Raw genomic sequence first — 115,343 nt, 5'->3', positions numbered from 1 at the left:
TCGTCGTCCCCCTCACCTGGGCCGTGTCGCTCGGGTTGGCGCTGCTGGTGCACCGGCTGCGGTTCCTGAAGGCGTTCTTCCGGTCCGTGTTCTTCCTGCCGACCGCGGTGAGCTTCGTCGCGGCCTCGCTCATCTGGAAGATGTCCATCTTCAGCGGCGTACGCTTCGGGCTCGCCAACACGGTCCTCGGCGTCTTCGGCGTCGACGGCATCGCCTGGCTCGCCTCGCCCGACCCGCCCTGGTACTGGCTGGTCATCGTCACCGTACGGCTGTGGCTCCAGTCCGGGTTCTACATGATCCTTTTCCTGGCGGCGCTGCAGAACATCCCCGGCGAGCTGTACGAGGCGGCCGCGATCGACGGAGCCGGGCGGGGCTGGCAGACCTTCCGCCACATCACCCTGCCGCAGCTGCGCGCCACGTCGACGGCCGTGATCCTGCTGCTGCTCATCGCCGCCTACCAGGCGTTCGACGAGTTCTACAACCTGCTGTCGAAGACCACATGGGGCCGGCCGCCCCTGGTGGAGCTGTACCACACGGCGCTCGGCGAGAACCAGGACTACGGGCGGGGCAGCGCCGGCGCCCTGATCCTGACCGTGCTGATCTGCGCGGTGACCCTTCTCCAGGGCAGGTTCCTCGGCTTCGGCAGAAGGGACGAGGACACGTGACCGTCACCGCGCGTGGGCGCTCCCGCCTCGGCAACGCCGGGCTGTACACGGCCGTCGGCCTGTGCGCCGTACTCTTCCTGATCCCGTTCTACCTGATCGTCCGCAACGCCCTGTCCACGGACCCGGAGATCACCGGCGAGGAGTGGCGGTTCTTCCCCGCCGTCATCCAGTGGGGCAACATCGGCGAGCTGTTCGACGATCCGGCCGTGCCGTTCGGCCGGTCGCTGTGGAACTCCGCCGTCGTCGGTGTCCTGCACACCGCCGGCACCCTGCTGGTGTGCTCGCTGGCCGGGTACGGGCTGGCCCGCATCCCGTACCGGCACGCCGACAAGGTGTTCTACCTGGTGCTGGTGACGCTGATGGTGCCGGCCGCCGTCACCTTCGTCCCGAGCTTCGTCCTCGTCTCGTCGCTCGGCTGGGTGTCCAGCCTGCAGGGGCTGATCGTCCCGGGCCTGTTCAGCGGCTTCACCTGCTTCCTTTTCCGCCAGTACTTCCTCGGGTTCCCGAGGGAGCTGGAGGAGGCCGCGCGGGTCGACGGACTCGGCTACCTCGGCGCGTACTGGCGGATCGTCGTACCCAACTCGCTGAACTTCTTCGCCGCCATCGCGGTGATCACCTTCATCAGCGGTTGGAACGCGTTCCTGTGGCCCCTGGTCATCGGCCAGGACCAGGAGGCGTGGACCGTCCAGGTCGCCCTGTCGTCGTACATGACCAACCAGACCGTCAACTTCCACCTGATCTTCATGGCGACCGCCATGTCCATCCTGCCCCTGGTCCTCGTCTTCGTCCTCCTCCAGCGCTGGCTGGTCCAGGGCGTCGCGCGGACCGGTATCAAGGGCTGACCGAGGAGACCGATGAGCACGTCGTACGACCCCGCCCTTCCCTACTACGAGGACGTCTCCCCCGGCAGCGGGAGCCTGCCGCCCCGCGCCTGGTACGCCGCGTCCGACGCCGCCCGGCTCCCGCTCGGCGGGACGTGGCGGTTCCGGCTGTCGGCGACCGCCGACGCCGAGGACGAGTCCTTCGCGCTGCCCGGCTTCGACCCGAGCGGGTGGGACGAGGTGACGGTGCCGGGGCACTGGGTGCTCCAGGGCCATGGCGCGCCCGCGTACACCAACACCGTCTACCCGTTCCCGGTGGACCCGCCCCGGGTGCCCACCGAGAACCCGACGGGCGACCACCTGCGGGCCTTCGACCTGCCGGACGGCTGGCCGGACGAGGGGGACGCGGTGCTGCGCTTCGAGGGCGTGGAGTCCTGCGCCCGGGTGTGGCTGAACGGTGTGGAGCTCGGCACGTTCAAGGGCAGCCGGCTGCCGCACGAGTTCGCCGTCGGCGACCTGCTCGAGCCCGCCGGGAACCTGCTCGCCGTCCGTGTCCACCAGTGGTCGTCGGGCTCGTACCTGGAGGACCAGGACCAGTGGTGGCTGCCCGGCGTCTTCCGGGACGTCACCCTGCTGCACCGGCCCGACGGCGCGGCCGGCGACTTCTTCGTGCACGCCTCGTACGACCACCGCGCCAGTGAGGGCACGCTGCGGGTCGACTCCGCCGTGCCGGGCCGGGTCGTCGTCCCCGAGCTCGGCGTCGACGTGGGCACGGGCGAGCCGGTGACGCTGCCGGTCCGCCCGTGGACCGCGGAGACACCGCGGCTGTACCCGGGCGAACTGGTCGTGGCGGGGGAGCGGGTTCCGCTGCGGATCGGCTTCCGCTCGGTGTACGTCGAGGACGGCGTCATCAAGGTCAACGGCCGCAGGATCCTGTTCCGCGGCGTGAACCGGCACGAGTTCCATCCGGAGCGCGGCCGGGCCGTGGACGCGGAGACCATGCGTGAGGACCTGCTGCTGATGAAGCGGCACAACATCAACGCGGTCCGCACCTCCCACTACCCGCCGCACCCGGCCTTCCTGGACCTCTGCGACGAGCTGGGCCTCTGGGTGATCGACGAGTGCGACCTGGAGACGCACGGCTTCGTCGACCTGGGCTGGCGCCGCAATCCCGTCGACGACGCGCGCTGGACCCCCGCGCTGCTGGACCGCGCGGCCCGGATGGTGGAGCGCGACAAGAACCATCCGTCGGTGCTGATGTGGTCGCTGGGCAACGAGTGCGGTACGGGCGCCGGTCTGACGGCCATGGCGGAGTGGATCCGCGCACGCGACCCGGACCGGCTGGTCCACTACGAGGGCGACCTGGGGTGCGCCGACACCGACGTCTACTCCCGTATGTATGCCGACCATGCGGAGGTGGAGCTGATCGGACGGCGGGAGGACGTGGGACCGGAGGCGCGGCGGGAGCTGCCCTTCATCCTGTGCGAGTACGCGCACGCCATGGGCAACGGCCCCGGCGGGCTGTCCGAGTACCAGCGGCTGTTCGAGACGTACGAGCGCTGCCAGGGCGGGTTCGTCTGGGAGTGGATCGACCACGGCTTCCGTCACCCGGAGCTGGGCTTCGCGTACGGCGGGGACTTCGGCGAGGAACCGCACGACGGCAACTTCGTCTGCGACGGCCTGGTGTTCCCGGACCGGAGCCCTTCGCCGGGCCTGGTCGAGTACAAGAAGGTCATCGAGCCGGTACGGATCGAGGGGACGGGCAGCGGAGTCCGCGTCACGAACCTCCATGACTTCACCGACCTGTCCCACCTGGCGTTCACCTGGTCGTACGAGGTGGACGGCCTGACGGTCGAGGCGGGTGACCTGGCGCCCGTCACGCATCTGGCGCCCGGGGGGTCGACGGAGCTGAAGCTGCCCGCGCCGCCGGCCGGCGCCGCCGGGGCGGAGACGGGGTGGACGGTACGCGCCGTGCTCGCCGAGGACACGGCGTGGGCGGGGAAGGGCCACGTGGTGGCGTGGGCGCAGCTGCCGGTGACCGCGCGGACGGTTCCGCCGGCCGCCGCCGGTGACGTCCCGCGGCGCGGCCCGAAGCTGATCACGCTGGGCCCGGCCTCGTTCGACGCCCGGTCCGGCGCCCTGCGGACGGTCGGCGCGGTCGACGTCACCGGGCTGCGGCTCGACGTGTGGCGCGCCCCCACCGACAACGACCTGGGCGCGCCCTGGCAGCCGGACCAGCGGTTCGGGCCGCTGTGGCGGGAGCTGGGCCTGCACCGGACGCACGAGCGCCTCGACGGGGTCGAGTCGACGGACGACGCGCTGGTGGTCCGCACCCGGGTGGCACCGGCGGCGACGGACCTGGGGCTGCTGACGACGTACACGTGGACGGCGGACGGCGATCGTCTGCGGCTGGCGGTGGCGGTGGCCCCGGAGGGCGAGTGGCGGGTTCCGCTGCCGCGCCTGGGGATCCGCTTCGGCCTGCCGTCCGCGTACGGCTACGCGGAGTGGTTCGGCGGCGGCCCCGGCGAGGCGTACCCGGATACGCGGGCCGCTTCCCTGCTGGGCCGGTGGCGGTCGCCGGTCGACGAGCTCCAGACGCCCTATGTGCGGCCTCAGGAGAACGGCGCCCGCGCCGACGTCCGCTGGGCGGAGCTGCGGGGCGGCGGTGGCGGCCTGCGGATGGAGGGGGAGCCGGAGTTCTGGTTCACGGCCCGCCGCTGGACCAGCGAGCAGCTGGACGCCGCCGCGCATAGGACCGACCTGGTGCCCGGCGACACGGTGTGGGTCAACCTGGACCACGGCCAGCACGGTATCGGCTCGCAGTCGTGCGGTCCCGGCGTGCTGCCCCGGTACCGCCTGGCGGCGCGCCCCGCCGCGTTCTCCTTCACCTTCTCCCCCGTGACCACGTGACCCGGTCGTCCCTGGTGCGGTGGCAGGTGGCGCCGCCGGCCGGCCGCCGGCCCCGCGCCCGGGATGTCAGGTGAGCGCCGGGCCCTGCCACACCAGGAGCGCCACGTCGATGACCGCCACGGCGATCGCGGCGATGAACGGCACCCGGGCGTGGCGGCGGCCCACCGCCGCGCTGCCCCCGGCCGTCAGCACCGCCACCGCCAGGGCGGCCGCGCCGACGGGGCCGACGGGCGCGGGCCCGCCGAGGACGATCACCGCGGACGCCGCGACCAGCGGAACCGGCAGCAGCAGTCGCACCCGGGCGGGGCCGAGCCGTTGCGGCCCGCCACGGACCCCGGTGTCCAGGTCGGTTCCGATGTCCGGCAGCACATTGGCCAGATGCGCGACCACACCGAGCAGCGCCCCGGCCGTGACGACCCACCCGGCGGGCCACGGGCTGCCCGGCAGGCTCAGCACGACGAACGCGGGCAGCGCGGCGAACCCGACGGCGTACGGCAGCCACGACAGGATCGTGGCCTTCAGCCGGAGGTCGTACGCCCAGGCGGCGGCGACACCGACGAGGTGAACACCGCCCGCGAGGGCGCCGCAGGCCAGCGACAGCGGCACGGTCAGCGCCAGCGCGGCGAGACTCGCCGCCCGTACGGTCGGGGCGGCGACCGCGCCGGACACCACCGGTTTGCCGTACCGGCCGGCCGCGCGGTCCCGCCGGGCGTCGACGGCGTCGTTGCACCAGCCGACCGACAGCTGGCCCGTCAGCACCGCCGCGCCGACCAGCAGAGCGCCGCGTGCGTCGTGCCCGGCCGACACCGCCAGTACGGTCATCAGCGTGGTGACGGCCACCGTCGGGCCGAGGTGACAGGCCCTCACCAGCCCCCCGACGGAACGCCGGAGACGCCCGGCGTGACCGAGCGTTCCGAGGCTTCCGAGCCGACCGATCCGGTTGAACCGAGCGAGCCGGTTGAGCCGAGCAAGCCGTCCGAGCCGGTTGAGCCGTCCGAGCCGGTTGAGCCGGTTGAGCCGGTTGAACCGAGCGAGCCGGTTGAGCCGACCTAGCCGGTTGAGGCTCTCGGGCCGCCGGGGGCGTGCGGCGTCGTCCGTGGCGGCGTCCGCCGCTTCGGTGTTCCGCGTCCCGGTGGGGGCCTGATCCGTGGCGTCCACGCGGCGATCGTAGGCGCTCAACGGGCGATCTAGCGGTACGGCCACGCGCCACGAGGGCACACATGGGGTCACATCGCCCGCCACCTGGAGTCGCAATGGAGCGTGGATGACCCGGATCGCCGCCGTGCACGGAGTCCTGGCACCGCACCGTCATGTCCAACGCGAGATCACCGACATGGTGGCCCGTCACTGTCTGCCCGCCGGCGCCGACCGGCGGGTTCTGGACCGGCTGCACCGGGGGGCCCTGGTCCGCTCGCGCCATACGGCGCTGCCGCTCGACCGGTACGGCGCGCTGGACGACTTCGGCGCGGTCAACGACGCCTTCATCGCCGGTGCCGTCGAGCTCGGCGCGGAGGCGGTGGCCGGGGCGCTGGACGAGGCCGGTCTGTCACCGCGGGACGTGGACCTGCTGGTGTTCACCTCCGTGACGGGCATCGCCGCGCCGTCCGTGGACGCCCGGCTCGCCGGGCGGCTGGGGCTGCGGCCGGACGTCAGGCGGCTGCCCCTCTTCGGCCTCGGGTGTGTGGCGGGCGCGGCGGGCATCGCCCGGCTGCACGACCATCTGCGGGGGTGGCCGGACCATGTCGCCGTGCTGCTCTCGGTCGAGCTGTGCTCCCTGACCTTCCAGCGCGCCGACGCGTCACCCGCCAACCTGGTCGCGACCGCGCTCTTCGGCGACGGAGCCGCGGCCGTCGTCGCCTGCGGCGCGCGGAGGCATACGGCGGCGTCCGGTCCGACGGTGGTGGCGAGCCGCAGCCATCTCTATCCGGACACCGAACGGCTGCTGGGCTGGGACATCACCGGGTCCGGGTTCCGTGTCGTCCTCGACCCCGCCGTCCCCGACGTGGTGCGCAAGAACCTCGCCGGAGACGTCGACGGCTTCCTGTCCGACCACGGCCTCACACGGCGGGACGTGACGGCCTGGGTCAGCCACGCGGGCGGTCCGAAAGTCCTGGACGCGGTGACGGAGGCGCTCGACCTGCCCGAAGACGCGCTGGACGTCAGCCGGGCCTCGCTCGCGGAGGTCGGCAACCTGTCCTCGTCCTCCGTCCTGCACATCCTGCGCGACACCCTGACGGCCGGGCGCAGGCCGCCCGCCGGGACTCCTGGGCTGCTGCTCGCCATGGGGCCGGGCTTCTGCACCGAACTCGTCCTCCTGCGCTGGTAGGAGCCCCGGGCCCGGAGGAGGGCACGTGGAGGACGGTGAGGGACGGCGAAGAACAGCGGAGAAGAACGACAGACAGCGACGAACAGCGAAGTACGGCATATGAGGAACGGAGCAACGTGATCTGGTACGTCCTGCTGGTGCTGGCGATCGGCGCCGAGCGCGTCGCCGAACTCGTGGTCGCCCGCCGCCACGCGCGCTGGAGCCTGGCCCGTGGCGCCGTGGAGTTCGGCCGGCGCCACTACCCCGTGATGGTGGTCCTGCACACGGGGCTCCTCGTCGGGTGCCTGGCCGAGGTGTGGCTGCTGCGGCGGCCGTTCCCGCCCGGGGTCGGCTGGGCCATGCTGGCCGTGGTCGTCGCGGCCCAGGCGCTCCGCTGGTGGTGCGTGGGCACGCTGGGGCCGCGCTGGAACACGCGCGTGCTCGTGGTGCCCGGTCTGCCGCTGGTGACCGGCGGCCCCTACCGGTGGCTGCGCCATCCGAACTACGTGGCGGTGGTGGCCGAGGGCCTGGCCCTGCCGCTGGTCCACGGGGCGTGGCTGACCGCCGCCCTGTTCACCGGGGTGAACGCCGCGCTTCTCACCGTACGGATCCGTGGCGAGGACGAGGCGCTCGCGTGGGCGTCGGCCGCCGCGCCCGTCCCCGCACCGGCGCATGGCGCCGCCGCGACCGGATCCGGGGGCGGGCCGCGGTGATCGACCTGCTCGTGGCGGGCGGCGGGCCCGCCGGCCTGGCCACGGCGATCCACGCCACGCTGGCCGGACTGGAGGCGGTCGTGATCGAGCCGCGCCCGAACCCGGTCGACAAGGCGTGCGGCGAGGGGGTGATGCCGGGCGGCGTACGGTCGCTGCGGGAGCTCGGGGTCGACCCGGCCGGCCGTGAGCTGTGCGGCATCCGGTACGTGGACGGCAGGCACACCGCGCAGGCCGCCTTCCGGGACGGCACCGGGCTTGGCGTGCGGCGCACCGTCCTGAGCACCGCGCTGGCCCGGCGGGCCGCCGAGGTGGGTGTCCGGGTCCTGCCCGGGAAGGTCGGCGAGGTGCGGCAGGGGCCGGACGCGGTGACCGCCGGGGGCCTGCGGGCGCGGTGGCTCGTCGCGGCGGACGGCCTCCACTCCCCCGTACGCCGCGGACTCGGCCTCGACCTGCCCGACCGGGGCCCGCGGCGGTACGGCCTGCGGCGGCACTATCGCGTACCGCCGTGGTCGGACTTCGTGGAGGTGCACTGGTCCCGGGACGGCGAGGCCTATGTGACACCGGTCTCCGACGATCTGGTCGGGGTGGCCGTCCTGAGCACCGCGCGACGCCCCTACGACGCGTACCTGGAGCGGTTCCCTGAGCTGGCGGAGCGGCTGCGGCACGGGACGATCGTGAACGGGGTGCGCGGCGCCGGGCCGCTGCGGCAGCGGGTGCGCGGCCGGGTGGCGGGCCGTGTCCTGCTCGTCGGTGACGCGGCCGGTTACGTCGACGCGCTCACCGGCGAGGGCATCGCGCTCGCCCTGGCGTCGGCCGACGCGGCGGTGCGCTGTCTGCGGGCGGGGCGGCCGCAGGCGTACGAGCGGGCCTGGCGGCGGCTGTCCCTCCGGCACCGGCTGCTGACCGAGGCGCTGGTCAGGGTCAGCTGTCGGCGGGACACCGCCCGGCTGGTCGTGCCGGCCGCGTCCCGGATGCCGCACGTGTTCGCGGCCGCCGTGCACGCGCTGCAGTGACCGTGCCGGCTCCGGAGAACGACACACGGGGGCACGCGGCGGAGGCGCGGGAGGCGGGACCGGGATGCGGGACCGGGAGGGGCAGGATCGCCCGGACGGGCCGGTGCCGCAGGTCCGCCACGGCGGATACTTGACGCATGAACGTGTCCGTCCCCGGGCTCGCCGGCCTGTGGGATCGGCTCGGTCGCGCTCTCTTCCGACGCGTCGCCGGTCCCGCGGGCCCGGAGAACCGTGCCCGCATCCATGGCACCCCGGGGCCTCGCTGGTTCGGTCCCGAGCGCCCGATCCGTACCGTGCACGCCGACGCGTCGATGTTCGTCGGCGGGCTGCGGGCCCTGCTGCTGCAGACGCTGCACCCCCGGGCCATGGCGGCTGTGGCGGCTCACTCCGGTTACCGGGGCGACCCGTGGGGGCGCCTCCAGCGCACCAGCACGTTCCTCGCGGTGACCACCTTCGGCACGGCCGACGACGCGCAGCGGGCGGTCGACCGCGTGCGGGCGGTGCACGAGCGGGTACGCGGCGTCACCCGGTCGGGGGAGCCGTACCACGCGGCCGATCCTCGGCTGCTGGCCTGGGTGCACATCGCCGAGGTGGACAGCTTCCTGACCGCCCACCAGCGCTACGGCGCGCACCCCCTGGACGCCGAAGGCTACGACGCGTACGTCGCGGACACCGCGCGTGTGGCGGCCGCGCTCGGGGTGGTCGCACCGCCGCGCGACCGGGCGGAGCTGGCCGACCTGCTGGCGGCCTACCGGCCGGAACTGCGCGGCACCCGGGAGGCCCGCGAGGCCGCCCGCTTCCTGCTGCTCCACCCGCCCCTCCCGTGGATCGCGCGCGCCCCGTACGCGGTCCTGGCCGCGAACGCCGTGTCCACCCTCCCCCGCTGGGCACGCGAGCAGCTGGGGCTGCCGTACCTGCCGGGTGTGGAGCGGACCCTCGTGCGGACGGCCGGACGGGTCCTGGTCCGGGTCATCCGCCGGGCGATGCCGCCGCCCCCGCCGACAGCGGGTACTGCGGGTACCGCGTGATCCGGCGGGCGTCACGCGTTCGCTGAGCAGGTCGCGGGCGCGGGCGGCCCGCCACGCGGGTGAGCGGGCGGCGCCGCGGGGTGTCAGCGCCAGCTCTCGGCGTACTGGTCGCGGTAGTAGCGGCGTTCGGCCCGGTCGGACCACAGCCACCGTACGGCGGACAGCGCGAGCAGGCTGAGGCCGATGGCCACCAGACCGGGCACGAGGTGGGGGTGGTCCACGATTCCGGTGACCGTCCTGCTGCCCGTGCCGCCCTGGGCGATCGCCTCGGCCGCGGCCGGCGGGGGCCCGGGGGCGGCGGGTACGGCGGGCGCGGACGGTGTCGCCGTGGCGGCGGTGTCCCCTGCCTGGCGGCCGCCGTCGATGATCCGTACCCCGAGGGCGGCCAGCGCGGTGGTGACCGGTTGGAAGAACGTCATTCCTCCTGTGGCGCAGTCCCCGCTGCCGCCCGATGTCACCCCGAGTGCGAGGCCCTGGGCGAGCAGCGGGCCGCCGCTGTCGCCCTGTTCGGCGCAGACCGTGGTCTGGATCAAACCCCGCACGGTGCCTTCGCGGTAGTTCACCGTCGCGTTCAGCGCCGTCACCCGGCCCGTGCGCAGGCCGGTGGTGCTGCCGCTGCGGAAGACCTGCTGGCCGACGACGGGGTCGGCGGCGCCGACGATCCTCACCGCCCGGCCCTCGCCGATGTCCACCGCGTTGGTCCCGTCGAAGGAGGCGGCGTCCTCGTACCGGACGAGGGAGAAGTCGTCTCCGGGGAACCGGCCGGCCACCGTGGTGCCCAGCCGCTCGGCGCCGCCGGCGTCCGTGAACCAGGAGGTGCCGACGGGGCCGCAGTGGCCGGCCGTCAGAACGAAGTTCTCCCGGCCGTTCGTGACGTTGAAGCCGGCCGAGCAGCGGCCGCCGCCGTTGAAGAGGGGGGCGGCTCCGTCGAGTCGGGTGGTGAAGGACCCGCCCGTGCGTTCCATGTGCGCGGGCCCCCCGGCCCGTTCCGCCACCCGGGACATGCGTGACCAGTCGTCGGTGGAGACGGTGGTGTCGGCGTACACCCGTACCCGGTTGGCCGCGTAGTCCACGACCCATGCCGTGCCGGGCACGCGGGGCGCCCGCTCCAGGGTCTCGGTGGCGGCCTGGAGGTCCCGCATGCTGTAGCGCTTCACCTCGGCGCGCGCCCCGGCGTGCCGTACCTCGGCCGCCGCCCTCGCGTCGGTCACCGCGACGACCGGCCGTCCCTCGGCGTCGATCCAGCTGCCGGCGGTACGGGACGGGCCGAGCCGGGCGACCAGGCCCGCCGCGACGCCGGCGGGCCGGGGCTCGGCGGCCGTGGCGGTGCCGTGTACCGGTGGCTCGCCCGCCACGGCGCCGGAGACCAGCAGGCCACCGCAGAGCAGGCCGCCGACGGCCCCCAGTCGAATGATCCGCCGCAGGTGGTGTCGCCCGTGCCTCATCCATGGCCCCCATGGCCGTCCGTGCCCGCACGCGCTGCTCCGCCCGAGGGGCCCCGTGCGGCCGAGGGCCCCCCTTCCATACGGGCCGCGCGGCCGTCCGGTTCAGCGCGGCTCCCTCACGCGGCTCCGGGTGGTGCCGTGCGGCCCCGGGGCTACGCTGATGGATGAGCAGCTTCACCAGGGAGCCCTTCACCAGGGAGCCGACGTGCCGGATCTGCCCCTGTCGGCGGTGGGGTACGCGGGTGTGCTCCGGGAACTGTTGCCGATCGCGCTGTGGCGGACCGACGCGCGGGGGCGCATCGTCGAGTGGTCGCTGGCCGCGCAGGAGCTGCTCGGCTATCCGGCGGAGCAGCTCCTGGGCCGGGACGTGATCCCGCTGCTGGTTCCGGAGGCCGACCGGGAGCTGGCCGACCGGGTGGCGCGGAAGGTGCGGGCGGGTGAGGCGGTGGTGGGAACGCTGCCGGTGCGGCACCGGGACGGCCACGGCGTACCGATGGAGATGTGGATCTGCCCGGCCGCGGACCCGGACGGGGGTACGGGCATCCTCACGATCGCCGTGGAGACGTCCGCGGTGCTGGCCATGCGGGACGCGCTGGCGGCGCTGGAAGGTCTCTTCACGCAGTCGCCGATCGGGCTGGCGATACTCGGGCCCGATCTGCGGTTCCTGCGGGTCAACGACGCGCTGGCCCGGATGAACGGGGTCTCGGCGGCCGAGCATCTCGGCAGACGCCTCACCGAGGTGGCTCCTGGAGTCAACGCGGCGGCGCTGGAGAAGGCGATGCGGGAGGTCCTGGAGAGCGGTGCGGCGATGGTGGACGTCCGCCGTACGGGCCGTACCCCGGCCGATCCCGAGCACGACCGGACCTGGTCGTGCTCGTACGCTCCGCTGCTCGACAACGCCGGCCGGCGGCTGGGGGTGATCGCCTCTCTGATCGACATCACCGAGGGGCAGCGGGCGCAGGTCGAGGCCGAGCGGGCGCGGCATCGCTTCGCTCTGCTCGCCGAGGCCGGCACGCGGATCGGCACCACTCTGGATCTGCGCCGGACCGCGGAGGAGGTGGTGGAGGTGCTGGTGCCCCGGCTGGCCGATTCGGCGGACGTGCAGTTGCTGGCGCAGGTGCTGGACCCCGACGAGAGCGGTGCGTCCACGAAGGGTGTGGTGCGTCGGGTGGCGGCCGCGTTCCCTCCGTCCGCGCCCGCCGGGAGCCTGGCGGTGGGGCTGACCTTCCAGGTCCCGCTGGGTTCGGTGTACGAGCGGGTCATCGCCGAGGGGCGGCCGATGAACCTGTACCGGGCCGACATCCCGGCGCTGATCGCCGATCCCGGCGCGGAGCGGCTGCGTACGTACCTGAGTACGCGTGTGGGTTCCGCGCGGCTGGTCCCGCTGGTCGCCCGGGGCAAGGTGCTGGGGGCGGTGGTGGTCACGCGGGGCCGTGACCGGGAGCGGTTCGACGAGCAGGACCTCGTGCTCATCGACGAGCTGGTCGACCGTGCGGCGCTGCACATCGACAACGCCCGTATGTACACCTCGCAGCGGGAGGCGGCCCTCACCCTGCAGCGCAGCCTGACGAGCGGCGTCCTGCCGGAGGTGACCGGTCTCGAACTGACCGGCCGCTACCTCCCGGCCAGCGACCACGAGGTGGGCGGTGACTGGTTCGATGTCGTCTCCCTGCCGCGCGGCAGGACCGGACTGGTCATCGGTGACGTGATGGGGCACGGGATCCACGCGGCGGCCGTCATGGGGCAGCTGCGGACGGCGGTGCGCACGCTGGCCCGGCAGGACATCCCACCCGACCGGCTCATCGGTCACCTGGACGCCGCCGTGGCGGATCTGGGCGAGGACGAGATGGCCACCTGCGTCTACGCGGTCCACGACCCGGCTGTCGGCGGCTGCCTGATCGCGCGGGCCGGGCATCCGCCGCCGGCGGTGGTCGATCCCCGGGGGAGGGTCGCGTTCCTCGACGGCGCTCCGGGCACGCCCCTGGGCGCGGGCGGGGGCGGCTTCAGGACCGAGCGGGTTCCGCTGCCTCCTGGCAGTCTGCTGGTGCTGTACACGGACGGCCTCATCGAGGCCCGCGGCAGAGACCTGGACCAGGGCCTGCACCAGCTCGCGCAGGCGCTGCGGAAGCTCGACCACCCGTTGGAGGACATCTGTGACCGCATCCTCGGCCGGCTGCTGCCCTCCGCCGCGCAGGACGACGTGGCGGTGCTCCTCGCCAGGACACCGGGTCCCGGCGGCGCGGCGAACGGCACGGAAGGAGGAGTACAGCGATGGACACACCGGTGACGGCGTTCAGCGAGGGTCCTGAGGACCCGTTCGCGGTGCGGCGTGCCGCCTCGGCGGTGCTGGACGGCCGCGGGCACGTCGTCGGCTGGAGCGAGCGGGCGCGGGAACTGCTCGGTTACGCGTCCGATGAGGCGCTCGGGCGGGCCGCGGTCGGTTTCCTCGTCGACCCGCGCGACTACGGCGTCGTCATGGAGGCGGTGTCCGTCTGCGTCCGCGACCAGGGCTGGTTCGGCGTCGTGCCCGTACGGCACCGTGACGGCCGGCGGGTGGAGCTGGGGTGCCGGATCCGTGGGGTCACCCGGGGCGGCGGCCGTCCGGACGAATGGTTCCTGGTGGCCGCGCCCGCCGAGGAGGTGATCCAGTGGGAGACGGACAGGTCCGTCCTGGACGGGCTGTTCCGCCGCTCCCCCATCGGCCTGTCGGTGCACGCCGAGGACCTGAGCATCCTGCGGGTGAACCGGGCGATCTCCAAGTTCAGTGAGCTGCCGGTCGAGCGGCACCGGGGACTGCGCATCGGGGACTTCCTGATCCAGCAGGACACCGACTCCGTGGAGCGGCAGATGCGGGAGGTGCTGGAGACGGGCCGGTCCTCCATCGCCACCGAGCTGCCCTGCCGGCTGAACCGGGACCCGGGCCGTGAGCTGGTCGTGTCCGTATCGGCGTTCCGCATGGAGGACCCGTCCGGCCGGATCCTCGGCGTGACACAGACCATCGAGGACGTGACCGAACGGTACAGGGCCCGGCGCCGGCTCGCCCTGCTCAGTGAGGCGGGCGCCCGTATCGGGACCACGCTGGACGTGGCGCGGACCGCGCGCGAGCTGGCCGATGTGGCGTCCCCGGACATCGCCGACTGTGTCTCGGTGGATCTGCTGGAGCCGGTGCTCCGCGGTGAGGAGCCGGTGCAGGAGGTGCTGGGGCCCCTGTGCCGTACGGCGGTCCGCAGCACGCTCCATGACGACGCGGACGTGATGTATCCGGTGGGTCACACGACCCACGTTCCGGCGGACAGTCTGCAGGGGCGGTGCCTGGCCGAGCGGCGTCCGCTCCTGGACGCCGGTCTGGAAGGGGCGTCCAGGTGGCTGGCCATGGACCCGGAGCGGACGGAACGCGCCCTGGACCTGGGCACCCATTCGCTGATGGTGGTTCCGCTCGTCGCCCGGGGGCTCGTGCTCGGCCTGCTGAGTCTGTGGCGGTCGCGACGGCTCGAACCGTTCGAGGAGGACGATCTCAAGGTCGCCGAGGAGTTCGCCTCCCGTGCCGCCGTCAGCATCGACAACGCCCGGCGCTACACCCAGCAGCACGCGGCGGCGCTCACGCTGCAGCACAGCCTGCTGCCGCACGAGGTGCCCGGGCATCCGGCGGTCGAGGTCGCCCACCGCTATCGGCCGGCCGACGCCGCGTCCGGCGTCGGCGGTGACTGGTTCGACGTCATTCCGCTGTCCGGGGTCCGGGTGGCACTGGTCGTCGGCGACGTCGTCGGGCACGGCATCCACGCGGCGGCCACCATGGGCCGGCTGCGGACCGCCGTGCACACCCTGGCGAACATGGACCTGACCCCGGACGAGGTCCTCTCGCACCTCGACGATCTCGTGGACAGGCTGGCCGCCGAGCAGGAGCCGACCGACGAACGGTCGCCCCAGGTCATCGGCGCCACCTGCCTGTACGCGGTCTACGACCCGGTCTCACGCCACTGTGTCCTGGCCCGTGCCGGTCATCCCGCGCCCGTGGTGGTGGCACCGGACGGGGACGTACGGCTGGTCGACATGCCGGCGGGTCCGCCGCTGGGCCTGGGCGGGCTGCCGTTCGAGTCGGCCGAACTGACGCTGGACGAGGGCAGCCTCCTGGCTCTCTACACCGACGGCCTGATCCAGGCCCGGAAGCGGGACATCGACGAGAGCCTGGCGGATCTGTGCGGGGCGCTGGCGGCGCCCGCGCGTTCGCTGGAGGAGACCTGCGACGTGGTGGAGGGCGCCCTGCTGCACGACCGCGCCACCGACGAGGCCGCCGACGACGTGGCGCTGCTCGTCGCCCGCACCCGGGTGCTGGCGGGGGAGAAGGTGGCCACCTGGGAACTGCCCGGCGAGGCCGGCGCCGCCGCCGAGGCCCGGACGCTGACGGCGTCGCAGCTGTCCGTGTGGGGTCTGGACGAGATGGTCTTCACCACCGAACTGATCGTCAGTGAGCTGGTCACCAACGCCTACCGGTACGGAGGCGGTCCGATCACCCTGCGGCTCATCCGGGACCACCATCTCATCTGCGAGGTGTCCGACAGCAGCAGCACCTCCCCCCATCTGCGCCGGGCCCGCACCACGGACGAGGGCGGTCGCGGACTCTTCCTGGTGGCGCAGCTCACCGAACGGTGGGGCACCCGGTACACGCAGGAAGGCAAGACGATCTGGACGGAACAGCCGCTGCCGTAGGCGCGGGACGAGGGCCGTCAGCGCGGCGGCAGGCGGTGCAGGCGGACGTCCCGCAGCGTTCCGTCCACGGCGACGGCGGTCATGCAGGTGGGGTGGGGCTGGCGCCTGCGGTCGGTCGGGGAGCCCGGATTGAGCAGCCGCAGCCCGCCGGGGGCGGTGCTGTCCCAGGGGATGTGGCTGTGCCCGAACACCAGGACGTCCAGATCGGGGAACCGCTCGGCGCACCTGCGCTCACGTCCCCGGGCCGGACCCGTCTCGTGGACGACGCCCAGGCGTACGCCCTCCAGCTCCGCCCGCGCCACTTCGGGCAGCCGGCTCCGCAGCTCCGGGCCGTCGTTGTTGCCGTACACACCGATGAGGCGCCGGGCCCGCGCCTCCAGCAGGTCCAGGACGGCCACGTCCACCCAGTCGCCGGCGTGGACGACGACATCGGCCCGGTCGACCTCATCCAGCAGTTCGGGAGGCAGCCGCCGGGCACGCGTGGGCAGGTGGGTGTCGGACGTGAGCAGCAGGCGCACGGGTCACCTCGCGGGGCTCGGACGTGCACGGTCGACGGCCCTGGTTCCCGCGTGGGCGGGACCAGGGCCGTCGGCGCGCGAGCACGATCCGCCGGACACGCCCTACGGCAGGGGCTCGATGTCCCCGGCGGCCATACCGCTCTCCTGCTCGCTCTGGGACCGGAGCCGGCGGGCCTTCTCCTTCAAACGCTGCCGCTGCTCCGGATCGGTGGCCCGCTCGGCCGCCTGGTCCAGCTCCTGCGCCTTCTCGCGCATCTGCCGGAGCCGCCCCCGGAGGTCATCTGGAACGCTCATGGCCTGGCTACTCCTTCGGAACCCGGTGTGCTTCTTCGAGGCGCCGCGTCGGCGCCCCACCAGCGAAGCAGGCGCGCCCCGCCTCCGCATCCCGAACCGGCGGTCTCCGCGCGTCCCGAACGGGACCGCCGCCGTCTCCGCGCCCCGAACCGGCTCGCCCGGACCGACTCGGGGCACCGCTCCCGCGCGGTGCCCGTCCGCTCAGGGGACACCGCTTGAATGATCGAAACACCAGGGGGTTAGCATATGAGCGCCGCCTAGCTCGAAAGATAAATCTGTGACTGTCAACGACGACTCGTTCACTAACTGGAAGACCCGCGAGGAGATCGCGGAGTCGATGATCCCGATGATCGGGAAGCTGCACAGGGAGCGGGACGTCACCGTCCTGCTGCACAGCCGCTCCCTGGTGAACAAGTCGGTGGTCAGCATTCTGAAGACCCACCGATTCGCCCGTCAGATCGCCGGTGAGGAGCTCTCGGTCACCGAGACGCTGCCGTTCCTGCGGGCCCTCACCACGCTCGACCTCGGCCCTTCGCAGATAGACATCGGCATGCTCGCCGCCACCTACCGGGCCGACGACCGCGGTCTCTCGGTGGAGGAGTTCACCGCGGAGGCCGTCGCCGGTGCCACGGGCGCCGACCGGGTCGAGCGCCGTGAGCCGCGCGACGTCGTCCTGTACGGCTTCGGCCGCATCGGCCGCCTCGTCGCCCGCCTGCTGATCGAGAAGACCGGCTCGGGCAACGGCCTGCGGCTGCGCGCCATCGTCGTCCGCCAGGGCGGTGACCAGGACATCGTCAAGCGCGCCTCGCTGCTGCGCCGCGACTCCATCCACGGCCAGTTCCAGGGCACGATCACGGTCGACGAGGCGAACAGCACGATCGTCGCCAACGGCAACGAGATCAAGGTGATCTACGCCAACGACCCGTCGGAGATCGACTACACGGCGTACGGCATCAAGGACGCCATCCTCATCGACAACACCGGGAAGTGGCGCGACCGCGAGGGCCTGTCGAAGCACCTGCGCCCCGGTGTCGAGAAGGTGGTTCTGACCGCCCCGGGCAAGGGCGACGTCCCCAACATCGTCCACGGCGTCAATCACGACACGGTCAAGCCGGACGAGCAGATCCTCTCCTGCGCCTCCTGCACGACCAACGCGATCGTGCCGCCGCTGAAGGCGATGGCCGACGAGTACGGCGTTCTGCGCGGCCACGTGGAGACCGTCCACTCGTTCACCAACGACCAGAACCTGCTGGACAACTACCACAAGGCCGACCGTCGCGGCCGCTCGGCGCCGCTCAACATGGTCATCACCGAGACCGGTGCCGCGTCGGCTGTCGCCAAGGCGCTGCCCGACCTCAAGGCGCCGATCACCGGCAGCTCCATCCGCGTGCCGGTGCCGGACGTCTCGATCGCGATCCTCAGCCTGCGGCTCGGCCGCGAGACCACCCGCGACGAGGTACTCGACTACCTCCGCAACGTGTCGCTGACCTCGCCGCTCAAGCGCCAGATCGACTTCATCAGCGCTCCCGACGCGGTCTCCAGCGACTTCATCGGCTCGCGTCACGCCTCGATCGTCGACGCCGGCGCCACGAAGGTCGACGGCGACAACGCGATCCTGTACCTGTGGTACGACAACGAGTTCGGCTACTCCTGCCAGGTCATCCGCGTGGTCCAGCACGTCTCCGGGGTCGAGTACCCGACCTACCCGGCACCGGCGGTCTGACCTCGTCCAGGCAGGCGCTCACGGGGTCCGCGAAGGGCGCCGTGAGCGCCGTCGGCCGCCGGCCACGGTCGGCGGCTGCCCTCTCGGCCCCCGCCACCCCGGTAGGCCGCCCCGGCCGGGCGCCCCGCGCCCGCCGACCGGGGCGGTCACCGCGTCAGCGGTGCGTACACCACACCCAGCTTGTCGATCTCACTGCCGGAGCGGCCCGTGAAACCGACGATCCGCCAGCCCTGGGGCGCCGTGAACGTCACGGCGTCCGAGGTGGCCGCGCCCGCGCTCAGCGTGCGCCCCGCGTCGGTGCGGAACACGGCCGAGAACACGCGCGTACGACCGTCCTTCTTGCCCCGGGTGAGCCGCACGGAGGTCAGGTGCTCGCCGGGCGCCAAGGTGAGCGAGGCGGCGGTGCCGCCCGTACCGCCGTGGGCCAGGTGCGTACCGCCGTCATGGGTGAGGGAGACCGCGTCGAGGCGGGAGCCGCCGCGCAGGGTCAGGGAGCGCGGCGACACGGCCGCCGGCAGGTCGTCGGCGTCGTTGAAGGCGGTGCCGTGCGGGCCGCCGAAGAAGTCGCTCGCGCGCAGGTCCGCCGGGAGGGACCAGGAGAAGCCCACCCGGTGGGGGTAGTGGTCGGACAGGTGCCTGCCGGACGGATCGAGGAACGCCCTCCACTCGTTGGCGTACGCGGTGGCGGTGAGGTTCACCAGCCGGCTGCCCCGGTAGAGGACCTTGTCGACGACCTCGCAGTCGTTCGTGGGCGCGGCCGCGTCACAGACCAGGGCGTCGCTGCCCGCGGCGGGGGCCGAGCCGCCGCGCACCAGCCGCACCCAGGCGTCGGTGAGGCCGTTGTCGTTCACCAGCGTGCGGATGTTGTCGCCGGTGCGGGTGTAGCGGGTGTTGGTGTCCCCCATCACGATGACCGCGTTGCCTGACGACCGGGCCCGGATGAAGTCCGAGAGCTGCTGGATGTTGGCGCGGCGGGCCGCCATCGCCGCTTGCGTGGAGTCGGCGTTGGCGTGCACGTTGTAGAGGTCGATGAACACGCCCTCCGCCAGCCGGACCCGGGCGAGCGTGAAGCCCTTCGGCGTCAGGCAGTCGGCGTTGGTGCAGGCGTTCCAGTCGACGCGCTCGAAGTCCTCGAACGGGTACGAGGAGAGGGTGTTGAGGCCGTCGCCGATGCCCGCGCCACCGCTGGTCGCCGTGCGGTGGGGGTGGTTGTCGTTGGCGTACAGCGACGCGTGGTAGTTGAAGTCCTCCTGGACGTTGACGATGTCGTACGGCCCGAGCCGCTGCCCGATGAGCGGGGTGTTGGTCTCCGGGTCGCTGTCGCCGAGGCCGAGGGGAAGGCCCGCGATGTTGTACGTCAGCACGTCGAAGGCGCCGGACGCGGCGGATGCGCCGGGTACGGCGGATACGGCGGGCGCGGCGGCGCTCGTGGCCGCGGCGCTCGTCCCGGTGGTGAGCCCGGCCGCGACGAAAGCGCTTGCCGCGAGGGTCGCGAGTATTCTGCCGATCGGTCTCATGAGGGGTGCTCCCTGGCGAAGTGGGGGACGGGCCATCGCATGATGGTGAGCAACAGCGCAATCGCACAAGGGTAGTTGGGGAGGTTGCCGAAGAAGCGACGAGTGGCCTCGTCCAGGTCATCCACCGATCACACCCAGGTAGTTCAAGATTCACCTTTTGGCCCGAGTCTCGCTGCGTCGCCACGGCGGCACCGGAAGCAGCGGACCAGGAGGCCGAAGTGAGTCAGAGGCATCACCACCACGGGCAGGGACACCCTCACCACCACCGGCACGACGCCGCGCCGCCCACGGGCGATCTGCCGCCCGCGTTCGACACCTCGGTCCCCGACGAGGCCCTGACGCCCGCTCAGCTCTCGCGCCGTTCGATGCTGCGCCGTGCCGGACTGCTCGGCGCCGGCCTCGGCGCGGGCAGTGTGCTCGCCGGTGCCACGGCCGGCACGGCGACCGCTGCCGACACCATCTCCCCCACCGCCGGCCCCGGCGCCACCGCGAGCCTCGGCCGCAGGCGCGACGGCTTCCTCTGGCTGGCCGGCGACCACCACATCCACACCCAGTACAGCGGCGACGGCAAGTACCGGGTCGTCGACCAGGTCCGCCAGGGCGCCCGGCACGGCCTCGACTGGATGGTCATCACCGACCACGGCAGCGAGACGCACGCCAGGATCGGCGTCGAGAAGGTCAACCCGGACATCAAGGAGGCTCGGGCCGCCCACGAGGACGTCCTGGTCTTCCAGGGTCTGGAGTGGAACATCCCGGCCGCCGAGCACGGCACCGTCTTCGTCCACCCGGGAAGGAACGAGGTCGCGGTCCTCAAGGAGTTCGAGACCTCGTACGACGGAGGCGTACGCAAGGCCACCGCCGGCACACCCGCCAACGAGGCCCTCGCCATCGCGGGCCTGAACTTCCTCTCCGAGCAGGTCCAGCGGCGCCGCGTCAGGGACGTCCTGATGCTCGCCAACCACCCCGCCCGCAAGGGCATCGACTCACCGCACGAGATCCGCGCCTGGCGTGACGCCACCGCCTCCGGCCGGCAGATCGCCGTCGGCATGGAGGGCGCGCCCGGCCATCAGGCGGCCGGCATCCCCGCCGGCCTCGGCATGGGCCGTGCGCGCGGCCTGTACGACGGGAGCCCCGGCGCCAACTCCTTCCCCGGCTACCCCCTGGAGAGCTACCGCACCTGGGGCGGCTTCGACTGGATGACCGCCACCGTCGGCGGACTGTGGGACAGCCTCATCGCCGAGGGCAGGCCCTGGTGGATCACCGCCAACTCGGACTCCCACAACGTGTACGCGGACACCGCGGTCCGCGGCCCGAACAGCGACTTCGCGGCCAACGGCAGGTACGAGGACCCGGTCTACGGCGGCGGGGTCGATCTGACCGAGGGCGACTACTGGCCCGGCCAGTACAGCCGCACCCACGTCGGCGCCGACGGCTTCTCGTACCGGGCGGTGATGGACGGCATCCGCGCCGGACGCGTCTGGGTCGACCACGGGCAGCTGATCAGCGGACTCGACGTGCGTCTCGTCGGTGGCGGGCGGTGGGCGCCGCTCGGCGGCGCCCTGCACGTCAAGCGGGGCACGCGCGTCACGCTCAGCGTCGACATCGCGCTCGCCGGTGCCGCCAACTGGGCCGGGTTCGTGCCCCGGCTCGCCCGCGTGGACGTGATCCAGGGCGATGTCACGGGCGAGGCCCACGACAGGGACACGTTCACCGCGCCCACCGCCAGGGTCGCTCGGTCGTACGAGGTCGGCAGGGCCTCCGGCTCCGTCCGCCTCACCTACGCGCTCGGCCAGGTCGACCGGCCGATGTACGTCCGGCTGCGCGGCACCGACGGCAACCGCTCCGCGACCGGCCTCATGGGCGCGGCCGTCGACCCGGCGGGTCCGGCGATCGACGTGGTCGGCGACGCCGACCCGTGGCGCGACCTGTGGTTCTACTCCAACCCGGTGTGGGCCCTGCCCTCATGAACCCGCACGGGCACCACGTCGTCGGCGTCGACGCGGGCACCACGGACCTGGCCGGCGCCGACCGTCTGCTGCACACCCTGGCGGCCGGACTCGCCCTTCCCGGCGGTACGTTCGGCTGCACCCACCCGTACCGCGAGGGCCGGCCGCACCTGGCGCTGTCGCTCGCCGTACCGACGCGGCGGGCGGCCATCGCCGTGTGGGAGGAGCTCGCGCGGCACCCGTACGGCGTGGTCCTGGGCGCCCGCCGCCACGGACCCGCCGACCTGGTCGCGGGTGCCGCGCACGCGGCCGCCGAGCACACGGCGCGCACGGCGGGCCGCGCCGTCCTGTTCCCCGGCGTCGACGCGCTGACCGGCACCCTGACCGTCGGCGCACTGCTGGCCGCCTCCGCCGTGGAGCTGGTCGCCGTGCTCGGCGCACCCGGCGCACCAGACCCTCGGCAGCCGGTCGCCACCCGTGACCACGTACGCCCCGAATGGCGGGACGGGCGACTGGTGCTGGCCACGATGCCGGCGGCGGGCGGCGTACTCGTACCGTTCGAGGTGCCCGACCCGACCCCGTGCTGCGCCGACCACTGACCACCGGCGGAGCCCGCCCGACCAACCGGGCGGCTCACCGGGGTCCACCGAGCACACCGGGCTCACGGGTCTCACCGGGCTCACCGGGCTCACCCGGGCTCACGGGGTTCACCGGGGCGGCGAGGTCCGTCCCGCCCGGCATCGACCCGAGTGCCGCAGGGTAGGAACGGTGCGCATGACGGAACGGGCCGGTGAGAACGGCACGACAGGGGGCGGACGACGCGGGTACTGGTCACGGTGGTGGACGAGGCGCCCGGTGACGCGGACGATCTGCTGAGCTGGCTGCTGGAAGACCCGGACGGCGCCCAGGCCGATCCGGGCTCTCACGGGCGGAAGCCCGGAGCAGATGGGGGGCGGGGAGTTCATCCTGGCGGTCGTCAACACGGCGATCGCACTGGGCGGTTTCCTCGTCACGAGCGCCACGTGGCTGGACGCCCGCCGCGACCGCGCGGCGGAGGGGCGGCGGCTCCACATCGAGCGCAGCGGCAGCCGCAGGGCCGTCACCATCGACGGCGCCGGCCCTGAGCAGATCGAACGGGCCTTGCGGGAACTGCTCCGCCCCGACGAGGACGCGGCGGGCGGGGAGGGCGGGGAGTTCCGGTTCCTCGACCCCGCGTTCCACCGGGGGCCTTCCTCGGAGACTCTCGCCGAGCTCCTGACCCAGCTCAGAGAACTCGTCGGCAGCCACGGCGTGGCGTAGCGGACCGTGCCGCACCGGGCGGTGTGCGCATCCGTCGCTGATGGCGTGCCGGCCGAGTCGCACCGGCCTTGAAGGTGTCCCGACGCGGCTGGGTCTGGACCTGGCTGCCGCCAGGGCGGCACCGGCGGACATCCGGTCGGGCCCGGCATTCAGGCACGACGCCCGAGATCGCCCCATTGACGGCGGCCCTCCGCGCGGTCGGCGTCTCCACGCGGTCGGCGTCTCCACGCGGTCGGCGTCTCCACGCGGTCGGCGTCTCCACGCCGTCGGCGTCTCCGCGCGGAGCGAGGGGCGGAGGCTGTCGCCCGGTCCGCCGCCCGCCTCCGAACGGGCGAGCGCGTTCGTGCCGTTCCGGCGGTGGCGGGGCTCGTCGGGCGTGGGCGGTTAGGGTGGCGGTCCCGATCGGCGAGGTGCCGCGCATGCCCCACACGTTCACCGCTGACTTCTCCTCAGCCGCCCAGTGGGTGGCGGGGCGTTCGTGGGCGTATCCGGGTGGTGGACCGGTCAATCCGGGCGACGGCAAACTGGACCACCTCGTCGATGACCCGTTCTACTGCCGGGGCGGCGTCTTCCGGGCGTCACGCCGGGCCGACGGGGCCTGGGACGCGGGGCTGCTGACCACCGAGGAGTCCCCGGAAGGCTTCATGGTGCGTACGGGGGACGTGCTGGAGACCCGCGTCCGGCTGGCCCGCGCTCTGGGGGCGTGGCCCGCGATCTGGACCTGGCGGGACGGGGGCCAGGAGATCGATGTCTTCGAGTACCACCCGGACAACCCGGACGTCCTGGAGCTGTCGAACCACGTCGGGGGAGGCGGCCACTACTACCGCCACCCGTGCGTCGCCCCCGGCGCCTGGGTGGATCTGCGGGTCTCCTTCGGTGCCCGGTCGGTGGTCTGGTGGGTGAACGGCCGACGGGCCTTCGCGGACGGCACCGGCGTGGGCGCGGACTGGAGCGGCTACCTGATCGTGAACCTGTCCGTGTCGGCGGGCGTGCACCACCCGCCGCCGGAATCCGATGTGACCGACATGTCGTTCCGGGTGAGGCACCTGCGCGTTCACCGAACGGAGCCTGCCCGGCGGGCACGGCGTACGCCTGTGGGGAACGGGCGGGTGAGATAGCCGCCCGCTGGGCGCGACTGCGCCCGGCCTGCTGCCAGGCCGGGCGCTCTTCTCGCCGGGGAGGGGTCAGGAGGCGTTGCTGTCCGCCGTTGCGGGGGTGCCTGCCAGGATCATCGGTTCCACCTCTTCGTAGCGGCGACGCTGGTCGTCCGCTTCCCGGTGGTCCAGGACCGTGGCGAGCCAGCCGGCCAGGAAGCCGAGCGGGATGGAGACGATGCCACTCGTCGTGAACGGGAACCAGTTGAAGTCCCGCTCGGGGAAGATGGACTGCGGCGATCCGGACATCAGGTTGCTGCCGGCCATCAGGATGAGCGCGGCGGCCGTGCCCACGATGAGGGTGGCGAGCAGCCCCCTCCGGGTGTAGCGGCGCCAGAAGAGGCTGTAGACGAGCGCCGGGGCGATCGCGGAGGCGCCCACGCAGAAGGACAGGGTCAGCAGCGCCTGCAGGTTCAGATGCCGGACACCGGCCGCGATGGCGATCGCGACGAGACCGACGCCCGCGGTCGCGGCCCGGGCGATGGCCATCTCCGTGGAGTGCTTCAGGTCGGCGCCGCGCAGCCCGTGCGATACGAGGTCGTGCGCGAGCGTGTTGGCGCAGGCCAGGGTGATCCCCGCGACGGAGGCGAGCAGGGTCAGGAAGATCGCCGTGGCCACCGCCGTGAACAGAAGCGTCTCGACGCCGTCCGGATCCACGCCCACGAGCGCCTGGCTGACCATCAGGAACGCGGTCTGGCCCTGCGGGTCTCCGGCGACGAGGCCCTTGTGGCCCACGATCGCGGCCGCCCCGAAGCCGATCAGCGCGAGGAGCAGGCAGGTGACGACGACGGTGCCGACGGCCCAGGACATCGAGCGCCGCACGGCCGTCGCACTCCGCGAGCTGAACATGCGCATCGTGATCTGCGGCAGCACCGCCGCGCCCAGGACGATCGTCAACTGCGTGCCGATCATGTCGAGGTCGTCGTCGCCGAACTGCAGCCCGGAGGCGAGGTACGCGTCCCCGAGGCCGCTTCCGCTCTTGGCGGCGTCCAGCAGCGCGGGCAGGCTGAAGTCGAACCGTTCGAGGACGAGTCCCGCGATGACGGTGGCCGCGCCGAGCAGGACGACGGTCTTGACGATCTGGATGAACGCGGTGCCCTTCATCCCGCCGATCGCCGCGTACGCGATCATCAGCAGTCCGAGGAACACGATCGCCCCGGTCTTGAAGCCGTCGGCGTGGAAGCCCAGGACGACGGCGAGCAGCTCACCCGCGCCCGCGAGCTGGAAGATCACCAGCGGCAGCAGCGCGGCGAGCGTGACCAGGGTCGAGGTGATCCGCACGACCGGGCCGGGGGCACGGCGCGTGAAGACGTCGCCCATCGTGAACCGACCGGCGTTGCGCAGAGGTTCGGCGAGCAGGAACATCATCAGGACCAGCGAGAGCACCGTGCTCAGCGTGAGCGTGACGCCGTCGAAGCCGAGCAGCGCGATGATGCCGATCGTGCCGAGCACGGTGCCGGCCGAGATGTAGTCGCCCGCGATGGCGAGCCCGCTCTGCACGGGCGACAGGGAACGGTAGCCGGTGTAGAACTCGCCCAGGTCGCCGTGGTCGGGCCCGGTCATCACACACACCAGCAGCGTGACGGTGATGACCGCGATGAACGCGACCAGTGACATGGTCTGCGCGCCGGAACTGAACTCGGTCACGACCGGACACCTCCGGTCGTGCCGTCGGACCACTGCCACTGGTCCGGGTCGGCCCGGTACCCGGGATCGTCCGCCCACGAGCCGCGGTGGGCTGCGGGACCACCGGCGGCCTGCGACGCGCGCGACCACTGCGACGCCTGGGGCCCCTGGGATCCCTGGGACCGCTGGGACCCCTGCGAGGCGTACGAGGCGTGCGGTGCCTGCGAGGCGGGGTTCCGAAGGGTCTCCGCGAGCGAGTCGACGCGCCGGCGTGCGATGCGCTCGTACAGCGCGATCGCCGTGAGCGCCACCGGCAGCTGGCAGAGCCCCAGCACCAGGCCGATGTTGAGGCCGCCGGTGAGTTCGCTGGTCATCAGCCCGGGTGCGTAGGCGGAGAGCAGGAGGAACAGGACGAAGTACCCCAGCGCGGTGAGCGTCGAGACGCGGCGCAGCCTGCGGTATCCGGAGCGGAGCGCGTCGAGGTCGGCGTCGCGGCGGGGCGGCGCGGGCGCGTCCTGGCGCTGCGGCGCGGGCGCGTCCTGGAAGTAGGAGGCCGCGTCTCGGGTATGGCGGGAGGGCGGCGGATCGGGGAAGGGTCGTGGGTACGACATGGACGTGCTGCTCCTAGCCGCCGTTGGGGGCAGGCGGGCGGGTGGGTGCGTGCGGTTTGGTCCGCGCATGTTACTCACCGGTAGAGAGTCGGCGTAAGAGGGGTTCCACCGACTGGACGGCGGGTTCGGTGAAGATCCCGGGCAGGCGGGCGGAGGCCCGACATCGCGCTCGGGCGTACGGGACAGACAGCGGGGCCCGGTCACCCCCGCCGCCGCACCCCACCGCCCCGCGCCGGGACCACCACCGCGCCGCCTCACGCCCAGCGCACACGCCCCCGGCACGCCCGGCCCGCCCGGCACACTCGCCCGCCTGCCACACGCGGCCCAGCTCGGCCCCGCCCGGCACACTCGCCCGACCCGCCCCACACGCGGCCCGCTCGGGCCGCTCGGCACACTCGCCCGACCCGCCCCACACGCGGCCCGCGCGACCCGCTCGGCACGCTCGGCACGCTCGGCACGCCTGGCACGCCCGGCACGCTCGGCACGCCCGGCACGCCCGGCACGCCCGGCACGCCTGCCACACGCGGCTCGCTCGGACAGCAGCGTCCGGCGTCAGCGGCCCCTGCGTACTCGGGCCGCCGCGCGGGCTTCCGCGGCCTTGCGGGCCTCGGCGGCTTTACGAGACTCCTTCGCGGGGCGGCCGGGGCGGGTGCCGATACCCCGGAAGGGCGCGTTGCCGCCACCGCCCTTCGCCCCGGCCGGCGGGCGCCGCGCCCCGGTGATGGCGGTCAGCTGCTCCTCGCCGGAGCGCACCTGCGTGACGGTCGGCCGGATCCCGGCGTCGGACATCATCCGGTTCACCTCGCGCCGCTGGTTCGGGGTGACCAGGGTGACCACGTTGCCGGACTCCCCGGCGCGCGCCGTGCGCCCGCCGCGGTGCAGATAGTCCTTGGCGTCGGCCGGCGGATCGACGTTGACCACCAGGTCGAGCGCGTCGATGTGGATGCCGCGCGCCGCGACGTTGGTGGCCACCAGTACGGTGACCTCCCCGTCCTTGAACCGGGCGAGCGTGTGCGTACGCTGCGGCTGCGACTTCCCGCTGTGCAGGGCGGCGGCCCGTACGCCGCTGTCCCGCAGATGACGGGTGAACCGGTCCACGCCGGCCTTGGTCTCCAGGAACATCAGCACCCGGCCGTCGCGCGCGGCGATCTCGGTCGCGGTCGCGTACTTGTCGGCGGCGTGGACGTTCAGCACATGGTGTTCCATCGTGGTGACCGAGCCCGCCACGCGGTCGACCGAGGCGAGCACCGGGTCGTGCAGGTGCCTCCGCACCAGCTGGTCGACATCGCCGTCGAGCGTGGCCGAGAACAGCAGCCGCTGCCCGTCGCGGCCGACCTGATCCAGGATGTCCGAGACCTGCGGCAGGAATCCCAGGTCGCACATCTGGTCCGCCTCGTCCAGCACCGTGATCCGCACACGGTCCAGGTGGCAGTCCCGGCGCGACACCAGGTCGACCAGCCGCCCCGGCGTCGCGACGACCACGTCGGCGCCGGTCCGCAGCAGCGCCGACTGCCGGTTGATCGACAGCCCGCCGACCACCGTCGCCAGTCGTACCTTCAGCGCCTGGGCGTACGGCGTCAGCGCGTCACTCACCTGCTGGGCGAGTTCCCGGGTGGGCACCAGGACGAGTGCGAGCGGCCTCTTCGGCTCCGCCCGCAGGCCCGCCGTCCGGACGAGCAGCGCGAGTCCGAAGGCGAGCGTCTTACCGGAGCCTGTCCGGGCGCGGCCGAGGACGTCGCGGCCGGCCAGCGCGTGGGGCAGGGTCGCCGCCTGGATCGGGAACGGCTCCCGCACCCCCAGATCGATCATCGTCCGCAGCAGTTCCGGCGGCAGCCCGAGCCCGTCGAAGGACTCTGCCCGCGGCAGCTCCGGGGGCGCCGTCAGCGGCGCCGGGAGTTCACCGTGCGGTGCGGTCGCCCGTGCGGGCCTGTCGGCACGGGACTGCTCAGGGGGCGGCGGCTTCGCGTTCATGGGGAACCTTCCTCGGTCGGGCGCCCGGAACGCGGCGGGGCCCGTACCTTCTGGTACGGGCCCCGGCGGTATCGAAGCGTGCACGGATTTTACCAGCGCGCACTCACGCACCCGCCCCATCCCCGCCCGTCCGCCGTCGCCCGGCCCGCACACGCACTCCGACGGGACCGTCGGAGCCGCCGTACGTCCGACCCGAAAGGGCTCGGCCCGAGAGAAGCACCCGGCGCGACAGGACCAGATACAGAAGGACGGGGCGCAGAACGGACGAGGCCCGGTCGGGTTGCCGGAACAGCGACCGGGACCGGGCTCTCGTCGGACTCGTCGGACTCGTCGGACTCGTCGAACTCGTCGGACTCTTCTCTCCATACCCACGCGTAAACGGGAAGGGACCAATACCTACGCGATACCTACGCGTACACCGGGAAGGGAACCCGGAGCCTGGTCCACGACTTCTCTCCCGGCCAGCCGTCCGCGTCCGCACCCTTGTACCCGAGCTTGCGCTGCCACTTGGCGTACGAGTCACGGTGCTGCGTGGTCCATTGGGACGGCGGGCCGCCGGGACCGTATGCCGAGCAGCCCTCTTCGATGAGACGAACCCCCATCATGCTGATGATGGGGCTGTTCGGTTGCGTCTTGAACCACGCGGCTCCCGGGAACGGAACATAACCGAGCTGGTCCTGCCTGACGATCAGCCGCTGGCCGATCTTGATCTTGTTCGGGTCGGGGATGTTGTTCCACGCCTGCAGTTGCTCGACCGTGGTACCGAACCTCCGGGCCAGTTCGTACAGCGTGTCCCCTGTCCTGACTGTGTAGTATCCGCCTTCTGATTCCATGTTTTCATGCTAGGCACATTCCGTATCGCCCGCATGGGGAGATCCCGGCCCGGAAATCCGGGAATGACGATTTATCAGGTGACAATTGAATATGCGACCACGCGCCTCAGAAAAGCACGTCGCGAGAAGAAGTCGCGGGGGCGGTGCGCATATTCGACTTACGTGTCCGGGGGCGACTCGCGTGCGCGAGGCGGCCGTGGAGAGGGATGGACGCACGCTACGCGCACGACGGGCGACCGGCGAAACCCGGCAGCGACGGGCGGACCGCTCGGCGTAGGCTTCGCTCGGCACGGACTGCGGCGGGGGACGGAGCACATGACGGCTGGGACAGCGCAGCGGTGGGGGTCGACCCTCGATTCGGTCGTGGTGTACGCGCAGGGCGCGGTCTGCCGCCGCCTGGCCCGGGGCAGCGTGCCGCCGGACGGCAGGGTGCGGGTGACGGGGCTGCCCCGCTCGCTTGACCCCGGCTCACTGCGGGTCCGGGCTCTGGGCGTCTCCGGTGTACGCGTCACCGGGGCGCGGGTGGAGGTCGACGCCGCGCCGCTCGGCACGGGCACCGACACCCACTCCGGCACCGACACCCACTCCGGCACCGGCACCGGCACGCCCGACGAGTTGCGGCGCGAGGTCGAGCGCCTGCGCGACGCGTACGCGGCGGCGCAGGCACGCCGGGACCGGCAGCTGGGCCGGATCGAGGAGGTCGGCGCTCTGCACCCGGTTCCTCCGGCCCGTAAGCGTGAGGACCCGCACCGCCGCACCCCGGTCGAGGCGTGGCTGGAGCTCGCCGACTTCGTCGACGACCGGCTGACGGACCTGCACACCCGCCTCGTCGGGCTGGAGGAGACCCTGCGCCGCGTCGGGCACGAACTCGACGTCGCCGCGGACCGGCTCGACCGCGCCTCCACCGACGCACCGTCAGCGCACGTGGACACCACGGTCTCCGCGGTCGTCACCCTCGACGGCGCCGCCACGGCGGAGCCGGGGGCGGAGTGGGAACTGGAGCTGGAGTACGGCGTGCCGGGCGCCGTATGGGTGCCTGCCTACCGGCTCACCCACCGCCAGGGCGACGGCAGCGGTCGTCTGGTGCTGCGCGCCTCGGTCGCCCAGCGCACCGGCGAGGACTGGACCGGTGTACGCGTCGCCCTGGCCACGGCCGACCTGCGGCGCCGCACCGACCTGCCGAGGCTCCGCTCGATCCGGATCGGACGCCGCCAGCCCGCTCCCCCGTCTTCCGGCTGGCGCGAACCCCCGGCGGGGCTCGCCGACCTGTTCGCCGGCTACGACGCGGCCGGCCCCCGCCCCGCCACAACCACCGCACCCGGGGCCATCGCGGGCGGCTCCACGGCCGAGCCCGTTCCGCCGCCGCCCCCGGCGCCGCAGGCGTACGGCGCACCGGGCGCCGCGCAGCCGGTCGGGTCGCGACCCGGCGCCAGGCCGCGTACCGGCGGCAGGTCCTTCGCGGCGCCCGCCGCCGCCATGGCACCCGCGGCTCCGGCAGGCCCTGCGGCTCCCGGCCGGGCCGCGCCGCCACCGCCTCCGGCACCGGTGGCAGGGCCGCCGCAGCCGAGCGGCGCCGAACTCGACTACACCGCCCTCGTCCTGTGCGGCCCCGACGAGGAGGGCGGTCGCAGGGGCCGGCTGTTCACCGACTCGCCCTTCGACCCGGTGGCGGCCGAGTACCGCCGCCGCGCCGAAGCGGTGGCCGCGCTGCCGCTGCCCGGACACGCCGTGCGGCCCCGTGAGTCGGCGGGCTCCTTCGACCACCGCTTCGACGCCGCCGCCCGCGCCGACATTCCGTCGGACGGCACCTGGCACACCATCACCGTCGGCGAGATCCCGGTCGGTCTGCGCACCGAGTACCTCTGCGTGCCGTCCGTGGAGCAGACCGTGTACGCGACGCTGGTGCTCTCCAACGCCACCGACCAGGCTCTGCTGGCCGGTCCGGTGGAGGTCACCGTCGACGACGACTTCCTGCTGACCGCCGCGCTGCCCACACTCGCGCCCGGCGGTGTCCGCCGGGTGGGGCTCGGCCCGGCCGAGGGCATCCGGGTCACCCGCCGTACAAACCTCCACGAGTCCACATCGGGTCTGCGCAACAACACCACCGTGCTCGACCACCGCGTGCGCGTGGAGCTGGCCAACGGGCTCAGGACGCCCGTCACCGTCGAGGTACGCGAGCGCGTCCCGGTCACCTCCGAACCGGACGTACGGATCGAGGAGCGGGGCGACTGGACCGCCCCCGACGTCGGCGCGTGGCCCGAGCGGCACGCCCCGGGCACCCGCGTCTGGAGGGTGGAGCTGCCCCTCGGAGGCACCGCCGCCCTCGACGGCGGCTACGAGATCCGCATCCCGGCCGGCAAGGCCCTGGTCGGCGGCAACCGCAGGAGCTGACACACGCATGTCCACGGCCCCGAAGCCGATCGCCCTTCCCGTCACCGCCGTCACCTGCCTGGAGGACCGCGCCCATGTCGAGCGCGCAGCCGTACTCCCACTGGAGGCCGGGGTCCAGCGGCTGCGCCTCGGGCCGGTCAGCGCGCTGGCCGTCGACCGCACCCTCCACGCCGAGCTGACGGCCGATCACCCGGCGACCGTGCTCGACGTGCGGATCGTCCGGAGCTGGACGCCGCGCGGGCCGCTGCCGCCCACCGATGACGACTCCGCCCTGCGCCGCCTTGAGCACACCCTCGAAGAGGAGCGGCTCGTGCTGGAGCAGCGACGCGATCGGCTGCGCGCCCGCCTCGCCCTGCTGGGCCGCCTCGCCGCCGATCTCCTCCGGGAGATCGGCGAAGGCGCGGGGGCCGGGGAGTCCGAAGGGCCGCGCTGGGCCCGCGAACTGGACCGGGTGGACGACGAGCGCGACACGTACGGCGAGCGACTCCGCACCGTGGAAACCCGGCTCGCCGACCTCGCCGCCGAACTCGGGGAGGCCCGGCGGGCCATGGCTCTCTCGGAGAGCGAGGCCGCCGAACTGGTCGGCCATGTCGAGCTGACCGTGGAGTCCGCGGTCGCCGGGCCGGTCGGACTGCGACTGAGCCACCTCACCCCGTGTGCGCTGTGGCGGCCCGCCTACCGGGCCGTGCTCGACGGGGAATCGCTGACGCTGGAGACCGACGCGATGGTCTGGCAGCGCACGGGCGAGGACTGGTCGGACGTACGGCTGACGCTGTCGACGGCCCGGTCGGCGCTGGCCACCGACCCACCGCGCCTTGCCGAGGACCGGCTGACGCTGGAGGACCGCTCCCCCGCCGAGCGACGCACGGTCGACGTCGAGCTGCGCGAGGAGGAGATCGGGGACCTGGGTCCCGCCCCGGTGCTCGGCCTGCCGGGGGTGGACGACGGCGGCGAGGTACGGGTGCTGCACGCGCCCGCGCCGGTCTCCGTGCCCGGGGACGGCCGCGCCCACCGCGTGCCGCTGTCCGTCTTCACCACGGCGGCGAGCAGCGAGTACGCCTGTTCGCCCGAACTGTCCCCGCTGGTCACCCAGGTGGTGCGGGGCGACAATCTGTCCGGTCACGCGCTGCTCGCCGGGCCGGTGGACCTGATCCGTGGCGGCGGATTCAGCGGCCGCGGCACGCTGGACTTCACGGCCCCCGGCGCCCCCGTCGAGCTCGCCTTCGGCAGCCGCGACGACTATCGGGTGGTCCGGGACGTCGAGGAGTCCCGCGACTCCGCCGGAATCAGCCAGCGGACCGTGGTCACGCGCACGGTCGAGCTGCGGCTGTCCCGGTTCTCCGCCCCCGGGGACCACGGCGAACAGGTGGTCGTCCTCCGGGAGCGGATCCCCGTCTCCGAGGTCGCGGCGGTGGAGGTACGCCTGCGCGAGCACGCCTGCTCCCCGGCGCCCGACGTGGTGGACGCCGAAGGCATCGCCCGCTGGGACGTCACTCTTCCGCCCGGCAGCCACCGCACGGTCACCCTGGTCTACGAGCTGTCGGCGAAAGCGAAGGTCGTCGGGCTCTGACCCGGACCGCGGTCCGGCCCCGACCGGACACGGCTGGACGAGTGAGGCCCGGGGGAATCCTCCTCCCGGGCCTCACGCATACGCCATACGCCATACGGCACCCGACCCGCATTCGGTCGTCGACTTCTCGCGCGGGGCCCTCTGCGTGTTCTCGTAGCGGTGCGGTCGGCGGTGCGCGACCATACGGACGCCGACACCGGCAAGGCGAACGACGTCACGAGCGGCAGCCAGCAGAAGGAAGCACCGAGACAGAAAGAAGGACGGACGTGTCCGGCAGCGAAAGCGAGAACCCGGCAATTCCCTCCCCGACCCCCACGCCGACTCGGCCCAGGACGAATCGGGACTGGTGGCCGAATCAGCTGGATCTTCAGGTTCTCCACCAGCACTCGTCCCGCTCCGATCCGATGGGCGAGGACTTCGACTACGCGAAGGAGTTCGCGACCCTCGACCTCGACGCCCTCAAGCAGGACGTCTTCGAGGTGATGACGGCGTCCCAGGACTGGTGGCCTGCCGACTACGGTCACTACGGGCCGCTCTTCATCCGGATGAGCTGGCACGCCGCGGGAACGTACCGCGTAGCCGACGGCCGCGGCGGTGGCGGCAGCGGGGCGCAGCGCTTCGCCCCTCTCAACAGCTGGCCGGACAACGCGAGCCTCGACAAGGCGCGCCGTCTGCTGTGGCCGGTCAAGCGGAAGTACGGCCGGAAGATCTCCTGGGCCGATCTGCTGGTATTCGCCGGTAACTGCGCCATGGAATCGATGGGGTTCAAGACGTTCGGTTTCGGATTCGGGCGAGAGGACATCTGGGAACCCGAGGAGATCTTCTGGGGGCCCGAGGACACCTGGCTCGGCGATGAGCGCTACAGCGGGGACCGGGAACTCGCGGCTCCTTTCGGTGCCGTGCAGATGGGACTGATCTACGTCAATCCGGAGGGCCCCAACGGCGACCCGGATCCGATGGCCGCCGCCAGGGACATTCGCGAGACGTTCGGGCGTATGGCGATGAACGACGAGGAGACGGTCGCCCTCATCGTCGGCGGCCACACGTTCGGCAAGTGCCATGGTGCGGTCGATCCCGCGTACATCGGACCGGAGCCCGAAGCCGGCCCGATCGAGCAGCAGGGCCTCGGCTGGCGGAACACCCACGGCAGCGGCAAGGGCGCCGACGCGCTCACCAGTGGGCTCGAGGGCGCGTGGACCTCCGAGCCGACGAAGTGGGACAACGGGTACCTGGACAACCTGTTCCGGTACGACTGGGAGCTGACGACGAGCCCCGCCGGGGCGAAGCAGTGGACCCCCACGGATCCGTCGGCCCAGGGCACTGTGCCCGATGCGCACGATCCGTCGAAGCGGCACGCGCCCATGATGCTGACGACGGACCTCGCGCTGAAGGTCGACCCGGTCTACGGGCCGATCGCGAAGGGCTTCCACGAGAACCCGGACAGGCTCGCGGTCGCGTTCGCCAAAGCCTGGTACAAGCTGTTGCACCGCGACATGGGCCCCCTGTCGCGCTATCTCGGACCGTGGATCCCCGAGCCGCAGCTGTGGCAGGACCCCGTCCCCGCTGTCGATCACGAACTCGTCGGGGACGAGGACATCGCCGCCCTCAAGGACAGGATCCTCGGCTCGGGACTGTCCGTCTCCCAGCTGGTCACCACAGCGTGGGCGTCGGCGTCGAGCTTCCGGGGCACCGACCGGCGCGGCGGGGCCAACGGGGCACGGATCCGGCTCGCGCCGCAGAAGGACTGGGAGGTCAACCGCCTGCCCGAGGTGGCCGATACCGTGGAGACCCTCGATCGGATCCGGCGGGACTTCGACGCCTCGCAGACCGGCGGAACGAGGGTCTCGCTCGCCGACCTGATCGTCCTGGGCGGGTGTGCGGCCGTCGAACGGGCCGCGAAGAACGCCGGGTACGACATCACGGTCCCGTTCGCACCGGGGCGGACGGACGCCTCGCAGGAGCAGACCGACGTGGAGTCGTTCGCGGTGCTCGAACCCAAGGCGGACGGCTTCCGCAACTACCTCAGGGCGGGAGAGAAGTTGTCGCCCGAGACCCTCCTGCTGGACCGCGCCAACCTGTTGACGCTGACCGCCCCCGAGATGACGGTGCTGATCGGCGGCATGCGGGCCCTGAACACCGGTTTCCAGGGCTCGGCACACGGTGTGTTCACCCACCGCCCGGAGACGTTGACCAACGACTTCTTCGTCAACCTGCTCGACATGGGCACGGAGTGGAAGGCGTCGACTTCGACCGAGAACGTGTTCGAAGGCCGGGATCGTGCCACGGGCGAGGTGAAGTGGACCGCCACCGCCGTCGACCTCGTCTTCGGTGCGCACTCCCAGCTGCGAGCCGTCTCGGAGGTCTACGCGTCGGAGGACGCGGGAGAGAAGTTCACGCGTGACTTCGTTGCGGCGTGGGACAAGGTGATGAACCTCGATCGGTTCGATCTCCGCTGAGTCGGGTGCCCCGGTCGGCCGTCCACCGGCCGGCCGGGCACGCGATCCGGGTGCCCGAGGCGGTCACGGAGTGCGGAACCCGCGGAAGGTGACGTGCTTCCGGGTCTCGAACCCGAGGCGCTCGTAGAGTGCGATCGCGCCGGTGTTCGCCTCGGCCACGTGCAGGAAGGGACGTTCGTCCCGAGCCAGGACGCGCCTGGCGAGCGCGCTCACCAGGCGGGCGGCGTGGCCTCGCCCGCGTGCCTCGGGAGCGGTGCAGACGGCACTGATCTCGGTCCATCCGGGAGGCCGGAGCCGTTCGCCCACCATCGCCACCAACGTGCCGCGGTCACGGATGCCGAGGTACGTGCCGAGTTCGCGGGTACGCGGCCAGAACGGCCCCGGGCGCGTCCGTTCGACGAGGCCGAGCATCTCGGGAACGTCTTCCGCGCCCAGTTCGACCACGCCGCCGTCGGTCGCACCGCTGTCGGTCGCACCGCTGTCGGGTTCGGCATGAGCGTGTTCGTGCCCACCAGCGGCCCCGCCACCGCCGGGCCAGATCATCTGGCGGCCTTCGAGGACGAAGACCGGCTCCCAGTCCGGCGGCGGGATCGCGGGGCAGCTGAACATGTCGGCGAACTCCCCCCGGCCGAGCAGCCGAGCGAGGTCGGCCCACTCCGCAGGACCGGGGTCGATGGGCACCGCGGAGAAGGTCGCGACTCCGGGCAGGAAGGTGGCCGCCTGGCCCAGTCGGCGGCCGAGGTGTGCGTGGTGACGGCGGAGTGACTCGCCCACCGGGTCGTCGAGTGAGACGGCGTCGCGGTCCACCATCGTGCTGAGCCTCTTCTGTCATACGGGGAGTCCACCGACCGGCGCGACGCCGTCGGACGCTGCGGGTTCCGCCGGGCGAGGCCGGGCGAGGCCGGAGGTTCCGCCGGGCGACGGCGCCCAGTTCGGCGACGTACGTGCGGACGCAGTCTAATCGGGGCGGGTGGCCGGCCCACGGCCCGGGTCGTCGCCTCGCGGGATACACGACCGCGAGCCCGTCTCCGGGAACCACTCCGAGTCAGACCGGAGTGACGGGGCGCGTGGCGGATCCCGCGCGCCGCGCCCTGTCCGGCCCGCCCCCGTGCGCCCCCGAGGCGGGAGACCCGACGGTCCACGAGCCTGCCACCGATTCCCACATGACCGAACATCAAACTCGGACAGAATCCTTGACGACACATCAGTGGCTTCTTACGCTCCACGCCGTGGGAGCGTTCCCACACAGGCCTGAGCGTTCCCACCGATGTCTGAGTGACCCGTCGCCCGCGCGCCGTCCCCCCAGGCCCGCGCGTTCACTCACACCCCACACACCGGAGGTCATCGTGACCGACGCACACCGGCTCCCCCGCGCCACGCCGCGACTTTCCCGAGCGAGAGGCCGGTGGATCGGCGGCCTCACGGCCGTCGCCGCGCTGGCCGCCGCCACGCTCGCCGGGCTGCCGCACACCGCGCATGCCGCGACCGCCCGGCAGGTGGAACGCCTCGACCGGGGACTGACCAGCACCCACACCGGCAGCGGCAACCTCGTGTCGTGGCGGTGGCTGGCCACCGACCCGAACGACGTGGCGTTCCACGTCTACCGCGGCGGCACCCGGCTCACCTCCTCGCCGCTCACCACCTCGACCAACTACTTCGACGCGGGCGCCCCGGCCTCCGCCGACTACACGGTGCGCGCGGTGGTGAACGGCACCGAGCAGCCAGCCTCCGAGCGCGCGCTCCAGTTCCGGTCCGGGTACCTGGACGTGCCGATCTCGCCGCCGGCCGGCGGCACGACCCCGGACGGGGTCGCGTACGGCTACGAGGCCAACGACGCCAGTACCGGCGACCTCGACGGCGACGGCAGGCTCGACCTGGTCCTGAAGTGGCAGCCGACCAACGCCAAGGACAACTCCCAGTCCGGCTACACCGGCAACACGATCGTCGACGGCATACGGCTGGACGGCACCCGCCTGTGGCGCGTCGACCTGGGGCGCAACATCCGCTCCGGGGCGCACTACACGCAGTTCCAGGTGTACGACTACGACGGCGACGGCCGGGCCGAGGTCGCCATGAAGACCGCCGACGGCACCCGGGACGGGACCGGCGCGGTGATCGGCAGCGCGTCCGCCGACCATCGCAACTCCAGCGGATACGTGCTGTCAGGGCCGGAGTTCCTGACCATGTTCAACGGGCAGACCGGCAGGGCGATGCAGTCCGTCGCCTACGTCCCGGCGCGCGGCACCGTCTCCTCCTGGGGCGACTCCTACGGCAACCGCGTCGACCGCTTCCTCGCCGGCACCGCGTACCTGGACGGCGCCCGCCCCTCGCTGATCATGGCCCGCGGCTACTACACCCGTACGGTCATCGCCGCCTGGGACTGGCGGAACGGCGCCTTCACCCGCCGATGGACCTTCGACACCAACTCCTCGACCAACGCGGGCAAGGGGTACGACGGCCAGGGCAACCACAGTCTGGCGATCGCCGACGTCGACAACGACGGCAGGGACGAGATCGTCTACGGCGCGATGACCGTCGACGACAACGGCGCCGGCCTGTGGACGACCAGGCTGGGCCACGGCGACGCGGGCCACGTCGGCGACCTCGACCCGTCCCGACCGGGCCTGGAGTACTTCAAGGTCTCCGAGGACCGCTCGAAGCCCGGATCGTGGATGGCCGACGCGCGCACCGGCCAGATCCTGTGGCAGACGGCATCGGGCGCCGACAACGGCCGGGGTGTCGCCGCCGACGTCTACGCCGGCAGCCCGGGTGCCGAGGCGTGGTCGGCCTCCGACACCACCCTGCGCTCCGCGACCGGCGGCTCCCTGGGCCGGGAGCCGTCCAGCATCAACTTCCTGTCGTGGTGGGACGGCGACACCGTCCGCGAACTCCTCGACGGCACCCGCGTCGACAAGTACGGCACGTCGGGCGACACCCGGCTGCTGACCGGATCCGGCGTCCGTTCCAACAACGGCACCAAGTCCACCCCGGCCCTGTCGGGGGACATCGTCGGCGACTGGCGCGAGGAGGTCGTCTGGCCCACCACCGACAACCGCGCCCTGCGCGTCTACAGCACGCCGCACCAGACCGGCACCCGCATCACCACGCTGCTCCACGACACCCAGTACCGCACCGCCCTCGCCTGGCAGAACACCGCCTACAACCAGCCCCCGCACCCGAGCTTCTTCATCGGCGGCAACATGCCCACCCCGCCCCGCCCCACCGTCTACACCCCCTGAACCACGGCGTCATGAGGCCCGGCCGCCCGGCCGGGCCGCGTGGCTTTCCACCTCCGTGGAACCGGGTGGGAGTGACCCGTCCGGCGCGGGCGTGGGCGTACCGGCCGCTCCAGGAGCGACGTGTGGCGGGGCGGTACGGAGGGCAGCCTTCTGGAGCCGTACTCGGGACCGGCGGGTGAAGCGGAACCTCCGCCGGACCGCGGGGACCGACACGCCACTTCGGCGGGCGTCGGCCGCCGGGGTGCGGCGTGGCGACCCGTACGGCCGCGGCTTCCCCGTGGACACGGCCGGGAGCGCCGCCGGGGAGAGGCGCACCGCGACGGAGAGGTGTGGGCAAGGGCCGTATGAACGACGACGCGCACCGGTGTCGCGGCCGCACGGGGCAGGATTTCGCTCGGCCCGTCGCGTTCTGGGCGGGCGCTTCGGCCTGCACGGCGGGGGCGTTGCTGCACCTCCCGATGTACTGGCATGCCCGGCACATGGGGTACCGGATGGCCGGGATGCCCATGGACGGCGCCATGACGGCGGGCATGGCCCTCGTCGTCGCCGGACTCGCGGCCGTGCTCTACGGCCTGGTGCCGCTGGGCTCCGGGGACGTGCGGCGCAAGGTCGTCTCCGTGCGGGTCGGCGCCATGGACGACGCTCCGCTGCGCCCCGCCCACGTCGGGCTGCTGCTGGTGCTGTCCCTCGCGGTGACCATCGACGTGATGAAGCCGATGACGCTGTCGTTCGTCGCCCCCGGTGTCGCCGCCGAGTACGGCCTCGCCTCGCCGCTCCACCCCGGCGGCGACGTACCGGTGGCATGGCTGCCGCTGTCGGGCATCTCCGGCACGATGACGGGCTCGTTCCTCTGGGGCTGGCTCGGCGACCGCATCGGGCGGCGCGGCTCCATCCTGCTGGCCGGCATGCTCTTCGCCACCACGGCCGTCTGCGGCGCCATGCCCGACTTCACGTGGAACCTCGCGATGTGCTTCCTCATGGGCGTCGCCGCCGGCGGGCTGATCCCCATCACCTTCACCCTGCTCGCCGAGACCGTCCCGCGCCGCCACCGGGGCTGGGCCATGGTCCTCATCGGCGGGAACATCACCGTGGCCTATGTGCTCACCAGCTGGCTGGCCGCCGAACTCGTCCCGCGCTACAGCTGGCGGATCCTCTGGCTCGTCGGGCTGCCGACCGGTGTCCTGCTGATCCTCCTCAACCGCTGGATCCCCGAGTCGCCGCGCTATCTGCTCGCCACGGGCCGCCGGGCCGAGGCCCACGCCGTGCTGGCCCGCTACGGCGCCACGCTGCGGACCGCCACCACCGAGGCGGGCACCGCGACCGGCCCGACGCCGTCACGGCCCGTCGGCCGCTCCGGCTACGCGGGACTCCTCGATCGGCCCTTCCGGGGCGTCACCCTGGCCGTCACCCTCCTGGCCCTCGCCTCGGGCCTCCTCGCCCACGGCTTCCAGATGTGGCTGCCGATGAACCTCGCTCGTACGGGGGTCGGCGGGGTGTCCCCCGACCGCGTACTGCGTGACAGCGCGCTGATCAGTCTGCCCCTCAATGTCGTCACGGCGGCCCTCTACGGGTTCTGGAGCAGCCGCCGCACCATCGTCGCGCTGAGCACGGTCACCACCGCGGCCCTGGTCGCGGTGGCCTCCCTCGGGCAGGACGCCGCCCGGCACGGACTGCTGCACCTGCTGCTCTTCGTCCCGCTGTGGGGCATCAGCGCCACTGCGGCCGTCGTGGCCGCCTACGCCTCCGAGGCCTACCCGACCCCGCTGCGCGCCGGCGGGACGAGTTGGGCCGCCGCCACGAGCAAGGCGGGCGGCGTTCTGATCCTCGCGCTGTCCGTCGCCGCCGTCGCGGTGCCCTCGCTGGCCACCACCGCGCTCCTGGCCGCCGTCCCCCTGTCCCTGGCCGCGATCGTCTTCGTGCGGTACGGGCCGGAGACCCGTGGACGACAGCTCGACGACGTCATCCCCGAACGCGGAGCACGGGGGCGCCACCGGAGTGAGAGCCGCCCTTCCGACTGAGCGCGATATCCACCATCCGAAATCCCCACAATCGCCGGATGGTTATCTTACTTAGATATTAGCCGCCTGAATGAAAAACCCCTGCGCATATTACCGGCGCACAACTCCTGATTCCCTGCATCATCCCCCTACCAGGTGAATAAGGGCAGGAAAGGGGTCCGAATGGCAGAGCCGAGGGCATGTCGAAATTGCACCACCAACAACCGACGCGTACCTTGAGGAGGTTTTTCCTCGTGCCCACAGCCACAGTGCTGCCGTCCCTCGGCGCCGAAGTCCCCTGCAGTTGTTACGCCGCCAACGTACCGCTCAAGATCCGCACCGCTCTCGTGAACGTCGAGTTCAAGGGCGGCATCAAGGTCCGGGTGGAAGCCCACCCGTCCGAGCCGCCCCACAAGGCGGTCGTCCTCAAGGTCATCGGCCACAAGGTCGAGGCCGACCACCCGGAGCTGGGCCGCATCACCATCGAGCAGGACAGCATGGAGGCGACACCGGACAGCCTCCTGAAGATCGTCCAGCACTTCCCACCGAAGCTCAGCGCCACGATGTTCCTGTCGTTCAAGCTGACCATCGAGCGTCCGCCGGGCGGAGAGCAGGGTGCGATGGCGGCTCGCGAGCCGCTGGTCCTGCGCACCAAGGAGCCCGCGAAGCTCCTCAGCCCGGAACTCAGCAAGTTCCCGCCGGACGGGGACTTCTACCGGCTGGAGAACCCGATCCGGCTGGTCCACCCGGACACCGACCAGGTGATCGCCACGATCGACAAGTTCCCCGTGCGCGTCGGCGGCTGAGCCGCCGGCGAACACGCTGACCGGTCAGGGGTGACAGGGAGGGGCGAAGGGTCATGAGCCACGTCGAGACGCGAAGTCTGGCAGTCTCCGCCGGCGTCGTACGCTGCCTGCGGGTCTGCCTCATCCTGACCGCCCGGCTGGCCGTCCTGGCCTCGATCGTCCTGCGCTGCGCACTCCCGCCGGCCAGGAACCGCTTCATTCCCCTGCGCGACACCTGGCTCCTCGCCACGGTGACCGCGCTCGGGCCGGCCTTCATCAAGGCGGCCCAGATCCTCAGCACCCGCGCGGATGTGATCCCCCGTCACATCTCCCGGGTGCTGAGCTCCCTGCACGACCAGGTACGGCCCCGGCCGCTCGGCGCCGACGGCGTCCGGCGGCTCGACGCCGGGCTGCGCCGCTTGCTGCGCGACGAAGGGGACCTGGCGATCCGACCGCCCGTGGCGGCCGGCACCATCGCCTGCGTCTACCGGGCCGAACTGACCGACGGCAGCACCGTCGCCCTCAAGGTCCGCAGACCGGGCATCGTCCCTCTCCTCTCCGCCGACCTCGCCGTCATGCAGGCCGTCGCGCGGCTGGTCGCCGTGGTACCGCCGCTGCGCGGAATCCCCGTCGTCGACGTCGTACGGCAGCTCGCCGACTCCCTGCGCGGACAGCTCGACTTCGAGCGCGAGCGGGAGAACCTCCGTCTCCTGAGGGAGAACCTGGACGACGAACCCGGCGTACGCGTACCCGCTGTGTACGAAGAGCTCTGCGGGCCGGACGTGCTCGTCATGGAGTACCTCGACGACCTGCACCGGCCGAGGCCCCTCGCGCAGGACGGCGCGCAGGCCGCCGTCACCGCCCTGCGCGCCGCCTACCACATGCTGTTCCTCGACGGCCTCGTCCACTGCGACCTCCACCCCGGCAACCTGGTCTGCGGGCCCGGCCGCGCCGTGACCATCGTGGACGCCGGTTTCACCGTACGGCTCACCCCCCACGCCAGGGAGAAGTTCACCGACTTCTTCGACGCCATGAGCCGAGGAGACGGGCAGACCTGCGCCGACATCGTGCTCTCCACCGCACGCCCCGGCCCACGGACCGACACCGCCGCCTTCCGCCGCGCCCTGGCCTCGCTCGTCGACGCCCACAGCGGCGCCACGGCCGCCGAGTTCGACCTCAAGGCGTTCGCCACGAGCCTCTTCGCCCTGCAGCGCCACCACGGCCTGTACGCCGACCCGCAGTTCGTCTTCCCGATCCTGTCGCTCCTCGTCCTGGAGGGCACCGTACGGGAGCTCGGCCCTCACCTCGACTTCCAGGCAGTCGCCAAGCCCTACCTGATCATCGCCCTCATGGAGCGCGCCATCGCCAACGCCGCACGGAAACAACAGGAGTCCAGCTGACATGTCCTCCTCTCCACCCGGCCCCACCGCCCGGCCCACGGCCGGCCGCACGACCGCGCGCTCCACCCCCGGGCCGCCGGCACCCGCCGTGGTCCCCCGGCCGCTGCGGCCCCTTCTGATCCCCCTGCTGCACCAGGACGCGGCACAAGTCGACCTCGGCGTACGGCGGTTCCGGCTGCGGCCGGGCCCCGCACGCGGCGTTCTCCAGCAGGCCGGCGGAGCCTTCCTCACCGGATTCCACGCCGCGCTCCACGTCCGCACGTTGGCCGACCTGGCCGCCGAGGTGGACCGGCTTCCCGCGCGACGGCGCGGATTCGCCTACGAGGGCGCGGCCATGGCCTGCGGTGTCCTGGACCTCCTCACCGGCGCGCGCGGCCGCCGCTGCGCCGCGCTGCTCCTCGGCCCGGCATCCCGCCACCCCCACCTCGTCCACGTCGGCGTGGGCTGGGCGTACGCCCGGCTCGGACTGCGGCCCCGGCACGGCAGCCCCGGGGCCGCCCCGCCCGAACGCTGGCTCGCCTGGGACGGATACGGCTTCCACCAGGCGTTCTTCACACCCGACCGGGTGATCGGGCGGCAGCGGGTCGAGCGCGGCCTGACCGCCGACCAGCGGGCCATCCGCGACCAGGGCGTCGGCCGTGCCCTCTGGTTCCACGAGTGCGCCGACCCCGACGGCGTCGCCCTGCGCATCGCCGAGTTCGCCCCGTCCCGGCGCGGCGACCTGTGGAGCGGGGCCGGCCTCGCCGCCACCTACGCGGGCGGCGCCACCCCCGAGGAACTGCGCCGACTGACCGAAGCCGCCCGCGAACACCGTGCCGACCTCGCCCAGGGCTGCGCCTTCGCCTGCAAGGCCCACCACGTCTCCGGCACCGTGCCCGACCACACCGCCGAGGCGGCACGGGTCATGACCGGCGGCACCGTCGAGGAGGCCGCCGCCTGGACCGACCTGGCCCGCGCCACGCTGGGCCCCGCGCCCGCCGGCACCGGTGACTACCAGCGCTGGCGCGCCGCCATCCGTGACCAGTACCTCCGCAGCCGCCGAGGGGACACATGCCCGTGACGACCGCGCCCGCCCCTTCCGCTCCCGGTACCCGCCGCGCAGCCGCCGTACGCCTCGTGCGTCGCAACCTCGCGAGGATCGCCGCGCTGCTCGCCTGCCTGCTGATGTGGCAGCTGGCCGAGCCGCCGGAGGCGACGCCCTCGATGCGCGCCCGCCTGGCCGAGCCGTTCTCCTTCTCCGCCCACCCCGTCTCGCCCGCCGCCCGCCCCACCGACCGGTCACTGCGCCCGGTCGCGCCCGCCTACCGGTCCATCCCGGCCTGGATCTCCTCCGTGGGCGCCGGCGCGGCCCTGTTCGCCGTGGACGGCGGCAGCGTCTCGCACGACATCTGCCTCGTCGACCCGCGCACCGACACCGTCACCGTCAGCCCCGCCCCCGGTACGGGACGCCGGTACGCCCCCTTCACGCTCGAGTCACCGGAGAAGGTCGCGTACGCCGCGCCCATGGGGTGCCTTCCGGCGGACCTCGACGAAGACGGCCTGCAGGACGTGGTCGTCTACTACTGGGGCCGCTCCCCCGTGCTGTTCCTCCGGCTGGCCGACAGGCCCCCCGGTACCGACGCCTTCGTCGCCCGGGAGCTGGTCCGCCCCCGCGCCGTGTGGAACACCAACGCCGCCACCATGGGGGACTACGACGGGGACGGCCACCTCGACCTGGTCTTCGGCAACTACTTCCCCGACGGGGCCCGCGTCCTGGATCCCACGGCCCACCAGCCGGACCGCCTCGTGATGAACGCCTCCCTGTCCAACGCCCGCAACGGGGGCGTCAACCGGCTGCTGCGGTTCACCGGCGCCGTGCGCGGAGCCGCCCCCGACGTGCGTTTCACGGAGGTGCCCGGCGCCTTCGACCCGGACGCGGCGCGCGGCTGGACCCTCGCCCTCGGTACGTACGACCTGGACGGCGACCACCGCCCCGAGCTCTACGTGGCCAACGACTTCGGCCCGGACCAGCTGCTGGTCAACGAGTCAGGCCCCGGCCGCGTCCGCTTCCGGGAGGCGTTCGGAGAACGCCACCCCACCACCCCCAAGTCCAAGGTGCTCGGCCGCGACTCCTTCAAGGGCATGGGCGTCGCCTTCACCCACCTCGGCGAGGACCGGGTTCCCGACATCCTCGTCAGCAACATCGGCGAGGCGTACGCCCTGCACGAGAGCAATCTGGCCTTCAGCGCCGACGGCAGTGCGCGGTCCGCGGCACGCGCCCTGCACGAAGGCACCGCCCCCCACGACGACGAGAGCGAAGCGCTGGGCCTGTCCCGCACCGGCTGGACCTGGGACGTCAAGGCCGCCGACTTCGACCATGACGGCGGTCCCGAGATCATGCACGCCACCGGCTTCGTGGCGGGGCACACCGACCGATGGGCGCAGCTGCAGGAGACGGCCATGTCCAACGACGTCATCCTCGACAAGCCGGGGCTGTGGCCGCGCTTCCCCGCCGGCACCGAACTGTCCGGGCACAACGGCAACACCTTCTTCGTCCGCGGCGCGGACGGCCGCTTCACCGACGTGGCCAGGGAGGCCGGGGTCGGCACGGACGCGGTCAGCCGGGCCTTCGCGGTCGGCGACGTGGACTCCGACGGCCGACTGGACTTCGTCGTCGCGAACCAGTGGGCCCCCTCGGTGATGTACCGCAACACCGGCCCACGGCCGGGCGCCTTCCTGGGGCTGCGGCTGAGGCTCCCGGCGAGCGGCCCGGCCTGCGGGGCCTCCCCCTCCCCGGACGGGCCCACCCGCCCGGCCGTCGGCGCCACCGCCACCCTGACGCTGCCCGACGGCCGGGTCCGTACCGAACAGGTCTTCCCCGCCAACGGCCACAACGGGGTCAACGCCCCCGACATCACCTTCGGGCTCGGCGACGCGGCCGGGCGTCCATCCGCCGCGCTGCCGGTGCGGCTGACCTGGCGCGACGGCTGCGGCGGCATCCACTCCCGTACGACGGAACTCCGGCCCGGCTGGCACGAGCTGGTCCTCACCGAGGCGGCACCGACCGAGGAGACACGATGACCGCGTCCGCACTCCGCCACCCCGGCCGCCTGCTCGGCGGCCCGGACGACCCGCGCTCCGCCGCACTGCGCCGGTTCTCACTCTCCATCAGCGTCCTGACGGTGGTCGGACATACCGTGCTGGGATTCGAGCAGGCGTACCTCACGCCGGTCGTCGCCGTGGTCGCGGCCCTGCTCACCGAGGCCGTTCTCGGGACCGTGGACGCCCTCGCCCGCGGTGAGCGGCCCTGGTACGCGGCCGGGTCCACGGGTGCGGTGGTGGACCTGCTGCTGCCGGCCTACATCACCGGGCTGGCGTGCGCGATGCTGCTGTACGCCAACGACCGCCTCATGCCGACCGTGCTGGCCACGGTGGCCGGCGTGGCCAGCAAGTACATCGTGCGGGTGCGCGTCGCTGGCCGCCACCGGCATGTGCTCAACCCCAGCAACACCGGCATCGTCCTGGTACTGCTGCTCTTCCCCTGGGTGGGCATCGCCCCGCCGTACCAGTTCACCGAGTGGACCGCCGGGGCGGTGGACTGGCTGATCCCGCTCGCGGTGCTGGCGGCCGGGACGATGCTCAACGCCAAACTCACCGGCAAGATGCCGCTGATCGCGGCGTGGTGCGGCGGGTTCGTGGCGCAGGCGCTGGTCCGGTGGGCCTTCCTGGACGACATCTCGCTCGTCAGCGCGCTGCTGCCGATGACGGGCGTGGCGTTCGTGCTGTTCACCAACTACATGATCACCGACCCGGGCACCACTCCCGTGCGCCCCCGCGACCAGGTCGTCTTCGGGGCGGCCACCGCCGCCGTGTACGGACTGCTCGTCCATTTCCACATCGTCTTCGGGCTGTTCTTCGCGCTGGTGATCACCTGTGTGCTGCGGGGCGCCTTCCTGGTGGCCGCCGAGCGGCTGCCGGCGCTCCGCACGAAGCCCCGGGAGGCCGGTGCGGGCCGGGGGGCCGACGTCCAGGACACGTCGGACTCCCCCGGGACGGAGGACGGGGCGGCCGCCGTGCCGGGGTCCTCCGCGTCCGTACCCGCGCAGCAGAGTGCCCCTCTCCAGCCGGAGTCACGATGAGCGGACACGTGACGCCCGGACCCGACCGCGGGCCCGCCCCCTCCATCGCCGTGGTCGGCATGGCGTGCCGCTACCCGGACGCCGACCGGCCCGACCGGCTGTGGGACGCGGTCCTGGACCAGCGCAGGGCCTTCCGGCTCCTCCCGGCGGAACGGATGGACCCGGTCGACTACTACGACCCCGACCCGGCCGCACCCGACAAGACGTACAGCCTCTACGCCGCCGTGCTGGAAGGCTGGTCCTTCGACCGGTCGGCGTTCCGCGTCCCCGGGCCCGTGTTCCGTGCCGGGGACCCCGCGCACTGGCTCGCCCTGGAGACCGCCGCCCGCGCGCTGGACGACGCCGGCTTCCCCGGCGGCGCCGGCCTGGCCCGCGACCGCGTCGCCGTGGTTCTCGGCAACAGCCTCACCGGCGACGCCACCCGGGCCGGAACGCTGCGGCTGCGCTGGCCGTACGTGCGCCGCGTCCTCGCGGCCGCCCTGGCGGACGCGGACCTCCCCGGCGATGTACGGGAGCAGGTGCTCCGCCGGGCCGCCGACGACTACCTGGCGCCCTTCCCGCCGACGAGCGAGGAGTCGCTCGCCGGAGCCCTGTCCAACACCATCGCCGGACGGATCTGCAACCACTTCGACTTCCACGGCGGGGGGTACACCGTCGACGGAGCCTGCGCCTCGTCGCTCCTCGCCGTCATCGACCTGTGCCGATCCCTGCGCGACCACAGCGTCGACTTCGGCCTCGCGGGCGGCGTGGACCTGAGCCTGGACCCGTTCGAGCTGGTCGGCTTCGCGAAGACCGGCGCGCTCGCCACCGACAGGATGCGCGTCTACGACGAGCGCTCCGCCGGTTTCTGGCCCGGAGAGGGCTGCGGCGTGCTCGCGCTGATGCGGGCGGCCGACGCACGGGCGGCCGGACTGCGGGTGTACGCCGAGATCCGCGGCTGGGGCGTCTCGTCCGACGGCGCCGGCGGCATCACCCGCCCAGCCCGCGACGGTCAGTTGAGCGCCCTGCGCCGCGCCTACGAACTGGCCGGGACGGACCCCGCCGACGTGCTGTTCCACGAGGGTCACGGCACCGGCACCCGGGTCGGCGACGAGGTCGAGCTGAGCGCGCTGGCGGTCCTCCGCGCGGGCGCCCGCCGTCGCGCCGCGCTCGGGACCGTGAAGGCGAACATCGGCCACACGAAGGCCGCGGCCGGTGCCGCCGGCATCATCAAGGCGGCGTTGAGCCTCCACACGGCGGTCGTGCCGCCCACCACGGGCTGCTCGTCCCCGCATCCCCTGCTGCGGTCCGGTGAAGCCCGGCTGCGCGTACCCCGCAGGCCCGAACACTGGCCGCAGGGCCACCGGTTGGCGAGCGTCAGCTCCATGGGCTTCGGCGGTATCAACGCCCACGTCGTCCTGTCCGCCGCCGACGCCTCCGCGACCGGCTCGCGGGCGCCCCGCCGGGCGACCGGCGTGACGGCACGCCGCCCCGCTCCCGAGCACGCCGTCGTCACCGCGGCGGCGGCGGACGCGGGGGAACTGCGCGCCCGCTTCGAGGAGATCGCCGCCCAGGCCCGCCGGCTGTCGTTCGGCGAGATCCACGACCTGGCGGCCCGGCAGGCGCACCGGACGGCGGCCACCGCGCCGATGCGCGCCGCCGTGGTCGCCGCCACCCCCGACGAACTCGCCCGCAGGGCCGCGACGGCAGCCCGACGCCTCGGCACCGCCCTGGCGCCGGGCGACCTGGTCCGCCTGCCGGGCGTCTGGCTGGGCCACGGCGGACGGGGCCGCGTCACGCTCCTCTTCCCCGGCCAGGGCGCGCCGGCTACGAGCGGCACGGCCGACCGGTCCACCGACGCCGCCCAGCCGGCCGTCCACCGCGCCTCTCTGCGGGGCATGCGCGCGCTGGAGGCGCTCGGTGTCACGGCGACGGCCGCCGTCGGGCACAGCCTGGGCGAGATCACCGCACTCGTGTGGTCGGGCGCGCTCTCCGTACGGGACAGCGTCCGCCTGGTACGCACCCGGGGCCGGCTGATGGCCGCGCTCGGCGAGCCCGGCACCGGCATGCTCGCCCTCCGCGCGGCTCCCTCGGCCGCCCGTGCCCTGTGTGACGGGACCGGGCTGGTCGTCGCCGCGTACAACGGCCCCCGTTCCGTCGTGCTCGCCGGACCCCTGGCGGAGCTGCGCCGGGTGGCGGACCGGGCAGAGCGGCAGGGCGTCGCCCGTTCGCCGCTGCCGGTGTCGCACGCCTTCCACTCGCCCGCCGTCCGGCCCTGTGTGGCGCCGCTGCGCCAGGAGTTGGAGGGCCTGGGCTTCGACCACCCGGTCCGCCGTGTGGAGTCGACCGTCCGCGCCAGGCGGCTCAGGGCGGACGACGACCTGACGAGCCTGCTGTGCGACCAGGTCACGCGGCCCGTACGTTTCTGGGAGGCGATCGAGCGCGTCCTGCCGGACACGGACCTGTTCTGTGCCTGCGGTCCCGGTCAGGGGCTCGCCTCGCTCCTCGCCGACCAGGGCTGCGGTGTCCCCGTGGTCACGCTCGGGACGGGAGACCCGGAGAGCGCGGCCACGGCCGACGCCACGGCGGCGCTGTTCGCGGCGGGCGCCTGCGCGGAACCGGGCGCGCTCACGGCCGGCCGCACGGCACGCCCCGTCGAGCTGGCCAGGCCGCGTGTGTTCCTGGCGAGCCCCTGCGCGTCGCCGTCCGCCGCCCGGGGCGGGGACGCGAGCGACACCGCGCCCTTCCCGCCCCCGGGTGTCGCGTCACCGGGTGTCGGGGCCCAAGGTGTCGCGTCACCGGGTGTCGGCGCTCCGGGCGTCGCACCGCCGGGTGTCGGGTCACCGGGTGTCGGGCCACCGGGCGTCAGGGCTCCGGGCGTCGCGTCGCCGGATGTGGCGCACCGGAGTGTCGCGTCGCCGGGCGTCGGGTCCTTGGGTGTGACGTCCCCGGGTGTCGCGTCACCCGATGTGGCCTACCCGGATGTCCCGCCCCCGGGCGTGGTGTCCCCGGCCGGTGGCCGCAGCTCCCTCGCACCGGCTGCGGCACGCCCGGCCGCGGTGGCCGGCCCGCGGCCACGACGAGCGGTGCCGCCGCCGTCGGCCGGGGATCCCGTTCTCGCCGGGCCGACGGCGCGAGGCACGTTCGTCGCGGACGTCCCGGGCGGGCTCGCCGGAATCCCGCCGTCGAATCCGCCCGTGCCCGTGGAGGGCATCACCGACCCGGTACAGGACGCCGGTGTCGCGCAGGACACCGCTCCCGCCCAGGACACCGTCACCGCCGTACGCCTGCTGCTGGCTCGGGCGACGGAGCTGGAACCGGAACTCATCGGGCCGGAGACGCGGCTGCTGACCGACCTGCACCTCACCTCCCTGACGGTCACCCAGCTCGCCGCCACGGCAGCTCAGCGGCTGGGCCGCACGCCCCCGGCCGCGCCGCTGTCGCTGGCGGACGCCCGGGTGAGCGACCTCGTCGAGGTCCTCGACGCCCTGCCGCCCCTCGTGGACACCCGCGCGCCGGACTCCGCCGTCCCCGGTGTGGACGCGTGGGTGGCCTGCTTCACGGAGCGGCTGCGACCGGTCCACGACGAACCGCCGAGGGCGGCCGGGACCGGATGGCGCACCACCGCCCTCGGCGACGGCCCGCTCGGCAAGGCCGCACGGGGCGTGTTCACCGCCGGCGCGAGCACCGGCACCGAGCTGATCTACGTGCCGCCCGCCGGGGGCCGGCCGCCCGTGGGCCGTCTGCTGGCCGCCGCCCGTACAGCGGTGAGCACCGGGCGGCTCGTGATCGTCGCCCACGACACCGCTCTCACGGGGTTCGCCTGCACCCTGCGCCAGGAGCACCCACGCCTCGGGGTCACCCTGCTGCGCGTCCCGCCCACCGAGGCGGGCCTGCGCCACGCCGTCCCCTGGGCCTCCGCCGAGCCCGGCCGCTATCGGGAACTCGTCCTGGACGAAGAGGGCGCACCGCGCGTTCCGGTCCCGTGGGCGACACCGCTCCCGGAGGTGGGGCACGCCGGGCCCCTGCCCCTGGGCCCCGACGACGTCCTCCTCGTCAGCGGCGGCGGCAAGGGCATCGGCCACACCTGCGCCAAGCGGGTGGCCCTGGCGTGCGGCACCCGCCTGGCCCTGATCGGCCGTTCCCGCCCCGAACACGACGCAACTCTGCGTACGGCGCTGGGAGCCCTCACCGAGGCCGGGGTGACCTTCGCCTACGAGGCGGCGGACATCACCGACGCCGCCTCCGTCGCCGCGGCGGTGGAACGGCTCACCGGTCGGCTCGGCACCGTCACCGCCGTCCTGCACGCCGCCGGGATCAACGACCCCGTCCGGTTCGCCGACCTGGACGAGCGGCGCACCGAGGCGCACCTCGCCCCCAAGGTCGCGGGTCTTCGCCACCTCCTGGCGGCGCTGCCCACCGACCGGCTGCGCCTGCTCGTCGGTTTCGGCTCCGTCATCGGCCGCCACGGCCTGCCCGGGGAGGCCCACTACGCCCTGGCCAACGGTCTGCTGCGCGGCGAGATCGAGCGGCTGGCGGGTGAACTGCCCGACAGCTGCCGGGTCCTCAACCTGGACTGGTCGGTGTGGACGGGTACCGGCATGGGTGTACGGCTCGGGGTGCTGGACACGCTCGTGCGGCAGGACGTCACGCCCATCCCCCCGGACACCGGAACCGACCTGTTCCTGCGCCTCATCGCCACACCGGCGCCGTCCGGGCCCGTCACGGTCGCCGTGCACGGCCGGCTCGGCCCGGGCCTGCCCGTACCGGCCCCTCCGGGCCCGCCGCGGCGGTTCCTGGAGGACGTCCGCGTGCACTATCCGGCCGTCGAGCTGGTGGCCGACGCCCGCCTCGACCCGCGCGGCATGGACGCGTACCTGACGGGGCACCGGCTGGACGGCATGGTGTGGCTACCCGGCGTCCTCGGGCTTGAGGCCATGGCCCAGGCGGCCTCGGCGGTGGCCGGCGGCCGTCCCCTGTACGAGGCCCGGGACATCGTCTGGGCGCATCCCGTGACCGTCCCGGAGGAGGGGACGCGCACCATACGGGTGTGCGCGCTGCGGCGGGGCGACGCCGTCGAAACCGTCCTGCGCAGCGAGGAGGACGACTTCTGCGTGGACCACTTCCGAGCGACGTTTCCCCTGGCCGGAGCGTCTCTGAACGGTCATCGCCGACTTCCCGCGCTTCCTCCGGCGGCGGACGCCCTGAGCCCGGAGGAGGTGTACGGGCCGCTCTGCTTCCACACGGACCGGTTCCGCCGGGTGCGGTCCCTGTCCGCTCTCTCCGCCCGCGCCTGCCAGGCCACTCTGGAGAGCGCGGGGCCGCAGCCGTGGTTCCCGGCGCCGTACGCCGCGCCGCTGCTCGGCGACCCCACGTCCAACGACGCCACGCTCCACGCGCTCCAGGCGTGTGTGCCGCACCGCAGGCTGCTGCCGGTCGCCGCCGAGTCCGTGTCGATCCGGCCGGACGGGGGGCCGGTGGAGCGCGTCAGCGGCGTCGAGCGCTCCGCGCGGGGCAGCGACTACGTGTGGAGTGCCGACGGCTTGGACGCCTCGGGCCGCGCCGTGTCGCGGTGGCGCGGACTGCGGTTGCGCGATGTCGGCCCGCTGCCCCGGGGGGACCGGTCGTGGCCGCCCGCGCTGCTCGCCGTGCTCGTGGAGCGGGCGGCCGAGGCTCTCGGCCTCGGCCGGCAGATGGCCGTGACCGTCCATGCGGCTGAAGGCCCCGCGTCGTCCCGTCCGCCCGGGCCCGGTGTGTCCCGCAGCCACCTGGACGGCCGGCTGGTGCTCCAGGTCGTCATGGAGGGGGGCCGGGTGGCGTGCGACTGGGAGCCCGTGCCCGCCCACCCGGACGGGGAACGGTGGCGCGGCGTCCTCGCTCCCGAACTGCTGGCCCTGGCGGAGACGCTCGGCCACCAGTGCGGGGAGCGGTTCGGCGTGGCGGCGACCAGGGTGTGGACGGCCGTGGAGTGCCTCGCCAAGGTGGGGCAGCCACCCCGTGCGCCACTCGCCCTGGGCGGCGTCTTCGACGGGAGCTGGGCCCTCCTGCACTCCGGTGACGCCCGGATCGCCTCCGCGGTGCTGCGGGTGAGCGGAGTGGAACGGCAGGTGGCGGTGGCGGTGCTGAGCACGCCGGAGGGGCGGACCCCATGACGACGACCACGACGACCACGACGACCACCACGACCGCCGCGACGCCGATCCCGACGTACGCCTACGAGCACCTGGTCACCCTGGAGGAGACCAACCTCGTCGGGAACGTCTACTTCACCAACTACCTGCGGTGGCAGGGTCACTGCCGGGAACGGTTCCTCACGGAACGGGCGCCCGGCGTGCTCCGGGCACTCCGCGGGGATCTGGCACTGGTGACGGTGTCGTGCCACTGCGACTACTTCAGTGAGCTGTACGCCATGGACAGGGTCACCCTGCGGATGTCCCTGCACACCGCCGACGAGCACCGCATCGGCATGGGCTTCGACTACTACCGCACCAGCGGGTCCATGCCCCAGCTCGTGGCCAGAGGCGGCCAGACCGTGGCCTGCATGCGCCGTACCGGGGACAGGATGGTTCCGGTGCCCGTACCGGACGAGCTGCGGGCGGCGCTCGCTCCGTACGACGGCGGCCGGAGCCGCACATGACGACCGATGCCGAGGCCGGCGCGGGTGCCGGCGCGGGTGCCGGTGCCGGTGCCGAAGCCTTCCGCGCCGCGATGGCCCATATGCCGGCCCCGGTGACCGTGATCACCGTCCTCGCCGGCGGGCAGGGGCCGACGGGCTGCACGGCGAGCGCCGTCCTGTCGCTGTCCGTGCGCCCGCCCGCCCTGCTCGTCTCGCTCACGGCCTCCGGGCGTACCGTCCGGGCCGTCCGACACGCCGGTGCCTTCGCCGTCAACCTGTTGAGCTGGGAACAGCGCCATCTGGCGCGCCGGTTCGCCGAGGAGCCACCGGGCCGCCGCTTCGACGGGGTGCCGTGGGCGACCGAACGAGGCCAGCCGGTGCTGCTCGGTGCGGCTGTCAGCGTCGTCTGCGCCGTCGAGAGCTGGCACGACGTGTGGGATCACACGGTGCTGGTGGGCCGGGTGCTGCACAGCGCCCACCGAGCCGACAGCACTCCGGTCGTCTATCACCGACGGACGTGCGCGCCGGCAGTCCTGTGGCAGACCGCCGCGCCGCCGCCTGTGGACGGCCGTACGGCTCCCGTGCCGGGAGCGACGCGCACGTCGTCCTGAGACGGCGGCACGGCCTCGGCCCGCGCCCGGTATCACAGACGGAGGGCCTGCGAGGCCATCTCCGTGCCGCGCAGCCGTGCCTCGATCTTGGCGAAGGCGACCTCGCGTGAGGTGGACGTGTCGTCGGCGAACGGCGAGAAGCCGCAGTCGTCGCACGTGCCGAGCTGATCGGCCGGGATGTACCGGGCCGCCAGCAGGACCCTGTCGCGGACCTCTTCGGGCGTCTCGACCCTGGGATCGATCGGGTCGGTGACGCCGACGAACACCCGCACGCCGGGACGCAGCTGTTCCGCGACGCCCCGCAGCACGCGCTCGGGATCGGCCTCGCCGGCGAGCTGGAGGTAGAAGTTGCCGACCTTCAGCCGGAACAGCTTGGGCAGGAGCCCCGCGTAGTCGACGTCGAGGCTGTGCGTGGAGTCCTGGTCGCCTCCCGGACAGGTGTGCACCCCCAGGCGCGCCCGCTCCGCCTCCGTGAACCGGCCCAGCACCTCGTTGTTGAGCGCGACGAAGTCGTCGAGCAGCGCACCCGCCGGGTCGAGTTTGAGGGACAGCCGCCCCTCGGTGAAGTCCAGTTGGACGCTGTGCGCGCCCGCCTCCAGACAGCCTCGGATGTCCCGCTCGGCCTCGTCGGCGAGGTCGCGCAGGAAGGCGTCCCGGGTGTAGCCGTCGAGGTGTGTCTCGGGGTAGAGCAGGCTCAGCGCGGAGGGGGCGATGACCGCCTGCTTGACCGGGCGGTCGGTGTGCCGCTTCGCGCCGCGCACGTACGTCTCCGCCCTGACCCCGTACCGGAACGGTCCCGACTCCAGGCGGGGCAGCCGGCGGACGTGGCCGTCCGCGAAGGGGATAACGGCCCCGTCCGCGTGCAGGTTGTCCAGGCCGGTGAGCGGGTACGCGATGAAGGCCGGCTTGGACTGCTCGCCGTCCACCACGACGGGGCAGCCCAGTTGCTCCAGCCTGGCGATGGTGTCGGCGGTGGCCTGCTCCTGCAGAGCGGCCAGGTCCGCGGCGCTCAGCCGCCCCGCGGAGTGCTCGGCGAGGGCGGTCTGGAGGGAACGGGGGCGGGGGATGCTGCCGATGGGCTCGGTGGGAATGGTCATGCCCCGGACGCTAGCGATCCGGCCGGAGCGCACGCGGTCGTCACTCCGGCGTTCCGCCACGTGACATCCGGGTCGGAACCGGAGCGGGGTGGATCAGTCGCAGGTCAGAGCGGTCGCCGGATGGTGAAACGTCGGCCGGGGACCACCGGGAGCCGTATCGGGTTCCACCGCACCGGTGAGCTGTCGCGGGAACACCGGATTGACCGCGCGGAGATGGTCACACCGCCCGGCCTCTCCACAGCCGCCACGGCACACCCACCTCCCGGAGTCGGCCGTGCCCGCTCCGCCGGACAGGGAGGTTCTCCGCCGTGTGCTCGGGGCCTGACCAGCACGGCGGTCAGCAGCCGGCCACGTCCACATCACGCCACGTCCCCATAGTGGGCGCCCGCACTCCGGCGCCCGGAACTATGGTGTCCCACCACATACGACGCTGACCTGCGCGTTTCTACGGTGTGGCGACACGGAAACGTCCCCGGCAACCGCCAGGAAGTGGTGCACATGTCCTCCCCCGCAAGCGCTCCACCAGCGCCCTCCAGCCTCAAGCGCATCGTCGCCGCGAGCCTGATCGGCACGACGATCGAGTGGTACGACTTCTTCCTCTACGGATCCGCCGCCGCGCTCGTGTTCAACAAGCTGTTCTTCCCCGACTCCGATCCGCTCGTCGGCACCCTGCTGTCGTTCCTGACATATGCCGTCGGGTTCGCGGCGCGGCCGCTCGGGGCGTTGGTGTTCGGGCATTACGGGGACCGGCTCGGGCGCAAGAAGCTGCTGGTGCTCAGTCTGCTGCTGATGGGCGGGGCCACGTTCGCCATCGGGCTGCTGCCGACGCACGCCACCATCGGGAGCGCCGCACCGGTGCTGCTCACGGTGTTGCGGCTGGTTCAGGGGTTCGCGCTGGGCGGTGAGTGGGGCGGGGCCGTGCTGCTCGTGTCGGAGCACGGGGACGCGCGGCGCCGGGGATTCTGGGCGTCGTGGCCGCAGACCGGTGCGCCGGCCGGGCAGTTGCTGGCGACCGGGGTGCTGGCGGCGCTGACGGCGCTGCTCTCGGACGCCGCCTTCACCTCGTGGGGCTGGCGCGTCCCGTTCCTGCTGTCCGGGGTGCTGGTGCTGGTCGGGCTGTGGATCCGGCTCTCCGTCGACGAGTCCCCCGTCTTCAAGGCCGCGCTGGCACGCGCCGAGGCACGCAGGGGCGATGCGGGGCAGGTCGAGAAGATGCCTCTGGTGGCCGTCCTCCGGCACCACTGGCGCGATGTGCTGATCGCGATGGGCGCCCGGATGGCGGAGAACATCAGCTACTACGTGATCACCGCCTTCATCCTCGTCTACGTGACCACGTCCGCCGGGCTCAGCAAGCAGTCGGCGCTCAACGCCGTGCTGATCGCCTCCGCCGTGCACTTCGCCGTGATCCCCCTCTGGGGAGCGCTGTCCGACCGCGTCGGACGGCGGCCCGTCTACCTGATCGGCGCGATCGGCGTCGGGGCGTGGATGTTCCCGTTCTTCGCGCTGATCGACACCAGGAGCTTCGGGAACCTGCTCCTCGCGGTGACCGTGGGGCTCGTGCTGCACGGGGCGATGTACGCACCGCAGGCGGCCTTCTTCTCGGAGATGTTCGCGACCCGGATGCGGTACTCGGGCGCCTCCATCGGGGCCCAGTTCTCCTCCGTGGCGGCCGGGGCGCCCGCACCGCTCATCGCGACCGCGCTGCTCGCCGACTACGGCAGCTCGACGCCGATCGCGCTGTACGTCATCGCGGCCGCGCTGCTCACCGTCGTGGCGATCGCCTGCGCCCGGGAGACCCGCAACCGGGATCTGTCCGATGTGGGTGACGAGCCCGTCTCCCGTGGGGACGCGGTGCGTGACGAGGACCGTGTGCGAGCGCGCTGAACGCGCGCGGGGACGGGAACGGCCGGCTCCTGCCGGCCGTTTCCGTCGTCCAGCGGCTCTCGCCGTGCGGCCCGTCCGGCTCGTCAGGACCGGTCGGCCGTCCGGCTCGTCGGGGCCGGTCGGCCGGTCGGCTCGTTCGCGGTCAGTGGGCGACCGCTGCCGACAGGGCGTGCAGCCGCAGGGCGAGTTGCACCTCCAGGGAGCGGGCGGGCGACTGCCAGTCGTCGCCGAGGAGCCTGCCTATCCGTTCCAGCCGCTGGGCCACCGTGTTGACGTGGACGTGCAGCAGGTCCTTGGTGCGCGCGGGGCTCATCCCGCTGGCGAAGTACGCGTCGAGGGTACGGACCAGATCGGTGCCGCGACGCCGGTCGTACGCGACGACCTGGCCGATCGTGCGGTCGACGAACCCGTCGATGTCGCGGGTGTCGGCGAGCAGCAGCCCGAGGAAGCCGAGGTCCTGCGCGGCGGCGCCGTCGCCCGCGCGGCCCAGCAGGCGCAGCGCCTCCAGGCAGCGGCGGGCCTCCGCGTACGCCGGGGCTATGGCGCCCGGCCGCGCCGCCGGCGCGTCGACGGGGGCCGAGGCGCCGACGGTCACCGGCTCGTTGAGGGCGCCGCCCAGGTGGCGCGCGGCCTGGCGGGCCAGGTCGGCGGCCGTGTCGCCGGGGCCGAGCGGCAGGAGCAGGACGGTTCCCCCGTCCCGGGCGGAGGCGAGGCCGTTGCGGGTGGCCGCCAGGTGGGACGCGGCCGACCAGAGGCGCTGCCGGTCGGCGCTCGCCCGGTCGGCGTCGCCGTCACGGGCGGAGGCGTCGCGCGCCGAACCGTCCCGTGCGGGGCCGTCCCGGTCCGGCGCGTCGTGCGCGGGGGCGTCGTGCGCGGGGCGGTCGACGCGGGCGGCGAGCACCACGTGCGGGGCGTCGAAGTCGGTACGGAGCCGGGCGGCGCGCTCCTTCAGGGGGCGCCGGTCGCGGTGCGGCGCGTCGAGCAGGTCGTCCAGCAGCTCGCCCCGTACGCGCTGTTCCGCCTCGCCTGCCGAGCGGCGCGCGAGCAGCAGCAGGGATGTGACCATGGCGGCGCGCTCCAAGGTCCGCCGGTCCACGGGGTCGAGCGCCGCGTGGCCGCGCAGGACGAGGGCGCCGAACACCTCACCGCCCGCCGAGACGGCGGCGACCCAGTCGTCGCCCTCCCGTACCGCGTGCCCGTCCATGTGCGCGGGCGCCACCGGCGTCTCCGTGAACTCGACGGTTCCGCCGAGGATTTCGGAGAGGGCTGCCGCCACGTCGTGGACGCCGCCGCCGCGCAGGACGAGTTCGGTGAGCCGGTCGTGGACGTCCGACGCCCGTTCGATGAGGCCGCTGTGGGCGCGGATGATGTCGTTGGCCCGTTCCAGCTCGGACAGCGCGGATCTGGTCTCCGCCAGCAGGTTGGCGGTGTCGATGGCGACGGCGGCGTGCGCGGCGAAGGAGCCCAGGAGGGCGACCTGTTCGCGTTCGAAGACCCGGGCGCGGCGGTCGGCGGCGAACAGCACACCGATGACCTGGCTGCCCAGCATGAGGGGGACGCCGAGGATCGCGACGAGGCCCTCGTCCCGTACACCGGAGTCGATGGCGCGCGTGTGCTGGAACCTGTCGTCGTCGAAGTAGCTGTCGGTGACGTACGGCCGGGCGGTCTGGGCGACGAGGCCGCCGAGACCCTCGCCCATGCCGAGGCGCAGTTGCTGGAACCGGGCCGATACGGAGCCCTCGGTGACCCGCATGTAGGTGTCGCCTGCGACCGGGTCGTTCAGGCTCAGATACGCGACCTCGGTGCCGAGCAGTGAGCGGGCGCGCTGCACGATCGCCCGCAGCACCGCGTCGAGGTCGCGCAGCCCCGCCAGGTCGTGGGCGGTCGCGAAGAGCGCCGACAGCTCGGCCTCGCGGCGGCGCCGCCCCTCCAGTTCGGCGCGGACGCGCAGCGCGAGCTGCTTGGCGTGTTCGAGCGAGGCGAGCTCGTCGGGGTCCGCGCCGCCCGCTCGGGCGAGCAGCACGGGCCGGTCGTACGCCTCGACGGCCGCACCGCGCGCGAGAAGCTCCAGGTAGGGAGCCTGCTCGGGGCGGGCCGGGCGGTGGGCGGGCTGTTCTTCGGGCATGGTCACAGGGATACCTGTCGCACGGGTGATCGCACCAGCCCTGTGGAAAACCCCGGATCCCGGCGCGGCCGGGTCCTGGGCCGCCGGGTCCCGGGCCGCCGGGGCCCTGCGCCACCGGGGGTCAGTGCGCCGTCCAGCCGCCGTCGAGCGGGAGCGACACACCGGTGATGAAGGAGGCCTGCGGGCTGCAGAGGTAGGCGACGGCTTCGGCGACCTCCTCCGGCTCGACCAGGCGCTTGAGCGCCGAGTCCTTCAGCAGCACGTCGGTCAGGACGCGTTCGCGCGGGATGCCGTGGGCGGCCGCCTGGTCGGCGATCTGTGCCTCCACGAGGGGGGTCCGTACATATCCGGGGTTGACGCAGTTGGAGGTGACGCCGTGCGGGGCGCCTTCGAGTGCGGCGGTCTTGGACAAGCCCTCCAGGCCATGTTTGGCGGCCACATAGGCGGACTTGTAGGCAGAGGCGCGCAACCCATGCACGGAGGACAGATTGACGATTCGGCCCCAGCTCTGCGCGTACATGTGCGGCAGCGCGCCCCGGATCAGCCGGAACGGGGCCTCCAGCATGACGGTCAGGACGGTGTGGAAGACGTCCGGCGGGAACTCCTCGATGGGGCGGACCAGTTGCAGTCCGGCGTTGTTGACGAGGATGTCGGCACCGGCGGCCGCCTTCTCGGCGGCGTCGAGGTCGGTGAGGTCGAGCAGCCGCGGCCGCACCGCGCCGGGCAGTCCATGGGCCTGGTCCGCCAGGGCGGCGAGGCCGTCGGCCGCCCGGTCGACGGCCCTGACCTCGGCCCCGGCTGCGGCGAGCCGCAGCGCGCAGGCGCGGCCGATGCCCCCGGCGGCGCCGGTGACGAGCGCGGTACGGCCGCCGAGGTCGAGTGTGACGGAGTGCGGTGCGGAACCCGTGAGGGGCGTGGGCGCGGTCATGTTCCGCACCTTAAGGAGCACCGCTCCGTCCACCGATGTGGTTCCGACCCATACTTCAGCTTGAGTGAGTGGTGGCGAACCATGTGGGTGCGTCGGTCTGGGCTTGCTTGATCCGGAACAGCTGACGGTCGTTGAGCGGCGGCAGCGCGTCCACCGCGAACCAGCCGACCTCCGTCGCCTCGTCGTCGTTGACCCGCGCCTCCCCGCCCGTGGCGCGGCACCGGAAGGTGATGTCCACGTACTGGCACCGGTCGCCGTTGGCGTACGTGAGGGGTTCCGGGTCCGCCTCCACGAGCACCACCCGTTCGGGGACGCACTCGACCCCGGTCTCCTCGTTGGTCTCGCGCACGGCGGTCTCGGCGGGCTGCTCCCCCGGTTCGGCGATGCCCCCGCAGAGCGACCAGCGGCCGTTGTCGGACCGTCTCATCAGCAGCACGCGCTCCTGATCGTCGAAGACGACGGCGGTGACGCCCGGCAGGAGCAGCAGCTGATGGCCGGCTGAGGCCCGAACGGCCCGGATGAAGTCGGGAGTTGCCATACGACCGACCCTACTGGGTGACCGTGCCCGTCCCGGTCACCCCGCCCGTGCCCTCAGCCGCGTCCGTGTTCTCAGCCGCGTCCACTGCCCGTGTCTGCGGCCCGCTTCCGTCGTCCGGCAGCGGCGACCGCCCCGGCCCAGAGGAGGCCGCCCGCGGCCACCGCGACGAGGGCCGCCTCGGGCAGGGTGCCCATCCGGGTCGCGGGCGTCAGCGAGGAGCGCAGCGGCACCTCGGCGACGAGCGCGTCGGGGGTGAACAGCCGCGTCTGCTGGACGATCCTGCCGTCCGGAGCGATGATCGCGCTGACCCCGCTGGTGACGGGGACGACCACGGTGCGACTGTGCTCGACGGCCCGCACGCGGTCCATGGCGAGCTGCTGGTAGGTCATCTCGCTGCGCCCGAAGGTGGCGTTGTTGCTGGGTACGGAGATGAGCTGGGCGCCGTGGGTGACGGTGTCGCGGACGGCCCAGTCGAATGCCGCCTCGTAGCAGGTGGCCAGTCCGACGCGGGTGCCGGCGAGGTCGAACACGCCGATCTCCTTGCCGGGGCCGAAGTCCCGGCTGACCCGGTCGACGTCCTTGTTGAAGATCCGCACCAGGGGCCGCATCGGAATGTACTCGCCGAACGGCTGCACATGCCGCTTGTCGTACGTGGCGACGGGCCCGCGCTCCGGGTCCCACTGCACGAGGGTGTTGCGCAGGTTGCCGGTGTCGGGGGTCAGGACGGCGCCGACGACCGTGGGGACGCCGATGGCCCGCACGGCGTGGTCGATGACGGCCCGCGCGTCCTCGTTGCGGTACGGGTCGAGGTCGGAGGAGTTCTCCGGCCACAGGACGAAGTCGGGCCTGGCGACCCCGCCCGCCGCGACGTCGGCGGCGAGCTGCTCGGTACGGCGGGCGTGGTTGTCGAGGACGGCGCGGCGCTGGGCGTTGAAGTCGAGGCCGAGCCGGGGCACGTTGCCCTGGATGGCGGCGACGGTCGCGGTCCCGTCCTCGGGCGCGGTGGAGACGAGCGGCTGCGCCGCGAACGCGCCGGTCACCGGGACGAGCACGGACAGGGCGGCCGCGGCGAGGGGGCCTCGGGGCAGCGCACCCGTCGTGCGGCGGACGTGGGCGACGCGGACCGCCTCGTACAGGCCGAAGCCGCACAGGGCGACGGCGAAACCTAGGACGGGGGTGCCGCCGACGGCGGCGAGCGGCAGGAACACGCCGTCCGCCTGCCCGAACGCGATCTTGCCCCACGGGAAGCCGCCGAACGGGACACGCGCGCGTGCCGCCTCGCCGAGGATCCAGACGGCGGCGGCGAACACCGGCCAGGCGGGCAGCCGGGACACGGCGGCGATACCGAGGCAGGTGGCGGCGACGAAGAGCGCCTCGGCGGTGACGAGCGCCAGCCACGGCACCGGACCGACCTCCTCGCCCGTCCAGACGAGGAGCGGCAGCAGGAAGCCGAGCCCGGTCAGGAACCCGAGCCCGAAGCCCGCGCGCGGACGCCGGCCGCGCAGGGCCCAGCCGAGCAGGGCGAAGCCGGGCAGCGCGAGCCACCACAGGGGGCGGGGCGGGAAGCTCAGGAACAGCAGGACCCCGGCGAGGGCCGCCGCACCGGGCCGGACAGCCCGTCGCAGCGGGTGCCGGGGGTTCCTGGCCGGCGCTGCCTCGGGCCGGGTGGTCTCGACCGGTGTGGTGGAAGTGGCGCTCACCTCCCGGAGTCTACGGCGCGCCGCCCCGGGGAGGGGAGCCCGGCCTTCCGGCGGGCGGCGGCCCCGGCGGCGGCGCGGGCGCCGACGAGTTCCGCGTGGGCCTGCGCGCCGTCGCGGATGCGATGCCGGGGGTCACACACCGGTGCACCCCGGTGGCCGGGTCGCACCCCGGTGGCCGGGGTCGCACCCCGGTGGCCGGGGTCGCAGCTCGTGGCCGGGGTCGCACCTCGCCGGCCCGGGGTCGCGCTTCGGGGGCCATGGGGTCGCACCTCGCCGGCCCGGGGCCGCGCTTCGGGGCCACGGGGTCACACCTCGCCGGCCCGGGGGTCGCAGCTCGCCGCCCCGGGGTCGCACCTCGCCGGCCCGGGGTCGCACCTCGCCGGCCCGGGCGGGGACACCTCGATGGGCCGGGGGTCGCAGCTCGCCGCCCCGGGCGGGGACACCTCGGTGGGCCGGGGGTCAGACTTCGGTGGCCCAGGGGTCACAGCTCGGTGGCCTTCTCCACCTCCACGCTGCGCGGTCGCAGGCGTCGGCGGATCACCCTCACCGCCGTCTCCGCGTCGTCCACCGTCACGGTGAAGCTGCGGCCGTCCCCCAGGGTCAGGACCACGCCCTCCCCGCGCCGCACGACGACCGCCGTGCCCTTCTCGGGCCGCCAGCGGTAGCCCCAGCCTCCCCACTGGCAGGGGGTGACGCTCGGGGCGAAGTCGGCGCCGACCACGTGGTCCAGCGGGATCCGGCGGCGCGGCAGGCCCATGTGGCCGCAGCGCACTTCGAGGGCGTGCCGGTCGACCCTCATCTCGACGTGCACGAAGGCGAGGGTTCCGAAGATGATCAGGAGTCCGGCCGTCACACAGCCGATCACCGCCATGAGCAGTGCGGCCACCCCGGAGGTCCAGGCGTACTCGACGGCCAGCACGATCCCGAGGGCCACACAGGCGACACCGGCGGCGGCGAGGACCCACTGGACGCGGCTGGTGGCCCGTCCGGTCCAGATCTCGGGTTCGAAGTGCTCTGGTCCGGCGGGCGACCGCTGGTCACGCGGTGGCTCCCTCATACGTCGGAGCGTACCCAGCATCGGTCCGACGAGCCTTCCGCCCGTGGCGTACGGGGGTCGGCCACCCCTGGCGTACGGACTCCGCCCGCGGCTCGGAGCGCCGGGGACCCGCGGCTCAGAGCGCCGGGGACACGGCCTCCAGGAGGCGGCCCTCGGCGTAGGCGAGCGCGGCCGCCGGCAGCTCGGCGGGGCGGCCGCTGAGGAGCACGGTGAGCCCCTGGCCGGGGGGCACGGCCGGCACGGGGCGGGATCCGACCCGGCGCAGCGCCTGGGCAGCGACGGCGTCGGCGGACCCGTGGAGGACCGGCGGCGGTCCGCCGGCCGGGCGCAGGGCGGCCTGGATGCGTTCCGCGACGAGTTCGTAGTGGGTGCAGCCCAGGACGACGGCGGTGACGTCGGCCGGGGTGAGCGCGGCGGCCGCGGCGATGGCCTGGTCGATCCGGTCCTCGTCGGCGTACTGGACGGCGTCGGCCAGCCCCGGGCAGGGCACCTCGGTGACCTCGACGGAGTCCGCGAAGTCGCGGATCAGGCCCCGCTGGTACGGGCTGCCGGTGGTGATGGGCGTGGCCCAGATGGCGATGGGTCCGCCGCCCGCCGCGGCGGGCTTGATCGCCGGGACGGTGCCGATGACGGGGATGGCCGGCTCCAGCTCGGCCCGGAGCGCGGGCAGGGCGTGCACGGAGGCCGTGTTGCAGGCCACGATGAGCGCGTCGGGCCGGTGGGCGGCCGCGGCCCGCGCCACGGCGAGCGCGTGCTCGGCGACGTACTCCGGGGTGCGGGGGCCCCAGGGCATCCCGTCGGGGTCGGAGGAGAGGACCAGACCGGCGTCCGGCCGCAGCCGGCGCACCGCGGCGGCCGCCGCGAGGAGGCCGATTCCGGAGTCCATGAGCGCGATCTTCACCCGGTCACCCTAGCCGACAGACCCCGGGCGGCCGCCGATGTGGGGCAGACTGCGACGAATGAGCGTGCTCGCGTGGATCGCCCTGGGATCGTCGGCCGCCTGGCTGTGGCTGCTCCTGGGCCAAGGCTTCTTCTGGCGCACCGACCAGCGGCTCCCGCCGCGCCGGACGGAACCCGCGCGGTGGCCGTCCGTCGCGGTGGTGGTGCCCGCGAGGGACGAGGCGGCCGTCCTGCCGGCGAGCCTGCCGTCGCTGCTGGCGCAGGACTATCCGGGCGAGGCGGAGATCCTCCTCGTGGACGACGGCAGCGGGGACGGTACGGGGGAGGTGGCCCGTGCGCTGGCCGTACGGCACGGGGGTCTGCCGCTGTCGGTGTCGTCGCCCGGGGCGCCGGAGCCCGGGTGGACGGGGAAGCTGTGGGCACTGCGGCACGGGATGGGCCTGGCACGCGCGCGTGAGGGGGGCGCCCCGGAGTTCCTGCTGCTGACGGACGCGGACATCGCCCATGAGCCCGACAGCCTCCGCGCGCTGGTCGCGGCGGCCACGGCGAACGGCCTCGACCTGGTGTCGCAGATGGCGCGGCTGAGGGTGGCGAGCGGCTGGGAGCGGCTGGTCGTCCCGGCATTCGTCTACTTCTTCTGCCAGCTCTATCCGTTCCGCCGGATCAACAGGGACGGCGCGCGGACGACGGCGGCGGCGGGCGGGTGCGTGCTGCTGCGGACGGACATGGCGGTGCGGGCGCGGGTGCCCGACGCGATCCGGCAGGCGGTCATCGACGACGTGTCGCTGGCGCGGGCGGTGCGGCGCGCCGGGGGCCGGATCTGGCTGGGCCTCGCGGACCGGGTGGACAGCGTCCGGCCGTATCCGCGGCTGGCCGATCTGTGGCGGATGGTGTCGCGCAGCGCGTACGCCCAGCTGCGGCACAGCCCGCTGGTGCTGGCCGGGACGGTCGCCGGTCTGGCGCTGGTGTACCTGGCGCCGCCGGTGTGCCTGGTGGCGGGGATCGTCGGAGGGGACGCGCCGGCCGCGTGGGCGGGCGGCGCGGCGTGGGCGGTGATGGCGGGGACGTACCTGCCGATGCTCCGCTACTACCGGCAGTCCCCGTGGCTCGCCGTGCCGCTGCCGCTGACGGCGCTGCTGTACCTGCTGATGACGGTCGACTCGGCGGTGCAGCACGGGCGGGGGCGGGGCGCCGCCTGGAAGGGGCGTACGTACGCGCGGCCCCAGGCGGCGCCCGACCGCTGAGCGGCTACTTCCTGCCGGGCGTCCAGTTCATGCCCCACCCGTAGGCCTGGTCGACGGTGCGTTGCGGGCTGACCTCTCGGGAGGGGACGAGGTAGCGGGCCTCGCGCCGGATGACGAGGTCGCCGCCCTGGCGGGTGATCAGCGCGAGGGCGCAGACCGCGGAGGGGACGGTGCACTCGTCCAGGGAGAAGTCGATCGGGGCGCCGTGCTGGGGGCGCAGCGTGACGGTGGCGTGCAGATCGGCGAAGCTGCGGGCGCCCTCATAGATGGTGACGAAGATGAGGATGCGTCGGAAGAGGTTCTTGTGGTCGAGGTTGACGGTGAGGTTCTCGCCGTCGGCCGCGGCCCCGGTGCGGTCGTCGCCGTCCAGATGGATGTACGGCGGGTGGTGCAGTGCGCCGAAGGCGTTGCCGAGCGCCTGGACGACGCCCTTGCGGCCGTCGGTCAGCTCGTAGAGGGCGCACAGGTCGAGGTCGAGGTCGGCATGCCGGGCGACGGCGCGGCCGCGCTTGGAGCCCCAGCCGCGGAACTGCTTGCGCGACTGCCAGTTCAGGTTGACGCGCATGGCTCCGGATGTGCCGCCCTGCTTGGCGAGCGAGACGGCCGGGGCGTCCTTGGTGAGCGTCACCTTGGAGAGCCGCACGGGCGCGGGCGCCGGTGCCGGAGCCGGACCAGGGGCCGGAGCCGGACCGGGGGCCGCCCCGGGGGCCGGAGCCGGGGGCCACGGGGCCGGGCCCGGAGCCGGGGGCGCCACGCGGGTCGGGGGTGCCACGCGGGGAGGAGGCGTGACGTACGGAGGCGGCGACGGGGCGGGAGGCGGCGACGGGGCGGGAGGCGGCGACGGGGCGGGGGGCGGCGACGGGGCGGGGGGCGGCGCGGCGGAAGGCGGCGCCGCGCGGCGCGGTTCGTGCGCCGTGATGCCGAATTCCCTCGCGAGGCCCGCCAGTCCGCTGTCGTACCCCTGGCCGACCGCGCGGAACTTCCAGCGCCCCTGGCGCCGGTAGAGCTCGCCGAGGATGAAGGCGGTCTCGACGGTCGCGTCCCGGCTGTCGTACCGGGCGATCTCCGCGCCTCCCGCCGCTTCCACGACCCGTACGCACAGATCCGGCACCCGGCCGAAGGTGCCGCCGTCGGCCGACGCGGCGATGACGATCCGCTCGACGGACGCCTCCACGCGCGCGGTGTCCACGAGGAGGGTGTCGGTCACGAAGCCGCCCGACGGCTGCTTGCCGCCGTGCCGGACGGCGCCCGAGGGGTGCGCGGGCGCCCGGTCATGGACGAAGTCCGCGTCGGAGCGCACATTTCCCGACACGAGCAGTAGTGCCGAGGCATCGACGTCCGGCACACCAGGACCGGAACGCCATCCCAATTCGATGCGAAGATCACTTGTCGGTACCGGAACATTGGCGCCTTTAAGCATGGACATGCCCGCCCCCACCGTCTGCCGTACCGCGGCGACATTTATGTATGCGCCAACGTAATCCTCTTCCCTCCACGGCGTCCGACGACCCGTCGGTAACCCCTCCCCAGCTCGGCTTTTGCGCGATCATTACACCGACCGACCCCCTCCGGGCGACCGATTTTCCCGTATTCGATCGCATTAGCGATCCACAGCCCCTCACAACCCGTGAAACAACCCGCTTATCGGCCTCCCCAACCAGCACATCGTGGGCTTAACTTAGGTGCCATGACCTCCCCCCGTGCCTCGTACGGCGGTGCGTACTACAACGCGCCGTCGTTCCCGGACACCCCGATCTACGACTCCCTCGTCGCAGAACGGGGCACGCCTCAGATCGCCCCGATCCGAGTGCCTTCCGCGTACGACACCGGCAACAGCTACCTGCCGGCGCTGCCCGCGGCTCTGCCCGCCCTCCCCGCGGCACCCTCCCCGCAGCCGGCCCCGTCCTACGGCGGTGCGTACGGCTATCCCCATCAGCAGGTCGCGCAGCCCGCCCCGCTGCACCCCGCCCCGGCGCCGTACATCCCGCAGCAGACCGCCCCGCGCGGTTACCCCGGCCCGCAGGCACCCGCCCCGCAGTACCAGCGCCCCGTGGCCTCCGGTTACGAGGCGATGCGCCCGGCCGCGCCGCGCCCCGCGATGCAGCGCCCCGTACAGGCGCCCGCGCCGTACGAGGATCCGTACAACCGCCCCTACCAGGGTGGCGGCTACTGACGCACGCGCTGCCGGGAGCCGCTGGCAGGATGACGTCATGGCGACTTCCGCTCCAGTCCTGAGCTCCCTGCACGTCCACCCGGTCAAGGCCCTCGGGGGGTACGCGCCCGCGCGGGCGGCGGTGGAGCCGTGGGGCCTCGCGGGCGACCGCCGCTGGATGCTCGTCGACACCGCGGGCAGGGCGGTGACCCAGCGTCAGCGGCCACGGCTCGCCCTGGTGTCCGCCGCACCACTGCCGGACGGCGGCGTCCGGCTGTCCACGCCCGGCCGCGCGGCGGTGTCCGTCGCCGTGCCCACGCCACCCGTCACGATCCCCGTGGACGTCTTCGGTACGAAGATCGAGGCCGTTCCCGCGCACGGCGAAGCCGACGCGTGGCTCGGCGAGCACCTCGGCACGGAGGTGCGCCTCGTCCACCTGGACGACCCGGCGACCCGACGCCCCATCGACCCGGACTTCGCGCTGCCCGGCGAGACGGTCAGCTTCGCCGACGGCTATCCCCTGCTCGTGACGACGGTCGCGTCGCTGGAGGCGCTCAACTCCCTCATCGCCCGCGGCGACCGCCCGGACGAGGGACCGCTGCCGATGAACCGGTTCCGGCCGAACGTGGTCGTGGACGGCACCGAACCCTGGGCCGAGGACCGGTGGACGAGGATCGCGATCGGCGAGGTCGTGTTCCGGGTCGCCAAGCCGTGCGGCCGGTGCGTCGTGACGACCACCGACCAGCGCACCGCCGCGCGCGGCAAGGAGCCGCTGCGCACCCTGACCCGGCACCGCCGCTTCGGCAACCAGCTGGTCTTCGGTCAGAACCTGGTGCCCGAGGGCACCGGCACGCTGGCCCTGGGGGACCCCGTGCGCGTCCTCGACGCCCGCGCCTAGCCGGGTCCCGGCCGCGCCCCGCCACGAGCCCCGTTCCCCCTCGCATAGCACCCCGTCCGCCGGGAACCCGGCCTTCCTGGAAACCCGGGCCACGAGCCCGGAGGCGACGGAAGGAAGGGGAAGGGGTGGGGCGCGTGCGTGCGGTCACCGGACTGTGGCGATGGCGGCACAACCCCGTGTGCCGGGCCACCGACCTGACCGAGGGCTGGGTGGCGCTCGTCGCGCTCGTGCTGCTCTGCGTGGCCGCGCCGCTGGCCGGCCTGCTGGTGGGCGCCGCCGCCGACGCGTCCCTCCAGCGGACGGCCGCCGAGCAGCAGCGGGAGCGGCACGCCACCACGGCGCGGGTCGTGGCGGCGCCCGGGGCCGAGGCCGCCGGGCAGGACGCCGGGGGCCGGGCCGACCGGCCGCTGCCCGCCACGGTCGTGGCGCGCTGGACGGGGCCGGACGGCACCGTGCGCACCGGCAGCGTGAGCACCGGTACGCGCACCGCCGCGCTGGATCCGGGTGACGCGTTCCGTATCTGGACCGACACCGAAGGGCTGCCCGTCAATCAGCCGCTGAGCGCCGGTGTCGCCCGTGAGCACGCCGTGCTCGCCGGGGCGGGGACGGCGCTCGGCGCGGCCGCGCTCGTCGAGGGCGCGCGGCTCCTCGTCGTACGGCGGCTCGTGCGCCGTCGGTACACGCTGCTGGACCGGGAGTGGGCCCGGGCCGGTCCGGACTGGGGCAGGACGGGCGCGGGCGGCTGACCGGTCAACTCGCCGCCGCCGCGCGCGCTACGGTGGTGCGACCGGCAGGGCAGCGCGACCATGAGGTGGGGGCAGAGCAGCACCATGGCACAGGGCACGGTCCAGGTGACGCACACCGGCACATCGCGGTGGCGGCGCCGCACGGGCGAGTACGGCTCCCTCGCCGCCGCCCTGGAGGCCGCCGGGGACGGCGACGTCCTGACCATCTCCCCCGGCACGTACCGCGAGAACCTGGTGGTGCGGCACGCCGTGACGCTGCGGGGCACCGACGGGGCGGTGGGTTCGGTACGGATCGCGCCGGCCGACGGGGTGCCGCTCACCGTGCGGGCCTCGGCCACCGTCCAGTACCTGCACGTCGAGGGGCAGGACTCGGCGGCGCCCGCCGTGCTGATCGAGGAGGGCACTCCCGAGCTGACCGACCTGCGGATCGTGACGCGCTCGGCCGCGGGCGTGGAGGTGCGGGGCGCGGCGCGGCCCACCGTGCGGCGCTGCACCGTCGACAACCCGGCGGGCGTCGGGATCGGCGTACTGGACGGCGCGGGCGGTGTGTTCGAGGACTGCGAGGTGGTCGCGGCCGGCCAGTCGGGGGTGTCCGTGCACGGCGGCGCCCATCCCCGGCTGGAGCGGTGCCGCGTCCACCACGCGTCGGGGGCAGGGGTGTCCGTGACGGGCGAGGGCAGCGCCCTGGAGGCGATCGGCTGCGAGGTGTACGAGATCAAGGGCAGCGGGGTGCAGCTCGGCGCGCGGGCGACGGCGCATCTGACCGACTCGACGGTGCACCGCACGACGGCGGACGGGATCACGCTCGACACCGACGCCGTCCTGACGCTCTCCGACTGCGACATCCACGACATCCCGGAGAACGCGTTCGACCTGCGGTCCCGTTCGGTGCTGACGCTGACGCGGTCGACGGTGCGGCGGTTCGGCCGCAACGGCCTGTCGGTGTGGGACCCGGGAACCCGCGTGGACGCCAACCAGTGCGAGATCCACGAGAGTACGGGCGACTACCCCGCCGTGTGGGTCAGCGACGGCGCGACCGCCGTCCTCGACTCGTGCCGGGTGCACGACGTGCCGGACGCGCTGTTCGTCCTGGACCGGGGCTCGCGGGTCGACGTGGTCGACAGCGACCTGTCCCAGGTGCGCAACACGGCGGTGTCCGTGAGCGACGGGGCGACCGCCCAGCTCGACGACTGCCGTATCCGGGAGGCCGCGACGGGCGCCTGGTTCCGGGACCACGGCAGCGGCGGCACGCTCGCCAACTGCACGATCGACGCCGTGCAGACGGGTGTCATCGTCAGCAAGGGCGCCGACCCGTCGATCGAGCGGTGCACGGTCACCTCTCCGGTGGAGGCCGGGTTCTACGTCTCGGCGGAGGGCCGCGGCACGTTCCACGGCTGCCGTGTGACGGGCAGCGGCGGCTACGGCTTCCATGTGATGGACGGCTGCCGTACGACGCTGCGCCGTTGCCGTACGGAGCGGTGCGCGCGCGGCGGCTACGAGTTCGGCGAGGACGGGCCGGTCGCCGACGAGTGCACGAGCGACGAGAGCGGGGTGCTCGCCAGGAGTGACGCGGCGCCCGCCGTGCTGACGGCCCCGCAGGGCGCGGCGCCGTCCTCCGGTGGGCTTCTGGGCATGGTCCCGGGGCAATCGGCCGCCAGGGCACCGGAGCCGGTGACGCCGGTCGTCGCGGCCGGGCCGCCCGACCCGGCGGCGGTGCGCGGCTCCCAGGACGTGCTGGGCGAACTGGACGCGCTGGTCGGTCTGGACAGCGTGAAGCGCGAGGTCCGCACCCTCATCAACATGATCGAGGTCGGCAGGAGGCGGCAGGAGGCCGGGCTCAAGGCGGCCTCCGTCCGCCGGCATCTGGTCTTCACCGGTTCCCCGGGCACCGGCAAGACGACGGTCGCCCGGCTCTACGGGGAGATCCTGGCGTCCCTCGGGGTGCTGGAGCGGGGGCACCTGGTGGAGGTGTCGAGGGTCGACCTGGTCGGTGAGCACATCGGTTCCACGGCGATCCGTACGCAGGAGGCGTTCGACCGGGCGCGCGGCGGGGTGCTGTTCATCGACGAGGCGTACGCGCTGTCGCCGGAGGACTCGGGGCGTGACTTCGGGCGTGAGGCGATCGACACGCTGGTGAAGCTGATGGAGGACCACCGGGACGCGGTGGTGGTGATCGTCGCCGGGTACACGGCCGAGATGGAGCGGTTCCTGACGGTCAACCCGGGAGTGGCCTCGCGGTTCTCGCGCACGATCACCTTCCACGACTACGGGCCCGACGAGTTGCTGCGGATCGTGCGGCAGCAGGCCGAGGAGCACGAGTACCGGCTGGGCGACGGTACGGCCGAAGCGCTGCTGAAGTACTTCACCGAGCTGCCCAAGGGGCCCGCTTTCGGCAACGGCCGTACCGCGCGCCAGACGTTCGAGTCGATGGTGGAGCGGCACGCGGGGCGGGTCTCCGAGCTCACCGACGTGAGCACCGACGACCTGACGCTGCTCTACCCGGACGACCTGCCCTCGCTGCCCTGAGGGGCGCTGTCGTCCGCGTCGTCCGGTCCCTGGGTGCGCTGCTGCGGCACGGGCAGCGGCAGTGCGGGCGGGAGCCGGTCGAGCAGGCCGGCGCGCTCCTCGGCGAACGCGGGGTCCGCCTGGTAGTCGGAGTGGCCGAGTATCGGTTCCGGCAGCGGGTGTTCGTCCGTCCTGCCGTACACGACCGGGTCGCGGAGCGCGGCGCGGTCCACCTCCTCCTTGTCGCCTTCGGCGGGCAGGCTCACCGGCCCGCCTATCGGGTCGGTGCGGCGCCACAGGTTGCGCCAGCAGTGCACTTCGCGGTGGAGGCCGGAGAGCGGTCCGGGACCGAAGTAGGCCGGGAACCATCTGCCGTACAGCCGTTCCAGAGGCGAACCGTAGGTGAGCAGGGCGACGCGGCGGCGGGTCCGCTCGGGCAGCTGCCAGACCGCGGCGGCCGCGAGGACACTGCCCTGGGAGTGGCCTGAGATGACGAGGCGCCCGCCCGTGCGGCCCGTCCAGGACGACATGCGCCACGCCAGGTCGGGCACGGCCCGCTCGGCGTAGCAGGGCGGTGCGAAGGGGTGCGCGGCGCGCGGCCAGAACGTGCCGACGTCCCAGAGGATGCCGATGGTGCGGCGGGCGGAGGCGTCCTGGTAGGCGCGCCGGCCCCAGGTGACGAAGAGGATGAAGCCGAGGCCGACCAGCCAGGAGCCGAGCGACTGCGCGGCTCCGGCCGCCCCCGCGATGACGGGGTGCGCGTCCGCGAACGCCTTCCCCGGGACCTGCCCGCTCGCCCACGCCCCGAAGACGGCGCCCGCGCCGAGCAGCAGGGTGGCTCCGGCGACGATGCCGACGAGGACGGGTGCCGCGTCGGTGAGGGCGGCCGTCGCGCGGATGCGGGCGATACGTCGGGTGCGGACGGGGTCGGGTTTCTCGCCCTCGTACTCGGCCTCCACGACGGGCGCGAGGCGGCGGGCGGCCAGGGCGGTGCGGACGGCGATGACGAGTGCGGGCACGAGGAGCAGCACCAGCAGGACGGGGATGACGGACGCCTGCCAGCTGAGCAGCACGGGCGGGCCGACGATGGGTCCTTCGCCCATGCCGGGGGTGCCGGGGCCGTCGAGCCAGTCGGCGACCCGCTGGGCGACACCGCCGGTCATGACCCCGCCGAGCGCGCAGGCCAGCATGGCCGTGGCGGGGCCGCCGAGCCCGTACAGCACGGTGCGGGGGTGCGGGGCGCGCCGGTACAGGCGCAGGGCGACCACGGCGAGGGCCAGGACGATCCCGCCCTGGGCGAGCGCGATCACCCGGAACGTGACGTCGCCGGGGAGGGTGCCGCCGCCCGACTGCCAGCCGGGCCGGGACCAGGAGGCGTACAGGGCCGCGAGGACGAGCACGGTGAGGGCGGCGCCGGGCAGCCAGGTGACGACGGCCCGGTCGAGCCGGTTGTCGAGGCGTCGTTCGCTGCGGCCGCGGCGGCACACCACCCAGATGATCACGACGGCGCCGACGACCAGGGAGAGCTCAAGGGTCCAGCCGACGGCCTCCCGGACGGCGCTGTCCGCGCCCCTGTCGTAGCGGGCGGCGGCGCCCACGACGGCGGCGGCGACAGTGAGGAACCCGGCGGCGGTGTGCGCGGCGCGCAGCCGGGCGACCAGGCGGCGGCCGTACCAGAAGCCCGGCCGGCCGAGGACGGCGCGGTCACGCGGCCGGTCCCGGTCCTCACCCGGCGTGGGCGGCGCCGGGTCGGTCTCGTCCTCGTCGCGCGGCGGGCGCTGCGCCTCGTACGCGCTCCAGGTGCGGTTGGACAGGTACCACAGGAGGCCGACCAGCGCGGTGGGCACGACCGCGGCCAGCGCCAGGCGGCGGCCCGGCTGCGACCACCAGCCGCCGCGCGACTCGGACAGGAAGCCGAGCCAGGACCGTGCCTCGGAGCAGGCGGCGGAGCCGGCGCACTGCCAGGCCGTCAGGTCGAGGGCGACCTCGCAGACGGCGGCGGTGAGCAGCACGGTCAGGGTGAGCGCGACGAGCCGCACCAGGACCCCGTACAGCCGGACCGTGCCGGCCTTGCGGCGCGTCGGGGGGCGCATCCAGTGTGCGAGGTTGGCCACCATGAACGGCAGGAGCAGCAGCCATAAGGCCCGTGCGCCGTTGCCCGACGTCAGGTTGGACCAGACGTACGCCTCGGGGACGGGCCCGCTGCGGAATCGTTCCGGCCGAGTCTCGGCGTCCAGGTCGTCGGCCCTGCGGTGCATGGCGGCGGTCTCGTCGCCGGTGACCCGGACCGTACGGGGGTGGTCGAGCATGCCCTGCGGGGTGGCTCCCCCGACGCCGTGGACCAGCAGTTCGAGCGCGGCGCCGGGTGCTCTCGGTTCCGGGATGGCAGGGGTCACGTCGTTGCTCGCTCTCTTCGTGGGCGGGACACGGACACGCACCTGGGGACGGGGCGCGGCGGCGCGTGACCAGGATGGTGGATGGCCGGTGTCCGCCGCACGGCTCTCACGTAATCTCCCCGCGGTCCCCCGCTGTGAAGCGCGTGGCAGGATGAGCATCCCTGGCCAGCTGTGGTGAGGGCCCGGTGACGGTGACGACATGGAAGGACCGGCCCCTGCGGTGAGCGACAACCAGAACCTCCTCGCGGAGCAGCGGCGCGCCCTGATCCTGGACGAGGTGAGGCGGCGCGGCGGGGCGCGGGTCAACGAGCTCACCCGCAAGCTGAACGTCTCCGACATGACGGTGCGCCGGGACCTGGACGCGCTGGCCCGCCAGGGTGTCATCGCCAAGGTGCACGGCGGCGCCGTCCCGGTGGCCGAGGCGAGCACCCACGAGCCGGGCTTCGAGGCCAAGTCGGAGCTGGAGCTGACCGCCAAGGAGGACATCGCCCGGGCGGCGGCGGCGATGGCGGCGCCGGGCAGCGCGATCGCCCTGTCCGGCGGTACGACGACGTACGCGCTGGCGCAGCAGCTGCTGGACGTGCCGGATCTGACGGTCGTGACGAACTCGGTGCGCGTCGCGGACGTGTTCCACGCGGCGCAGCGGGCCGGTTCCGGGGGCGCGCCGCGTCCGGGTGCCGCGACGGTGGTGCTGACCGGAGGGGTGCGTACTCCGTCGGACTCGCTGGTGGGGCCGGTGGCGGACCAGGCGATCCGTTCGCTCCACTTCGATGTGCTGTTCCTCGGGGTGCACGGCATCTCGGTGGAGGCGGGACTGTCGACGCCGAACCTGGCGGAGGCGGAGACGAACCGGCGGTTCGTGCGTTCGGCGCGGCGGGTGGTGGTGGTCGCCGACCACACCAAGTGGGGCACGGTGGGGCTGAGTTCGTTCGCGGGGCTGGACGAGGTGGACACCCTGGTGACGGACGCGGGGCTGTCCGGCGAGGCGCGGGCCGAGATCGTCGAGCATCTGCCCGGGCTGGTCATCGCGGGCGGACCGGAGTCCGCCGGGGCGGACGGCCGGGGGCCGGGGGCCGAGGGGCCGGGGGCGGGCAGGTCCTGGCCGGACGGGGAATGACCCGGCCGTGACCGTCTTCCGGATCGAGCGCGCCACGGGGTTGTCCACGGGCGAGGCGTGGCGGCGGGTGACCGACTGGCGGGCGCACGCACGGCAGGTGCCGCTCACCCGCGTCACGGTGGCGACGCCCGGTCCGCAGGGCGTCGGGACGCGGTTCACGGCGCGCAGCGGTGTCGGACGCGTCGGCTTCGACGACCGGATGGAGGTCGTGCGCTGGGAGCCGCCGGGCCCCGGGCGGCCGGTGGGCGTGTGCCGGCTGGAGAAGTACGGCCGGCTGATCGGCGGGTGGGCCGAGATCACCGTCCGGGAGGAGGCGCCCGGCGGCGGCTCGCCGTCGGGGTGCCGGGTGACCTGGGCGGAGGAGCTGCGGATCCGGGGCGTACCCCGGGCCGGTGACGCGGTGGTGGCGCGGGTCGCTCGTGTGGTGTTCGGCCGGGCGCTGGACGGGCTGTTGAAGAGCCCCTCCCGGGCCTGACGATCCGTCAGCTATGGTGGGGCGGCGCGGTCACGCACGCCCTTCTCCGCTGGAGGTACCGGCCCATGCGACAGCGGCTCCGCCCGGTGGAGCTCGACTTCCTGCGATCGGCGCCGGTACGGCTGGCCTTCGCCGCCGATGTGGCGGCGCCGCCCGCCTCGGTCTACCGGGCGCTCGCCGACGAGGTGGCCGACAGCCCTGAGTGGTTCGCCGCCATCGCGGCGGCACGGCCGACCGACGGCGGCGCGGGCCGGGTCGTACGGCTGCGCGGCGGGGTGGTGTTCCGGGAGCGGATACTGGTCACGGCCGCGGGGCGGTGCTACGCGTACCGCGTCGATGAGACCAACGCGCCGGGCATACGGGCGCTCTTGGAGGAGTGGGCGCTGTCTCCCTCGGGGCCGGGCGGCGCGGGCACCCGCGTGCGGTGGACGATGGCGGCCGACGGGGCGGCGGCGTTCCGGCTGACGATGCGCCTCGTACGACCGGGGGTCGGCCGGTCGTTCCACGGCGCCATGCGGGCGCTGGAGCGGCGGCTCGCCGCATCTCCCCCCACGTCCGCGTGACCGGCTGCCCCGCCGGGGGGCGGGCCCGCACGCCATGACCGCTCAGGTGACGTCGCCCGCCCTCTGGCGCGGCGCGTCGCCCGAAGCCGCCGCGGCGTCCGTGGAGAGGATGTCGCGGGCCTGCTCCGCGGCGCGGGTGATGCTCTCGCCGACGAAGTCGACGAAGCGGGCGATGTTCTCGAGGCGGACGGCGGCCGGGGTGTCGGGACCCAGGACGCCGACGCCCTGCCGTGCGGTCTCGGCGAGCTGCGCGTTGGACCGGGCGGCGGCGATCATCGACTGGTACCAGACGTCGTTGTCGACGGCGTAGCGCTCGCGGCGGCCTTCGGCGCGTTCCCGGCGGATGAGGCCCTGGCTTTCGAGGAAGGCGACCGCCTTGGAGATGGACGCCGGGCTGACCTGGAGGCGCTGGACGAGTTCGGACGCGGTGAGGCTGCCGGCGTCGGTGGTGAAGAGGCAGGTCAGCACCCGCGACATCATCTTGGGCAGCCCCTGTCGCATGAGGAGGGTGGTGAACGTCTCCTCGTACTCGCGTACGGCGTCGGCGTCACGCCCATGGGCCTGCGGGGGCACCTGCGGCCCTCGGGGGGCCGCCTGCCTGCGCCGCTGGGCGCGGCGTTCGGTGGCGCGGTGGGCCAGGTCGGCACGGTAGGCGGTGGGGCCGCCGTTCCGCATCACCTCACGCGTGACCGTGGAGGTGGGACGGTCGAGCCGTCTGGCGATCTCCGCGTAGGCGAGGCCGTCGGCCAGCCCCAGCGCGATCTGCTGGCGTTCCTGCTGAGTGAGCCTGCCTCCCGGCACCGTGATCTCCCCTCACACGTCGTTCAGTCCGTCCACGATAGCGTTCACCTTCCGTTCAATGCAACGAGCAAGGCAACCTTCGTTGCGTTGAAACCAGACCCGTTGCAACGATATAGCGCCGCTGACCTGCAAGAATGCTGACCACATGCAACACACCTGTTGTCCATCCCATGAACGCAACGTAGCGTTTCTGGTGTCAGAAACACGAAGCGCAAGAGGAGGGCACCCCATGCCGACGTTCCAGACCCCCACCACGATCGACGCCGTCATCGACATCCCCGCAGGGCGCGTCCAGTTCATCGCCGCCGACCGGGCCGACACCACGGTCGAGGTCCTGCCCCTGGACGCCTCGAAGGGCCGCGACGTGCAGCTGGCGGAGCGGACCAGGGTCGAATACGGCGACGGAGTCCTGCGGGTCGCGGCCACGGCGCGGAACCAGCTCCTCGGAAACTCCGGTTCCATCGAGGTGACGGTCCAGCTGCCCGCGGGCTCCCACATCGAGGCGAAGACGGAGGGCGCCGAGTTCCGGGCCGTCGGGCGGTTCGGCGACGTCACCTTCGACGGCGGGCACGGCGGGCACGACGCGATCAAGCTCGACGAGGCCGCTAGTGCCCACCTCACCGCCCTCGCCGGCGACATCTCGGTCGGCCGCCTGGGCGGCCCCGCCGAGATCAGCACCGAACAGGGCGACATCCGGATCGCCGAGGCCGTGCGCGGCTCGGTCGTGCTGCGCACCCGGACCGGCGACGTGTCGGTCGGCGCAGCCCACGGAGTCTCCGCCTCCCTGGACGCCGGCACCGCGCACGGCAGGGTGCACAACGCGCTCAAGAACCCGGGAGGCGCCGCCGACCTGCACATCCACGCGACCACCGCCCACGGCGACATCGTCGCCCGCAGCCTCTGACACGCGCCCCGTCCTTCGCGGCGGACACGCCGCCCCCGCCACGACCGTGGCGGGGGCGGCTCAGCCGGCCGGCCAGGTGCCGTTCGCGAGGAACTCGTCGATGGCGGCGCTGTACGGCGCGATGTCCAGACCCTGTTCGGCCAGCCACGCGTCGGAGTAGTACTTGTCCAGATACCGGTCACCGGGGTCGCAGATGAGCGTGACGACACTGCCGGTGCGGCCTTCCGCCACCATCTCGGCGACGATCTTCAGCGCGCTCCACAGTCCCGTACCGGTGGAGCCGCCCGCCTTGCGGCCGATGGCGTTCTCCAGGGCCCTCACCGCGGCGACGCTCGCGGCGTCCGGCACCTTCATCATCCGGTCGATGGCGCCGGGGACGAAGCTGGGCTCCATCCGGGGCCTGCCGATGCCCTCGATACGGGAACCGCAGTCGCTGACCGCGTTCGGGTCGTCGTTGGTCCAGCCCTCGAAGAAACACGAGTTCTCGGGGTCGGGCACGCAGACGCGGGTGTCGTGCTGCATGTAGTGCACGTAACGCGCGATGGTCGCCGACGTGCCGCCGGTACCGGCCGTGGCGACGATCCAGGCGGGTTCCGGATACCGCTCCAACCGGAGCTGCTGGTACATGGATTCGGCGATGTTGTTGTTGCCGCGCCAGTCCGTGGCCCGCTCGGCGTAGGTGAACTGGTCGATGTAGTGACCCCCCGTGTCCACCGCGAGGGCTGCGGCCTCCTCGTACATCTTGCGCGAGTCGTCCACGAAGTGGCACTGCCCGCCGTGGAATTCGATGAGGCGGATCTTCTCCGCGCTGGTGGTGCGCGGCATGACCGCGATGAAGGGCACTCCGATGAGCTTCGCGAAGTACGCCTCGGACACGGCCGTGGAGCCGCTGGACGCCTCGATGACGGGCTTGCCCGGCCGGATCCAGCCGTTGCACAGCCCGTACAGGAAGAGCGAACGGGCCAGCCGGTGCTTGAGGCTGCCGGTCGGGTGGGTGGACTCGTCCTTCAGGTAGAGGTCGATGCCCCACTGCTCGGGCAGCGGGAAGCGCAGCAGATGCGTGTCGGCGGACCGGTTGGCGTCGGCCTGGACCTTGCGGACGGCCTCTTTCAGCCACGCCCGGTACTCGGGGTCGCTGCGGTCCACGTCGATGGTCGCCATGGGCTCAACGGTGTTCACACGCGCCACTCCTCGTTCTTCCGCGCTCTTCTGCGACTTCCGCCTCTCGCGCACTGCGGTTCGCTCCCTCATCACACCTGAACATACCCCTCCCACCTGGACAAACGTTCACTTTGATGCCCCATAGGCCGTCCTTGCAGGGCCGTCCGCCCACGCGCACTGGTGCGGCGGCGGGTCCTTGTGCAGACTGACCGCCAGGAACCGGTGCGAAGGGGGCGGTAGATCCATGGCTGAGCCCGAATTCAGCGCCACAGGCGTACGGATCGAACGAGGGCCGCGCTCGCTGACGAAGGCGGGCGAAGTCCTCATCAAGGACGGCACTCTGGCGCTGATGACGAGTTACGGCTCGGTCATCGACAGCGCCCCGGTACGGACGGTCAAGGCCGGGAGGCCCTGGTTCGCGCCGGGCGGCGACGCCACGGTCGCCACACTGAACGGACACCGCTACCGGCTGACCATGGGGCAGCGGAAGAGCGAGCGGGACGGGACGGCGGTGGCCGGCCGTTTCCTGGACGCCCTGCGCAGGGCGGGCGGCGGCCGGGGCTGACGGGACACCGGTAGCCGCGAGTTGCGAAGCGGTCACCCCTGGTCCACGCTGGACTGACATCACTCAGGGTGCACCGGCGGTGACGCTGCGATCCAGCCCGCCGGACCAACAGCCAGCCAACCACTGGATCCGATCCTCGTCTTCTTCCGGACCTATTTCGGGGAGTCGCAGCCGTGATCAGCCAGGCAAGCAGCAGGCAGTGCACGGTAGAGCTCCAAGCCCTGCCGTCGCGGATCGGTCAGGTCCGCAGAATCGTGTCGGCGCAACTGCGCTACTGGAATCTCGATTGTCTGATCGAGAAAGCGGCGCTCGGTGTCACCGAGTTGCTGACCAACGTCCATCAACACGCCAAGCCGGACAAGATCTGCACCGTGGAGATCGAGCTGCTGCTCGACCGGCTGACCGTGTCCGTCCACGATCACGACCCTCGGCTCCCCACGCCCTGCCCTCCCGACCCCCTGGCCACCTCGGGCCGGGGGCTCGCGCTCATCGAGGCCGTCAGCGAGAGCTGGGGCGCCAAGCCGGAGGGCGAGTCAGGGAAGGTCGTGTGGTTCACGCTTCCGGCCCCCACGACCGCGCCCGTGGCGCTGCCGTCGCGCCTGGTCTACGGAACGGCCGGGGGAACGGCCTTCACCGAGCCCGTACCGTTCGGCGACGGTGTGGAGGCGGCGCCGCGCGGCCATGCGGGCGCTGCCCGGTCGGCCGTCGCCCGCTGAGCCGCGGCCCGCAGGCCGGTGCCCCACCGGCCTGCGGCGTACGGCGGCCGCTGCGTACCGGCCACGCCGGCCGCCGCCCCGGGCGGCGGCCTCCCGCGTACCGCGGCGCGTTACGGCTCGCGGGCGCGTACGTCAGTCCACCGGGACCAGCGTGAGGTACGCCATGCCGAGCACGCCCCGGTAGCCGTTCAGCCAGCTGCCCCGCTGGCGGTCGACGCGCTCGCGGGTCTCGGCCGCCAGGGGGTGACCGGGATTGCGGGCGAGCCAGAGCTCCACGTCGTGGCGGTAGCCGGACTCGAACTCCTCCCACTCGTCCTCGCCGGCCGTCTCGGTCCACGCCGGCCGGAAGCCCGCGTCGATCGCGAGGTCCACCAGGGCCCCGAGGTGGGGGTGGTCACCGGCGTTCGCCCCGGGCCACATGGCGGCCAGCTCCCCGGGGGTCGGAGTCCGCTGCCAGAACCCCTCGCCGAGCAGGACCCGGCCACCGGGCGCGACGAGCCTGCGCAGCTCGCGGAGCGCGGCCGGGGGGTCATGCGGGCCGTCGGGGTCGCACAGGGCCTGACTCGACCCCATGCACAGGACGACATCGGCGGGACCCCGGGTGGTGCCGAGCGCGGACTCGGCGACGAACTCGGCGCGTTCCGCGAGCCCTCGCGCCGTGGCGAGCTCCCGGCCGCGCGCGAGGTCCTCGGTGTTGATGTCGATGCCGGTACCGACCGCGCCGGGCACGGCTTCGAGCACACGGAGCATGAACTCGCCCCAGCCGCAACCGATGTCGAGGACGGTGGCGGGGTCGGTGGCGGCGAGCCGCTCCACCATGCGGGCGGCCCGCGCCTGGGACATCGGGCCGTGGAACGCGAGGTGGGTGAGACGGGGCGGCTGCTGTTCGATTGCGGTCATGATCCCGGACCTTAGTTCGATCTTTCGTTCCCGTACGCCGAATTTCCACGTAACGACGGCGGTGAACGCGGCTCACGGGTGGCCTGCGCACGCGACTCACGGGTGGCCGGGGTGCCGACCGGCACGGCTGTCAGACGGCGGGGCGACGGGGTCGGCCGTCAGGCGATCGGATGGCCGAGTGCGGCCGTCAGGCGACGGGGCGGCCGTCAGTCAGGCGACGGGGCGGCCGTCAGGCGAGGGGGGGGCGGCCGTCAGACGGCGGGGCGGCTGTCAGGCGACGGGGGGCGGCTGTCAGGCGACGGGGCGGCCGAGGGCGGCCAGGGGGTCGTCCAGCACTGGCTGCCACGCCAGTTCGGCCGCTCCGGCCAGACTGTTGTGGTCCAGGGTGCAGCCGAGGATCGGCACGCCACCGCTGCGGCCCCACAGGCTGCGGTCGGCCACGACCGCGCGCAGCCGTTCCGGGTCCGCCGCCAGGAGTTCGCGGTGCAGCCCGCCGAGGATGATCCGGTCCGGGTTGAGGATGTTCACGAGCCCCGCGAGGCCCAGGCCCAGGCGGTCGATCAGCTCCTCGGTGGCCGCCCGCACGCCCGGGTCGCCGCTCTCCGTGCGCAGCAGGTCCCGCGCCTGCTGGAGCAGGGAGACCTCGGGCCCTGGCGCGCGCCCGGCGGCCGTGAGGAAGGCGAGCGGATCGGCCTCGACGTCGAGGCAGCCGCGGCTGCCGCAATGGCAGGGGCGCCCCTCCGGGTTGACGGTGAGGTGCCCGACCTCCAGCGCGAGGCCCGAGCTGCCGGTGTGCAGCCGCCCGTCGAGGACGAGGGCGCCCCCGACTCCCCGGTGCCCGGTGGCGACGCACAGCAGGTGCTGGGCGCCCCGGCCGGCGCCGTGCCGGTGCTCCGCCAGCGCGGCGAGGTTGACGTCGTTGCCGGTGAAGGCGGGCCCCTCGATGCCGGCCGCCAGGACCAGGTCGGCGAAGATCGCGCGGACGGGCGCCCCGGCGGGCCACGCCAGGTGCAGCGGGTTCAGGGCGGTGCCCTCGGGTTCGGCGACCGCGGACGGCACGGCGAGCCCCGCGCCGACGCAGCGCCGCCCGCTCTCGCGGAGCAGCAGCGCCCCCGCGTCCACGACGGCGGCCAGGACCTGGGCCGGGTCCGCGGTGACCTCCACGCAGCCGGGTGCGGTGGCCACGATGCGGCCGCCGAGACCGACGAGCGCGGCACGGAACCCGTCGGCGTGGATCTGGGCGGCCAGGGCGACGGGGCCGCGGTCGTCGACGGTGAGCCGGTGCGAGGGGCGGCCCTGGGATCCGGCGGCGGCGCCGGGGCGCGAGTCGACGCGGATGAGGCCGAGCGCCTCCAGCTCGGCGGCGACTGCGCCGGCCGTGGCACGGGTGACGCCGAGTTCGGCGGTGAGCACGGCACGGGTGGGGGCGCGGCCCGTGTGGACCAGTTCCAGCGCGGGTCCGAGGGCGCTGCGGCCTCTGTCGAGCCGTGTCCGGGTCGTCGTCGCCTTGCCGTTCATGGGGCCGAGTCTCCCATGATCCAGCGGCGCGGCAGCGCCCGCCCGCTGTTTCGGCGGACGCCCGGCGGGTACTGCGGGCAGCGGTGACGACAGACGCGCCGACGGCACCGGAAGACCCGCACCGGAGACCCAGGCCGGACATACGGCGGACGTACGCGGGCGCACGGCCGACGCACATCAGGCGCATGGCAGGCGCAGGGCGGGCGTACGGCGGGCGCACAGCAGGCGCACACCAGACCCACGGACGCACGGGAGGCTCGATGTCACGCTCCGGCGGTGCGACGAAGACGCGGGAGACGACGGTGAGGGAGCTGCTGGACGAGCACGGACGGACGTACGCCGATGAGGCGGGGATCCGGCTCAGGGACACCCCGCAGCCGCTGTACCAGCTCCTCGTCCTCGCCCATCTGCTGAGCGCCCGCATCCGGGCGTCCGCGGCGGTGGGGGCGGCCCGGGCGCTGTTCGACGCCGGCATGAAGGACGCCCGGCACATGAGGGACGCCACGTGGCAGCAACGGGTGGACGCGCTCGGTGCGGGGGGCTACCGCCGCTACGACGAGCGGACGGCGACCCAGCTGGGAGAGGGCGCCGAACTCGTCCTGGACACGTACCAGGGCGACCTGCGGCGGCTCCACGAGGAGGCCGGGGGCGACAGGGACCGGTTGCGCGCCCTGCTCCAGGAGGTGCCCGGCGTCGGCCCGGCCGGGGCGGACATCTTCCTGCGCGAGGCGCAGGGCGTCTGGCCGGAACTGGCGCCGTACCTGGACTCCAGGACGCTCGACGGGGCGAAGCGGCTGGGGCTCCCCACGGACCCGGACGAGCTGGCCGGTCTGGTCGGCGCGAAGGAGCTGCCCGCGTTCGCGGCGGCGTTGGTGCGCGCGGCGCTCGACCGCCATGTCGTGGACGAGGTTCAGGAAGCGCAGAACGCACACTCAGAGGGAGGATCCGGATGACCACCTCCGACCGCGGCGGACTTCCGCTGCCCGATTTCGACCAACTGCCCGTCGGCACCCTGCAGCACCGCATCCGCTCGCTGGGCAGCGACGATCTCGATCAGCTGTTGCGGTACGAGCGACAGCACGCCCACCGCACGCAGGTCGAGCAGCTGCTCACGTCGCGCAAGCGGCAGCTGGACGCGGGGGCCGCGCCGTCCGGCGGCGACCCCGAGGGGTTCCGGCCGGAGCGCGCCGGTCACGCCGAGGGCGGCTCGCCGGTCTCGCCGGCCACCTCTCCACAGCCGTCGAGCCCGCCGCCGCACGGCACGCCGGACCAGCGGGGCAAGCCCAAGGGCGACCGCACGGTGTGACCCGGCCGGCCCGGCAGCGGACGCTGCCGGGCCGCCGTGAGACCACGGGCCTGGCCACGACATGTGGCCGGGCCCGTGACGTCAGGCCCGCGAGCGGGTCACACCCGTGAGGTCACGCCCGTGAGGTCACGCCCGTGCGGGTCGCGGCCGACGGGGCCGCTCCGACGGGCCGGGGTGGTCGACGGCGGGCCGGGGCCCGGTCGGCGGTCGGCCGGGACCCGCGCGAAGGCGGCCCCGGGCTGGTCGAAGGCGGACCGACATCTGAACCGGGGGCCTGGTCGAGGGCGGCCGACATCTGAACCGGGCCTGGTTGAAGGCGGTCGGCGCGGGGCCCTATCCTGAGTTTGTGCCGCTACTAAACAAACTCGGGTCGGCCATACGGGGGGCCTCGGGCGGAGACCCCGCCGCACACCCCCGCTCCCGCTCCGCCCGCCACTCCCCGACCCAGCACTCCCCGTCCCGCGACTCCCCGCCCGACCGCTTCCCGACCCAGCACTCCCCGACCCGCGACTCCCCGCCCGACCACTCCCCGACCCGCGACTCACCGCCCGACCACTCCCGGGCCCAGCACTCCCCATCCCGCGACTCCCCGCCCGACCACTCCCCGTCCCGTCACACCCCCACCCGCGATCGCCTGCCCCACCTCTCCCCCACCCGCGATCGGCCGCCCCACCGCTCCTCCACGCGCGATCCCCTGTCCCGTCTCCGTCTCGCCCTCACCCTCTTCTTCGCCCTCGACGGGTTCCTCTTCGCCGGCTGGGTCGTCCGCATCCCCGCCATCAAGCAGCAGACCGGATCGTCGGCGAGCGACCTCGGCCTCGCCCTCCTCGGTGTCTCGGCGGGCGCCGTGGTGACGATGACCCTCACCGGGCGGCTGTGCCGTCGCTTCGGCAGCAGGACGGTCACCGTCGCCGCCGGTATCGCGCTGTCCCTGAGCATCGCCCTGCCGCCGCTCACCCGTTCGGCGGCCGCGCTCGGGCTGGTCCTGCTGGTCTTCGGCACCGCGTACGGGGCCGTCAACGTGGCCATGAACAGCGCCGCCGTCGACCTCGTCGCGGCGCTGCGCCGACCGGTGATGCCCAGCTTCCATGCCGCCTTCAGCCTCGGCGGGATGCTGGGCGCCGGGCTCGGGGCGCTGGTCGCCGGCGGTCTGTCCCCCACCGCTCACCTGCTCGGGCTGACCGCCGCAGGACTGCTGCTCACGGCGGTCGCGGGGCCCATGCTGCTGCGCCATCCCTCTCCCGCGCCGCCGGACGCGCCGGCCGCACGACCGGGCGGCGGGACGACCGGGGCGGCGGGCGGGCCGACGGGCGGGGGCCGCCTCGACCGCCGGTCACGCCGGATCGTGACCGTCTTCGGCTTCATCGCGCTGTGCACCGCGTACGGGGAGGGGGCCATGGCCGACTGGGGCGCCCTGCACCTGGAACAGGACCTGCGCGCCCACCCGGGCGCGGCCGCCGCCGGGTACTCGCTGTTCGCGCTGGCGATGACGGCCGGGCGGCTGTCGGGTACGGCGCTGCTGGAGCGGCTCGGCCAGACCCGCACCCTGGTGGCCGGCGGGGCGACCGCGGCCGTGGGCATGCTGCTCGGGGCGCTCGCGCCGACCGTGTGGCTCGCGCTGCTGGGGTTCGCCGTGACCGGTCTGGGCCTCGCCAACATCTTCCCGGTCGCGGTCTCCCGGGCGGGCGCGCTCGCGGGTCCCGCCGGGGTGGCCGCCGCGTCGACGCTCGGCTACGGCGGCATGCTCATCGGGCCTCCGGCGATCGGTTTCCTCGCGGACTGGTTCTCCCTGCCGGTCGCCCTGACGACGGTCGCGGCGCTGTCCGCAGGGGCGGCGCTCATCGGCTACGCGGCCCGCAACGCGTCGGCGGGCGGGGCGGGTTCACCCACACGGTCTGAGTAGCCGTACTCAGGCGGGAGCGCGGGGCGCGGCACACCATGGAACCGCCTTCGCCTGTTCCGTCCAGGGAGACTCCATGAACACGCCCCATGTCCGCGCCCTCGCCCGACTGACCTTCGGCAACCTCGCCTCACAGGTCTACCTCGCCGTCGTGGCCGTGGTCGCGGCGCTCGTCGCGTACGACACCTGGTTCGTGGCGCACGAGGACGCGTCGTTCGCCTTCGTCGGGCTGTTCGCCGTGGCCGCGCCGGCGATCCTGCTGTTCTTCGCCGTCGGATCGCTGGGCGGAGACGCGCTGCTGTCGTCGGACGCGTTCGTCTGGACGGCGCTGGTCCTCTCCGTGCTGATCCAGTCCCTCGCCCTCGGCGCGCTCCTCCGGCTGGTGACCGCGGCGGGTCACCCCCGTCCACATCGCGGTTGAGCCTCGTCCGGTCTCCCGCCCGCTGTCAGAATCCCGACATGGACACGACCGAGTACATCAAGACCCTCGCCCGGGAAGGGCGGTTGCTGGCCGATGCCGCCGAGCGGGCGGGAACAGAGGCTCCCGTGCCGACCTGCCCCGGGTGGCGGGTCGCGGATCTGCTGCGGCACACGGGGGTGGTGCACCGCTGGGCGGCGGCGTTCGTCACCGAGGGGTACGCCTCCTTCCATCCGGAACCGGACGAGCCCGCCATCGACGGGACGGCGCTCCTGGACTGGTACCGGGAGAGCCATGGACTCCTCGTCGGCGCGCTGACCGAGGCGCCCGCCACCCTGGAGTGCTGGACGTTCCTGCCGGCGCCGTCACCGCGCGCGTTCTGGGCCAGGCGGCAGGCGCACGAGACGGCCGTGCACCGGGTGGACGCGGAGTCGGCGCTTCCGGCGACGGCCGGCCGGGCGACGCCGGTCGAGGCCCGGTTCGCGGCGGACGGGGTCGACGAGCTGCTCTGCGGGTTCCACGCCCGCGAGAAGAGCCGGGTGCGGACCGCCGCACCGGCCACACTGCGCGTCCGGGCCACGGACACGGGCGACGTGTGGACCGTCACGCTGACGGAGCGGCCGCCGCGCACCACGCGCACCGACGAGGGGCCCGCCGACTGCGAACTCGCCGGGCCCGCCGACAAGCTGTACCTGCTGTTGTGGAACAGGCTCGCCGACGCCTCCCCGGCCGTCACCGTCTCGGGCGACGACAGGCCGCTGCGGTTGTGGCGCGAGACGTCCGCCGTGATCTGACGCCCTCGGGAAGAGCCGCGGTACGGCGTACGGGATCCGCGAAGGGACCGGGCGGGCGCCGCGCGCCGTACCGCGGGCGCACGCCGTGCCTACCGGCGGCGGTCCAGGGTCTCCAGCGCCCTCCGCGCCACCCCGCTGGTCCTGACGATTCCGGCCAGCGTCGTCGCGCCGCGGGTGATGTCCGTGAACGCCTTCCACGCGGGCCGCAGCCCGGTGATCGCGGCGTGCAGCACGCCCGGCCGCCGTTCGAAGACGGTCAGCATCCGCCGTCCGACCGCCATTTCGACACCCAGCCCCGCCTTGACGGCGAACGCGTAGTTCAGCGCCTGCCTGCGCGCGTCCACCGCGTCGTGCGACTCGGCGATCCGGACCGCCCACTCTCCCGCGAGCCGCCCCGACCGCAGCGCGAACGAGATGCCCTCACGGGTCCAGGGTTCCAGCAGTCCCGCCGCGTCCCCGCACACGAGCACCCGCCCGCGCGACAGGGGCGAGTCGTCGCTGCGGCAGCGGGTCAGGTGGCCCGACGAGATCGCGGGCTCGAACCCGGCGAGCCCCAGCCGGGCGATGAAGTCCTCCAGGTACCGCTTGGTCGCGGCGCCGTCACCGCGCGCCGAGATGACACCCACGGTGAGCCTGTCCCCCTTGGGGAACACCCAGCCGTAACTGCCGGGCAGCGGGCCCCAGTCGAGGAGCACGCGGCCCCGCCAGTCCTCCGCGACGGGGGCCGGCACCGGGATCTCCGCCTCCAGACCGAGGTCGACCTGGTCGAGCTTGACGCCAACATGCGCTCCTATGCGGCTGGCGCTGCCGTCCGCGCCGACCACCGACCGCGCCAGGATCGTCTCGCCGTCGGCGAGGACGACGGCGACGGTCCTGCGGTCCGGGACGGCCGCGCCGTGCTGTTCCACCCGCACCACCGTCACGCCGGTGCGCAGCTCGGCGCCCGCCTTCTGCGCGTGCTCCACCAGCTGGGCGTCGAACTCGGGCCGGTCGATCAGTCCGAACAGCATCCGGCGGGACCGGCGCGTGCGGGTGAACCGGCCGTTCAGGGAGAACGTGACGGCGTTCACACGGTCGCGCAGGGGCAGTTCGAAACCGGGGGGAAGCGCGTCCCGCGAGGGGCCGATGATGCCGCCGCCGCAGGTCTTGTAGCGGGGCAGCTCCGCTTTCTCCAGGAGCAGCACCCGGCGGCCCGTGACGGCCGCCGCATAGGCGGCGGACGCGCCCGCCGGGCCGGCGCCGACCACGACGACGTCCCACACGTGCGCGGAGTTCTCGTTTCCGGCGTCTGCGTTCTCGCTGCTCACGATGTGCTTCTGCTCCGATCCCGACCCGTGGCCCAAGCTCTCGACCGCATCCTACGGCGCGGGCCCGCGCATCCCCTGTGGGAGGATCGGACCCGCGTTCGCCGCACACCCATTGCGCAACGTCCGTGTCGATACGTCTCAACGTCGCACCCACGAGGAGCGTGCCCATGACCGCCCAGCCGACCGCCCAGCCGATCGTGCGGCCGATCGTCGAGCCGGCTGCCCGGCCGATCGCGGAGACCGTCGTCTCCCTGATGCCCCGCGCGAGGGCGGAGCTCACGGAGCTGGTGGCGTTCCGGTCCGTGGCCGATCCCGCTCAGTTCCCGAAGAGCGAGTGCGAGGCCGCGGCGGCGTGGGTGGCGCGGGCGCTGACCTCCGAGGGCTTCGAGGACGTGGCGGTCTTCGACACCCCGGACGGTTCGCAGTCCGTGTACGGCCACCTCGCCGGGCCCGAAGGTGCCCCGACCGTGCTGCTGTACGCCCACTACGACGTGCAGCCGCCGCTGGACCTGGCGGGCTGGGACACGCCCCCGTTCGAGCTGACCGAGCGGAACGGCCGCTGGTACGGGCGCGGCGCCGCCGACTGCAAGGGCGGGTTCATCATGCACCTGCTCGCGCTGCGCGCCCTGAAGGCGAACGGCGGGATACCGGTGGGCGTCAAGGTCGTCGTGGAGGGCTCGGAGGAGCAGGGCACCGGCGGTCTGGAGCGGTACGCGGAGGCGCACCCCGAGCTGCTCGCCGCCGACGCGATCGTGATCGGCGACACTGGGAACTTCCGTGCCGGTCTGCCGACGGTCACGTCGTCGCTGCGCGGGATGACGATGCTGCGGATCCAGGTGGACACGCTGGAGGGGAACCTGCACTCGGGGCAGTTCGGCGGGGCCGCGCCGGACGCGCTGGCCGCGCTGATCCGCGTACTGGACTCGCTGCGGGCCGAGGACGGTACGACCACGGTGGACGGCATGCCCGCCGACGCCGCCTGGGACGGCCTGGAGTACCCGGAGGAGGACTTCCGCCGGGACGCCAAGGTGCTGGACGGTGTGGGTCTCATCGGCGGAGGTTCGATCGCGGACCGGCTGTGGGCGCGGCCCGCGGTCACCGTCATGGGCATCGACTGCCCGCCGGTCGTCGGCGCGACGCCGTCGCTGCAGGCCACCGCGCGGGCGCAGATCAGTCTGCGGGTGCCGCCGGGCCAGGACGCGGCCGAGGCGACGAAGCTGCTGACGGAGCACCTGCGGGCGCACACGCCGTGGGGCGCGCGGTTGACGGTGGAGCAGGTCGGACAGGGGCAGCCGTTCCAGGCGGACGTCGCCAGTCCCGCGTACACGTCGATGGCCGAGGCGATGCGGGTGGCGTACCCGGGCCGGGAGATGCAGACGGCCGGCATGGGCGGGTCGATCCCGCTGTGCAACACGCTCGGCGCGCTGTACCCGGACGCGGAGATCCTGCTGATCGGGCTGAGCGATCCGGAGGCGCAGATCCACGCCGTGAACGAGAGCGTGTCGCCGGAGGAGCTGGAGCGGATGTCGGTCGCCGAGGCGCTGTTCCTGCTCGACTACGCCCGTTCGAAGCGGGCTTGACGGCTCCGGCGGCACGGAAACGGTCGTCCCGCCAGGTCCGGCAGGTCCGGCAGGTCCGGCAGCGGAACCGCGGAGCCGTGGCGGCCCGTTGAGCCGTCAGCGGAATCGCTGAGGGCGAAGACACCGGACGGCGGGGGTACGCGGTGCGTACCTTCGCCGCATGGACTTCCTTCAGGTGCTGCCCCGGCTCCACATGCTGCGCTTCTCCATCGGCCAGGCGTACCTGTGGGTCGACCGGGACGGGGACGAGCTCACGCTGGTCGACGCCGGCTGGGCGGGCGCCGCCCCGGACATCGAGAAGGCGCTGCGCGGCGCCGGCCTGCGCCCCGAGGCGCTGCGCCGGATCGTGCTCACGCACTGCCACCGCGACCATGTGGGCGCGGCGGAGGAGCTGGCCGGGCGGTTCGGCGCCCGGGTGCTGGCGCACCGGCTGGACGCGCCGGTGGTGCGGGGCGAGGTGCCGGTCCCCGAACCCGCCCTGCTGGACTGGGAGATACCGCTGTACGAGCACGGGCTGACGGTGCCCGTCGCGCCGCCCACCCGGGTCGACAGGGAGCTGGTGGACGGCGAGGAGCTGGGGTTCGGCGACGGAGCGCGGGTGGTGCACACGCCCGGCCACACGGACGGTTCGATCGCCGTCCATCTGCCCCGCCACGGTGTGCTGTTCACGGGCGACACCGTGGCATCGGTGGGGCAGGTGGCGCTGGGCGTGTTCCATGTGGACCGCGAGCGGGCCAAGGCGTCGATGCGGCGGCTGGCCTCGCTCGCGCCGGACACGGTGTCCACGGTGTGCTTCGGGCACGGCGAGCCGCTCACGGCCGACGCGGCGGCCGTGCTGCGGGCGTCAGCCGACCGGGACGCCGGCCTCTAGGTTCAGGACGGTGCCGCGCTCCCTGGCGCGCAGGGCCCAGCGGAGCCGCTCGTAGCGGGCCGGGGGCAGCAGCGCCGCCGCCTCCGCCTCGGTGGCGAAGCACCAGCCGCGCAGTTCCGGTCCTGGCAGCAGCACCCCGGCGGCCTGCGCGCCGGTCAGCCGCCCGCCGTCGAACAGCAGGCGCAGCCCGCCGTATCCGGGCGGGTGCGGCGGCTCCCAGTCGACCACCAGCAGCCGTGGTACGGAGGCGAGTCGGAGCCCGGTCTCCTCGGCGACCTCCCGCATGCCGGCCCGCGCCGGGGCCTCCCCCGGCTCGACCACCCCGCCGGGGAACTCCCAGCCGGGCTTGTACGTCGGGTCGACGAGCAAGACGCGGTCCTGTGCGTCGAAGAGCAGCACGCCGGCGGCGAGGGTCTCGCCCGTCGGCTCGGGTGTCTGGACGATCTCGCAGCTGGCCGCCGCGCCGGTGCGCAGGGCGTCGGCGATGGCCTTCGCGGTCTTGTCCGGGGTGAGGGCGCCGTTGTCCACGGCGTACGCGTCGGCGGACAGCCAGCCGCCGAGCGCCGCGTGGTAGGGCTCGATGTGGTCGTACGCCCAGCGCCTGACCCGTTCGCTGCCCTCCGGGTCGTCGGGGAACTCCTCCCGGTCGGCGATCCGACCGCGCAGGATCGTTTCGTCCGGGGTCAGGACGATGTGGCGGACCGCGATCCGGCGGGCGGCGAGCCCGCCGAAGATCTCGTCGCGGTACTCCTGCCGCAGCAGGGTCATCGGCACCACCAGCACCCCGCCCACCTCGGCGAGCAGCGCGGCGGCGGTGTCCACGACGAGGCGCCGCCAGATCGGCAGCTCCTGGTAGTCGGTGACGTCCGCGAGTCTCTTCTGCGGCAGCAGCAGCCGCAGCCCGCCGCCGATCAACTCGGGGTCGTACAAGGTGCTGTTCGGGATCAGGTCGATCAGTTCCCGCGCGGCACTGGTCTTGCCGGCGCTGAACGCACCGTTGATCCAGACGATCACGGTTCCCCCCTCTTCCGTAGCCCCCAGTGGCTTGCCCCCAACACCCTGCCACGGAAACCCACGCCCCATGGCGGGTGTCCGACGGCACACGCAACTGTGGCCGGGCTGTTGCGCACGACCGACGGCGTTCCCGCCGCCCGGCACTCTTCGTACGAAGAGATACCCGGGCCGGCGTAACACCCGTGGGCGGGCGTCGTTGGACTGGCGACGGACAGGGGGCGCGGCGGTGTCGCGCACGGTACGGGAGAGGCCCCGCGCTGGGCCGGTCTCGCGCCCGGCCCCAGGCCCCGCGGCCCTCCCGGCCTCGCGGCTCGCCCGGACGGGTCGCGGACGGGGTCGTGCGCCGGGCTCGTGGGCGACGCGCCGCGCCCCGCACCACCACGCACCCACCGGGAGTCCCCATGCCGCGCGTCCCCCTGCGCCGTACCGCACTCGCCGCCACGATGGCGGGCCTGCTGCTCGCACCGGCCGCCCCGGCGGCGGCCAGCGCGAACGCCTGCACGCATCACCTGAGCGGTCCGCAGATCTGCATCCGGCTGGACGGCCGCAACGGGTGGAACTCCATCACCGCGATCTGGACGAACCCGCCCGAGCGGCTCACCCGGCGGGAGGTCACCCTCTACCGCGACGGTGAACGCCTGGCCACGGCCACCGCCAAGCGGTCCGGCAAGACGCTGCGCCACACCTGGCCCACGATGAACACGGGCACGGACACCGAACTGTGCGTCGCGTTCAAGGGCAGCCGCCGACTGGCCTGCGAGCACACCCGCTACGTCGGCCCCCGCGCATGACACGACCGCCCGGCACGCCCCCCGCCCGGCGTCGGCGCCAGGGGCACGGCGGGGGGCGGGGCGGGGGTGGGGTGTGTGGGGCAGGCGGGACGCGGGGGCCACGGGCCTGGCAGGGGCGGACCGGTTGGGACGCCGGGACGCGGGGGCCGGGTGGGGACCCCGAGCCGGGCGGGACGCCGGGACGCGGGGCCGGGGGACGCGCGGGGCCGGATGGGGGCCCCGGGCCGGGTGGGACGCGCGGGGCCGGGGGACGCGCAGGCCGGGGGACGCGCTGGGCCGGGAGGCGCACGGAGCCGGGAGACGCACGGAGCCGCGCGTCCGACGGGCGACGCGGCGCTCGGTGTGGCGCACGGCGTGTCGGCGCGGCGGGCGGGTGTCAGGCGATGACCTCCGCCGGCGACCCGCCGCGGTCCGCGCGGGCGACGGCGGCCGCTGCCGCCGCGCCGAGCAGGCCCGCGTCCGTGCCGGTGAGCGCCGGAGCCACCGTCAGGCCCCGCACGAAGGACAGCGTCGCGTAGTCGCCGAGGGCGCGCCGCAGCGGGCCGAACAGGACGTCCCCCGCGCCCGCGACTCCCCCGCCGATCACGGCGATCCGGATCTCGACGAGCGTCGCGACCGCCGCGATCCCCGCCGCGAGGGCCTGCGCGGCGCGTTCGAAGGAGGCGATGGCGACGGGGTCGCCGGCCTGCGCCGCCGCGGCCACACCCGCCGCCGTCGCGTCGCCGTCGGGGCCGGGGCGCCAGCCGTCGGCGACGGCGCGGCGGGCGATGTTGGGGCCGCTGGCGATCCGCTCGACGCAGCCGCGCCCCCCGCACGGGCAGGGGTCGCCGTCCAGGTCGACGCTGATGTGGCCGATGTGGCCTGCGTTGCCCGTGGGTCCTGTGTGGAGGCGGCCGCCGAGGACGAGCCCGCCGCCGACGCCGGTGGACACGACCATGCAGAGCGCGTCGGCGTAGCCCCGGGCGGCCCCCTGCCAGTGCTCGGCGGCGGTCACGGCGACACCGTCCCCGACGAGTTCCACGGGGCGGCCGCCGGTGACCCGGCGGACCCGCTCGACCAGCGGAAAGCCGCGCCAGCCGGGGACGTTGACGGGGCTCACGGTGCCCGCCGCCGCGTCGACGGGCCCCGCGCTGCCGATGCCGACGGCGGTCGCGCCCGCCCACAGCGGGGACGCGGCGAGGTCGGCGACGACCGCTTCGACGGCGCCCATCACCGTGTCGCCGTCCTCCTGCGCGGGGGTCGGGCGCTGCGCGCGCAGGAGGATCCTGCCGCCGCCGTCCACCAGCGCGCCGGCGATCTTGGTTCCGCCGATGTCGAGCGCGGCGACGAGGTCGGTGTGCATCGGTGTCGGGTCCCCCGTGTGAGCTGGTCGGACCTGCGGAATCGCCGCAGGGACTCTAGTTTCCCGGGTTCTGACAACGTTGTCCAGGGCCTATGCTCGACGCCACAGCCTTGCACACCGGACCGACGACTGGACAGGACAGCTCACTGTGGCCGAGATCGCCCGCCGCCCCGAACACCGCTACGGCAACCGGCCCACCATGAAGGACGTCGCCGCCCGGGCGGGCGTGGGCCTGAAGACCGTCTCGCGGGTCGTGAACGGGGAGCCGGGCGTCACCCCCGACACCGAACGGCGCGTCCAGGAGGCCATCGAGGCGCTCGGCTTCCGCCGCAACGACAGCGCACGCGTGCTGCGCAAGGGGCGTACGGCGTCGATCGGCCTTGTCCTGGAGGATCTCGCCGACCCGTTCTACGGCCCGTTGAGCCGTGCCGTGGAGGAGGTGGCGCGGGCCCACGGGGCGCTGCTCATCAACGGCTCGAGCGCCGAGGACCCGGACCGGGAGCAGGAGTTGGCGCTCGCGCTGTGCGCGCGCCGCGTCGACGGGCTGATCGTCATCCCCGCGGGCAACGACCACCGCTACCTGGAGCCGGAGATCAAGGCGGGGGTGGCCACCGTCTTCGTGGACCGTCCGGCCGGCCGGATCGACGCCGACGCGGTGCTGTCCGACAGCTACGGAGGCGCCCGCGAGGGTACGGCGCACCTCATCGCCCACGGTCACCGCAGGATCGGGTTCATCGGCGACCAGCCGCGCATCCACACCGCCGTGGAACGGCTGCGGGGCTACCGCGCGGCGATGGAGGACGCGGGGCTGCCGGTGCACGAATCGTGGGTGTCGCTCGGTTCGACCGCGCCCGCGCGTGTACGGGAGGCGCTGGCGGCGATGCTGACCGGGCCGGAACCCGTCACCGCGCTGTTCGCGGGCAACAACCGGGTGACGGTCACGGTCGTGCGTGAACTCGCCCGGCGCGAACGGCCGGTCGCGCTGGTCGGCTTCGACGACATCGAGCTCGCCGACCTGCTGGGCATCACGGTCGTGGCGCAGGACGCCGCGGCCCTGGGCCGCACGGCGGCGGAGCGCCTCTTCCACCGCCTGGACGGCCTGGACGAGGCGCCCGCGCGCCTGGAACTGGCGACGCTGCTGATCCCCAGGGGCTCCGCCGAGATCCCCCCGTCCTGACCGCACCCCCGGTCCGGCGCCGACGCCGATACAGCGGCGCGCCGGACCGCCGGTGGCGGCGGGGCGCCGGCCTCCGGCGTCAGCAGACCGGGAGGCCGGGGACCGGGCGGTCGTTGTCGCCGCCCTTGATGTAGACGTCGCTGACCCAGACGTTGACGTTGCCGCTGTCGTCGTCGGTCTTCGCCCACCAGACGTTGGTCCACTCGCCGTACGTCTCGCGGCGGCCCAGATCGGCCTGGCAGTAGAAGTAGTTGGTGCCCGCGTTGAGGATGCCGGCCTCGCCGCCGTCGCCCCGGTAGGACTTCGCGGTGCGCCACACGGTGCAGTTGTACTTGCCGCCGCCGATGGGGTGGCAGGAGGGTTCCTCGGTGCCGCCGCCACCGGTCGTCGTGGTGGACCCTCCGCCGCCGGTCGTGGTGGTGCCGCCGGTGGTGCCGCCCGTCGTACCGCCGGTGGAGCCGCCGTCCGTGCCGCCCGAGCCGCCCTTGCCGCCGTCGGCGGCCGCGCCGGGCGCGGGGGTCGTTCTGGCGGCCGAGGGGGAGCTCTTCGCCCCGGGCCCGCCCGACGGTGTGCCGCTGGGGCTCGCCGACGCGGTGGGGGACGGCTGGGAGCCGGGGTCTAGGGCCATGGCGGGGTCGGGGGAGGCGCTCGGGCGGTTGGCGTCCCCGGCGAGCCCCCGGTCTCCGGTCGCGGTTCCGTCCCGGTCCATCAGGGCGTACGTGACACCGCCGCCGGCCAGCAGGACCGCGGCCGCCGCCGCGGCGGCCAGCACCTTGCCGCGGCCCCGGCTCCCCCGCCGCGCGGGCTCCGGCGACGCGACGGCGTGGCCGGCCGGTGCGGCCGGTCCGCCCGCCGCACCCGGCGGACCGGCGACGGCGCCCGTGAAGGCCGGACCCGGCGCCGCCGCGAACTCGTAGGCGGGGCCGGGCGCCGCGCCGGGGACGGGCGCGGCGGGCTGCGCGGGGCCGAAGCCCTGCGGCGCGGGCGGCAGCACGGTGCGCTCGGTCGGCACGTGCGGCACCGGCGGTGCGGCGGGGCCCGCGGGCGCGGCGCCGCCGTCCGCCACGGCGGCCAGCAGGCGCGCGGCCGCCGTCGCGTCCGGCCGCTGCGCGGGGTCCTTGTGGAGGAGCCGCTGGAGCACGGGGCCGAGCGGGCCCGCGCGGCGCGGCTCGGGCAGCGGCTCGGCGACGATCGCGGTGAGCGTCGACCACGTCGACGTACGGCGGAACGGGGACGAGCCCTCCACCGCCGCGTACAGGGTGGCGCCCAGCGCCCAGACGTCGGAGGCGGGTCCCGGCTCCTGGCCCTGGGCCCGCTCGGGCGCCAGGTAGTCCAGGGAGCCGACGAGTTCGCCACTGCGTGTCAGATGCGCCGTGGAACCGTCGCCGGGGTCGTCCATCGCGGCGATGCCGAAGTCGGTGAGGACGACCCGCCCCGTGCGGTCGAGCAGGATGTTGCCCGGCTTGACGTCCCGGTGGAGGACGCCGACCGCGTGGGCGGCGGCGAGCGCCTCCAGGACCCTGGCGCCGATGGCGGCTGCCTCGCGCGGGTCCATGGATCCGCCGCGCTCGGTGAGGAGGTCGGCCATCGACGGGCCGTCGACCAGCTCCATGACGATGACCGGGCGCCCGTGGTGCTCGGCGACGTCGTGGACGGCGATGACACCGGTGTGCCGTACGCGCGCGGCCGCCCGTGCCTCGCGCTGCATCCGCAGGCGCAGTTCGGCGAGTTCGGGCGCGGCGGAGTCCGTGAAGGTGCGGAGTTCCTTGACGGCGACCTCTCGGCCCAGGACCTCGTCCACGGCACGCCACACGACGCCCATGCCGCCGCGGCCGAGCTGTTCGACCGCCCGGTAGCGGCCCGCGATCAGTTCGTTCTCCCCCGAAGACACCGCTGCCCCGTTCCTCTGTGTTGGTCCGCCGTGATGCCGGTGATATCGCGTGATCGCGATATCGAACGCGTACAGAGTACGGGGCGGCGGTGACCGTGCCGCCGCGTGTCGGCTACTGGGCGGTCGCCGTCAGGTCGCCGCGCCGGGGAGCGGCGAAACCGTCCAGGTCGGCGCGGGTGAGACCGGTGAGCCGGGCGACCTCGGCGGTGTCGAGGGCGCCGCAGTCGATGCCGCGCAGCAGGTAGGAGCTGAGGGCCTTGGCGGTGGCGGGTTCGTCCATGACGTCGCCGCCCGCGTGGTTGGCGTACGCGGAGAGCCGGGCGGCGGCCTGCGCGAAGCCCTCGCGGTAGAAGGCGAAGACGGCGGCGTACCGGGTGGGCAGGTGGCCGGGGTGCATGTCCCAGCCCTGGTAGTAGGCGCGGGCGAGGGCGCGGCGGGTGAGGCCGTAGTGCAGCCGCCAGGCGTTGTGGACGTTCTCGGTGGTGCCGACGGGCAGGACGTTGGTGGAGCCGTCGGAGACCCGTACGCCGGTGCCGGCGGCGGCGACCTGCATGACGGCCTTGGCGTGGTCGGCGGCCGGGTGGTCGCTGGCCTGGTGGGCGGCGGAGACGCCGAGGCAGGCGCTGTAGTCGAAGGTGCCGTAGTGCAGGCCGGTGGCGCGGCCGTCGGCGGCGTCGATCATGCGGGCGACGGTGGCGGTGCCGTCGGGGCCCAGGATAGCCTGGCTGGTCTCGATCTGGATCTCGAAGCCGATGCGGCCCGCGTCCAGGCCGCGGGCCTTCTCGAACTCCTCCAGGAGCCGGACCATGGCGGTGACCTGCTCCGCGTAGGTGACCTTGGGGAGGGTGAGGACCAGCCCGTCGGGCAGGCCGCCCGCCTCCATCAGGCCGGTGAGGAAGATGTCGAGGGTGCGGATGCCGCGGTCGCGTACGGCGGCCTCCATGCACTTCATGCGGATGCCCGTGTACGGGGCGGCGGTGCCGCGCTCGTACGCCTCGGAGACGAGCCGGGCGGCGCGCGCGGCGTGCCGGTCCTCGTCGGCGTCCGTCCGGCCGCCGTAGCCGTCCTCGAAGTCGATGCGGAGGTCCTCGACGGGTTCGCGCTCCAGCTTGGCCCGCACGCGCGTGTGGACCGGTTCGGCGAGTTCGTCGGGGAGCCCGAGGACGGCCGCGAAGGCGGCGGCGTCGGGGGCGTGCTCGTCCAGGGCCGCGAGGGCCTGGTCGCCCCAGGAGCGGATGGTGTCGGGGGCGAATACGTCGCCGGGTACGTAGACGGTGTGGACGGGCTGGCGGGTGCCGGGGTCGCCCGGGTAGCGGCGGGCGAGTTCGGCGTCCACCGCGACGAGGGAGGCGCTGACGCTCTCGCTGACCGCGCCGGCGAGGCTCGTCGCCACCTTCTCCTGCTGACCCATTCCCACACCCTCCACACTCTTGATGTTTCCGCTTACCGGAATCAACAATCCGTATGGTGAAGTTATCCGGGGCTGTCGACCTGCGTCAATGGTCCCCCGCAACGGCCCGGGGCCGCGCGGTGAGTTCACCACGCGGCCCCGGGGCCGTGAAGACGTCGCAGGTCAGCCCTTACGGGACGTGATCTCCTGGGTCAGCTGCGGGACGACCTCGAAGAGGTCGCCGACCACGCCGTAGTCGACCAGGTCGAAGATCGGGGCCTCGGCGTCCTTGTTGATGGCCACGATGGTCTTCGAGGTCTGCATACCGGCGCGGTGCTGGATCGCGCCGGAGATGCCGGTGGCGATGTACAGCTGCGGCGAGACCGACTTGCCGGTCTGGCCGACCTGGCTGGTGTGCGGGTACCAGCCGGCGTCGACGGCGGCGCGGGAGGCGCCGACGGCGGCACCGAGCGAGTCGGCGAGCGCCTCGATGACCGCGAAGTTCTCGGCGCCGTTGACACCGCGGCCGCCGGAGACCACGATCGCGGCCTCGGTCAGCTCGGGGCGGCCGGTCGACTCGCGCGGGGTGCGGGAGACGACCTTGGTGCCGGTGGCCTTCTCGGAGAAGGACACCGCGAGGGACTCGACGGCGCCCGCGGCCGGGGCGGCCTCCACGGCGGCCGAGTTCGGCTTGACCGTGATGACCGGGGTGCCCTTGGAGACGCGGGACTTGGTGGTGTAGGACGCGGCGAACGCGGACTGCGTGGCCACCGGACCCTCGTCGCCGGCCTCGAGGTCGATCGCGTCGGTGATGATGCCGGAGCCGATGCGGACCGCGAGGCGGGCCGCGATCTCCTTGCCCTCGGCGGAGGACGGCACGAGCACGGCGGCCGGGGAGACCGCCTCGTACGCGGCCTGCAGCGCGTCGACCTTCGGGACGACGAGGTAGTCGGCGAACTCGGGCGCGTCGGCGGTCAGCACCCGGGTGGCGCCGTGCTCGCCGAGCGTGGCGGCGGTGGCCTCGGCGCCGGCACCGAGGGCGACGGCGACGGGCTCGCCGATGCGGCGGGCGAGGGTCAGCAGCTCCAGGGTGGGCTTGCGGACGGCGCCGTCCACGTGGTCGACGTAGACGAGAACTTCAGCCATGGGATTGCTCTCCTGCGAATGCGAAGTCTGAGGGGGCGGTCGGTGGCTCTGCGCGAGCCTTGGTGCTGCGCCGGCCCGGGGCGCGGCCCCGGGCCCGGTGCACCTAGATGAACTTCTGGCTCGCGAGGAACTCGGCCAGCTGCTTGCCGCCCTCGCCCTCGTCCTTGACGATCGTGCCGGCCGTGCGGGCCGGGCGCTCCGTCGCGGAGTCGACCTTGGTCCAGGAACCCTCGAGACCGACCTCTTCGGCGTCGATGTCCAGGTCGTCCAGGTCCAGGGACTCCACCGGCTTCTTCTTGGCGGCCATGATGCCCTTGAAGGACGGGTAGCGGGCCTCGCCCGACTGGTCGGTCACGGACACGACGGCCGGCAGGGACGCCTCCAGCTGCTCCGACGCGGCGTCACCGTCACGACGGCCCTTGACGGTGCCGTCCTCGACGGAGACCTCGGACAGCAGGGTGACCTGCGGGACGCCCAGGCGCTCGGCGAGGATCGCGGGAAGGACGCCCATGGTGCCGTCGGTGGACGCCATACCGCAGATGACCAGGTCGTAACCGGTCTTCTCGATGGCCTTGGCCAGGACCAGCGAGGTGCCCATGACGTCGGAGCCGTGGAGGTCGTCGTCCTCGACGTGGACGGCCTTGTCGGCACCCATGGACAGCGCCTTGCGCAGCGCGTCCTTGGCGTCCTCGGGGCCCACCGTCAGAACGGTGATCTCCGCGTCGTCGGCCTCGTCGGCGATCTGAAGCGCCTGCTCGACCGCGTACTCGTCCAGCTCCGACAGCAGGCCGTCGACATCGTCGCGGTCGACGGTCAGGTCATCGGCGAAGTGCCGGTCGCCGGTGGCGTCGGGCACGTACTTCACACAGACAACGATCCTCAAGCTCACGCCGGCTCTCCTACTGCATCGTCATTACTGGGCTGCCTTGTTGCACGCAGCATAGGCGCCTGATGGGGCGGTTTCCGCTTGGGGCGGCAGACGCCCCTCACGAAATATTACTCGTCAGTACACCGGGTGTATTCCCGGTAAGCAAGCGCTTTGAACTGTGACCTTGCCAACGCTGAGTAACCGGGATTCCTCAGTCGCGCAGGGCGTTGAAGCGCCCCTGGTGGTACAGCAGCGGGCTGCCGGAACGCTCCGCCGGGTCGCCCGCGACGACCTCGCCGATCACGATCCGGTGGTCCCCGGCGGGCACCCGGGCCACGACCCGGCAGACCAGCCACGCCAGGACACCGTCGAGCAGCGGCACCCCTTCGGGGCCCGGCGCCCAGCGGGTCGGCGGGGCGAAGCGGTCGGCACCGCTGCGGGCGAACGTGGCGGCCAGCTCGCCCTGGTCGTCCCCGAGTATGTGGACGCCCACGTGCGCGGCCCTGGAGAGGACCGGCCAGCTGGACGAGGTGGTGCCGACACCGAACGAGACGAGCGGCGGTTCGGCGGCGACCGAGTTGAGCGAGGTGGCGGTGAAGCCGACGGGGCGGTCCCCGTGGACCGGGTCCGCGCCGTGCGCCGTGATCACGGCGACTCCGGCGGCGTGCCGCCGGAAGACGGAGCGGAGCAGGTCGGGCGTGGCGATCCTGGCGGTGCCGAGGTCGGGCATGGCCGTCATGGAGTTGCCCTTCTGCGGAGCGTGCGGGCGCGGGTGACTGGTCCTCGGGGTCTCAGACACCCGGACAGAGCGCGCTCGCGTTGCGGGCGAGGTCGACGTGGACACGCCCGTACAGAAGGATCTCGTTCGGCACGGCGCCAGCCTGACGAGGGACTCCCGGTGCCGTCAAGGCGGTACCGGAATGTGGGAGATGCGTCACGGCAGGTCACAGCACGCGACCGAGCGCCACGACGACGTCCGCCTTCCGCGGCTGTCCCGCCGCCCTGCGCACGATCCGGCCCGCGCGGTCGAGCACCAGGACGGTCGGTGTGCGCGTGATGCCGAGTGCGCGGACGAGGCCGAGCCGGGCCTCGGCGTCGATCTCCACGTGCGCGACGCCTTCGACCATGGCGGCCACATCGGCGAGGGTGCGGCGGGTGGCGCGGCAGGGCTGGCAGAAGGCGCTGGAGAACTGCACGAGCGTCGCGCGCTCGCCGAGCGGCGCCCCCAGCTCGGCGGGGCCCAGCGCCGTCCGGGCCTCCTCAGCCGTCTCCTCGCGCACGTGTGCTGCCTCCTCTTCCGACGTGTCCCAGGCATCAGCGCGCCCGCGCCGGGGAAGATTCCCACCGACACGCTGAGCGGCGACGACGTGACGAGTATCTCGCCCGCGGGAGCGCTCAGGACTGGCCTGTACGCCGCGCATGGGGCACGATCTGCCCCATGCCGGATACCTACGGCTGCGTAACTTCCGCCGGGAGAACCCTCCCCAGGCATAGAAGAAGGGTCTTCTCCAGATGGCAGAACTCGTCTATCGGCCGGTCGTCGGCGCCGCTCTCACCATGTTCAAGGCGCTCGACCTGAAGATCGACACTCAGGGTTCGGAGAACATCCCGCGCAGCGGTGGGGCCGTCCTGGTCAGCAACCACATCAGCTATCTGGACTTCATCTTCGCCGGGCTCGCGGCGCTGCCGCAGAAGCGCCTGGTGCGCTTCATGGCCAAGGACTCGGTGTTCCGGCACAGGATCTCCGGTCCGCTGATGCGCGGCATGAAGCACATCCCGGTCGACCGCCAGCAGGGTGAGGCCGCCTACCGGCACGCGCTGGACTCGCTGCGCGCGGGCGAGGTCATCGGGGTGTTCCCGGAGGCCACCATCTCGCAGTCGTTCACGCTGAAGAGCTTCAAGTCGGGCGCGGCGCGCCTGGCCCAGGAGGCGGGCGTGCCGCTGATCCCGGTGGCGCTGTGGGGTACGCAGCGGCTGTGGACCAAGGGCCGGCCGCGCAACTTCAGGCGCAGCCACATCCCCGTGACGATCCGGGTCGGCGAGCCGGTCGAGGCGCCGGCGGACCAGTACGCGGGCGCCATCACGCGACGGCTGCGGGAGCGGGTGCAGGAGCTGCTGGAGGCGGCGCAGCGCGCCTATCCGGTACGGCCCAAGGACGCGGACGACACCTGGTGGGTGCCCGCGCACCTGGGCGGTACGGCGCCGACCGCGGCGGAGGTCCGCGAAGCCAGCTGACGCCCGGCGGGGCGGTCGGCACCCGCCCCCGGCGTCATGCCGGGGGGTGCGGGGTGACGCGCGCGCCGGGGCTCAGCTTCTCCAGGGTCTCGGCGAGTTCGGCGCCCGCGGCCTCCAGCGCCTGGCGGGTCATGGGCGCCAGGCTCTCCAGCAGGAACACCGCGTTGACCGACTCCTCGGTGAGCCGGGTGCGCACGCCCTGGCGCCAGTTCCAGCGACGGCAGGTGACGCCTTCGTCGTCGCGCCAGACGATCTCACCGGGTTCGGGGTGCTCGACGGTCTCGGCACCGCCCGCGACGGTGACGAACGGCTCGTCCCCGGTCGCGCGGACGAGCCGCATGCCGCCGCTGACGCGGTCGGCGTCCTCGCCGCCGACCGGTACGAGGTGCGCGACGCTGACCGCGTTGTACGCGTCGACCAGCCGGTTGATCCGGGGCAGCCCACCGTCAGCGAGGGCGCGCCGGGCCAGCGCCTCGGCGGAGTTGCGCGTACGGGAGGGCTTGGCGCCGAAGGCGCTGTAGGCGTCACGCCAGGCGGCGATGTGCGGGTCCTCGTGCGGGGCGCGGCCGTCCAGCCGCCGGGCGAGGCGCTGGGCGGCGGCGTCCAGGAGCGCCGAGCAGGCCGCGTCGCTGGGGCCGTTGACCAGGCTGCGGGCCTCGACGGCCAGGTACGTGAAGCCGGGGACGAGGGTGCGTACCTCGTCGGTGACGGTGAGCGTCAGGGTCATGGTCCGCCGTTCCGTATCCGTATGAGCGGTGCAGCATACAACACCACCCAGTCTAAGATAATGGACTGCACGGGGTAGGGGAAGCGGCCGCCGGGCGATCGGGAGCATCTCCCGGCGGCCGCGTGCTCATCCGGCTGCGGGTGGGGCGGATACCGGTCCCGCCGGCACCGGCTGGACCGATGCCGGCGGGAGCGATGCCGGTGGGAGCGATGTCAGTGGGACATCTCTTCCTTCAGCGCCAGTACGAAGGCGTCGACGTCGTCCTCCGTGGTGTCGAAGGAGCACATCCAGCGCACGTCGCCGGCCGCCTCGTCCCAGAAGTAGAAGCGGAACCGCTTCTGCAGCCGCAGGCTCACCTCGTGCGGCAGCCGTGCGAACACCGCGTTCGCCTGCACCGGATAGAGGATCTCCACGCCGTCGACCGCCCGCACCCCGTCCGCCAGGCGCTGTGCCATCGCGTTGGCGTGCCGCGCGTTGCGCAGCCACAGGTCCTTGGCGAGCAGCGCCTCGAACTGCACCGACACGAACCGCATCTTGGAGGCGAGCTGCATCGACATCTTGCGCAGATGCTTCATGTGCCGTCCCGCGTCCGGGTCGAGGACGACGATCGCCTCACCGAAGACGAGACCGTTCTTGGTGCCGCCGTACGACAGGACGTCGACGCCCACCGCGTTGGTGAACGCCCGCATCGGGACGTTCAGGGACGCGGCCGCGTTGGCCAGCCGGGCCCCGTCGAGGTGCACCTTCATGCCGAGGCCGTGCGCGTGCTCCACGATCGCGCGGATCTCGTCCGGCGTGTAGACCGTGCCCAGTTCGGTGTTCTGGGCTATGGAGACCACCTGCGGCATGGCCCGGTGCTCGTCGTCCCAGCCGAACGCCTGACGGTCGATCAGCTCGGGAGTGAGCTTGCCGTCCGGCGTCGGCACGGTCAGCAGCTTCAGTCCGGCCATGCGCTCGGGTGCGCCGCCCTCGTCCACGTTGATGTGCGCGGTCTCCGCGCAGATCACCGCACCCCACCGGTCCGTGAGTGCCTGCAGCGCCGTGACGTTGGCACCGGTGCCGTTGAAGACCGGATAGGTCTGGGCGGTCGGGCCGAAGTGGCTGTGCATGACACGCTGGAGGTGGTCGGTGTACTCGTCCTCGCCGTAGGAGACCTGGTGGCCGCCGTTGGCGAGGGCGAGAGCCGCGAGGACCTCGGGATGGGCTCCGGCGTAGTTGTCGCTGGCGAAGCCCCGGACCGACGGGTCGTGGTGACGACGGGCGTCGGTCCTCGTGGGGATCGCCGGGGTCACGGCTTGGGGGTCAGCCACAGACGCTGTCCATTCACTTCCTGGGCGGGCCGGTCCCAGACGCCGGCGATGGCGTCGGCCAAGTCCTTGACGTCCGTGAAGCCCGCGAACTTCGCATTCGGGCGCTCGGCGCGCATCGCGTCGTGCACCAGTGCCTTGACCACCAGGATCGCAGCCGCGGACTTCGGACCCTCCTCGCCCCCCGCCTTGCGGAAGGCGTCGCCGAGCGCGAGCGTCCACGCCTCGGCGGCCGCCTTGGACGCGGCGTACGCCGCGTTGCCGGCGGTCGGCTTGCCGGCACCGGCGGCGCTGATCAGCAGGTAGCGGCCCCGGTCGCTGCGCAGCAGCCCGTCGTGGAAGGCGAGCGAGGTGTGCTGGACGGTACGGATCAGCAGCTTCTCCAGCACGTCCCAGTCGGCCAGGTCGGTCTCGGCGAAGGAGGCGCTGCCGCGCCAGCCGCCGACCAGGTGGACGAGGCCGTCGACCCGGCCGAACTCCTTCTCGATCTTGTCGGCCCACGCGCGGGCGGCTCCCAGGTCGAGCAGGTCGACCGTGTCGCCGACGACGGTGGCGCCGCCGTGGGCGTACCGGGCGGCGTCGACCGCCTCGGCGAGCCGCTCGGGGTCGGCGTCGGCACCCACGACCGTCGCGCCGGCCTCGGCGAGCCGCAGCAGGGCGGCCCGGCCGGCCGGGCCGGCCGCTCCGGCCACCGCGACCACGGCGCCTTCCAGCGAACCGCCGTTCCCGTTCGTGTTGGCGTTCATGGCCGTCTTCTCCTCCGTACCCGAGCTCACGCGGCGTCCTTCTCGGCCTCGCGGGCGGTGATCCCCTTGGTGGAGGCGATCACGGACTTCAGCTTCTTGGCGAGCGCCTCGTAGAACATGCTGAGCGGAAACTCGTCCGGAAGCACGTCGTCCACCAGCTTGCGCGGCGGCTGCGTGAGGTCCAGGGCGTCCGGGCCCTTGGCCCAGCGGGAGCCGGGGTGCGGGGCGAGGTAGGTGGAGACCAGGTCGTAGGCCGCGAACCAGTGGACCAGCTTGGGGCGGTCGATGCCGTCGCGGTAGAGCTTCTCGATCTCGGCGCAGAGGTCGTTGGTGACCTGCGGGGCCCGCTCCCAGTCGATCTTGAGCGTGTTGTCCGTCCAGCGCACGACGTCGTGCTTGTGCAGGTACGCGAAGAGCAGCTGGCCGCCCAGTCCGTCGTAGTTGCGCACGCGGTCGCCGGTGACCGGGAAGCGGAACATCCGGTCGAACAGCACGGCGTACTGGACGTCGCGGCCGTGCGCGTTGCCCTCGGCCTCCAGCTTGACGGCCTCCTTGAAGGCGGTCAGGTCACAGCGCAGCTCCTCCAGGCCGTACATCCAGAACGGCTGGCGCTGCTTGATCATGAACGGGTCGAACGGCAGGTCGCCGTGGCTGTGGGTGCGGTCGTGGACCATGTCCCACAGGACGAACGCCTGCTCGCAGCGGCGCTGGTCGGCCAGCATCTCCTGGATGTCGGCGGGCAGCTCGACGCCCAGGACGTCCACGGCCGCCTCGGTGACCCGGCGGAAGCGGGCGGCCTCGCGGTCGCAGAAGATGCCGCCCCAGGTGAAGCGGGCGGGGGCCTCGCGCACGGCGACGGTCTCCGGGAAGAGGACGGCCGAGTTCGTGTCGTAACCCGCGGTGAAGTCCTCGAAGGTGATGCCGCAGAACAGCGGGTTGTCGTAACGGGTGGCCTCCAGCTCGGAGAGCCACTCCGGCCAGACCATGCGCAGCACGACGGCCTCGAGGTTCCGGTCGGGGTTGCCGTTCTGCGTGTACATCGGGAACAGGACCAGGTGCTGGAGCCCGTCGACCCGGTTCGCCGCCGGGTGGAAGGCGAGCAGGGAGTCCAGGAAGTCCGGCACCGCGTAACCGTCGGCGGCCCACTTGCGCAGGTCGGCGACGAGCGCGCGGTGGTAGGCGGTGGCGTGCGGGAGCAGCGGGGACAGCTGCTCGACGGCGGCGACGACCCGGTCGAGGCGGGCGTCGACGTCCGGGCGGGCGGGGGCGCCCTCGGCGTCGAAGTCGATGGAGCCGTCCGCGGACTGCCAGACCCGGATCTCCTCCACGGCATTCTTGAGCTCGGGCCACGCCGGGTGGTCGATCACCCGGGTGTCGGTGGCTACGCCCCCACCGGCAACGTCCTGCACAAGAATTTCCGTCATCACTCTTCCTCCACGGGAGAACCTCGCGTTAAAGCACCGTATCCATGTGCGCTTATCCACCACAAGGGGGGTCGAAACAAATTATCCTGTCGACCCCCCATGGTCACCGCCGATTTTCCTGCTTGACACCCCGCCAGGGCTCGCATCCGCCGCCATGGGTGCGTGTCGACGTTCGGAGGGTTCCGTTCCGCAGCCGGGCCGTTACGCTGCGGTAGTGCCGCGTGGGGGCACGGCGCCGCGCGGGAGCCGCCGTCGACGGAAGCGAGAGAACCTTGAGTTTCCTCACCATCGGTCATCGCGGGGTCATGGGTGTCGAACCGGAGAACACCCTGCGCTCCTTCGTCCGCGCCGAGCGGGCGGGCATGGACGCCATCGAACTGGATCTGCATCTGAGCAAGGACGGCGCGCTCGTCGTCATGCACGACGCGGAGGTGGACCGCACGACCGACGGAACCGGTCCGATCGCCGACAAGACCCTCGCCGAACTGCGGGAGCTCGACGCGGGCGACGGCGAGCGGATCCCCGTCCTCACCGAGGTCCTGGACGCCGTACGGTCGCCGCTCCAGGCCGAGATCAAGGACGTGGCGGCCGCCCGCGCGCTGGCCGACGTGATGCTGCGGCGCGATCTGGCCGGGCGGGTCGAGGTGTCGTCGTTCCACGACGAGGCGGTCGCCGAGATCGCCCGCCTGGTGCCGGGCGTACGCACGGTGCTCATCGCGAGCCACTGGAGCGCCGACATCGTGGACAGGGCGCTCGCCGTCGGCGCGGGCGCGCTCGCCCTGAACATCCGGCGCCTCACCCTGGACACCACCGAACGCGCCCACGAGGCGGGGCTGCGGGTCATCGGCTGGGTCGTCAACACCCAGCAGCACCTGCGGCTGGCCCGCGCCCTCGAACTGGACGGTGCCACGACCGACTACCCGGAGATCCGCCGCACGAGCCGCTTCACCGCCTGACCCGTTCGACCCGCCTGACCCGTTCGACCCGTTCGACCCGCCTGACCCGTTCGACCCGTTCGACCCGCCTGACCGTCGGCCCCGTCCGACCGGCCGGACCCGTTCCCTCCCGTCGGCCCCGTCCGGCCCGGCGTGACCGTGCCGCGCCCGCCCCGCGCCCGCCCCGTGTCGCCCGGAGGCGGGCGCGTGCCGTACGGCCGTCATCGAGCCGACCTCGGGTGTAAGCGGCGGACTGCGGGGAACTCGCGTCCGGACTTGGCACGACTCCCAGGACGGACACATATGAGCAGCGGTTTCATGGGTCCGGAGGGCTTCGGTCCTGACCCGTTCAGCGACTTCCTGGCCCGGCTGTTCGGTGGCGGCTACGGCACCGGTGCGGCCCGGCCGCACCGGTACATCGACATCGGGCGCATGATGAGCGAGCCGACCCGCCGGATGGTGGACGAGGCTGCCTCCTACGCGGCCGAGCACGGCAACACGGACCTGGAGACCGAGCACCTGCTGCGTGCCGCGCTCAACACCGAACCGACCCGCGACATGGTGGCGCGCGCGGGCGCCGACCCCGACGAGCTGGCCGACGAGATCGACCGTACGGCCGGCGAGGGCCCGCCCCGGTCCCGGATCTCCGTCACGCCCGCCGTCAAGCGGGCCCTGCTCGACGCCCACGACCTGGCGCGGCACATCGGCGCCTCGTACATCGGACCCGAGCACGTGCTCGCGGCGCTCGCCGCCAACCCGGACTCGGCCGCGGGCCGCATCCTGCGCGCCGCCCGCTTCGACCCCGGCGCCGTCTCCGGCCAGGGCCCCGCGCCCGGCCCCGCCCCGGGGCCGCCCTACCGGCCGGGCGCGTCGGGCCAGTGGGACACGGCGGCCGAGCAGCCGCCGGCCGCCGCGCACGGCACGCCCACCCTCGACAGGTACGGCCGTGACCTGACCGACCTTGCACGGGCGGGGCGGATCGACCCGGTGATCGGACGCGAGGAGCAGATCGAGCAGACCGTCGAGGTGCTGTCCCGGCGCGGCAAGAACAACCCGGTCCTGATCGGTGACGCCGGCGTCGGCAAGACGGCCATCGTCGAGGGCCTGGCCCAGCGCATCGCCGAGGGAGACGTCCCCGACACCCTCCGGGGCCGCAGGGTCGTGGCCCTGGACCTGTCCGGTGTCGTCGCGGGCACCCGCTTCCGGGGCGACTTCGAGGAGCGGATGAACAGCATCATCGAGGAGATCCGCTCCCACTCCGAGCAGATCGTCGTCTTCATCGACGAACTGCACACCGTCGTCGGGGCCGGCGCGAGCGGCGGCGGCTCCGAGGGCGGCGCCATGGACGCCGGGAACATGCTCAAGCCCGCGCTCGCCCGGGGCGAACTCCATGTCATCGGGGCCACCACGCTGGAGGAGTACCGCCGCTACATAGAGAAGGACGCCGCCCTCGCACGCCGCTTCCAGCCGATCCTGGTCCCGGAGCCCGCGCCCGATGACGCCGTGGAGATCCTGCGCGGTCTGCGCGACCGGTACGAGGCCCACCACCAGGTCCGCTACACCGACGAGGCGCTGCGGGCAGCCGTGGAACTCTCCGACCGCTATCTCACCGAGCGCTTCCTGCCCGACAAGGCGATCGACCTGATCGACCAGGCGGGGGCCCGGGTACGGCTGCGCGCCCGCGGCCAGGACGACGTACGGACCCTGGAACGCGAGGCGGAACAGCTCATCCGGGACAAGGACCAGGCGGTCGCCGCCGAGCAGTACGAGCGGGCCATGGAACTGCGCGACCGGATCCAGGAGGTCGAACGGCGGATCAAGGAGGGACGCGGTGTACGCCAGTACGGCGACGGCCAGGTACTGGAGGTCACCGCCGAGGACATCGCCGAGGTGGTCAGCCGGCAGACGGGCATCCCGGTCAGCAGCCTCACGAAGGAGGAGAAGGAGCGGCTCCTCGGTCTTGAGGACCACCTGCGCCAGCGGGTCGTCGGCCAGGACGAGGCGGTGTCGGCCGTCTCCGAGGCGGTGCTGCGGTCCCGGGCCGGCCTCGCCGACCCGACCCGGCCCATCGGCAGCTTCCTGTTCCTCGGCCCGACCGGCGTCGGCAAGACGGAACTCGCGAGGGCGCTGGCCGAGGCCCTGTTCGGCAGCGAGGAACGCATGGTCCGCCTCGACATGAGCGAGTTCCAGGAGCGGCACACCGTCAGCCGGCTCGTCGGCGCTCCGCCCGGATACGTCGGACACGAGGAGGCGGGCCAGCTCACCGAGGCGGTACGCCGCCATCCGTACTCGCTGGTCCTCCTGGACGAGGTGGAGAAGGCGCACCCCGACGTCTTCAACATCCTGCTCCAGGTGCTGGACGACGGGCGCCTCACCGACTCGCAGGGCCGCACGGTCGACTTCAAGAACACGGTCATCGTGATGACCAGCAACCTCGGCTCCGAGGCCATCGGCACCGGCCGGGGGCTGCTCGGTTTCGGCGCGGGCGACACCAGCGCGGAGGACGAGGCGATGCGAGAGCGGTCCCTGCGCCCGCTGCGCGACCACTTCCGCCCCGAGTTCCTCAACCGCGTCGACGAGATCGTCATCTTCCGGCGTCTGGACGAGGAGCAGCTCCGGCGGATCACGGACCTGCTGCTGGAGGACACGCGCGGCCGGATGCGGGCCCAGGACATCAGCGTGGCGTTCGCGCCCGAGACGGTGGACTGGCTGGCCCGGCGCGGCCACCAGCCGGAGTACGGCGCCCGTCCGCTGCGCCGCACCATCCAGCGTGAGGTGGACAACCCGCTGTCCCGGCTCCTGGTGGACGGCCGCCTGTCGGCGGGCAACCGGGTCACGGTCACCGTGGAGAACGACAGGCCGGCGTTCCGCATCGAGGACGGCACCGCGGGGCCGGGCGGCGCGCCCGGCCCCGCCGGAGAGACGGGACCCGCCGGAGAGACGGGACCCGGCGGAGTCACGGGACCCGGCGCCGGGGCGTGAGTCCCGTCAGCCGAGTTCCTTGACCAGCAGCTCGAACTCCAGGTCCGCCCGGCGCGGCAGGCCGAAGCGCTCATCGCCGTACGGGAACGGGGTCGTGCGGCCCGTACGGCGGTAGCCGCGCCGTTCGTACCAGGCGATGAGCTCCTCGCGGACCGAGATCACCGTCATGTGCATCTCGGCCACGCCCCACTCGGCGCGCGCCAGCCGCTCCGCCTCCGCGAGGACACGCCGGCCGAGACCGCCGCCCTGGAGACCGGGACGGACGGCGAACATCCCGAAGTACGCGGCGCCCCCGCGCAGTTCCAGCTGACAGCAGGCCACGGCCTCACCCTCGCGCTCCACGACCAGCAACCGGGACCCGGCGGCGGTGACGACCTCCCGTACGCCCTCCGGATCGGTCCGCTGCCCGTCCAGGATGTCCGCCTCCGTGGTCCAGCCGGCCCGGCTGGAGTCCCCCCGATACGCGGACTCCACCAGCTCGACGAGCGCGGGCACGTCGGCCTCGACGGCGTCGCGGAACGTCAGCTTCTGCGTGTCCTGGGGTTGTGCGGTGTCCATGGTGAGCGTCTCTCCCCTTCGCCGATGCGGTCCCGGCTCGCCGGTGTCTCCCGGGGACCGAGGGTACGCGTCCACCCCGTGCTCCCCCCTCTGCGCCCCTGCGCCCGCGTGCACGCGGACCGTCGCGGGAATCGTCCCAGGGGCCGCGTCTCGTCGAGGGGGAGGTACGCCGTGCACGGACCCGCGACGTCCGGCTGGCTGCTGGCGGCCCTGTGCGCGCTCACGGGCGCCTACTGCCTCGTCCGGCTGAGGGACTGCGGTGGCGCCGCCGAGCGCGAAGAGGCGGCGGGCGAGGCCGTCATGGGCTTCGGGATGGCGGTGATGGCGCTGCCCGCGGCGGTCGTCACCCCGCCGGAGTGGAGCTGGACCGTGTACGCGGTGGTGTTCGGCGCCGCGTCGCTGCGGGCGCTGTGGTCGGTCCGGGGCGGCGGACACCACCTGCACCATCTCATCGGCTCGCTGGCCATGGTGTACATGGCGGTCCCGGTGGCCGGAGGCGGGCACGGTACGCATGGTGCGCCCGGGACCGGCGGGGGCGGAGTGCCGCTGGTGACGGGCGCGCTCCTGGCGTACTACATGGTGTACGTGTTGCGGGCGGGGGCGCGGCTGGTACCGGCCGCGGCAGGCCCGAGGGAGGAAACGGGCGCGGGTGCGGGTGCGGTGGCGGCGTGGGAGACGCGGGCGGCGCCTCGGCGCGGGGGCGGAGGCGGCGGCCCCTGTCGGCGGCCGGAGGTGGCGCTGGCGTGCCGGCTGACGATGGGCCTGGGAATGCTCGCGATGCTCTGCGCGCTCTGACCGTACGGATTCCGTGGTGCGGCGCCACGGATTCCGTGGCGTACGTCACTTGCCGCGCAAGAGAATACCTCTGCGCGGGGTCGCGCTCATAGGCTGATCGCATGCTGGTCTCCCTCGTGCTGCTCACGCTCGGTGTCGTGGCCGCCGTGGCCGCTCCGCGTCTGCTCGCGCGGGCGGGCTGGGTGGAGCGGGAGCCCATTGTGGCGCTGTGGGTGTGGCAGTGCGTGGTGGCCTCGGTGCTGCTCTGCTTCGCGCTGTCGATGACGTTCAGCGCGGCCGCCGCATGGCAGGCGGTACGCGGCCCGGTGTTCGCGCCCGCGCCCCGCGCGGTGGTCGAGGCATACGAGCTGGGCGCGCACGGCCCGTGGTCCGGGATGCTCGCGGTGCTGCTGGCCTGCGGAGGTCTCTGGAGCGGGGCGATGCTGACGCGCGAGGTGCGCAGGGCCAGGGCGCGGCGGCGGCGCCGGCGCGCCGAACTCCTCGTACGGTCACCGCTGTTGCCGGGCGAGGAGCCGGGCGCCGCACCGCTGGTGCTGCTGGAGGGAGAGCGCCCGGAAGCCTGGTGGCTGCCCGGGTCGGCGCCCCAACTGGTCGTCTCCACGGCCGCGTTGCGGCGGTTGAAGGGCCGTCAGCTGGAGGCGGTGCTCGCCCATGAGCAGGGTCACGCGCGGGCCCGCCACGACTGGCTGCTGCACTGCTCATCGGCGCTGGCCACCGGGTTCCCGCAGATCCCGGTGTTCGCGGCGTTCCGCGACGAGATGCACCGGCTGGTGGAGCTGGCCGCGGACGACGCGGCGTCGAAGCGGTTCGGGCGGCTGACGATCGCGCTGGCCCTGGTCGAACTCAATCAGGACAGGGGGGTGTTCGGGCCGTGCCCGACGCCCGGCGCCGAGGTCCCGCAGCGGGTGAACCGTCTGCTGACCGCGCAGCCCCGGCTCACCGCGATCCGCAGGCTGCGGCTGACGGCCGCGGCCGCCCTGGTACCGGTCGTACCGCTGCTGGTGGCGTTCGTTCCCGCGCTGCGCACCCTGGGGTAGCCCCCCAGCGGGTCCCGTACGGGCGCCATGGCGTGGCGGCCGGGCTTCGGGGAGGATCACGGCATGCGCTCCCCCACAGCCGCAGCTTCCGTCACTCGCACCCCCCACTCCTCGGGCCCGGGGGGCTCCCCCGGGCCCTCGTCCCCACCCAGCTCCGCGCTGTTCGCGGTGGCCCTGGTCTCCGGCGCCCTGTCGGGACTGCTGCTCGTGCCGGTGGTGCTCGAATGGGGGCCGCTGATGGCTGTCGACCGGGCGGTGGCCGACGCGTCGCACGCCTCGGCGGTGCGGAATCCGTCGCTCACCCGGGTCAACCGGGTGCTCAGCGACTGGGTGTGGGATCCCTGGACGATGCGCGCGCTCGTCGCCTGCTCGGCGGTGTGGCTGTGGTGGCGGGGGCTCCGGCGGGCCGTGCTGTGGCTGGCGGTGGTGACCGCGCTGGGCGCGTGCGTCCAGCAGTCCATGAAGGTGCTCGTGGGCCGCGACCGGCCGTTCTGGCCCGACCCGGTGGACTCGGCGGACTACGCGGCGTTCCCGTCGGGCCACGCCATGACGGCCACGGTCACGTGCGCGCTGCTGCTGTGGCTGGTGGCCGGTCGTCACCGTGGCGCACCGGATCTCGGGCCGGTCCAGGTCACGCGTGCGTGGAGCCGACGGATCCTGGCCGTACTCGCGCTGGTGTCCGTGCTCGGTGTGGGGCTGACCCGGGTGTACCTGGGCGTGCACTGGGCGTCCGACGTACTGGCCGGCTGGCTGCTGGGAGCCTGTCTGGCGGCGGTCGCGCTGCTCGCGTACCCGCGGGTCGCGGGGCCGGGGAGCCGGTCGTGCCGTCCGGGCCGGGCGATCCCCCGCGTCGCCCGGTCCGGATGACACACGACCCCCACTGATCAGCCACGTCAGGGCGTCGCAGCGAGGACGCTCTGAGTATATTGGCTGGGAGCCAGTCAACGCAGGAGTTAAGCATGTCCCCGCGGAGCGCATCGGTCAATGAAGAACTGCGACGGCGCTCCCGCGAGCGGCTGCTGCAGGCGACGGTCGAACTGGTGGCCGAGCGCGGATACGAGGCCACGACGCTGGGGGACATCGCCGACCGGGCGGGTTCGGCGCGCGGCCTGGTCTCGTACTACTTCCCCGGGAAGCGCCAGCTCCTGCAGTCGGCCGTGCACCGGCTGATGCACCGCACGCTGTCGGCAGCCCTGGAGCGGGAGCCGCGCAGCGACGACGGGCGGGAGCGGCTCGCGCGGGCCATCGACGCGGTCCTCGGTCTGGCCGTGGACCAGCCCCTGCTGATGCGGACGCACATGGCGGGCATCCTGCAGGCGGAGGGGTTCGTCCAGTGCCCGGAGCAGCAGCGGCTGGCCTTCCTGCTGCGGGACACCGTCTCCCGGTACGGGTCGCGGGACGTGGAGGCCGACTACCCGCTGTTGCGGGCGCTGCTGATGGGCGCGGTCTTCGCCGTACTGCTGCCCGGAGCCCCCATGCCGCGCGCCCGGCTGCGGGCGGAGCTGTTCCAGCGCTACGGGCTGGACTGGGAACTCGGCGTGGGGGGGGGGGGGGGGCGCCCCCCCCCCCCCCCGGGCGGGGCGGGGGGGGGGGGCGGGGGGGCGGCGGGGGGGCGGGGGGGGGGCGGCCCGCGCGGGGCGGGGGGGGCCGC

General features: G+C 73.6%; 93 protein-coding genes (1 of these 93 only partly in view). 55 read left to right on the top strand and 38 right to left on the bottom strand.

The window, feature by feature from the left end; all coding sequences use genetic code 11:
- The 3 genes in view from ACGF5U_RS15830 to ACGF5U_RS15820 are tightly spaced (at most 12 nt apart) and all read left to right on the top strand, a layout consistent with a single transcriptional unit that may run on beyond the window.
- Window positions 1-665, top strand: the 3' portion of a protein-coding gene (locus ACGF5U_RS15830; RefSeq protein WP_392714598.1) for a carbohydrate ABC transporter permease. Its footprint begins 310 nt before the window's first position; only the last 665 of its 975 coding nucleotides appear in the window; the start codon falls outside the window, past its left edge; the stop codon is at window positions 663-665.
- Complete coding sequence (locus ACGF5U_RS15825; RefSeq protein ID WP_392714597.1) at window positions 662-1,507, top strand: carbohydrate ABC transporter permease; 846 nt, start codon at window positions 662-664, stop codon at window positions 1,505-1,507. The genes ACGF5U_RS15830 and ACGF5U_RS15825 overlap by 4 nt, the downstream gene beginning before the upstream one ends.
- 12 nt (window positions 1,508-1,519) lie before the next feature.
- The gene (locus ACGF5U_RS15820; protein WP_392714596.1) at window positions 1,520-4,396 is read left to right on the top strand and encodes a glycoside hydrolase family 2 TIM barrel-domain containing protein; all 2,877 of its coding nucleotides are present in this window, start codon (window positions 1,520-1,522) and stop codon (window positions 4,394-4,396) included.
- A gap of 66 nt (window positions 4,397-4,462) precedes the next feature.
- On the opposite strand, the gene ACGF5U_RS15815 is transcribed toward ACGF5U_RS15820, so the two are convergent.
- Window positions 4,463-5,554, bottom strand: a complete 1,092-nt coding sequence (locus tag ACGF5U_RS15815) for a UbiA family prenyltransferase (protein WP_392714595.1) — start codon at window positions 5,552-5,554, stop codon at window positions 4,463-4,465.
- 106 nt (window positions 5,555-5,660) lie between these two features.
- On the opposite strand from ACGF5U_RS15815, the gene ACGF5U_RS15810 reads away from it, so the two are divergent.
- From ACGF5U_RS15810 to ACGF5U_RS15795, 4 genes are all read left to right on the top strand, one after another.
- Entirely contained in the window at window positions 5,661-6,722 is a 1,062-nt protein-coding gene (locus ACGF5U_RS15810; RefSeq protein ID WP_392714594.1) for a type III polyketide synthase, read from the top strand.
- Between the two features lie 116 nt (window positions 6,723-6,838).
- Window positions 6,839-7,414 carry an isoprenylcysteine carboxyl methyltransferase family protein gene (locus ACGF5U_RS15805; RefSeq protein ID WP_392714593.1) on the top strand — a complete coding sequence of 192 codons (576 nt, stop codon included), beginning with the start codon at window positions 6,839-6,841 and terminating at the stop codon, window positions 7,412-7,414.
- Window positions 7,411-8,427: an NAD(P)/FAD-dependent oxidoreductase gene (locus tag ACGF5U_RS15800; protein ID WP_392714592.1), complete on the top strand. Its 1,017-nt coding sequence runs from the start codon at window positions 7,411-7,413 to the stop codon at window positions 8,425-8,427. Before ACGF5U_RS15805 ends, ACGF5U_RS15800 begins: the two co-directional genes overlap by 4 nt.
- Window positions 8,428-8,564: 137 nt before the next feature.
- Window positions 8,565-9,455, top strand: coding sequence for an oxygenase MpaB family protein (locus tag ACGF5U_RS15795; protein WP_392714591.1), 891 nt, complete (start codon window positions 8,565-8,567; stop codon window positions 9,453-9,455).
- A gap of 83 nt (window positions 9,456-9,538) precedes the next feature.
- Here ACGF5U_RS15795 and ACGF5U_RS15790 read toward each other — a convergent pair whose 3' ends face one another.
- On the bottom strand, window positions 9,539-10,900 hold the full coding sequence (locus ACGF5U_RS15790) for a S1 family peptidase (RefSeq protein WP_392714590.1): 1,362 nt from the start codon (window positions 10,898-10,900) through the stop codon (window positions 9,539-9,541).
- A 205-nt stretch (window positions 10,901-11,105) separates the two neighbouring features.
- Between ACGF5U_RS15790 and ACGF5U_RS15785 the strand changes: the two genes are divergently transcribed.
- Both ACGF5U_RS15785 and ACGF5U_RS15780 read left to right on the top strand, forming a co-directional pair.
- Window positions 11,106-13,187, top strand: coding sequence for a SpoIIE family protein phosphatase (locus ACGF5U_RS15785; RefSeq protein ID WP_392714589.1), 2,082 nt, complete (start codon window positions 11,106-11,108; stop codon window positions 13,185-13,187).
- On the top strand, window positions 13,172-15,607 hold the full coding sequence (locus tag ACGF5U_RS15780; RefSeq protein ID WP_392714588.1) for a SpoIIE family protein phosphatase: 2,436 nt from the start codon (window positions 13,172-13,174) through the stop codon (window positions 15,605-15,607). Before ACGF5U_RS15785 ends, ACGF5U_RS15780 begins: the two co-directional genes overlap by 16 nt.
- A 17-nt stretch (window positions 15,608-15,624) precedes the next feature.
- Here ACGF5U_RS15780 and ACGF5U_RS15775 read toward each other — a convergent pair whose 3' ends face one another.
- Window positions 15,625-16,125 (bottom strand): metallophosphoesterase family protein, encoded by a 501-nt coding sequence (locus ACGF5U_RS15775; RefSeq protein WP_392714587.1) that lies wholly within the window; start codon window positions 16,123-16,125, stop codon window positions 15,625-15,627.
- Between the two features lie 102 nt (window positions 16,126-16,227).
- On the bottom strand, window positions 16,228-16,419 hold the full coding sequence (locus ACGF5U_RS15770) for a DUF6381 family protein (RefSeq protein WP_392714586.1): 192 nt from the start codon (window positions 16,417-16,419) through the stop codon (window positions 16,228-16,230).
- 277 nt (window positions 16,420-16,696) lie between these two features.
- Between ACGF5U_RS15770 and ACGF5U_RS15765 the strand changes: the two genes are divergently transcribed.
- Window positions 16,697-18,142 carry a glyceraldehyde-3-phosphate dehydrogenase gene (locus ACGF5U_RS15765; protein WP_392714585.1) on the top strand — a complete coding sequence of 482 codons (1,446 nt, stop codon included), beginning with the start codon at window positions 16,697-16,699 and terminating at the stop codon, window positions 18,140-18,142.
- A gap of 146 nt (window positions 18,143-18,288) precedes the next feature.
- Here the strand turns inward: ACGF5U_RS15765 and ACGF5U_RS15760 are convergent, their stop codons facing one another.
- Window positions 18,289-19,659, bottom strand: a complete 1,371-nt coding sequence (locus ACGF5U_RS15760) for a jacalin-like lectin (protein WP_392714584.1) — start codon at window positions 19,657-19,659, stop codon at window positions 18,289-18,291.
- Between the two features lie 218 nt (window positions 19,660-19,877).
- On the opposite strand from ACGF5U_RS15760, the gene ACGF5U_RS15755 reads away from it, so the two are divergent.
- From ACGF5U_RS15755 to ACGF5U_RS15740, 4 genes are all read left to right on the top strand, one after another.
- Complete coding sequence (locus ACGF5U_RS15755) at window positions 19,878-21,626, top strand: PHP domain-containing protein (RefSeq protein WP_392714583.1); 1,749 nt, start codon at window positions 19,878-19,880, stop codon at window positions 21,624-21,626.
- Complete coding sequence (locus tag ACGF5U_RS15750) at window positions 21,623-22,204, top strand: hypothetical protein (protein WP_392714582.1); 582 nt, start codon at window positions 21,623-21,625, stop codon at window positions 22,202-22,204. Before ACGF5U_RS15755 ends, ACGF5U_RS15750 begins: the two co-directional genes overlap by 4 nt.
- 313 nt (window positions 22,205-22,517) lie before the next feature.
- Entirely contained in the window at window positions 22,518-22,904 is a 387-nt protein-coding gene (locus ACGF5U_RS15745; protein WP_392714718.1) for a hypothetical protein, read from the top strand.
- Between the two features lie 419 nt (window positions 22,905-23,323).
- Window positions 23,324-24,022, top strand: coding sequence for a beta-glucanase (locus tag ACGF5U_RS15740; protein ID WP_392714581.1), 699 nt, complete (start codon window positions 23,324-23,326; stop codon window positions 24,020-24,022).
- Between the two features lie 66 nt (window positions 24,023-24,088).
- On the opposite strand, the gene ACGF5U_RS15735 is transcribed toward ACGF5U_RS15740, so the two are convergent.
- The 4 genes from ACGF5U_RS15735 to ACGF5U_RS15720 all read right to left on the bottom strand — a co-directional run bounded on the left by ACGF5U_RS15735 (window position 24,089) and on the right by ACGF5U_RS15720 (window position 29,099).
- Entirely contained in the window at window positions 24,089-25,675 is a 1,587-nt protein-coding gene (locus ACGF5U_RS15735) for a cation acetate symporter (protein ID WP_392714717.1), read from the bottom strand.
- A gap of 26 nt (window positions 25,676-25,701) precedes the next feature.
- Window positions 25,702-26,295, bottom strand: a complete 594-nt coding sequence (locus tag ACGF5U_RS15730) for a DUF485 domain-containing protein (protein ID WP_392714580.1) — start codon at window positions 26,293-26,295, stop codon at window positions 25,702-25,704.
- A 552-nt stretch (window positions 26,296-26,847) separates the two neighbouring features.
- Window positions 26,848-28,266 (bottom strand): DEAD/DEAH box helicase, encoded by a 1,419-nt coding sequence (locus ACGF5U_RS15725; RefSeq protein ID WP_392714579.1) that lies wholly within the window; start codon window positions 28,264-28,266, stop codon window positions 26,848-26,850.
- Between the two features lie 407 nt (window positions 28,267-28,673).
- The gene (locus ACGF5U_RS15720; RefSeq protein ID WP_392714578.1) at window positions 28,674-29,099 is read right to left on the bottom strand and encodes a peptidoglycan-binding protein; all 426 of its coding nucleotides are present in this window, start codon (window positions 29,097-29,099) and stop codon (window positions 28,674-28,676) included.
- A gap of 315 nt (window positions 29,100-29,414) precedes the next feature.
- Here ACGF5U_RS15720 and ACGF5U_RS15715 point away from each other — a divergent pair, with 315 nt between their 5' ends.
- The 3 genes from ACGF5U_RS15715 to katG all read left to right on the top strand — a co-directional run bounded on the left by ACGF5U_RS15715 (window position 29,415) and on the right by katG (window position 35,516).
- The gene (locus ACGF5U_RS15715) at window positions 29,415-31,490 is read left to right on the top strand and encodes a DUF4139 domain-containing protein (RefSeq protein WP_392714577.1); all 2,076 of its coding nucleotides are present in this window, start codon (window positions 29,415-29,417) and stop codon (window positions 31,488-31,490) included.
- 7 nt (window positions 31,491-31,497) lie between these two features.
- The gene (locus ACGF5U_RS15710; protein ID WP_392714576.1) at window positions 31,498-33,060 is read left to right on the top strand and encodes a DUF4139 domain-containing protein; all 1,563 of its coding nucleotides are present in this window, start codon (window positions 31,498-31,500) and stop codon (window positions 33,058-33,060) included.
- Between the two features lie 266 nt (window positions 33,061-33,326).
- Entirely contained in the window at window positions 33,327-35,516 is a 2,190-nt protein-coding gene (katG, locus tag ACGF5U_RS15705) for a catalase/peroxidase HPI (protein WP_392714575.1), read from the top strand.
- Window positions 35,517-35,579: 63 nt separating this feature from the next.
- Here the strand turns inward: katG and ACGF5U_RS15700 are convergent, their stop codons facing one another.
- Window positions 35,580-36,326: a GNAT family N-acetyltransferase gene (locus ACGF5U_RS15700; RefSeq protein WP_392714574.1), complete on the bottom strand. Its 747-nt coding sequence runs from the start codon at window positions 36,324-36,326 to the stop codon at window positions 35,580-35,582.
- A 536-nt stretch (window positions 36,327-36,862) separates the two neighbouring features.
- Between ACGF5U_RS15700 and ACGF5U_RS15695 the strand changes: the two genes are divergently transcribed.
- The 10 genes from ACGF5U_RS15695 (at window position 36,863) to ACGF5U_RS15650 (ending at window position 54,261) form a co-directional block, all read left to right on the top strand.
- Window positions 36,863-38,755, top strand: a complete 1,893-nt coding sequence (locus ACGF5U_RS15695; RefSeq protein WP_392714573.1) for a rhamnogalacturonan lyase — start codon at window positions 36,863-36,865, stop codon at window positions 38,753-38,755.
- A gap of 491 nt (window positions 38,756-39,246) precedes the next feature.
- Window positions 39,247-40,773, top strand: a complete 1,527-nt coding sequence (locus ACGF5U_RS15690) for an MFS transporter (protein WP_392714572.1) — start codon at window positions 39,247-39,249, stop codon at window positions 40,771-40,773.
- 233 nt (window positions 40,774-41,006) lie between these two features.
- Window positions 41,007-41,558 carry a hypothetical protein gene (locus tag ACGF5U_RS15685; protein WP_392714571.1) on the top strand — a complete coding sequence of 184 codons (552 nt, stop codon included), beginning with the start codon at window positions 41,007-41,009 and terminating at the stop codon, window positions 41,556-41,558.
- A 53-nt stretch (window positions 41,559-41,611) separates the two neighbouring features.
- A complete protein-coding gene (locus ACGF5U_RS15680) occupies window positions 41,612-42,937 on the top strand; it encodes an ABC1 kinase family protein (RefSeq protein WP_392714570.1) in 1,326 nt (441 codons plus the stop codon).
- Between the two features lies 1 nt (window position 42,938).
- Window positions 42,939-43,997: a DUF1702 family protein gene (locus ACGF5U_RS15675; RefSeq protein ID WP_392714569.1), complete on the top strand. Its 1,059-nt coding sequence runs from the start codon at window positions 42,939-42,941 to the stop codon at window positions 43,995-43,997.
- Between the two features lie 56 nt (window positions 43,998-44,053).
- On the top strand, window positions 44,054-45,997 hold the full coding sequence (locus ACGF5U_RS15670; RefSeq protein WP_392714568.1) for a CRTAC1 family protein: 1,944 nt from the start codon (window positions 44,054-44,056) through the stop codon (window positions 45,995-45,997).
- Window positions 45,994-47,055 carry an enediyne biosynthesis protein UnbU gene (locus tag ACGF5U_RS15665; RefSeq protein ID WP_392714567.1) on the top strand — a complete coding sequence of 354 codons (1,062 nt, stop codon included), beginning with the start codon at window positions 45,994-45,996 and terminating at the stop codon, window positions 47,053-47,055. Before ACGF5U_RS15670 ends, ACGF5U_RS15665 begins: the two co-directional genes overlap by 4 nt.
- Window positions 47,052-53,186 (top strand): SDR family NAD(P)-dependent oxidoreductase, encoded by a 6,135-nt coding sequence (locus ACGF5U_RS15660; protein WP_392714566.1) that lies wholly within the window; start codon window positions 47,052-47,054, stop codon window positions 53,184-53,186. The genes ACGF5U_RS15665 and ACGF5U_RS15660 overlap by 4 nt, the downstream gene beginning before the upstream one ends.
- Window positions 53,183-53,671, top strand: a complete 489-nt coding sequence (locus ACGF5U_RS15655; protein ID WP_392714565.1) for an acyl-CoA thioesterase — start codon at window positions 53,183-53,185, stop codon at window positions 53,669-53,671. The genes ACGF5U_RS15660 and ACGF5U_RS15655 overlap by 4 nt, the downstream gene beginning before the upstream one ends.
- Window positions 53,668-54,261, top strand: a complete 594-nt coding sequence (locus tag ACGF5U_RS15650; RefSeq protein WP_392714564.1) for a flavin reductase family protein — start codon at window positions 53,668-53,670, stop codon at window positions 54,259-54,261. The genes ACGF5U_RS15655 and ACGF5U_RS15650 overlap by 4 nt, the downstream gene beginning before the upstream one ends.
- A 32-nt stretch (window positions 54,262-54,293) precedes the next feature.
- Here ACGF5U_RS15650 and ACGF5U_RS15645 read toward each other — a convergent pair whose 3' ends face one another.
- Window positions 54,294-55,358, bottom strand: coding sequence for a cobalamin-independent methionine synthase II family protein (locus ACGF5U_RS15645; protein ID WP_392714563.1), 1,065 nt, complete (start codon window positions 55,356-55,358; stop codon window positions 54,294-54,296).
- Window positions 55,359-55,856: 498 nt separating this feature from the next.
- On the opposite strand from ACGF5U_RS15645, the gene ACGF5U_RS15640 reads away from it, so the two are divergent.
- The gene (locus ACGF5U_RS15640) at window positions 55,857-57,242 is read left to right on the top strand and encodes an MFS transporter (protein ID WP_392714562.1); all 1,386 of its coding nucleotides are present in this window, start codon (window positions 55,857-55,859) and stop codon (window positions 57,240-57,242) included.
- Between the two features lie 142 nt (window positions 57,243-57,384).
- Here ACGF5U_RS15640 and ACGF5U_RS15635 read toward each other — a convergent pair whose 3' ends face one another.
- The 6 genes from ACGF5U_RS15635 to ACGF5U_RS15610 form a co-directional block, all read right to left on the bottom strand.
- Window positions 57,385-59,367: a helix-turn-helix domain-containing protein gene (locus ACGF5U_RS15635; protein WP_392714561.1), complete on the bottom strand. Its 1,983-nt coding sequence runs from the start codon at window positions 59,365-59,367 to the stop codon at window positions 57,385-57,387.
- Window positions 59,368-59,488: 121 nt separating this feature from the next.
- Window positions 59,489-60,295, bottom strand: coding sequence for a 3-hydroxybutyrate dehydrogenase (locus ACGF5U_RS15630; RefSeq protein ID WP_392714560.1), 807 nt, complete (start codon window positions 60,293-60,295; stop codon window positions 59,489-59,491).
- A 55-nt stretch (window positions 60,296-60,350) separates the two neighbouring features.
- Window positions 60,351-60,833 (bottom strand): NUDIX domain-containing protein, encoded by a 483-nt coding sequence (locus ACGF5U_RS15625; RefSeq protein WP_392714559.1) that lies wholly within the window; start codon window positions 60,831-60,833, stop codon window positions 60,351-60,353.
- A 71-nt stretch (window positions 60,834-60,904) separates the two neighbouring features.
- Complete coding sequence (gene lnt, locus ACGF5U_RS15620) at window positions 60,905-62,533, bottom strand: apolipoprotein N-acyltransferase (RefSeq protein WP_392714558.1); 1,629 nt, start codon at window positions 62,531-62,533, stop codon at window positions 60,905-60,907.
- 481 nt (window positions 62,534-63,014) lie between these two features.
- Window positions 63,015-63,590: a hypothetical protein gene (locus ACGF5U_RS15615; RefSeq protein ID WP_392714557.1), complete on the bottom strand. Its 576-nt coding sequence runs from the start codon at window positions 63,588-63,590 to the stop codon at window positions 63,015-63,017.
- Between the two features lie 115 nt (window positions 63,591-63,705).
- Window positions 63,706-64,491 carry a glutamate racemase gene (locus ACGF5U_RS15610; protein ID WP_392714556.1) on the bottom strand — a complete coding sequence of 262 codons (786 nt, stop codon included), beginning with the start codon at window positions 64,489-64,491 and terminating at the stop codon, window positions 63,706-63,708.
- 58 nt (window positions 64,492-64,549) lie between these two features.
- Here ACGF5U_RS15610 and ACGF5U_RS15605 point away from each other — a divergent pair, with 58 nt between their 5' ends.
- On the top strand, window positions 64,550-65,734 hold the full coding sequence (locus tag ACGF5U_RS15605; protein ID WP_392714555.1) for a glycosyltransferase: 1,185 nt from the start codon (window positions 64,550-64,552) through the stop codon (window positions 65,732-65,734).
- 4 nt (window positions 65,735-65,738) lie between these two features.
- On the opposite strand, the gene ACGF5U_RS15600 is transcribed toward ACGF5U_RS15605, so the two are convergent.
- Window positions 65,739-67,154: a TerD family protein gene (locus ACGF5U_RS15600; RefSeq protein ID WP_392714716.1), complete on the bottom strand. Its 1,416-nt coding sequence runs from the start codon at window positions 67,152-67,154 to the stop codon at window positions 65,739-65,741.
- 267 nt (window positions 67,155-67,421) lie between these two features.
- On the opposite strand from ACGF5U_RS15600, the gene ACGF5U_RS15595 reads away from it, so the two are divergent.
- The 4 genes from ACGF5U_RS15595 (at window position 67,422) to ACGF5U_RS15580 (ending at window position 72,056) form a co-directional block, all read left to right on the top strand.
- On the top strand, window positions 67,422-67,907 hold the full coding sequence (locus ACGF5U_RS15595; RefSeq protein WP_392714554.1) for a DUF6643 family protein: 486 nt from the start codon (window positions 67,422-67,424) through the stop codon (window positions 67,905-67,907).
- Between the two features lie 37 nt (window positions 67,908-67,944).
- Window positions 67,945-68,784 carry an MOSC domain-containing protein gene (locus tag ACGF5U_RS15590; protein WP_392714553.1) on the top strand — a complete coding sequence of 280 codons (840 nt, stop codon included), beginning with the start codon at window positions 67,945-67,947 and terminating at the stop codon, window positions 68,782-68,784.
- Between the two features lie 134 nt (window positions 68,785-68,918).
- On the top strand, window positions 68,919-69,530 hold the full coding sequence (locus tag ACGF5U_RS15585; RefSeq protein ID WP_392714552.1) for a hypothetical protein: 612 nt from the start codon (window positions 68,919-68,921) through the stop codon (window positions 69,528-69,530).
- A gap of 84 nt (window positions 69,531-69,614) precedes the next feature.
- Complete coding sequence (locus tag ACGF5U_RS15580) at window positions 69,615-72,056, top strand: right-handed parallel beta-helix repeat-containing protein (protein ID WP_392714551.1); 2,442 nt, start codon at window positions 69,615-69,617, stop codon at window positions 72,054-72,056.
- Here the strand turns inward: ACGF5U_RS15580 and ACGF5U_RS15575 are convergent.
- Window positions 72,026-74,431, bottom strand: coding sequence for a hypothetical protein (locus ACGF5U_RS15575; RefSeq protein ID WP_392714550.1), 2,406 nt, complete (start codon window positions 74,429-74,431; stop codon window positions 72,026-72,028). The genes ACGF5U_RS15580 and ACGF5U_RS15575 overlap by 31 nt on opposite strands.
- A gap of 220 nt (window positions 74,432-74,651) precedes the next feature.
- Between ACGF5U_RS15575 and ACGF5U_RS15570 the strand changes: the two genes are divergently transcribed.
- The 3 genes from ACGF5U_RS15570 to ACGF5U_RS15560 all read left to right on the top strand — a co-directional run bounded on the left by ACGF5U_RS15570 (window position 74,652) and on the right by ACGF5U_RS15560 (window position 76,586).
- Entirely contained in the window at window positions 74,652-75,548 is an 897-nt protein-coding gene (locus tag ACGF5U_RS15570; protein ID WP_392714549.1) for a DeoR/GlpR family DNA-binding transcription regulator, read from the top strand.
- 7 nt (window positions 75,549-75,555) lie between these two features.
- Window positions 75,556-76,023: an SRPBCC family protein gene (locus tag ACGF5U_RS15565; protein WP_392714548.1), complete on the top strand. Its 468-nt coding sequence runs from the start codon at window positions 75,556-75,558 to the stop codon at window positions 76,021-76,023.
- A gap of 65 nt (window positions 76,024-76,088) precedes the next feature.
- A complete protein-coding gene (locus tag ACGF5U_RS15560) occupies window positions 76,089-76,586 on the top strand; it encodes an SRPBCC family protein (RefSeq protein WP_392714547.1) in 498 nt (165 codons plus the stop codon).
- 42 nt (window positions 76,587-76,628) lie between these two features.
- Here the strand turns inward: ACGF5U_RS15560 and ACGF5U_RS15555 are convergent, their stop codons facing one another.
- Window positions 76,629-77,387: a helix-turn-helix domain-containing protein gene (locus tag ACGF5U_RS15555; protein WP_392714546.1), complete on the bottom strand. Its 759-nt coding sequence runs from the start codon at window positions 77,385-77,387 to the stop codon at window positions 76,629-76,631.
- A gap of 229 nt (window positions 77,388-77,616) precedes the next feature.
- Here ACGF5U_RS15555 and ACGF5U_RS15550 point away from each other — a divergent pair, with 229 nt between their 5' ends.
- The gene (locus tag ACGF5U_RS15550; RefSeq protein WP_392714545.1) at window positions 77,617-78,291 is read left to right on the top strand and encodes a DUF4097 family beta strand repeat-containing protein; all 675 of its coding nucleotides are present in this window, start codon (window positions 77,617-77,619) and stop codon (window positions 78,289-78,291) included.
- 60 nt (window positions 78,292-78,351) lie between these two features.
- Here ACGF5U_RS15550 and ACGF5U_RS15545 read toward each other — a convergent pair whose 3' ends face one another.
- A complete protein-coding gene (locus ACGF5U_RS15545) occupies window positions 78,352-79,452 on the bottom strand; it encodes a PLP-dependent cysteine synthase family protein (protein WP_392714715.1) in 1,101 nt (366 codons plus the stop codon).
- A gap of 244 nt (window positions 79,453-79,696) precedes the next feature.
- Between ACGF5U_RS15545 and ACGF5U_RS15540 the strand changes: the two genes are divergently transcribed.
- Window positions 79,697-80,017 carry a hypothetical protein gene (locus tag ACGF5U_RS15540; RefSeq protein ID WP_392714544.1) on the top strand — a complete coding sequence of 107 codons (321 nt, stop codon included), beginning with the start codon at window positions 79,697-79,699 and terminating at the stop codon, window positions 80,015-80,017.
- A gap of 176 nt (window positions 80,018-80,193) precedes the next feature.
- The gene (locus ACGF5U_RS15535; RefSeq protein ID WP_392714714.1) at window positions 80,194-80,733 is read left to right on the top strand and encodes an ATP-binding protein; all 540 of its coding nucleotides are present in this window, start codon (window positions 80,194-80,196) and stop codon (window positions 80,731-80,733) included.
- Window positions 80,734-80,865: 132 nt separating this feature from the next.
- Here ACGF5U_RS15535 and ACGF5U_RS15530 read toward each other — a convergent pair whose 3' ends face one another.
- Window positions 80,866-81,633, bottom strand: a complete 768-nt coding sequence (locus tag ACGF5U_RS15530) for a methyltransferase domain-containing protein (protein WP_392714543.1) — start codon at window positions 81,631-81,633, stop codon at window positions 80,866-80,868.
- A 291-nt stretch (window positions 81,634-81,924) separates the two neighbouring features.
- Window positions 81,925-83,151, bottom strand: a complete 1,227-nt coding sequence (locus tag ACGF5U_RS15525; RefSeq protein WP_392714542.1) for an ROK family protein — start codon at window positions 83,149-83,151, stop codon at window positions 81,925-81,927.
- Window positions 83,152-83,411: 260 nt separating this feature from the next.
- On the opposite strand from ACGF5U_RS15525, the gene ACGF5U_RS15520 reads away from it, so the two are divergent.
- From ACGF5U_RS15520 to ACGF5U_RS15500, 5 genes are all read left to right on the top strand, one after another.
- Window positions 83,412-84,104, top strand: coding sequence for an endonuclease (locus ACGF5U_RS15520; RefSeq protein WP_392714541.1), 693 nt, complete (start codon window positions 83,412-83,414; stop codon window positions 84,102-84,104).
- Window positions 84,101-84,457: a hypothetical protein gene (locus tag ACGF5U_RS15515; protein ID WP_392714540.1), complete on the top strand. Its 357-nt coding sequence runs from the start codon at window positions 84,101-84,103 to the stop codon at window positions 84,455-84,457. The genes ACGF5U_RS15520 and ACGF5U_RS15515 overlap by 4 nt, the downstream gene beginning before the upstream one ends.
- A gap of 634 nt (window positions 84,458-85,091) precedes the next feature.
- Window positions 85,092-86,360 carry an MFS transporter gene (locus ACGF5U_RS15510; RefSeq protein ID WP_392714713.1) on the top strand — a complete coding sequence of 423 codons (1,269 nt, stop codon included), beginning with the start codon at window positions 85,092-85,094 and terminating at the stop codon, window positions 86,358-86,360.
- Window positions 86,361-86,433: 73 nt separating this feature from the next.
- Window positions 86,434-86,778: an SCO4225 family membrane protein gene (locus tag ACGF5U_RS15505; RefSeq protein ID WP_392714539.1), complete on the top strand. Its 345-nt coding sequence runs from the start codon at window positions 86,434-86,436 to the stop codon at window positions 86,776-86,778.
- 38 nt (window positions 86,779-86,816) lie between these two features.
- Entirely contained in the window at window positions 86,817-87,569 is a 753-nt protein-coding gene (locus tag ACGF5U_RS15500; protein WP_392714538.1) for a maleylpyruvate isomerase family mycothiol-dependent enzyme, read from the top strand.
- Between the two features lie 89 nt (window positions 87,570-87,658).
- Here ACGF5U_RS15500 and ACGF5U_RS15495 read toward each other — a convergent pair whose 3' ends face one another.
- Window positions 87,659-88,876, bottom strand: coding sequence for a geranylgeranyl reductase family protein (locus tag ACGF5U_RS15495; protein WP_392714537.1), 1,218 nt, complete (start codon window positions 88,874-88,876; stop codon window positions 87,659-87,661).
- A gap of 167 nt (window positions 88,877-89,043) precedes the next feature.
- Between ACGF5U_RS15495 and ACGF5U_RS15490 the strand changes: the two genes are divergently transcribed.
- Window positions 89,044-90,456, top strand: coding sequence for a dipeptidase (locus ACGF5U_RS15490; protein ID WP_392714536.1), 1,413 nt, complete (start codon window positions 89,044-89,046; stop codon window positions 90,454-90,456).
- Between the two features lie 160 nt (window positions 90,457-90,616).
- A complete protein-coding gene (locus tag ACGF5U_RS15485; RefSeq protein WP_392714535.1) occupies window positions 90,617-91,327 on the top strand; it encodes an MBL fold metallo-hydrolase in 711 nt (236 codons plus the stop codon).
- On the opposite strand, the gene ACGF5U_RS15480 is transcribed toward ACGF5U_RS15485, so the two are convergent.
- Window positions 91,301-92,341: an NUDIX domain-containing protein gene (locus ACGF5U_RS15480; protein ID WP_392714534.1), complete on the bottom strand. Its 1,041-nt coding sequence runs from the start codon at window positions 92,339-92,341 to the stop codon at window positions 91,301-91,303. The genes ACGF5U_RS15485 and ACGF5U_RS15480 overlap by 27 nt on opposite strands.
- Before the next feature lie 401 nt (window positions 92,342-92,742).
- Here ACGF5U_RS15480 and ACGF5U_RS15475 point away from each other — a divergent pair, with 401 nt between their 5' ends.
- Entirely contained in the window at window positions 92,743-93,132 is a 390-nt protein-coding gene (locus ACGF5U_RS15475; RefSeq protein WP_392714533.1) for a hypothetical protein, read from the top strand.
- Between the two features lie 376 nt (window positions 93,133-93,508).
- On the opposite strand, the gene ACGF5U_RS15470 is transcribed toward ACGF5U_RS15475, so the two are convergent.
- On the bottom strand, window positions 93,509-94,474 hold the full coding sequence (locus ACGF5U_RS15470; protein ID WP_392714532.1) for an ROK family protein: 966 nt from the start codon (window positions 94,472-94,474) through the stop codon (window positions 93,509-93,511).
- A 199-nt stretch (window positions 94,475-94,673) separates the two neighbouring features.
- Between ACGF5U_RS15470 and ACGF5U_RS15465 the strand changes: the two genes are divergently transcribed.
- On the top strand, window positions 94,674-95,651 hold the full coding sequence (locus ACGF5U_RS15465; RefSeq protein WP_392714712.1) for a LacI family DNA-binding transcriptional regulator: 978 nt from the start codon (window positions 94,674-94,676) through the stop codon (window positions 95,649-95,651).
- A gap of 79 nt (window positions 95,652-95,730) precedes the next feature.
- On the opposite strand, the gene ACGF5U_RS15460 is transcribed toward ACGF5U_RS15465, so the two are convergent.
- The 7 genes from ACGF5U_RS15460 to ACGF5U_RS15430 form a co-directional block, all read right to left on the bottom strand.
- A complete protein-coding gene (locus ACGF5U_RS15460) occupies window positions 95,731-97,542 on the bottom strand; it encodes a serine/threonine-protein kinase (protein WP_392714531.1) in 1,812 nt (603 codons plus the stop codon).
- A gap of 112 nt (window positions 97,543-97,654) precedes the next feature.
- Window positions 97,655-98,953, bottom strand: coding sequence for a DUF6986 family protein (locus tag ACGF5U_RS15455; protein ID WP_392714530.1), 1,299 nt, complete (start codon window positions 98,951-98,953; stop codon window positions 97,655-97,657).
- 162 nt (window positions 98,954-99,115) lie between these two features.
- On the bottom strand, window positions 99,116-100,078 hold the full coding sequence (locus tag ACGF5U_RS15450; RefSeq protein ID WP_392714529.1) for an electron transfer flavoprotein subunit alpha/FixB family protein: 963 nt from the start codon (window positions 100,076-100,078) through the stop codon (window positions 99,116-99,118).
- Window positions 100,079-100,181: 103 nt separating this feature from the next.
- Complete coding sequence (locus tag ACGF5U_RS15445) at window positions 100,182-100,967, bottom strand: electron transfer flavoprotein subunit beta/FixA family protein (protein WP_392714528.1); 786 nt, start codon at window positions 100,965-100,967, stop codon at window positions 100,182-100,184.
- Window positions 100,968-101,157: 190 nt separating this feature from the next.
- A complete protein-coding gene (locus ACGF5U_RS15440) occupies window positions 101,158-101,685 on the bottom strand; it encodes a flavin reductase family protein (RefSeq protein ID WP_392714527.1) in 528 nt (175 codons plus the stop codon).
- A gap of 52 nt (window positions 101,686-101,737) precedes the next feature.
- A complete protein-coding gene (locus ACGF5U_RS15435; protein WP_392714711.1) occupies window positions 101,738-101,818 on the bottom strand; it encodes a putative leader peptide in 81 nt (26 codons plus the stop codon).
- Window positions 101,819-101,890: 72 nt separating this feature from the next.
- Entirely contained in the window at window positions 101,891-102,226 is a 336-nt protein-coding gene (locus ACGF5U_RS15430) for a TlpA family protein disulfide reductase (protein ID WP_392714526.1), read from the bottom strand.
- 232 nt (window positions 102,227-102,458) lie between these two features.
- Between ACGF5U_RS15430 and ACGF5U_RS15425 the strand changes: the two genes are divergently transcribed.
- Window positions 102,459-103,181, top strand: coding sequence for a lysophospholipid acyltransferase family protein (locus tag ACGF5U_RS15425; protein ID WP_392714525.1), 723 nt, complete (start codon window positions 102,459-102,461; stop codon window positions 103,179-103,181).
- Window positions 103,182-103,215: 34 nt separating this feature from the next.
- Here ACGF5U_RS15425 and ACGF5U_RS15420 read toward each other — a convergent pair whose 3' ends face one another.
- From ACGF5U_RS15420 to ACGF5U_RS15405, 4 genes are all read right to left on the bottom strand, one after another.
- Window positions 103,216-103,908, bottom strand: a complete 693-nt coding sequence (locus ACGF5U_RS15420; protein ID WP_392714524.1) for a B3/4 domain-containing protein — start codon at window positions 103,906-103,908, stop codon at window positions 103,216-103,218.
- A gap of 212 nt (window positions 103,909-104,120) precedes the next feature.
- Entirely contained in the window at window positions 104,121-105,200 is a 1,080-nt protein-coding gene (locus tag ACGF5U_RS15415; RefSeq protein ID WP_392714710.1) for a threonine aldolase family protein, read from the bottom strand.
- Window positions 105,197-105,961 (bottom strand): SDR family NAD(P)-dependent oxidoreductase, encoded by a 765-nt coding sequence (locus tag ACGF5U_RS15410; protein ID WP_392714709.1) that lies wholly within the window; start codon window positions 105,959-105,961, stop codon window positions 105,197-105,199. Before ACGF5U_RS15410 ends, ACGF5U_RS15415 begins: the two co-directional genes overlap by 4 nt.
- 26 nt (window positions 105,962-105,987) lie before the next feature.
- A complete protein-coding gene (locus ACGF5U_RS15405; protein ID WP_392714523.1) occupies window positions 105,988-107,385 on the bottom strand; it encodes a DUF6421 family protein in 1,398 nt (465 codons plus the stop codon).
- 272 nt (window positions 107,386-107,657) lie between these two features.
- Here ACGF5U_RS15405 and ACGF5U_RS15400 point away from each other — a divergent pair, with 272 nt between their 5' ends.
- Both ACGF5U_RS15400 and ACGF5U_RS15395 read left to right on the top strand, forming a co-directional pair.
- A complete protein-coding gene (locus tag ACGF5U_RS15400) occupies window positions 107,658-108,341 on the top strand; it encodes a glycerophosphodiester phosphodiesterase (protein ID WP_392714522.1) in 684 nt (227 codons plus the stop codon).
- A 282-nt stretch (window positions 108,342-108,623) separates the two neighbouring features.
- On the top strand, window positions 108,624-111,302 hold the full coding sequence (locus ACGF5U_RS15395; protein ID WP_392714521.1) for an AAA family ATPase: 2,679 nt from the start codon (window positions 108,624-108,626) through the stop codon (window positions 111,300-111,302).
- A gap of 6 nt (window positions 111,303-111,308) precedes the next feature.
- Here ACGF5U_RS15395 and ACGF5U_RS15390 read toward each other — a convergent pair whose 3' ends face one another.
- Window positions 111,309-111,860: a GNAT family N-acetyltransferase gene (locus ACGF5U_RS15390; protein WP_392714520.1), complete on the bottom strand. Its 552-nt coding sequence runs from the start codon at window positions 111,858-111,860 to the stop codon at window positions 111,309-111,311.
- A 171-nt stretch (window positions 111,861-112,031) separates the two neighbouring features.
- Between ACGF5U_RS15390 and ACGF5U_RS15385 the strand changes: the two genes are divergently transcribed.
- The 4 genes from ACGF5U_RS15385 to ACGF5U_RS15370 all read left to right on the top strand — a co-directional run.
- Window positions 112,032-112,655 carry a DUF5134 domain-containing protein gene (locus tag ACGF5U_RS15385; RefSeq protein WP_392714519.1) on the top strand — a complete coding sequence of 208 codons (624 nt, stop codon included), beginning with the start codon at window positions 112,032-112,034 and terminating at the stop codon, window positions 112,653-112,655.
- A 101-nt stretch (window positions 112,656-112,756) separates the two neighbouring features.
- Window positions 112,757-113,692: a M56 family metallopeptidase gene (locus ACGF5U_RS15380; RefSeq protein WP_392714518.1), complete on the top strand. Its 936-nt coding sequence runs from the start codon at window positions 112,757-112,759 to the stop codon at window positions 113,690-113,692.
- Between the two features lie 168 nt (window positions 113,693-113,860).
- A complete protein-coding gene (locus ACGF5U_RS15375; RefSeq protein ID WP_392714517.1) occupies window positions 113,861-114,559 on the top strand; it encodes a phosphatase PAP2 family protein in 699 nt (232 codons plus the stop codon).
- A gap of 92 nt (window positions 114,560-114,651) precedes the next feature.
- The coding region (locus ACGF5U_RS15370) for a TetR/AcrR family transcriptional regulator (protein WP_392818401.1) at window positions 114,652-115,343 on the top strand (692 nt) is incomplete at its 3' end.

The organism is Streptomyces sp. NPDC047886 (assembly GCF_043204435.1).
In the GTDB taxonomy this organism is placed as follows: Bacteria; Actinomycetota; Actinomycetes; order Streptomycetales; family Streptomycetaceae; genus Streptomyces.
This window is presented reverse-complemented; position numbering and strand designations above follow the sequence as displayed.

Excerpts from the sequence above, each read along its gene's own strand:
- ACGF5U_RS15680 (WP_392714570.1), top strand. The coding sequence starts at position 41,612 with ATGAGCCACGTCGAGACGCGAAGTCTGGCAGTCTCCGCCGGCGTCGTA.
- ACGF5U_RS15490 (WP_392714536.1), top strand. The coding sequence starts at position 89,044 with ATGACCGCCCAGCCGACCGCCCAGCCGATCGTGCGGCCGATCGTCGAG.
- ACGF5U_RS15790 (WP_392714590.1), bottom strand. The coding sequence starts at position 10,900 with ATGAGGCACGGGCGACACCACCTGCGGCGGATCATTCGACTGGGGGCC.
- ACGF5U_RS15470 (WP_392714532.1), bottom strand. The coding sequence starts at position 94,474 with ATGCACACCGACCTCGTCGCCGCGCTCGACATCGGCGGAACCAAGATC.
- ACGF5U_RS15520 (WP_392714541.1), top strand. The coding sequence starts at position 83,412 with ATGTCACGCTCCGGCGGTGCGACGAAGACGCGGGAGACGACGGTGAGG.
- ACGF5U_RS15395 (WP_392714521.1), top strand. The coding sequence starts at position 108,624 with ATGAGCAGCGGTTTCATGGGTCCGGAGGGCTTCGGTCCTGACCCGTTC.
- ACGF5U_RS15550 (WP_392714545.1), top strand. The coding sequence starts at position 77,617 with ATGCCGACGTTCCAGACCCCCACCACGATCGACGCCGTCATCGACATC.
- ACGF5U_RS15625 (WP_392714559.1), bottom strand. The coding sequence starts at position 60,833 with ATGGCAACTCCCGACTTCATCCGGGCCGTTCGGGCCTCAGCCGGCCAT.
- ACGF5U_RS15440 (WP_392714527.1), bottom strand. The coding sequence starts at position 101,685 with ATGACGGCCATGCCCGACCTCGGCACCGCCAGGATCGCCACGCCCGAC.
- ACGF5U_RS15675 (WP_392714569.1), top strand. The coding sequence starts at position 42,939 with ATGTCCTCCTCTCCACCCGGCCCCACCGCCCGGCCCACGGCCGGCCGC.
- ACGF5U_RS15615 (WP_392714557.1), bottom strand. The coding sequence starts at position 63,590 with ATGAGGGAGCCACCGCGTGACCAGCGGTCGCCCGCCGGACCAGAGCAC.
- ACGF5U_RS15635 (WP_392714561.1), bottom strand. The coding sequence starts at position 59,367 with ATGCCCGAAGAACAGCCCGCCCACCGCCCGGCCCGCCCCGAGCAGGCT.
- ACGF5U_RS15455 (WP_392714530.1), bottom strand. The coding sequence starts at position 98,953 with ATGGGTCAGCAGGAGAAGGTGGCGACGAGCCTCGCCGGCGCGGTCAGC.
- ACGF5U_RS15730 (WP_392714580.1), bottom strand. The coding sequence starts at position 26,295 with ATGTCGTACCCACGACCCTTCCCCGATCCGCCGCCCTCCCGCCATACC.
- ACGF5U_RS15650 (WP_392714564.1), top strand. The coding sequence starts at position 53,668 with ATGACGACCGATGCCGAGGCCGGCGCGGGTGCCGGCGCGGGTGCCGGT.
- ACGF5U_RS15735 (WP_392714717.1), bottom strand. The coding sequence starts at position 25,675 with ATGTCACTGGTCGCGTTCATCGCGGTCATCACCGTCACGCTGCTGGTG.
- ACGF5U_RS15720 (WP_392714578.1), bottom strand. The coding sequence starts at position 29,099 with ATGGAATCAGAAGGCGGATACTACACAGTCAGGACAGGGGACACGCTG.
- ACGF5U_RS15820 (WP_392714596.1), top strand. The coding sequence starts at position 1,520 with ATGAGCACGTCGTACGACCCCGCCCTTCCCTACTACGAGGACGTCTCC.
- ACGF5U_RS15540 (WP_392714544.1), top strand. The coding sequence starts at position 79,697 with ATGGCTGAGCCCGAATTCAGCGCCACAGGCGTACGGATCGAACGAGGG.
- ACGF5U_RS15630 (WP_392714560.1), bottom strand. The coding sequence starts at position 60,295 with ATGACCGCGCCCACGCCCCTCACGGGTTCCGCACCGCACTCCGTCACA.
- ACGF5U_RS15390 (WP_392714520.1), bottom strand. The coding sequence starts at position 111,860 with ATGGACACCGCACAACCCCAGGACACGCAGAAGCTGACGTTCCGCGAC.
- ACGF5U_RS15410 (WP_392714709.1), bottom strand. The coding sequence starts at position 105,961 with ATGAACGCCAACACGAACGGGAACGGCGGTTCGCTGGAAGGCGCCGTG.
- ACGF5U_RS15580 (WP_392714551.1), top strand. The coding sequence starts at position 69,615 with ATGGCACAGGGCACGGTCCAGGTGACGCACACCGGCACATCGCGGTGG.
- ACGF5U_RS15750 (WP_392714582.1), top strand. The coding sequence starts at position 21,623 with ATGAACCCGCACGGGCACCACGTCGTCGGCGTCGACGCGGGCACCACG.
- ACGF5U_RS15710 (WP_392714576.1), top strand. The coding sequence starts at position 31,498 with ATGTCCACGGCCCCGAAGCCGATCGCCCTTCCCGTCACCGCCGTCACC.
- ACGF5U_RS15810 (WP_392714594.1), top strand. The coding sequence starts at position 5,661 with ATGACCCGGATCGCCGCCGTGCACGGAGTCCTGGCACCGCACCGTCAT.
- ACGF5U_RS15640 (WP_392714562.1), top strand. The coding sequence starts at position 55,857 with ATGTCCTCCCCCGCAAGCGCTCCACCAGCGCCCTCCAGCCTCAAGCGC.
- ACGF5U_RS15545 (WP_392714715.1), bottom strand. The coding sequence starts at position 79,452 with ATGGCGACCATCGACGTGGACCGCAGCGACCCCGAGTACCGGGCGTGG.
- ACGF5U_RS15700 (WP_392714574.1), bottom strand. The coding sequence starts at position 36,326 with ATGGTGGACCGCGACGCCGTCTCACTCGACGACCCGGTGGGCGAGTCA.
- ACGF5U_RS15425 (WP_392714525.1), top strand. The coding sequence starts at position 102,459 with ATGGCAGAACTCGTCTATCGGCCGGTCGTCGGCGCCGCTCTCACCATG.
- ACGF5U_RS15590 (WP_392714553.1), top strand. The coding sequence starts at position 67,945 with ATGGCGACTTCCGCTCCAGTCCTGAGCTCCCTGCACGTCCACCCGGTC.
- ACGF5U_RS15525 (WP_392714542.1), bottom strand. The coding sequence starts at position 83,151 with ATGAACGGCAAGGCGACGACGACCCGGACACGGCTCGACAGAGGCCGC.
- ACGF5U_RS15660 (WP_392714566.1), top strand. The coding sequence starts at position 47,052 with ATGAGCGGACACGTGACGCCCGGACCCGACCGCGGGCCCGCCCCCTCC.
- ACGF5U_RS15515 (WP_392714540.1), top strand. The coding sequence starts at position 84,101 with ATGACCACCTCCGACCGCGGCGGACTTCCGCTGCCCGATTTCGACCAA.
- ACGF5U_RS15780 (WP_392714588.1), top strand. The coding sequence starts at position 13,172 with ATGGACACACCGGTGACGGCGTTCAGCGAGGGTCCTGAGGACCCGTTC.
- ACGF5U_RS15645 (WP_392714563.1), bottom strand. The coding sequence starts at position 55,358 with ATGACCATTCCCACCGAGCCCATCGGCAGCATCCCCCGCCCCCGTTCC.
- ACGF5U_RS15655 (WP_392714565.1), top strand. The coding sequence starts at position 53,183 with ATGACGACGACCACGACGACCACGACGACCACCACGACCGCCGCGACG.
- ACGF5U_RS15500 (WP_392714538.1), top strand. The coding sequence starts at position 86,817 with ATGGACACGACCGAGTACATCAAGACCCTCGCCCGGGAAGGGCGGTTG.
- ACGF5U_RS15475 (WP_392714533.1), top strand. The coding sequence starts at position 92,743 with ATGCCGCGCGTCCCCCTGCGCCGTACCGCACTCGCCGCCACGATGGCG.
- ACGF5U_RS15690 (WP_392714572.1), top strand. The coding sequence starts at position 39,247 with ATGGCCGGGATGCCCATGGACGGCGCCATGACGGCGGGCATGGCCCTC.
- ACGF5U_RS15665 (WP_392714567.1), top strand. The coding sequence starts at position 45,994 with ATGACCGCGTCCGCACTCCGCCACCCCGGCCGCCTGCTCGGCGGCCCG.
- ACGF5U_RS15715 (WP_392714577.1), top strand. The coding sequence starts at position 29,415 with ATGACGGCTGGGACAGCGCAGCGGTGGGGGTCGACCCTCGATTCGGTC.
- ACGF5U_RS15380 (WP_392714518.1), top strand. The coding sequence starts at position 112,757 with ATGCTGGTCTCCCTCGTGCTGCTCACGCTCGGTGTCGTGGCCGCCGTG.
- ACGF5U_RS15420 (WP_392714524.1), bottom strand. The coding sequence starts at position 103,908 with ATGACCCTGACGCTCACCGTCACCGACGAGGTACGCACCCTCGTCCCC.
- ACGF5U_RS15595 (WP_392714554.1), top strand. The coding sequence starts at position 67,422 with ATGACCTCCCCCCGTGCCTCGTACGGCGGTGCGTACTACAACGCGCCG.
- ACGF5U_RS15740 (WP_392714581.1), top strand. The coding sequence starts at position 23,324 with ATGCCCCACACGTTCACCGCTGACTTCTCCTCAGCCGCCCAGTGGGTG.
- ACGF5U_RS15605 (WP_392714555.1), top strand. The coding sequence starts at position 64,550 with ATGAGCGTGCTCGCGTGGATCGCCCTGGGATCGTCGGCCGCCTGGCTG.
- ACGF5U_RS15725 (WP_392714579.1), bottom strand. The coding sequence starts at position 28,266 with ATGAACGCGAAGCCGCCGCCCCCTGAGCAGTCCCGTGCCGACAGGCCC.
- ACGF5U_RS15505 (WP_392714539.1), top strand. The coding sequence starts at position 86,434 with ATGAACACGCCCCATGTCCGCGCCCTCGCCCGACTGACCTTCGGCAAC.
- ACGF5U_RS15600 (WP_392714716.1), bottom strand. The coding sequence starts at position 67,154 with ATGCTTAAAGGCGCCAATGTTCCGGTACCGACAAGTGATCTTCGCATC.
- ACGF5U_RS15450 (WP_392714529.1), bottom strand. The coding sequence starts at position 100,078 with ATGGCTGAAGTTCTCGTCTACGTCGACCACGTGGACGGCGCCGTCCGC.
- ACGF5U_RS15465 (WP_392714712.1), top strand. The coding sequence starts at position 94,674 with ATGAAGGACGTCGCCGCCCGGGCGGGCGTGGGCCTGAAGACCGTCTCG.
- ACGF5U_RS15560 (WP_392714547.1), top strand. The coding sequence starts at position 76,089 with ATGCGACAGCGGCTCCGCCCGGTGGAGCTCGACTTCCTGCGATCGGCG.
- ACGF5U_RS15530 (WP_392714543.1), bottom strand. The coding sequence starts at position 81,633 with ATGACCGCAATCGAACAGCAGCCGCCCCGTCTCACCCACCTCGCGTTC.
- ACGF5U_RS15405 (WP_392714523.1), bottom strand. The coding sequence starts at position 107,385 with ATGACGGAAATTCTTGTGCAGGACGTTGCCGGTGGGGGCGTAGCCACC.
- ACGF5U_RS15795 (WP_392714591.1), top strand. The coding sequence starts at position 8,565 with ATGAACGTGTCCGTCCCCGGGCTCGCCGGCCTGTGGGATCGGCTCGGT.
- ACGF5U_RS15770 (WP_392714586.1), bottom strand. The coding sequence starts at position 16,419 with ATGAGCGTTCCAGATGACCTCCGGGGGCGGCTCCGGCAGATGCGCGAG.
- ACGF5U_RS15760 (WP_392714584.1), bottom strand. The coding sequence starts at position 19,659 with ATGAGACCGATCGGCAGAATACTCGCGACCCTCGCGGCAAGCGCTTTC.
- ACGF5U_RS15485 (WP_392714535.1), top strand. The coding sequence starts at position 90,617 with ATGGACTTCCTTCAGGTGCTGCCCCGGCTCCACATGCTGCGCTTCTCC.